Source organism: Micromonospora sp. LOL_021 (assembly GCF_048060215.1).
Taxonomy (GTDB): Bacteria; Actinomycetota; Actinomycetes; order Mycobacteriales; family Micromonosporaceae; genus Micromonospora_E.
Genome location: NZ_JBHMIN010000018.1, coordinates 1 through 114,964, shown reverse-complemented (window position 1 = coordinate 114,964; position 114,964 = coordinate 1). Strand labels below are relative to the sequence as shown.

General features: G+C 71.8%; 100 protein-coding genes, 1 tRNA gene, 8 pseudogenes and 3 riboswitches (1 of these 112 cut by a window edge). Of the genes and pseudogenes, 46 read left to right on the top strand and 63 right to left on the bottom strand.

All coding sequences use genetic code 11. From position 1 onward, the window contains the following. On the bottom strand, positions 1-783 hold the 5' end (the start) of the coding sequence (gene dnaK, locus ACFHWT_RS14595; protein ID WP_416595135.1) for a molecular chaperone DnaK. Its footprint begins 981 nt before the window's first position; the window shows 783 of its 1,764 coding nt (coding positions 1-783); the start codon lies at positions 781-783; the stop codon falls past the left edge of the window. 196 nt (positions 784-979) lie between these two features. Here dnaK and ACFHWT_RS14590 point away from each other — a divergent pair, with 196 nt between their 5' ends. Next, positions 980-1,168 (top strand): DUF2795 domain-containing protein, encoded by a 189-nt coding sequence (locus tag ACFHWT_RS14590; RefSeq protein WP_416595134.1) that lies wholly within the window; start codon positions 980-982, stop codon positions 1,166-1,168. A gap of 70 nt (positions 1,169-1,238) precedes the next feature. Continuing rightward, positions 1,239-1,952, top strand: coding sequence for a methyltransferase domain-containing protein (locus ACFHWT_RS14585; protein WP_416595133.1), 714 nt, complete (start codon positions 1,239-1,241; stop codon positions 1,950-1,952). A 123-nt stretch (positions 1,953-2,075) separates the two neighbouring features. Here ACFHWT_RS14585 and ACFHWT_RS14580 read toward each other — a convergent pair whose 3' ends face one another. The 3 genes from ACFHWT_RS14580 to ACFHWT_RS14570 all read right to left on the bottom strand — a co-directional run bounded on the left by ACFHWT_RS14580 (position 2,076) and on the right by ACFHWT_RS14570 (position 6,753). Further along, positions 2,076-3,164 carry a trypsin-like serine peptidase gene (locus tag ACFHWT_RS14580; protein ID WP_416595132.1) on the bottom strand — a complete coding sequence of 363 codons (1,089 nt, stop codon included), beginning with the start codon at positions 3,162-3,164 and terminating at the stop codon, positions 2,076-2,078. A gap of 221 nt (positions 3,165-3,385) precedes the next feature. Then, positions 3,386-4,870 carry a hypothetical protein gene (locus ACFHWT_RS14575; RefSeq protein ID WP_416595131.1) on the bottom strand — a complete coding sequence of 495 codons (1,485 nt, stop codon included), beginning with the start codon at positions 4,868-4,870 and terminating at the stop codon, positions 3,386-3,388. Positions 4,871-4,896: 26 nt separating this feature from the next. Next, positions 4,897-6,753 carry a S8 family peptidase gene (locus tag ACFHWT_RS14570; RefSeq protein ID WP_416595130.1) on the bottom strand — a complete coding sequence of 619 codons (1,857 nt, stop codon included), beginning with the start codon at positions 6,751-6,753 and terminating at the stop codon, positions 4,897-4,899. Between the two features lie 240 nt (positions 6,754-6,993). On the opposite strand from ACFHWT_RS14570, the gene ACFHWT_RS14565 reads away from it, so the two are divergent. Next, positions 6,994-11,547, top strand: a complete 4,554-nt coding sequence (locus ACFHWT_RS14565) for an HAD-IC family P-type ATPase (RefSeq protein WP_416595129.1) — start codon at positions 6,994-6,996, stop codon at positions 11,545-11,547. Positions 11,548-11,564: 17 nt separating this feature from the next. On the opposite strand, the gene ACFHWT_RS14560 is transcribed toward ACFHWT_RS14565, so the two are convergent. From ACFHWT_RS14560 to ACFHWT_RS14545, 4 genes are all read right to left on the bottom strand, one after another. After that, on the bottom strand, positions 11,565-12,137 hold the full coding sequence (locus tag ACFHWT_RS14560) for a hypothetical protein (protein WP_416595128.1): 573 nt from the start codon (positions 12,135-12,137) through the stop codon (positions 11,565-11,567). Between the two features lie 81 nt (positions 12,138-12,218). Then, the gene (locus ACFHWT_RS14555; RefSeq protein WP_416595127.1) at positions 12,219-13,697 is read right to left on the bottom strand and encodes an NADH-ubiquinone oxidoreductase-F iron-sulfur binding region domain-containing protein; all 1,479 of its coding nucleotides are present in this window, start codon (positions 13,695-13,697) and stop codon (positions 12,219-12,221) included. Next, on the bottom strand, positions 13,694-15,253 hold the full coding sequence (locus ACFHWT_RS14550; protein ID WP_416595125.1) for a hypothetical protein: 1,560 nt from the start codon (positions 15,251-15,253) through the stop codon (positions 13,694-13,696). The genes ACFHWT_RS14555 and ACFHWT_RS14550 overlap by 4 nt, the downstream gene beginning before the upstream one ends. 388 nt (positions 15,254-15,641) lie before the next feature. Then, positions 15,642-16,400: a hypothetical protein gene (locus tag ACFHWT_RS14545; RefSeq protein WP_416595124.1), complete on the bottom strand. Its 759-nt coding sequence runs from the start codon at positions 16,398-16,400 to the stop codon at positions 15,642-15,644. Between the two features lie 665 nt (positions 16,401-17,065). On the opposite strand from ACFHWT_RS14545, the gene ACFHWT_RS14540 reads away from it, so the two are divergent. The 4 genes from ACFHWT_RS14540 (at position 17,066) to ACFHWT_RS14525 (ending at position 20,313) form a co-directional block, all read left to right on the top strand. Further along, on the top strand, positions 17,066-17,473 hold the full coding sequence (locus tag ACFHWT_RS14540) for a pyridoxamine 5'-phosphate oxidase family protein (protein WP_416595123.1): 408 nt from the start codon (positions 17,066-17,068) through the stop codon (positions 17,471-17,473). A 76-nt stretch (positions 17,474-17,549) separates the two neighbouring features. Then, on the top strand, positions 17,550-18,779 hold the full coding sequence (gene cbiE, locus ACFHWT_RS14535) for a precorrin-6y C5,15-methyltransferase (decarboxylating) subunit CbiE (RefSeq protein WP_416595122.1): 1,230 nt from the start codon (positions 17,550-17,552) through the stop codon (positions 18,777-18,779). Continuing rightward, positions 18,776-19,519: a precorrin-4 C(11)-methyltransferase gene (cobM, locus tag ACFHWT_RS14530; RefSeq protein ID WP_416595121.1), complete on the top strand. Its 744-nt coding sequence runs from the start codon at positions 18,776-18,778 to the stop codon at positions 19,517-19,519. The genes cbiE and cobM overlap by 4 nt, the downstream gene beginning before the upstream one ends. Beyond that, positions 19,516-20,313 (top strand): cobalt-precorrin-6A reductase, encoded by a 798-nt coding sequence (locus tag ACFHWT_RS14525; protein ID WP_416595120.1) that lies wholly within the window; start codon positions 19,516-19,518, stop codon positions 20,311-20,313. The genes cobM and ACFHWT_RS14525 overlap by 4 nt, the downstream gene beginning before the upstream one ends. Here ACFHWT_RS14525 and ACFHWT_RS14520 read toward each other — a convergent pair. The 3 genes from ACFHWT_RS14520 to ACFHWT_RS14510 are packed head-to-tail and all read right to left on the bottom strand — an operon-like array spanning position 20,301 to position 23,748. Further along, a complete protein-coding gene (locus ACFHWT_RS14520) occupies positions 20,301-21,824 on the bottom strand; it encodes a precorrin-2 C(20)-methyltransferase (protein WP_416595119.1) in 1,524 nt (507 codons plus the stop codon). The two genes, ACFHWT_RS14525 and ACFHWT_RS14520, sit on opposite strands and share 13 nt — an antisense overlap. Next, positions 21,821-22,459 (bottom strand): precorrin-8X methylmutase, encoded by a 639-nt coding sequence (locus tag ACFHWT_RS14515; protein WP_416595118.1) that lies wholly within the window; start codon positions 22,457-22,459, stop codon positions 21,821-21,823. Before ACFHWT_RS14515 ends, ACFHWT_RS14520 begins: the two co-directional genes overlap by 4 nt. Beyond that, on the bottom strand, positions 22,456-23,748 hold the full coding sequence (locus tag ACFHWT_RS14510) for a precorrin-3B synthase (RefSeq protein WP_416595117.1): 1,293 nt from the start codon (positions 23,746-23,748) through the stop codon (positions 22,456-22,458). Before ACFHWT_RS14510 ends, ACFHWT_RS14515 begins: the two co-directional genes overlap by 4 nt. A 116-nt stretch (positions 23,749-23,864) precedes the next feature. Further along, positions 23,865-23,995, top strand: a riboswitch (cobalamin riboswitch). 56 nt (positions 23,996-24,051) lie between these two features. On the opposite strand from ACFHWT_RS14510, the gene cobN reads away from it, so the two are divergent. From cobN to ACFHWT_RS14490, 4 genes and pseudogenes are all read left to right on the top strand, one after another. Further along, positions 24,052-27,669, top strand: a complete 3,618-nt coding sequence (gene cobN, locus ACFHWT_RS14505) for a cobaltochelatase subunit CobN (protein ID WP_416595116.1) — start codon at positions 24,052-24,054, stop codon at positions 27,667-27,669. Between the two features lie 60 nt (positions 27,670-27,729). Further along, entirely contained in the window at positions 27,730-28,701 is a 972-nt protein-coding gene (locus ACFHWT_RS14500) for a pirin family protein (protein WP_416595115.1), read from the top strand. Between the two features lie 138 nt (positions 28,702-28,839). Continuing rightward, positions 28,840-29,595: a lytic polysaccharide monooxygenase gene (locus ACFHWT_RS14495; protein ID WP_416595114.1), complete on the top strand. Its 756-nt coding sequence runs from the start codon at positions 28,840-28,842 to the stop codon at positions 29,593-29,595. 7 nt (positions 29,596-29,602) lie between these two features. After that, positions 29,603-29,851, top strand: a pseudogene (locus tag ACFHWT_RS14490) (MFS transporter); the annotation flags it as partial. On the opposite strand, the gene ACFHWT_RS14485 reads toward ACFHWT_RS14490, so the two are convergent. Genes ACFHWT_RS14485 through ACFHWT_RS14475 form a run of 3 tightly spaced genes read right to left on the bottom strand, consistent with a single transcriptional unit; the run spans position 29,801 to position 31,130 of the window. Then, positions 29,801-30,193, bottom strand: coding sequence for a response regulator transcription factor (locus ACFHWT_RS14485; RefSeq protein ID WP_416595113.1), 393 nt, complete (start codon positions 30,191-30,193; stop codon positions 29,801-29,803). The pseudogene ACFHWT_RS14490 and the gene ACFHWT_RS14485 overlap by 51 nt on opposite strands. Then, positions 30,190-30,456, bottom strand: coding sequence for a sensor histidine kinase (locus ACFHWT_RS14480; RefSeq protein WP_416595112.1), 267 nt, complete (start codon positions 30,454-30,456; stop codon positions 30,190-30,192). Before ACFHWT_RS14480 ends, ACFHWT_RS14485 begins: the two co-directional genes overlap by 4 nt. Next, entirely contained in the window at positions 30,453-31,130 is a 678-nt protein-coding gene (locus tag ACFHWT_RS14475) for a hypothetical protein (RefSeq protein ID WP_416595111.1), read from the bottom strand. The genes ACFHWT_RS14480 and ACFHWT_RS14475 overlap by 4 nt, the downstream gene beginning before the upstream one ends. Before the next feature lie 127 nt (positions 31,131-31,257). Between ACFHWT_RS14475 and ACFHWT_RS14470 the strand changes: the two genes are divergently transcribed. Then, positions 31,258-31,770 carry a DUF2306 domain-containing protein gene (locus ACFHWT_RS14470; RefSeq protein WP_416595110.1) on the top strand — a complete coding sequence of 171 codons (513 nt, stop codon included), beginning with the start codon at positions 31,258-31,260 and terminating at the stop codon, positions 31,768-31,770. Continuing rightward, the gene (locus ACFHWT_RS14465) at positions 31,767-32,003 is read left to right on the top strand and encodes a hypothetical protein (RefSeq protein ID WP_416595109.1); all 237 of its coding nucleotides are present in this window, start codon (positions 31,767-31,769) and stop codon (positions 32,001-32,003) included. The genes ACFHWT_RS14470 and ACFHWT_RS14465 overlap by 4 nt, the downstream gene beginning before the upstream one ends. On the opposite strand, the gene ACFHWT_RS14460 is transcribed toward ACFHWT_RS14465, so the two are convergent. Further along, a complete protein-coding gene (locus tag ACFHWT_RS14460) occupies positions 31,969-32,586 on the bottom strand; it encodes a hypothetical protein (protein ID WP_416595108.1) in 618 nt (205 codons plus the stop codon). The two genes, ACFHWT_RS14465 and ACFHWT_RS14460, sit on opposite strands and share 35 nt — an antisense overlap. Positions 32,587-32,784: 198 nt before the next feature. Beyond that, positions 32,785-33,003, bottom strand: a complete 219-nt coding sequence (locus tag ACFHWT_RS14455) for a DUF2277 family protein (RefSeq protein WP_416595107.1) — start codon at positions 33,001-33,003, stop codon at positions 32,785-32,787. 139 nt (positions 33,004-33,142) lie between these two features. Here ACFHWT_RS14455 and ACFHWT_RS14450 point away from each other — a divergent pair. Continuing rightward, positions 33,143-33,619 (top strand): annotated as a pseudogene (locus ACFHWT_RS14450) (TetR/AcrR family transcriptional regulator); the annotation flags it as partial. On the opposite strand, the gene ACFHWT_RS14445 reads toward ACFHWT_RS14450, so the two are convergent. The 3 genes from ACFHWT_RS14445 to ACFHWT_RS14435 are packed head-to-tail and all read right to left on the bottom strand — an operon-like array spanning position 33,578 to position 37,730. Then, on the bottom strand, positions 33,578-35,086 hold the full coding sequence (locus ACFHWT_RS14445; protein ID WP_416595106.1) for a cobyrinate a,c-diamide synthase: 1,509 nt from the start codon (positions 35,084-35,086) through the stop codon (positions 33,578-33,580). The pseudogene ACFHWT_RS14450 and the gene ACFHWT_RS14445 overlap by 42 nt on opposite strands. Beyond that, positions 35,080-35,682 (bottom strand): cob(I)yrinic acid a,c-diamide adenosyltransferase, encoded by a 603-nt coding sequence (gene cobO / locus ACFHWT_RS14440; RefSeq protein WP_416595105.1) that lies wholly within the window; start codon positions 35,680-35,682, stop codon positions 35,080-35,082. The genes ACFHWT_RS14445 and cobO overlap by 7 nt, the downstream gene beginning before the upstream one ends. Beyond that, a complete protein-coding gene (locus tag ACFHWT_RS14435) occupies positions 35,682-37,730 on the bottom strand; it encodes a VWA domain-containing protein (protein WP_416595104.1) in 2,049 nt (682 codons plus the stop codon). The genes cobO and ACFHWT_RS14435 overlap by 1 nt, the downstream gene beginning before the upstream one ends. Positions 37,731-37,810: 80 nt before the next feature. After that, positions 37,811-37,938, bottom strand: a riboswitch (cobalamin riboswitch). A 111-nt stretch (positions 37,939-38,049) separates the two neighbouring features. Beyond that, positions 38,050-38,223, top strand: a riboswitch (cobalamin riboswitch). A gap of 31 nt (positions 38,224-38,254) precedes the next feature. On the opposite strand from ACFHWT_RS14435, the gene ACFHWT_RS14430 reads away from it, so the two are divergent. From ACFHWT_RS14430 to ACFHWT_RS14415, 4 genes are all read left to right on the top strand, one after another. Next, on the top strand, positions 38,255-38,455 hold the full coding sequence (locus tag ACFHWT_RS14430) for a CbtB domain-containing protein (protein WP_416595103.1): 201 nt from the start codon (positions 38,255-38,257) through the stop codon (positions 38,453-38,455). A 15-nt stretch (positions 38,456-38,470) separates the two neighbouring features. Beyond that, positions 38,471-39,229, top strand: coding sequence for a CbtA family protein (locus tag ACFHWT_RS14425; protein WP_416595102.1), 759 nt, complete (start codon positions 38,471-38,473; stop codon positions 39,227-39,229). 47 nt (positions 39,230-39,276) lie between these two features. Then, positions 39,277-39,618, top strand: coding sequence for a hypothetical protein (locus ACFHWT_RS14420; RefSeq protein ID WP_416595140.1), 342 nt, complete (start codon positions 39,277-39,279; stop codon positions 39,616-39,618). Between the two features lie 251 nt (positions 39,619-39,869). Then, positions 39,870-40,028 carry a hypothetical protein gene (locus ACFHWT_RS14415; protein ID WP_416595101.1) on the top strand — a complete coding sequence of 53 codons (159 nt, stop codon included), beginning with the start codon at positions 39,870-39,872 and terminating at the stop codon, positions 40,026-40,028. A gap of 134 nt (positions 40,029-40,162) precedes the next feature. Here the strand turns inward: ACFHWT_RS14415 and adhE are convergent, their stop codons facing one another. From adhE to ACFHWT_RS14390, 5 genes and pseudogenes are all read right to left on the bottom strand, one after another. Further along, positions 40,163-42,265 carry a bifunctional acetaldehyde-CoA/alcohol dehydrogenase gene (gene adhE / locus ACFHWT_RS14410; protein ID WP_416595100.1) on the bottom strand — a complete coding sequence of 701 codons (2,103 nt, stop codon included), beginning with the start codon at positions 42,263-42,265 and terminating at the stop codon, positions 40,163-40,165. Then, on the bottom strand, positions 42,202-42,804 hold the full coding sequence (locus tag ACFHWT_RS14405; RefSeq protein WP_416595099.1) for an aldehyde dehydrogenase family protein: 603 nt from the start codon (positions 42,802-42,804) through the stop codon (positions 42,202-42,204). Before ACFHWT_RS14405 ends, adhE begins: the two co-directional genes overlap by 64 nt. Before the next feature lie 159 nt (positions 42,805-42,963). Further along, positions 42,964-43,635: a hypothetical protein gene (locus tag ACFHWT_RS14400; RefSeq protein ID WP_416595098.1), complete on the bottom strand. Its 672-nt coding sequence runs from the start codon at positions 43,633-43,635 to the stop codon at positions 42,964-42,966. 108 nt (positions 43,636-43,743) lie between these two features. After that, positions 43,744-44,427 (bottom strand): annotated as a pseudogene (locus ACFHWT_RS14395) (maleylpyruvate isomerase N-terminal domain-containing protein); the annotation flags it as partial. Between the two features lie 48 nt (positions 44,428-44,475). Beyond that, a pseudogene (locus ACFHWT_RS14390) lies at positions 44,476-44,883 on the bottom strand (ASCH domain-containing protein); the annotation flags it as partial. A gap of 152 nt (positions 44,884-45,035) precedes the next feature. Here ACFHWT_RS14390 and ACFHWT_RS14385 point away from each other — a divergent pair. From ACFHWT_RS14385 to ACFHWT_RS14365, 5 genes are all read left to right on the top strand, one after another. Next, positions 45,036-45,560 (top strand): GNAT family N-acetyltransferase, encoded by a 525-nt coding sequence (locus tag ACFHWT_RS14385; protein ID WP_416595097.1) that lies wholly within the window; start codon positions 45,036-45,038, stop codon positions 45,558-45,560. A gap of 77 nt (positions 45,561-45,637) precedes the next feature. Then, entirely contained in the window at positions 45,638-46,642 is a 1,005-nt protein-coding gene (locus ACFHWT_RS14380; protein WP_416595096.1) for a MerR family transcriptional regulator, read from the top strand. Positions 46,643-46,925: 283 nt separating this feature from the next. Further along, positions 46,926-47,897: a 2'-5' RNA ligase family protein gene (locus ACFHWT_RS14375; protein ID WP_416595139.1), complete on the top strand. Its 972-nt coding sequence runs from the start codon at positions 46,926-46,928 to the stop codon at positions 47,895-47,897. Between the two features lie 124 nt (positions 47,898-48,021). Beyond that, a complete protein-coding gene (locus tag ACFHWT_RS14370) occupies positions 48,022-48,948 on the top strand; it encodes an RNA polymerase sigma-70 factor (RefSeq protein WP_416595095.1) in 927 nt (308 codons plus the stop codon). Next, on the top strand, positions 48,945-49,328 hold the full coding sequence (locus tag ACFHWT_RS14365) for a DoxX family protein (RefSeq protein WP_416595094.1): 384 nt from the start codon (positions 48,945-48,947) through the stop codon (positions 49,326-49,328). Before ACFHWT_RS14370 ends, ACFHWT_RS14365 begins: the two co-directional genes overlap by 4 nt. 47 nt (positions 49,329-49,375) lie before the next feature. Here the strand turns inward: ACFHWT_RS14365 and ACFHWT_RS14360 are convergent, their stop codons facing one another. From ACFHWT_RS14360 to ACFHWT_RS14340, 5 genes are all read right to left on the bottom strand, one after another. Next, positions 49,376-49,693, bottom strand: coding sequence for a DUF6510 family protein (locus ACFHWT_RS14360; RefSeq protein ID WP_416595093.1), 318 nt, complete (start codon positions 49,691-49,693; stop codon positions 49,376-49,378). Position 49,694: 1 nt separating this feature from the next. Continuing rightward, complete coding sequence (locus tag ACFHWT_RS14355; protein WP_416595092.1) at positions 49,695-50,447, bottom strand: ferredoxin reductase; 753 nt, start codon at positions 50,445-50,447, stop codon at positions 49,695-49,697. Continuing rightward, positions 50,417-51,019, bottom strand: coding sequence for a sulfite oxidase-like oxidoreductase (locus ACFHWT_RS14350; RefSeq protein WP_416595091.1), 603 nt, complete (start codon positions 51,017-51,019; stop codon positions 50,417-50,419). Before ACFHWT_RS14350 ends, ACFHWT_RS14355 begins: the two co-directional genes overlap by 31 nt. A gap of 87 nt (positions 51,020-51,106) precedes the next feature. Continuing rightward, the gene (locus tag ACFHWT_RS14345; protein ID WP_278168906.1) at positions 51,107-51,421 is read right to left on the bottom strand and encodes a type II toxin-antitoxin system PemK/MazF family toxin; all 315 of its coding nucleotides are present in this window, start codon (positions 51,419-51,421) and stop codon (positions 51,107-51,109) included. Beyond that, positions 51,418-51,669, bottom strand: coding sequence for a hypothetical protein (locus ACFHWT_RS14340; RefSeq protein WP_278168905.1), 252 nt, complete (start codon positions 51,667-51,669; stop codon positions 51,418-51,420). Before ACFHWT_RS14340 ends, ACFHWT_RS14345 begins: the two co-directional genes overlap by 4 nt. 199 nt (positions 51,670-51,868) lie before the next feature. On the opposite strand from ACFHWT_RS14340, the gene ACFHWT_RS14335 reads away from it, so the two are divergent. From ACFHWT_RS14335 to ACFHWT_RS14320, 4 genes are read left to right on the top strand one after another with little or no spacing between them, the layout of a single operon-like run. Next, positions 51,869-53,137, top strand: coding sequence for an ABC transporter substrate-binding protein (locus ACFHWT_RS14335; RefSeq protein ID WP_416595090.1), 1,269 nt, complete (start codon positions 51,869-51,871; stop codon positions 53,135-53,137). Between the two features lie 31 nt (positions 53,138-53,168). Beyond that, complete coding sequence (locus ACFHWT_RS14330) at positions 53,169-54,128, top strand: carbohydrate ABC transporter permease (protein ID WP_416595089.1); 960 nt, start codon at positions 53,169-53,171, stop codon at positions 54,126-54,128. Continuing rightward, a complete protein-coding gene (locus ACFHWT_RS14325) occupies positions 54,125-54,997 on the top strand; it encodes a carbohydrate ABC transporter permease (RefSeq protein WP_416595088.1) in 873 nt (290 codons plus the stop codon). The genes ACFHWT_RS14330 and ACFHWT_RS14325 overlap by 4 nt, the downstream gene beginning before the upstream one ends. Beyond that, positions 54,994-55,614: a hypothetical protein gene (locus tag ACFHWT_RS14320; RefSeq protein ID WP_416595087.1), complete on the top strand. Its 621-nt coding sequence runs from the start codon at positions 54,994-54,996 to the stop codon at positions 55,612-55,614. The genes ACFHWT_RS14325 and ACFHWT_RS14320 overlap by 4 nt, the downstream gene beginning before the upstream one ends. A gap of 31 nt (positions 55,615-55,645) precedes the next feature. Here ACFHWT_RS14320 and sthA read toward each other — a convergent pair whose 3' ends face one another. Then, complete coding sequence (sthA, locus tag ACFHWT_RS14315) at positions 55,646-57,049, bottom strand: Si-specific NAD(P)(+) transhydrogenase (protein WP_416595086.1); 1,404 nt, start codon at positions 57,047-57,049, stop codon at positions 55,646-55,648. A 258-nt stretch (positions 57,050-57,307) separates the two neighbouring features. On the opposite strand from sthA, the gene ACFHWT_RS14310 reads away from it, so the two are divergent. After that, positions 57,308-57,766 carry a hypothetical protein gene (locus ACFHWT_RS14310; RefSeq protein WP_416595085.1) on the top strand — a complete coding sequence of 153 codons (459 nt, stop codon included), beginning with the start codon at positions 57,308-57,310 and terminating at the stop codon, positions 57,764-57,766. A gap of 31 nt (positions 57,767-57,797) precedes the next feature. Here ACFHWT_RS14310 and ACFHWT_RS14305 read toward each other — a convergent pair whose 3' ends face one another. Beyond that, the gene (locus tag ACFHWT_RS14305; RefSeq protein WP_416595084.1) at positions 57,798-58,874 is read right to left on the bottom strand and encodes a serine hydrolase; all 1,077 of its coding nucleotides are present in this window, start codon (positions 58,872-58,874) and stop codon (positions 57,798-57,800) included. Between the two features lie 127 nt (positions 58,875-59,001). Here ACFHWT_RS14305 and ACFHWT_RS14300 point away from each other — a divergent pair, with 127 nt between their 5' ends. Both ACFHWT_RS14300 and ACFHWT_RS14295 read left to right on the top strand, forming a co-directional pair. After that, positions 59,002-59,874, top strand: a complete 873-nt coding sequence (locus tag ACFHWT_RS14300) for an MEDS domain-containing protein (RefSeq protein WP_416595083.1) — start codon at positions 59,002-59,004, stop codon at positions 59,872-59,874. Beyond that, the gene (locus ACFHWT_RS14295; protein WP_416595082.1) at positions 59,861-60,325 is read left to right on the top strand and encodes an ATP-binding protein; all 465 of its coding nucleotides are present in this window, start codon (positions 59,861-59,863) and stop codon (positions 60,323-60,325) included. Before ACFHWT_RS14300 ends, ACFHWT_RS14295 begins: the two co-directional genes overlap by 14 nt. A gap of 29 nt (positions 60,326-60,354) precedes the next feature. Here the strand turns inward: ACFHWT_RS14295 and ACFHWT_RS14290 are convergent, their stop codons facing one another. Beyond that, positions 60,355-61,398: a sodium:calcium antiporter gene (locus tag ACFHWT_RS14290; protein ID WP_416595081.1), complete on the bottom strand. Its 1,044-nt coding sequence runs from the start codon at positions 61,396-61,398 to the stop codon at positions 60,355-60,357. Between the two features lie 190 nt (positions 61,399-61,588). Between ACFHWT_RS14290 and ACFHWT_RS14285 the strand changes: the two genes are divergently transcribed. The 6 genes and pseudogenes from ACFHWT_RS14285 (at position 61,589) to ACFHWT_RS14260 (ending at position 66,737) form a co-directional block, all read left to right on the top strand. Further along, positions 61,589-62,566, top strand: coding sequence for a sporulation protein (locus ACFHWT_RS14285; RefSeq protein WP_416595080.1), 978 nt, complete (start codon positions 61,589-61,591; stop codon positions 62,564-62,566). A 288-nt stretch (positions 62,567-62,854) separates the two neighbouring features. Then, a pseudogene (locus ACFHWT_RS14280) lies at positions 62,855-64,717 on the top strand (AfsR/SARP family transcriptional regulator); the annotation flags it as partial. 9 nt (positions 64,718-64,726) lie between these two features. Beyond that, positions 64,727-65,938: a tetratricopeptide repeat protein gene (locus ACFHWT_RS14275; protein ID WP_416595138.1), complete on the top strand. Its 1,212-nt coding sequence runs from the start codon at positions 64,727-64,729 to the stop codon at positions 65,936-65,938. A gap of 69 nt (positions 65,939-66,007) precedes the next feature. Next, positions 66,008-66,385 carry a glycosyltransferase 87 family protein gene (locus tag ACFHWT_RS14270; RefSeq protein ID WP_416595079.1) on the top strand — a complete coding sequence of 126 codons (378 nt, stop codon included), beginning with the start codon at positions 66,008-66,010 and terminating at the stop codon, positions 66,383-66,385. Beyond that, entirely contained in the window at positions 66,373-66,555 is a 183-nt protein-coding gene (locus ACFHWT_RS14265; RefSeq protein WP_416595078.1) for a hypothetical protein, read from the top strand. Before ACFHWT_RS14270 ends, ACFHWT_RS14265 begins: the two co-directional genes overlap by 13 nt. Then, complete coding sequence (locus tag ACFHWT_RS14260; protein WP_416595077.1) at positions 66,504-66,737, top strand: hypothetical protein; 234 nt, start codon at positions 66,504-66,506, stop codon at positions 66,735-66,737. Before ACFHWT_RS14265 ends, ACFHWT_RS14260 begins: the two co-directional genes overlap by 52 nt. A gap of 49 nt (positions 66,738-66,786) precedes the next feature. Here ACFHWT_RS14260 and ACFHWT_RS14255 read toward each other — a convergent pair whose 3' ends face one another. From ACFHWT_RS14255 to ACFHWT_RS14245, 3 genes are all read right to left on the bottom strand, one after another. Beyond that, a complete protein-coding gene (locus ACFHWT_RS14255; protein ID WP_416595076.1) occupies positions 66,787-69,270 on the bottom strand; it encodes a DNA gyrase/topoisomerase IV subunit A in 2,484 nt (827 codons plus the stop codon). A gap of 40 nt (positions 69,271-69,310) precedes the next feature. After that, positions 69,311-71,368, bottom strand: a complete 2,058-nt coding sequence (locus ACFHWT_RS14250) for a DNA gyrase/topoisomerase IV subunit B (RefSeq protein ID WP_416595075.1) — start codon at positions 71,366-71,368, stop codon at positions 69,311-69,313. A 260-nt stretch (positions 71,369-71,628) separates the two neighbouring features. Beyond that, on the bottom strand, positions 71,629-73,062 hold the full coding sequence (locus ACFHWT_RS14245) for an endo-1,4-beta-xylanase (RefSeq protein WP_416595074.1): 1,434 nt from the start codon (positions 73,060-73,062) through the stop codon (positions 71,629-71,631). Positions 73,063-73,457: 395 nt separating this feature from the next. Between ACFHWT_RS14245 and ACFHWT_RS14240 the strand changes: the two genes are divergently transcribed. The 3 genes from ACFHWT_RS14240 to ACFHWT_RS14230 all read left to right on the top strand — a co-directional run bounded on the left by ACFHWT_RS14240 (position 73,458) and on the right by ACFHWT_RS14230 (position 77,027). Then, the gene (locus ACFHWT_RS14240; protein WP_416595073.1) at positions 73,458-74,447 is read left to right on the top strand and encodes a threo-3-hydroxy-L-aspartate ammonia-lyase; all 990 of its coding nucleotides are present in this window, start codon (positions 73,458-73,460) and stop codon (positions 74,445-74,447) included. A gap of 107 nt (positions 74,448-74,554) precedes the next feature. Beyond that, on the top strand, positions 74,555-74,968 hold the full coding sequence (locus tag ACFHWT_RS14235; protein WP_416595072.1) for an SCP2 sterol-binding domain-containing protein: 414 nt from the start codon (positions 74,555-74,557) through the stop codon (positions 74,966-74,968). Further along, positions 74,940-77,027 carry a glycogen debranching N-terminal domain-containing protein gene (locus tag ACFHWT_RS14230; protein WP_416595071.1) on the top strand — a complete coding sequence of 696 codons (2,088 nt, stop codon included), beginning with the start codon at positions 74,940-74,942 and terminating at the stop codon, positions 77,025-77,027. Before ACFHWT_RS14235 ends, ACFHWT_RS14230 begins: the two co-directional genes overlap by 29 nt. 76 nt (positions 77,028-77,103) lie before the next feature. Here ACFHWT_RS14230 and ACFHWT_RS14225 read toward each other — a convergent pair whose 3' ends face one another. Then, positions 77,104-78,090, bottom strand: a complete 987-nt coding sequence (locus tag ACFHWT_RS14225) for a diacylglycerol/lipid kinase family protein (RefSeq protein ID WP_416595070.1) — start codon at positions 78,088-78,090, stop codon at positions 77,104-77,106. 103 nt (positions 78,091-78,193) lie between these two features. Continuing rightward, a complete protein-coding gene (locus ACFHWT_RS14220; RefSeq protein ID WP_416595069.1) occupies positions 78,194-79,648 on the bottom strand; it encodes a glycoside hydrolase family 43 protein in 1,455 nt (484 codons plus the stop codon). 272 nt (positions 79,649-79,920) lie between these two features. Between ACFHWT_RS14220 and ACFHWT_RS14215 the strand changes: the two genes are divergently transcribed. Beyond that, positions 79,921-80,607, top strand: a complete 687-nt coding sequence (locus ACFHWT_RS14215; protein WP_416595068.1) for a nucleoside/nucleotide kinase family protein — start codon at positions 79,921-79,923, stop codon at positions 80,605-80,607. A 21-nt stretch (positions 80,608-80,628) separates the two neighbouring features. Here ACFHWT_RS14215 and ACFHWT_RS14210 read toward each other — a convergent pair whose 3' ends face one another. Together ACFHWT_RS14210 and ACFHWT_RS14205 are read right to left on the bottom strand one after the other, a co-directional pair. Continuing rightward, positions 80,629-81,903, bottom strand: a complete 1,275-nt coding sequence (locus ACFHWT_RS14210; RefSeq protein ID WP_416595067.1) for an MFS transporter — start codon at positions 81,901-81,903, stop codon at positions 80,629-80,631. A gap of 260 nt (positions 81,904-82,163) precedes the next feature. Beyond that, entirely contained in the window at positions 82,164-83,894 is a 1,731-nt protein-coding gene (locus tag ACFHWT_RS14205; RefSeq protein ID WP_416595066.1) for a cellulose-binding domain-containing protein, read from the bottom strand. Positions 83,895-84,202: 308 nt separating this feature from the next. On the opposite strand from ACFHWT_RS14205, the gene ACFHWT_RS14200 reads away from it, so the two are divergent. The 3 genes from ACFHWT_RS14200 to ACFHWT_RS14190 all read left to right on the top strand — a co-directional run bounded on the left by ACFHWT_RS14200 (position 84,203) and on the right by ACFHWT_RS14190 (position 87,539). Beyond that, a complete protein-coding gene (locus ACFHWT_RS14200; RefSeq protein ID WP_416595065.1) occupies positions 84,203-85,192 on the top strand; it encodes a M20/M25/M40 family metallo-hydrolase in 990 nt (329 codons plus the stop codon). Positions 85,193-85,235: 43 nt separating this feature from the next. Continuing rightward, positions 85,236-86,009 (top strand): thioesterase II family protein, encoded by a 774-nt coding sequence (locus ACFHWT_RS14195; protein WP_416568278.1) that lies wholly within the window; start codon positions 85,236-85,238, stop codon positions 86,007-86,009. A gap of 180 nt (positions 86,010-86,189) precedes the next feature. Continuing rightward, the gene (locus ACFHWT_RS14190) at positions 86,190-87,539 is read left to right on the top strand and encodes an IS4 family transposase (RefSeq protein ID WP_416595064.1); all 1,350 of its coding nucleotides are present in this window, start codon (positions 86,190-86,192) and stop codon (positions 87,537-87,539) included. Positions 87,540-87,662: 123 nt separating this feature from the next. Here ACFHWT_RS14190 and ACFHWT_RS14185 read toward each other — a convergent pair. From ACFHWT_RS14185 to ald, 9 genes are all read right to left on the bottom strand, one after another. Then, positions 87,663-87,736, bottom strand: a tRNA-Pro gene (locus ACFHWT_RS14185). 107 nt (positions 87,737-87,843) lie between these two features. Further along, positions 87,844-89,229: a ribosome biogenesis GTPase Der gene (der, locus tag ACFHWT_RS14180; RefSeq protein WP_416595063.1), complete on the bottom strand. Its 1,386-nt coding sequence runs from the start codon at positions 89,227-89,229 to the stop codon at positions 87,844-87,846. Further along, a complete protein-coding gene (cmk, locus tag ACFHWT_RS14175; protein WP_416595062.1) occupies positions 89,226-89,906 on the bottom strand; it encodes a (d)CMP kinase in 681 nt (226 codons plus the stop codon). Before cmk ends, der begins: the two co-directional genes overlap by 4 nt. 99 nt (positions 89,907-90,005) lie before the next feature. Beyond that, positions 90,006-90,746: a pseudouridine synthase gene (locus tag ACFHWT_RS14170; RefSeq protein WP_123601318.1), complete on the bottom strand. Its 741-nt coding sequence runs from the start codon at positions 90,744-90,746 to the stop codon at positions 90,006-90,008. Then, a complete protein-coding gene (scpB, locus tag ACFHWT_RS14165) occupies positions 90,733-91,524 on the bottom strand; it encodes an SMC-Scp complex subunit ScpB (protein WP_416595061.1) in 792 nt (263 codons plus the stop codon). Before scpB ends, ACFHWT_RS14170 begins: the two co-directional genes overlap by 14 nt. After that, positions 91,521-92,474, bottom strand: coding sequence for a segregation and condensation protein A (locus tag ACFHWT_RS14160; protein ID WP_416595060.1), 954 nt, complete (start codon positions 92,472-92,474; stop codon positions 91,521-91,523). The genes scpB and ACFHWT_RS14160 overlap by 4 nt, the downstream gene beginning before the upstream one ends. 42 nt (positions 92,475-92,516) lie before the next feature. After that, a complete protein-coding gene (locus tag ACFHWT_RS14155; RefSeq protein ID WP_123601316.1) occupies positions 92,517-93,446 on the bottom strand; it encodes a ParA family protein in 930 nt (309 codons plus the stop codon). Between the two features lie 216 nt (positions 93,447-93,662). Further along, positions 93,663-94,631 carry a site-specific tyrosine recombinase XerD gene (locus ACFHWT_RS14150; protein ID WP_416595137.1) on the bottom strand — a complete coding sequence of 323 codons (969 nt, stop codon included), beginning with the start codon at positions 94,629-94,631 and terminating at the stop codon, positions 93,663-93,665. Beyond that, a complete protein-coding gene (ald, locus tag ACFHWT_RS14145) occupies positions 94,628-95,743 on the bottom strand; it encodes an alanine dehydrogenase (RefSeq protein ID WP_416595059.1) in 1,116 nt (371 codons plus the stop codon). The genes ACFHWT_RS14150 and ald overlap by 4 nt, the downstream gene beginning before the upstream one ends. 259 nt (positions 95,744-96,002) lie before the next feature. On the opposite strand from ald, the gene ACFHWT_RS14140 reads away from it, so the two are divergent. Continuing rightward, positions 96,003-96,254, top strand: a complete 252-nt coding sequence (locus ACFHWT_RS14140) for a TM2 domain-containing protein (protein ID WP_278168812.1) — start codon at positions 96,003-96,005, stop codon at positions 96,252-96,254. Between the two features lie 115 nt (positions 96,255-96,369). Here the strand turns inward: ACFHWT_RS14140 and ACFHWT_RS14135 are convergent, their stop codons facing one another. The 13 genes and pseudogenes from ACFHWT_RS14135 to ACFHWT_RS14075 form a co-directional block, all read right to left on the bottom strand. Beyond that, positions 96,370-97,023: an NUDIX domain-containing protein gene (locus tag ACFHWT_RS14135; RefSeq protein ID WP_282230543.1), complete on the bottom strand. Its 654-nt coding sequence runs from the start codon at positions 97,021-97,023 to the stop codon at positions 96,370-96,372. Then, positions 97,023-98,723: a CTP synthase gene (locus ACFHWT_RS14130; protein WP_416595058.1), complete on the bottom strand. Its 1,701-nt coding sequence runs from the start codon at positions 98,721-98,723 to the stop codon at positions 97,023-97,025. Before ACFHWT_RS14130 ends, ACFHWT_RS14135 begins: the two co-directional genes overlap by 1 nt. Before the next feature lie 150 nt (positions 98,724-98,873). Next, positions 98,874-100,991: pseudogene (locus ACFHWT_RS14125) on the bottom strand (hypothetical protein); the annotation flags it as partial. Continuing rightward, positions 100,991-102,202 (bottom strand): glycosyltransferase family 4 protein, encoded by a 1,212-nt coding sequence (locus tag ACFHWT_RS14120; protein WP_416595057.1) that lies wholly within the window; start codon positions 102,200-102,202, stop codon positions 100,991-100,993. The pseudogene ACFHWT_RS14125 and the gene ACFHWT_RS14120, both read right to left, overlap by 1 nt. Then, positions 102,199-103,848 carry a murein biosynthesis integral membrane protein MurJ gene (gene murJ, locus ACFHWT_RS14115; RefSeq protein WP_416595056.1) on the bottom strand — a complete coding sequence of 550 codons (1,650 nt, stop codon included), beginning with the start codon at positions 103,846-103,848 and terminating at the stop codon, positions 102,199-102,201. The genes ACFHWT_RS14120 and murJ overlap by 4 nt, the downstream gene beginning before the upstream one ends. A gap of 13 nt (positions 103,849-103,861) precedes the next feature. Then, on the bottom strand, positions 103,862-104,719 hold the full coding sequence (locus ACFHWT_RS14110) for a hypothetical protein (RefSeq protein ID WP_416595055.1): 858 nt from the start codon (positions 104,717-104,719) through the stop codon (positions 103,862-103,864). 27 nt (positions 104,720-104,746) lie between these two features. After that, on the bottom strand, positions 104,747-105,682 hold the full coding sequence (locus ACFHWT_RS14105) for a copper transporter (protein WP_282230537.1): 936 nt from the start codon (positions 105,680-105,682) through the stop codon (positions 104,747-104,749). Between the two features lie 50 nt (positions 105,683-105,732). Then, positions 105,733-106,911 (bottom strand): putative cytokinetic ring protein SteA, encoded by a 1,179-nt coding sequence (gene steA / locus ACFHWT_RS14100; protein WP_416595054.1) that lies wholly within the window; start codon positions 106,909-106,911, stop codon positions 105,733-105,735. Positions 106,912-107,007: 96 nt separating this feature from the next. Then, positions 107,008-108,765, bottom strand: coding sequence for a DNA repair protein RecN (recN, locus tag ACFHWT_RS14095; protein WP_416595136.1), 1,758 nt, complete (start codon positions 108,763-108,765; stop codon positions 107,008-107,010). 47 nt (positions 108,766-108,812) lie between these two features. Then, entirely contained in the window at positions 108,813-109,709 is an 897-nt protein-coding gene (locus tag ACFHWT_RS14090; protein WP_282234654.1) for an NAD kinase, read from the bottom strand. 29 nt (positions 109,710-109,738) lie between these two features. Next, positions 109,739-110,557: a TlyA family RNA methyltransferase gene (locus tag ACFHWT_RS14085; RefSeq protein WP_282230535.1), complete on the bottom strand. Its 819-nt coding sequence runs from the start codon at positions 110,555-110,557 to the stop codon at positions 109,739-109,741. A gap of 26 nt (positions 110,558-110,583) precedes the next feature. After that, the gene (locus tag ACFHWT_RS14080) at positions 110,584-110,862 is read right to left on the bottom strand and encodes a hypothetical protein (RefSeq protein WP_282230534.1); all 279 of its coding nucleotides are present in this window, start codon (positions 110,860-110,862) and stop codon (positions 110,584-110,586) included. After that, complete coding sequence (locus ACFHWT_RS14075) at positions 110,859-111,347, bottom strand: phasin family protein (protein ID WP_416595053.1); 489 nt, start codon at positions 111,345-111,347, stop codon at positions 110,859-110,861. The genes ACFHWT_RS14080 and ACFHWT_RS14075 overlap by 4 nt, the downstream gene beginning before the upstream one ends. A gap of 160 nt (positions 111,348-111,507) precedes the next feature. On the opposite strand from ACFHWT_RS14075, the gene ACFHWT_RS14070 reads away from it, so the two are divergent. After that, positions 111,508-111,846: an SCP2 sterol-binding domain-containing protein gene (locus ACFHWT_RS14070; RefSeq protein ID WP_416595052.1), complete on the top strand. Its 339-nt coding sequence runs from the start codon at positions 111,508-111,510 to the stop codon at positions 111,844-111,846. Between the two features lie 124 nt (positions 111,847-111,970). Here the strand turns inward: ACFHWT_RS14070 and ACFHWT_RS14065 are convergent, their stop codons facing one another. Further along, positions 111,971-113,011: an HAD-IIA family hydrolase gene (locus ACFHWT_RS14065; protein WP_416595051.1), complete on the bottom strand. Its 1,041-nt coding sequence runs from the start codon at positions 113,009-113,011 to the stop codon at positions 111,971-111,973. Beyond that, positions 113,011-113,682: pseudogene (locus ACFHWT_RS14060) on the bottom strand (tetratricopeptide repeat protein); the annotation flags it as partial. The pseudogene ACFHWT_RS14060 and the gene ACFHWT_RS14065, both read right to left, overlap by 1 nt. 357 nt (positions 113,683-114,039) lie before the next feature. Between ACFHWT_RS14060 and ACFHWT_RS14055 the strand changes: the two are divergent. Further along, positions 114,040-114,964: pseudogene (locus ACFHWT_RS14055) on the top strand (hypothetical protein); the annotation flags it as partial.

Sequence of the window (114,964 nt, the reverse complement as noted above, 5' to 3'; positions counted from 1 at the left end):
GGCCCGCCGTGCCGCCTCGACCACCCGCCGCCGGGTCTGCGGGTCCGCCGCCAGGTCGATGCCGTGGTCCCGGTGGAACTCGGCGACCAGGTGTTCCACCAAACGGTGGTCGAAGTCGTCACCGCCCAGGTGGGTGTCGCCGGCGGCGGCGCGGACCTCGACCGTGCCGTCACCGGCGGTCAGCACGCTGACGTCGAAGGTCCCACCGCCAAGATCGACCACCAGAATCGTCTGCCGCTGGCGCAGGTGCAGCCCGTAGGCCAGCGCGGCAGCCGTCGGTTCGTTGATCAGCCGCAGGATCTCCAGGCCGGCGAGTCGGCCGGCCTCGCGGGTCGCGGTGCGCTGGGCATCGTCGAAATGCGCTGGTACGGTCACCACCGCCCGGTCGATCCGTTCACCGAGCGTCCTGGCCGCCTCGTCGACGAGGTTGCGCAGCACCAGCGCGCTGATCTCCTCCGGAGCGTACCGGCGGCCCTTGACGTCGAACCGGGCCAGACCGCCGTCACCGACCACGTCGAACACCACCTCGGCGGCCTCCCGGCCGACCTCGTCGTAACGCCGCCCGGCGAAACGTTTGGCGGAGTGGACGGTGCCCTGCGGGTTGAGCACCGCCTGCCGGCAGGCGGCATCACCGACCAGCAGGGCACCGGCCTCGGTGAACGCCACCACCGACGGAGTGGTCCGCGACCCGGTCGCGTTCGGTACGACCGTGGGCCGGCCCCCCGAGACCGCGGCGATGACCGAGTTGGTGGTGCCCAGGTCGATTCCCACTGCGCGCGGCATGACCGTCCCCCCTCGTACCGGCGTCCGGCGCGGGCCGGTTGAGCTGTTAGTGATCGTGGCAGCCGCCCGGATGACACCGCGTCACCCGGGTGGAGTGAGTTGGGCCCGGTGACGGCCGGGCGCGCGACCGGGTTTCGGTCACCTGATGCCCGCCGGACAGGCGTGGACCGGCCCGGGGCCGGGTACCGCTGCCGCCATGACCGACGCACCACGGCTCCCCGACTACGTCGGCGGGCTGGACTTCCCGCTCTCCCGCGAGGACCTGGTCCGGCGGGCACAGGAACTCGGCGCGGACACCGCGTTGCTGCAGGCGCTCCGGGCGCTGCCCGCCGAGCGGTTCGTCAACGCCGAGCAGTTGCTGGCCGAGCTCGGCCGACCCGGTTGACCCTGCGACGCGCGACGGGCGGTGCGGACGTTCCGCGTTTCGTCCGGTCGGGGCCGGGTACCGGCGTCGGGTGTTCTACGCGGAGTTCTCCAGCACCCGGCACCGGGTGCACGACGGCTATCTGACCGCCACCGCCGTCGATCTGCTGGCTGCCGATCCCCGACTGTGTGACCTCGACGTCGAGGTCCGGTTCGACGGCGGCGTCGCGCATTTGACCGGCGACGTCGCCGACGAGGCGGAGTTGCGTCGGGTCCGCGAGGCGATCGGACGGTTGGCGGGGGTGCACGGGGTCTGGGATCGCGTCCGGATTGCCGGCGCCGAGCCGGTGATCCTGGACATCGGCTGCGGCGACGGCCCGCAGTACCCCGGCAACATCGGCCTGGACCAGCGACCGGGCAAGGCGGTGGCGGTCGTCGCCGATCTGCGCGATGGCCTGCCGGTGCGCGACGACGCGGCGGATCAGATCTTCGCGGTGCACGTGCTGGAGCACCTGACCGACTACCTGCGCCTGATCGACGAGTGCCACCGGGTGCTGCGCCCCGGCGGTGTGCTGCATGTGCTCTCGCCGTGGTGGCGGCATGTCAACGCGGTGGCGGATCCGACCCACCTGCGGTTCTTCGACCTGCAGACGATCAAGGGCATCTGCCAGCAGCCGGCGACTGCCGGACGCTGGTATCCCCAGCACGCCTCCTGCGACGGGGCCACGGTCTTCGCCGATCTGGTCGCCGCCCGTGCGAACGATCCCGACCCGTCACCCGGTCACCTCGCCCGGTTCTTCGACTAGTCGCCGACGGGGCACGGTCGAACCCGGCCGGAACAGGCTGTGCCCGTTCCGGCCGGGAGGGCCGCCGCGTCGGACGGACCGCCGCGTCGGACGGACCTCCGGGAGACGTCGCCAGCGGCCGGGTCAGACCCGGTCGGCGACCGACGCGTAGGCGTTGTAGACAGCAGTGTCGAAGTACGGGCTCTTGTTCCACCCGGTGCTCGGGTTCAGCGTGCTCATCACGCCGTTGACGTAACCGAGGCTGTCGTCGTAGTTGCGCAGCCACGGCGCACCGCTAGATCCGCCGGTGAAGCCGCACCGCAACTGGATGCGGTTCTCCAGGAACGGCCAGAACCCGGGCCGGCTGGTGGTGCCCCGGCAGTACTGCTGCCAGCCACCGTCGTACGGCGCCGCGGCCGGGTAGGCCAGGATCGTGACGTACTGCTGGTAGTTGTAGTTCCAGGACAGGCCATTGCCGCCGACGACGCTGACGATCCGTTGGCCGGCGGCGTTGGGCCGGACGGTCACGAAGCCGACGTCACGGTCCAGGTTGCTGTTGTTCGCCCAGGCGGTGAAGGTGGTCAGGTACTTCGCCGACCAGGTGCCGTACGGCCGGGCCCCGTAGTTGTAGCGCGGGACGAAGGTCCAGTTCTGCATCCAGGTGCCGCCGCTGCCGCCGTGTACGCAGTGCCCGGCGGTCATCACCAGCAGCCGGGAGGCGCTGTTGACCGTCGCCGCGGAGCACACGTAGTCGTAGCCATTCACCGGATTGCGGAAGAAGACCTTGCCGACGCTGGCCGAGGCGTTGACGGCCAGCGCACCGCCTGGTGCCGCGCTGTCGCCGGTGGACTCACCCGCCGCGGTGGACTTCCCCGAGGCGGCCGGTGCCGCCGGAACCGGCCGGTGCGGGGCTACCGGAGCGACGGTGCCGGCCGGTTGCCGCCCGGGTTGCGGCGCGGTGCCCCGGTGCGCCGGCGGCGACAGGTCGCGGAGCAGTTCGTCGGCGGGCCGTGCGTCGCGCATCCGCTGCGGGGTCCAGTAGTCCCGGACCCGCTGCCGATCGGCGGCGGCGCCGCTGTGCCGTCCGTCGAACACCGGTGCCTCGGCGGTGGTGACCGCCCCGAGGCCACTGTGTGGTGCCGCGGCGGCCGGTCGCGGTGCGACCAGCGCCACCGCTGCGAGCAGCGTCGCGAGCGCGACGACCCCGGACCGGCGCAGGTGTGGTGAGGACATGCGGTGGCCTTTCGTCGGTGGGTGCATCTGAATCGATGCGGTGCCCCCACAGCATGTAACACACACGGGACAAAGTCAGCACCGAGCCGCGTCCACATGACTACCCAGAGTTAGTCACGCAGCTGACAGACACCCGCCTAGCTGGATAGCTATGTAGAAGCAAATCAGGAACTGACACTGAGTGCGGTTGACGATGACCCACCTACGTGACAATCATTCACTCAGCGCGGTGGCGGCACCAGCCCGCCGGCCGCCAGGACCAGCCAGGTGAGTTCCGGATGGACGATGTCACTGTGCGCGCCGGCCGGTGGCCCACCGCGGCGAACGACGGCGGTGGCGTCCACGTTGTGGACCCGCCGGTGCTCCAGTCGGTTGCCGCCATGACCTGCCGCCGCCAGTGGCAACGACCGGGCACCAACGCCGGTGGCACCGTGGAAGCCGAGTGCCCCCCACCGCTCGGCGAGCGCCGGGGTCGCCGCGGCGTCGTCCCCGGCGGCCAGCGAGGCGAGCGGATAGAACACGCCCAGGGCCGAGTCGTTGGTCGAGAAGCAGACCGAGACCGGCCCGTCGATCCGGGCCGGCAGCCCGGCCAGGGCACCGGACCGGACCGGATCGAACGGCAGTGCCGGGGCGAACGCGAACCGGGAGAACGCCCCTTGCAGCAGGGTCAACGACCGCACCGGGCGATCCGCGCCCCCGACCGCCGGCTGCGCCGCGTCGGCGGCGAAGCTGACCAGGCGGGCCCCGAAGCTGTGCCCGACCAGGTGGATCCGCACGGACGGCGCCACCGCGGCGAGCCGGGCCAGCACCGGCCCCAGGCCGACCCGCCCGACCCGGCCGGCCCGGCCCTTCATCTGCCAGTAGGTCAGTTGCCGCAGCGCCTCCTTGGCCCCGTTCCAGATTCCGCGCAGCGGATCCACCAGGCCGGCCGCGCCGCCGACCGCCGCCGCGTCCAGTGGGGTGTGGCAGCGGCGCAGCTCGTCGAGGAAGCGGGCGTACAACGTGACCGGATCCACGTCGAGCATCGCGGGCAGCGCCGGTGCGGGCCCGGCCGGAGCCGGACCGTTCACAGGTCTCCCAGCCCTCGCCAGGTCCGGGCTGGTCGGTACCGAGTCGCCGTCGTCGCCACAGCCGTCGACGGTCACCATCGCGAACTGGCGGAGCTCGTTGGCGAAGGCCCGTGCCCGGGCCCGGGTGGGCGAGGTGCGTAGCAGGTGCGCCATCCGGTCCAGGGCCGGCGCGCCAGCGGGGAAGGTGGCCCGCAGCACGTTCAGCGTCTCGTCGTCCAGATCCGCCGGTCGGGGACGGTCCGCGCCGCGACGCCGGCCGAGCGGACCTGCCCCGGCACGGGCACCGGTGAGCCCGGCCGGGCCGGGACCGGGACAGGCCGCGCCGACCGGCTCGAAGTCCGGTGCCGGCTCGTCGGGCCACCGGCGTGCCGGCCAGTGCACGCCGACCAGCCCGAGACTCTCCGCCCACGGTCCCGCCCGCCGGGCCTGGCCGGCGAGCAGGTTGAAGAAGGCGGCGTAGAGCGTGTCAGCGACATCCCGGGCGTTGTTCCAGCCATGCGCGAGCACCACCAGATCGGTGACGCCACGGGCACGGGCACCGGACAGTAGACCGGTCACCGACACCGGGTCCGGATCCCCTGCGGCGTCGAAGCGCAGCTCCCACCATGGAAGACCGCCAATCCGTCGGTCCGTCATCGGGCCCCTTCCGCCGCCACCCGTGGTCACACCGACTGCAGTGCCCGCATCAGGTCCACCAGCCCGTGGCCCTCGAAGTGCCGGTCGCGGCCGAGCGGCACGGCAGTGTCGAGCAGGATCTGCTTGATCCGCTCCGGCTGGCCGATGAACTCCCGACGCACGGACAGGAACGCAGCGACCGCACCGGAAACATGTGGCGCCGCCACGCTCGTCCCGGACTCCTCCAGGTAGACCGCTGCGCGCGGATCCGAGCCGCCGGCCTGGGTCGTGGTCAGCCGGGCACCCGCGGCGCAGGAAGCGATCCGTTCGCCCGGAGCGACCAGGTCCGGCTTACGGCGGCCGTCGCCGGTCGGACCCTTCGAGGAGAAGTAGGACACCCCGTAGGTGTGCGGCATGTCGCGGTGCGTCGACCCGACCGTGATCGCGCGCTCGGCGTTGCCCGGATCGTTGATCGTCGCACCCAGCGCGAACCGTGACGGTACGCCGAACGGCGCGCCCACCGCGCCGTACCCGGAGTTCCCGGCGGCGGTCACCACGACCACCCCGGACCGGACAAGTTTGTCCACCTCCCGGCAGAGCGGGGACTGGCCACATGCGAACCATTCCGGATCGAACTCGTACCCGACGCTGAGGTTGACCCCGTGGATGCGCATCACCCGGTCGCTGCGCGCGTTGACCTCGCGTACGTAGGCCAGCGCGGCGATCACCCGGGACACCCGTTCGGTGAGATCACCCCCACCGTGCAGCACCTTCAGGCTGACCAACCTGGTCAGCGGCGCGACGCCGACCATCGAGGCCGGGTCGACCACCGGGCGTGACACCGGCACCGGCACGGCCGGATCGTCGATGTCGTAGCGGTGCTCGATCACCCGTACCGTCCGCTGCGGATGCCGGCGCGCCCAGTCGTCGACGCCGCCGGCGATGATCCCCGCGACGTGGGTACCGTGGCCGCTGTCGTCGGTCAGCGCGTCGCGCGCCCGGGGTCGTGCCCCGGGCGGGAAGCTGCGGTGCAGGTCGCGGACCTCGGGTGCGCTGAGCGTCGCGTAGCTGGCGAAGTGCGGGTGCCGCGCGTCGATACCCGAGTCGACCACCGCCCAGACGATCCGTTCGCCGGTGGCGTTGAAGGTCCGCCGGGCCGCGTCCGCCTTGATGGTGGCCGCCGAGACGTCGATCTGCGGCCGGACCGGGAAGTCCGGCCAGATCCGGTGCACGCTGCGCTGATCCGGATCGCCGACGACGGTGTCCGCCGCTACCAGCCGCTTCATCTGGTTGACGCTGAGTTCCCCGACGACGTACTCGCCGGCCAGCGGCCGGGGATGGCGACCCGCGGTGACCCGAAACCAGAGTCCGGCCAACTGCTCGGTGGCGCGCTGCGGTCCGCCGGCGAAGTGCAGGTTGACCGCGACCAGCACCGGCATCGGCTCGTCCGGGCCGAGCGGGAAGCCGAGGCGCTGCCGCCCAGTGACCGCCCGCAACGGATCGGTGATCACTCCGGGCGCGGCGAGCGGCGCTGGACGGCCCGGACCGGACGCACCGTCGGTGTCGTTGCCGCCGGTGGCGGCGGTGGCGGCTGGCCCGTCGGGTACCGGCACGGACGACGCCCCGTGGCCGGCCAACAGCGTAGCCCGCGCCCGACCGGCGTCGGTCAACGACCAGGTCCGGCCACCGGTGACCAGGTTGGCGGCGCGCAGCCGGTCCAACGCCTGCCGGACCCGGCGGTGCCACTGCGGTTCGCCGTCGCGGTCGGCACGCTCGGCGTCGCCGAGCCGGTCACCGTACCGGAAGGCCACCTCACGCAGCACCGTGACGAGCCCGGGGGCGGCCCGGGGGCGGCCGGCGAGCGCGATCAGCGTACGGCTTTCCCAGTCATCCGGCTGCGTCACGGCGGTCCCCTCCCCCACCAGCACCGCTGACGGCCGATTGATGACCGCAGCGGCCACCTCAAGCATAGAGCGACGAAGTAACTACTCAAAGTGACCGATTGGCCCACTTCCGGACCGGCCACCGGCCCCGGAAACAGGAAACCCACTCAGCTACGCATCGCCCCGCCCTACGGTGAGGAGACGAGAGCCACCACGGACCGTCATCCCCCGGGGCGGACCGACGCCAAGGAGGTGACGCCCGTGCTGGAGCGTCCGGCAGCCACCATCAGCTCGGTACGGCACCGCCGGATGGCCCACGCCCGGCACGCCTGGGCCTACGACGGCCACGCCCATCTCGAAGTCAGCACAGACGACCATGGTCGGGTGATCGCCGACGTGCAGCGGCTGGAACAGGCCCTGCACGAAGTCGACGGAGTGCACTGGGCGGCCTGGAACGGCGCGCTGGGCCGGATGGTGGTCCGGTTCGATCCCGAGGTGATCGGCGACTCCCGGCTCGTCGCCGCGCTCGCCGGCGCGGAGCGGCGCGTCGCCCCGCAAGCGACCGGCACCACGCACGTCGACGCCGGCCTCGGTAACGCCGTGTCACTGGCCGGTGATCTGATCGGCGCCGGTGTCGGAGCCGTCGGCAAGGTACTCCGGCTGCCCGCACTACCCAACGAACTCGCCGCGCTGCCCGCCGCCTTCGAGCACGTGCCGCAGCTGCGTTCCTGGCTGCGCCGTACCCTCGGCCCGGTCGGCGCCGACCTCGGCCAGGCGTTGTTCAGCACCGCCGTGGCAGCGGCCTCGCAACGCCCGCTGACCAGCCTCACCGACGCCGTACTGCGGGTCGCGCTGATCGCCGAGGATTCCGCATACCACAAGGTGTGGGCCGCCCGGGCCCACGAACTGCATCCCGACCCGGACAGCAGTCGCGCACCGGCGCTGCCGGCGCCGGCCCGCCCTCGACCGTTACCGGACGGGCCGATCGAGCGGTACGCCCAACGGATGAGCACGCTGACCCTGGTCACCGCCGGAATGCTCACCATGCTGCCGGGCGGCCGGCAGCGTGCCGCCCGGGTCACCGCGGTCGCGTCCCCGCGCAGCGCCCGGACCGGCCGCGACGCCTACTCCGGAGAGCTCGGCCGGATCCTCGCCCGGCGGGGCGTGGTGGTGCGGGAAGCCGCCGCGCTGCGCCGGCTGGACCGCGTCGACACGGTGATTATCGACGCCTCGGTGCTGCTCACCGGCCGTACCCTGGTCACCGCAGTGGTTCCGATCAGAGGAACCGAGGAGCGGGCCCGCCGGATCGCGGCCCGGCTGCTCGATCCCGCCACCGATTCGGGCGACGGCCGTGACCAGCCCCAGCCGACCACCGCCGGACCGGGCGGCGACGAGGCCACCGACGGCTGGGCGTTGACCGCCCCGCACCGGCTCACCCACGCGTTGCCAGCCGACCTGCTGGACCGGCTCGGCCGCGGTGACCCGCCGAACGGCGACCGGGCCGGGACTCCCGGCGGCGATCTGCTGGTGCTCACCCACCACGGGAATCCGACGGCCCTGGTACGCGCCGAGGCCGAGCTGGACCCGCTGGCGGAGGCGCTCACCACGGCAGCCCGGCGGGTCGGCCAGTTGCTCATCGCGGGCCGCAGCCGGGCCGGCCGCAGTCCGGCGACCGGTCCGACCGGCAGCACGCTCGCCAGCCGCTGCCAGGCGGCGGGGACGGTGGCCGGGGGATCGAAACTGGCCGCCTCCGTACGGACGCTGCAGCAGGCCGGCCACGGGGTCGCCCTGATCGCCGCCCGCAACGACGTCGCCCTGGCCGCGGCGGACTGCGGAATCGGGGTGATCCGGGCCGCCGCCCGTCGCCCACCGTGGGGTGCCCACCTGATCTGCGCACCCGGGTTGGAGACCGCCTGGCTGGTGCTGGAGGCAACGGCGCTGGCCCGTTCGGTGAGCACCGACAGCGCCCGGCGGGCCATGCTCGGCTCCGTCGCCGCCGCCGCGCTCGGCGTGCTCGACGGTAGCCCCCGTGGCGGCTCGCGGTCGTTGCTGATCGACAACGTGGCTGGGCTGGTCAACCTGGCGATCGGGCACCGGGCGGCCCGCGGGCTGCGCGGGCGGGCGACACCCGCGCCGCGCAGCCGGGCACCCTGGCACGCCATGCCGGTAGACGAGGTGCTCACCCGGCTCGGCTCCTCGGCCGAGGGCCTCAGCGACGTACAGGCCCGGCAGCGGCAGGCCGAACGGTCAGGTGGCCAACCCGACGACGGGCCAGGACGGGGCCTGTGGCAGGCCACCGCAGCCGAGCTGGACACGCCACTGACCGGTCCGTTGGCCGCCGGCGCCGGGGTGTCGGCGATGACCGGATCGACCGTGGACGCCGTCATGGTGCTCTCGGTGATCATGGCCAACGCGTTGCTCGCCGGGGCCCAGGAGATGGCGGCCGGGCGGGCGCTGCGCCGGCTGCTCAGCGCCGGGGCCCTGCGGGTACGACTGCAGCGCGACGGCGAACAGCACGTCCGCCCGGCGGAGGACCTGGTGGCCGGTGACCTCATCTGCCTGGAAGCGGGCGACTCGGTGCCCGCCGACTGTCGGCTGGTCACCGCCAACGGCCTGGAGATGGACGAGTCGAGCCTCACCGGTGAATCGGTCCCCGTGGCGAAGACCGTCGACAGCACCGGAGCCGACGCGGTCGCCGACCGCACCAGCATGGTGTACGCGGGCAGCACCGTGGCCGCCGGCACGGCCACCGCCGTCGTGGTGGCGACCGGCCGGTCGACCGAGGCGGGCAGCTCGGTCGACCAGGTGCAGGACGAATCCCCGCGCGGCGGGGTGCAGGCCCGGCTGCGGCAGATCACCTCGGCATCGGTACCGACCGCGCTCGCCGCCGCCGCCGCGACCCTCGGCAGCGGGTTGCTGCGGGGCCGACTGGCCGAATCGGTCGGGTCCTCGGTGGCCCTCGCCGTCGCCGCCATCCCCGAAGGACTGCCGTTCGTCGCCACCGCCGCCCAGCTCAGCGCGAGCAGGCGGCTGTCCCGGCACAACGTACTGATCCGGGATCCCCGGGCGATGGAGGCACTCGGCCGGGTCGATGTGATCTGCTTCGACAAGACCGGCACCCTCACCCAGGGATCGATCCGGCTGCAGGGTGTCTGCGACGGCCGACGGACCGAGCCGGTCGACGCGCTGGGCTGCGATCTGCGACAGGTTCTGGCCGCGGCGCTGCGGGCCACCCCGGTCCCGGACGGCGATCAGAAACTGCCCCACCCGACCGACCAGGCGGTGGTCGACGGCGCCTACTCGGCCGGGGTGGGCATCCGGGAAGGCGCCGACGGGTGGGAGCCGCTCGCCGAACTGCCGTTCGAGCCGGGCCGGGGCTTCCACGCGGTGCTCGGTGGTTGCCCGGGTGGTGCCGTCATCAGCGTCAAGGGGGCCCCGGAGACCGTGCTGCCACGGTGCGCGACCTGGCGCCGCGCCGACGGCGTGGTGCCGCTGGACGACGCCGGCCGCCGCGAGATCGACCTGGCCATCGACGGGCTGGCCCGCGACGGGCTGCGGGTACTCGCCGTCGCCGGTCGGGTCGCGTCCGGTCGCCGGGACCTCGACGACGACCGGATCGACCGGTTGGAGCTGCACGGGTTGCTCGGCCTGGCCGACCCGCCACGCGACACCGCCGCCGACGCCGTCCGGCGGCTGCGCCGGGCCGGGATCACCGTGGTGATGCTGACCGGTGACCACCCGAGCACCGCCGAGTCGATCGGCTCGCAACTCGGCCTGCTCGACGGCAGTGCGGTGGTCACCGGGGCGGACATCGACGCCGCCGGACCGGATCAGCTGCCCGGACTGGTGACCCGGACAGCGGTCTTCGCCCGGGTCAGTCCGGCCCACAAGGTCGCCGTGGTCCGGGCGCTACGCCAGGCCGGGCGGGTCGTCGCGGTGACCGGCGACGGCGCCAACGACGCCCCGGCGATCCAACTCGCCGACGTCGGAATCGCCCTCGGCGATCACGGCACCAGCGCCGCCCGCCAGGCGGCGGACATGATCGTCGTCGACGGCCGGATCGAGAGCATCGCCGAGGGCGTGGCCGAGGGTCGGGCGATGTGGGTGTCGGTGCGTGAGGCCCTCGCCCTGCTGCTCGGCGGCAACCTCGGGGAGATCCTCTTCTCGGTCGGCAGCTCGCTCATCTCCAACCAGCAGGCACTCAACCCCCGGCAAATCCTGTTCGTCAACCTGATGACCGACCTGCTGCCGGCGATCGCCGTCGCGTCCCGCCCGCCACGGGGGATCAGCGCCGACGAACTCGCCCGCGAGGGACCGGAGTCGTCACTCGGTGCCAGCCTCAACCAGCAGGTGGCTCGGCGGGCGGCGGCGACCGCGCTGGCCACCACCGGAGGTTGGCTGGCAGCCCGGTTCACCGGCACCCCCACCCGCGCCGGCAGCGTGGCGCTCGCCGCGCTGGTGGCCTCCCAGCTGGCGCAGACCGCAGTCGCCGCGAAGGGTGATCCGACGGTGCTGGCGGCGGCCGGGGTGTCGCTCGGGGCGTTGTTCGGAGTGGTGCAGACGCCAGCGGTCAGTCAGTTCTTCGGCTGCCGTCCACTGGGACCGGTCGGCTGGTCGATCGTCGGCGGTTCGGCGGTCGCCGCGGCCGGGCTCGGGCTGCTGCCGCTGGAACGGATCGAACGGCTCCGCCGGACCCGACTGGGCCGGTTGACAACGGATGTCGCCCACCGAGGTACCGGTCACCGGGTACGCCGGGCCGTCCGCCCGGTGCGCCGGCTGCGGCCGACCGGCACCGACGCCCCGGTCCCGGTCTGACACCCGGAGTCGTCGACCTACGCCGCCGCGCTGATCTGGCGTTCGAAGCGCTGCCGCAGCCCGTCCGCCCGTTGCGGGTCGGCGAAACCCTTGAACGCCTGGTCGACGAACTCTGCCGGGATCATCGCCTCGACCTGGGTCCGAAAGTCCTGGTCGAGCTGGGTGACGGTCAGCTCGGGCGGATCCGTGAGCCGAGCCACGATCGGGCCGGCGTTCATCCGGGACAGCAGGTACGGCGTGCCCGGCGTACCTGTCGCGCACAGGTAGTAGCCGTAGGCCGTGCCCACCTCGTCGGAACGGGCGGTGGCCGGGTCCAGCCGCCAGACCTCCGCCGTGCACAGCATCCGTTCGTCCGGGTTGACCTCGTGACCGTGCGCGGCGTGCTCGTCCGCGGTGGACTGCTCGATGGTGGTCGCGATCCGCAGCGCGGCGTCGTCGCGCAGCTGCGCCTCGGTCAACACCGGCGCCGCCGCCGCGGTCGAGTAGTGGAAGCCCCCCGCGAGCAGCATCAGCACCAGTAGCTCCGGTACCAGCCACCACGCCGCGACGCGACGCCGCAACACCCGAGGCAGATCGACATCTTTCGACACCAGGGCAGTGTCTCAGCAGCCGGCCGGGAAGGGAAGCCGCCGGCGGTGCCGGTTGCGAAGCAGCATGGCCGGCGGCTTCGGTCAGTGGCCGCCCTTGCCCTCGCCGAACCGCAACGCCAGCGCCGGACACATGTTGACCGCCTTGCGGGCACCCGGTTCCAACCACACCGGCACCGGGGAAGGCGGGAAGGCCGGATAGCCGTTCGCGTCGAGACGGATGAACTCCGGAACCACGTGCGCGCACAGGCCGTGCCCGTCGCACCGGGTCCAGTCCACGCTCAGCCGCTTGGTGCCGCCGGACGGCGCGTCAGCCGGTAGCGGGAGGACACCCTTGACCGACTTGCCGCAGCCGTCGCCCTGGGCGTGCGCGGCCAGATCCTCGGTGAACACCTCCAGGGCCGAGATGGCGAACCGGGACGTGCCGTCCGGATGGCTGCACGCTCCGCGGCCCTTCACCACACTCGCCGCCGCCCGGACCATGTCGACCGCCGCGCTGCCGATGACCAGGGAATCGACGGTGCGGGCCAGGTCCGGCAGTCCGAGCCGACATGGCCCGCACTGCCCGGCCGACTCACCGGCGAGATAGTGCACCACCCGGGCGACCTCGCCCATCGGACAGGTGCTGTCACCGAGCGGGATGGTGATGCCGGCGCCGATCGTGCCACCGACCTTGGTGAATCCTTTCCGGGACACGTCGACCACGGACACCGCCTCGGGGGTGATCCACTTGCCGTGGAACCCACCGATCAGCAACCCCGGGCCGACCGGTGCCTCGCACAGTTCCAGGATGTCCCGCAGCGGGGTCCCGGCGGGGCACTCCACCACGGCCGGACGGGCGGCGGACCCGCCAATGGTCAGCAGTACCGTCCCCGGTTCGTCGGCCAGGCCGACCGCGCCGTACTCGTAGGGGCCGAGCCGGGCGGCGATGGCGAGCTGGGAGTACGTCTCCGCGTTGGACAGCAGCGTCGGCAGACCGGACACCCCGGAGTCGCTGGCCCGGACCTTGACGCCGGGCGGGATGTGCGGCAGACCGTTGATGCCCCGTACCAGTGCCCCGCCCTCACCGGAGATGAACCGGTGCGGAACGGTGACGATGCTGGCCGGCACCGGCATCCGGCGTTCGGCCAACGCCGCCGACAGTGACGCTCCGCCGACGCCGTCGTCCGCTACACCGATGACGATTTCGTCGGCCTCCAGCGCGTACGCCGCCAGCGCGGCACCGTCCAGGATCAGGTGCGGGGCCCGGGTGAGCAGCACCTTGTCCTTCCAGCTGGCCGGCTCCCCCTCGGTGGCGTTGACCACGACGACAACCGGTTTGTCCTGCTTGTCGGCTGACTCGACCACCGCCTTGACCTTGCGGTGGAACGGAAAACCGGCACCGCCCCGTCCCCGCAGGTCGATCGCTTCGGCCAACCGCATCAGGTCGTCGACCGACAGTGGTCCGACCCCGCCGTGCACCTGTTCGTGCGCCCGCAGATCGAGCCGACCGAACTCCTCGAACCCGGCGGTCAACCGGGGCGGGCCGACGGTGGCGACCGGCGGGACCGATGCCGTGCTCAATTCGCCTCTCCTCGAAGCTGAGTCCAGTACTCGTCGTCGGAGTCCTCCGCGTCCCGACGTCGCCGGGACCGCCGGCTACCCGCGGACTCCGCTGCAGCCGCCCGCTGGGCCCGCCGGGAGGCCAGGTCGACCAGCGTCGGGGTGTCGTCGGCCGGCAGGTAGTCATCCATCTCCCGGTCCACCGGGGCCGGATCCGGCTCGGCCCGGTAGCGCGACGCCCGACCGCGGGCCGGCTCGGCGGAGACCGGACGGTCGTCGAACCGGCCACGTGGGCCGGCCCCGGAGACCGGACGATCGTCGGCGAACCGGCTCCGGGCACCGGAGCCGGAGACTGGGCGGTCGTCGGCGTAGCGGCCCCGGGAGCCGATGGTCTCCGCCACCGAACGCCGTGACTCGCGGGGCTCGTAGCCGCCGTCGTCGACCTGGCGCCGCCGGCCGCCGTCCGGCTCGGCGTAGCGCCGCTGGTCGGGCTCGTCGGCGTAGCGCCGACGTGAGCCGGTTTCCTCCTCGGCGTAGCGACCGCGGCCGGAGTCGGTCCGGCGGTACTCCCGGGAGTCCTCGGTCGCGGCCGGACGCGACCGCGGCGCGGGTCGTCCCACCTCGGGTACCCGGTATCGGTCGGCGGACCGGGTGGACGTGCCGCGCCCGGCACCGGCCGGCGCCCATGAATCGATCATGTCCGCACCACGGTCGCCGAACGACGTGAAGCGGGCGGTCGCCGGTTCCAGGCTGATTCCGTCGTCCCGACTGCCCCGACGGCGTGATGATCCGGACCCGGACGAGCGGGAGTCGTCGGCCATCCTGCCGACCGGCTTCATCGAGGTGCCGGTGGCCTGCGACACGAACGGCTTCTTCTTGCCCACGCCGGTGGCGAACCGGACCAGCAGGGCGATCACCACCAGCACGAGGCAGATGACGTAGCTGAGCGTCACCCAGGTCGCCGGAGGTCGGCCGGTGCCGAGTCCGTGCATGATTCCGATCGGCCAGGCGACGTAGGCGCCGCTGTGCAGCGCTCGCCACAGCCACGGCGGGCCCACACCGACCCATCGGGCCCGCGCCAGGCCGGTCCACATGATGGCGAACATGAGGTACGCCGCGAGGGTGCCCATGCCCACGTAGATCGCCTGACCGCCGCCGAGGAACGGGATGAACGCCCCGACGGCGGAGACCGCACCGGTGGTGATCTGCGTGATGACGTGCAGCACCAGGAAGGTGATCGCCATGATCCCGGTGGTGCGGTGCGCCGACTGCAGCAGCACCCGGTGCCGAGGCAGCAGCACGATCCGGTCGGTCGCCAGCAGCCCGATCATCACCGTGATGCTGAGCGCCACCAGAGCGAAGACGCCACCGAAGAAATCCAGGAAGAAGAACGCGTAGACGTACGCGACCCGACCTGCCGACGTGAGCATCGCCAGTGCCCAGAAGGCCGCCAGCACCGACGCCGAGAGAATCAGGACCGAAAGGCGGGACGGCTGTCGCCCGCCGGAGAGTTCGGTCCTGGGGCCGGCGGGTCGCTGGTTCTGGTTCGTCCGCGCCATCTGCTCCTCGATCTCCACTCGGTGCCATCCGCACACCCGCACCGGCCGAACTCATCCGCCCGGTCCACCGCGAGTGCCCTGCCCTTGGCTTGGCGCCGGAGAAACCGTACCGCTTCCCGGTCGTTTCACCCGCTCCAGTGCCGTCCCTCTGCATCTACGTAGTTGAGGCGTCGACGGATGAACGGCTCCGGGATTTGATTGTGACGCCACCGGTCTGCCGGAATCATCCCGCTACCTACCACTCAATCCACGTGCGAAAACACACTCGAAGCAACACAAAGTCACGGTGCGGTCACAATAGATTCTAAGCCGAAATTAAGATGCCCCTCCGGCGACCGCGAGGAGGGCGGCGCCGGAGGGGCGGGTTCCCGGGTGAGCGGCGGGAACCTGTCTGTGTCGGCTGGGGTCAGTTCTCCCGCAGCTCGCAGGTGGCGAGCTGCTCGAGGCCGGCCGGACGCTGCCCCTGCCGACCGATCGAGATCGCGATCCGCTCGATCGCCGCCGTCCGCTTACTCGCCAACGGACCAAGAATCGCGTTGTCCACGAAGTTCGGACCACCCTGACCCTGGCTACTGACCAACCGCGCGTTGGCCTCAGCCAGCTGCGTCTCCAACGCCCGCAGATCCCGGTCCACCTCGGCCCGCGCCGCCGCCGGCACCGCCGGCAACCGGTCCACCACGCTCGGGCAGACGATCACCCCGACGCCGTCGGCGGCCGGCACCTCCGGCGGGGCGGCCGGCGGGGTGCTCGCCGCAGCGTCGTCGGTGCCGCCTGGGCCGGCCTGGCCGGCGGCGACGAGTTCACAGGTGGCGAGCTGCTCGAGGCCGGCCGGACGCTGCCCCTGCCGACCGATCGAGATCGCGATCCGCTCGATCGCCGCCGTCCGCTTACTCGCCAACGGACCAAGAATCGCGTTGTCCACGAAGTTCGGACCACCCTGACCCTGGCTACTGACCAACCGCGCGTTGGCCTCAGCCAGCTGCGTCTCCAACGCCCGCAGATCCCGGTCCACCTCGGCCCGCGCCGCCGCCGGCACCGCCGGCAACCGGTCCACCACGCTCGGGCAGACGATCACCCCGACGTCGTCGGCGGCAGAGGTGTCCGCCGCCGCGAGACCGAGGCCGGCCCCCATGATCACAGCCGCCAGGCCGAGCGTGCCGGCCACCTTCCACCGCCGGGAGTTCAACGGCGAGGGACCGACCGGGTGATCGACCCTCCGCCGGGGAGAACGCGAGTACATGGGACTGACAACCCAACCCTTCTGGGGACAGTTGCCGGTAGCCGCGCCGCTCGATCGACGGCGTCCCGGTGGGCCGCGCGGCCCGTGTCCGGCGGCGCCCCGAGCGTGGGGCCACCGGACACTGTCGGAGAATGTTCGGTGAGGCGTCGACGGTTTCCGCCGGTGTCTCGACCATGCATACGGCGGTCCGACGGGGACGGTTCAACCCGGTCGGCAGATCATCCGATCGACGGGCAACGGGCCGGGTCGACCGGACCGGGGCGCGACCGGGACGGAAACCACCGGGTCCGTCGCCGACGGCCGGTTTCGAAGGTGGGGCGACGCAGCCGACTCTTGCGGGAGACCGACGTTAAGGCGCGCCGCCCCGCCGACACACACTACTCGCGCACCCTGCGAAAAGGATTACTGGACGCGCTGTAGCGGACTAGCAATTGCTTGGGTTCGACGGCCGGTACGGCACCCCGTTGCTGAGCCGCGACTCAACGCAGCCGATCCGGCACCGCCCGCACCGGCACCGGCACCGGCCTGCCGACGCCGGCACGGGCGCGTCAGGACGCCGCACCGGTGCCCACCGTGCCAGAATACGAGGGGTGACGACATCTGCTTCCGCGCCGGAGATCAGCGACGCGCTGCGCGAATTCTGGCGCGAACGGCACCTGTGCACGCTGACCACGCTGCGTCCGGACGCAAGCCCGCACGTGGTTCCGGTCGGAGTGACCTTCGACCCGGACAGCGGCGTCGCCCGGGTGATCACCTCCGCCCGGTCCCGCAAGGCCGCACACGTCCGGGCCGCCGGCGGGACCGGGGCACGGGTGGCCGTCTGCCAGGTCGACGGCAAGCGATGGTCGACGCTGGAAGGCCTGGCCCGGCTCCACGACGATCCGCCGACGGTCCGTGACGCGGAGCAGCGCTACGCCCTGCGATACCGGGTGCCACGCCCCAACCCGGACCGGGTGGTGCTGGTCATCATGGTCACCCGGCGGCTAGGCAACGTCTGATCCGGGCGACGTCACGCGGATCACCACCGGCGGGGTGGCCATGTCGAGCGGTGCGGCGAACCGATACCGTCGGACGATGCCCCCCAGATCCGGACCGGCCGTGGTCACCGTCGTCGGCATCGGCGCCGACGGATGGGATGGGCTGTCCGGCGCCGCCCGGGCGGCGCTGCGCGCGGCGACCGCGCTACTGGGCAGCCGCCGGCAGATCGAGCTGATCCCACCCCCTGAACGGCCCGCGACCACCGGCACCTGGCCCACCCCATTGCTCGCCCACCTGCCCCGGCTGCTCGACGAACACCGCGGGCAGCACCTCGCGGTGCTGGCCAGTGGGGACCCGATGCACTACGGCATCGGTGGCACCCTGGTCCGGCTACTCGGCCCCGACCGGGTACGGGCGGTGCCCCACCCGTCGGTGGTTTCGTTGGCCTGCGCCCGGCTCGGCTGGCCGGTCGAGGAGGTCGACGTGGTCAGCGCCGTCGGCCGCCCGGTACAGCTGCTGCACCCCCTGATCCACCCGGGGAGTCGGCTGCTGGTGCTCAGCGCCGGCACGACCACCCCGGGTGAGGTGGCCGACCTGCTCACCGCCCGGGGCTACGGACCCAGCCCGCTGACCGTACTGGAACAACTCGGCGGCACCCGGGAGCAGCTGCGGACGGCCACCGCCCAGGACTGGGGCGGCCTCGATGTCGATCCGCTCAACGTCGTCGCGGTGGACTGCCGGGCTGAGCCGGGCACCCCGCCGCTGCCCCGGGTGCCAGGGCTGCCCGACGACGTCTACCAGCACGACGGCCAGCTGACCAAACGGGAGATCCGGGCCGTCACGCTGGCCCGGCTGGGTCCCCTGCCCGGGCAGCTGCTCTGGGACATCGGGGCCGGATCGGGCAGCATCGCCATCGAGTGGTCCCGTGCCCATCCGCAGTGCCGGGCCGTCGCCGTGGAGCACGATGCACGGCGGGCTGAACGGATCGCGGCGAACGCGGCGACACTCGGCGTACCGGGCATCACGGTGGTCGCCGCGGCGGCCCCGCAGGCACTGGTCGGCCTGGACCCCCCGGACGCGATCTTCGTCGGCGGCGGGGTCACCACCACCGGGCTGCTGGACGCCGCCTGGTCGGCACTGCGGCCCGGCGGCCGGCTGGTGGTCAACGCGGTGACCGTCGAGTCCGAGGCGCTGCTCGCCGGTTGGCACTCCCGCCTCGGCGGCGACCTGACCCGCATTGGAATCAGTCGGGCCGCGCCGGTCGGCGGCTTCACCGGTTGGCGGCCGGCGATGCCCGTCACCCAGTGGGTGGTGGAACGCCGTTGACCATACGATTCGTCGGTGCCGGCCCCGGTGCCGCCGACCTGATCACCGTCCGGGGCCGCGAGGTCATCGCGACCAGCCCGGTCTGCCTGTACGCCGGCAGCCTGGTCCCGACCGAGCTGCTCGCCCACTGCCCGCCCGGGGCCCGGCTGGTCGACACCGCCCAGCTGACCCTGGACGAGATCGTCGCCGAGATGCTGGCCGCGCACGCCGCCGGGCTCGACGTCGCCCGGCTGCACTCCGGCGACCCCTCGCTGTTCAGCGCCGTCGCCGAACAGATCCGTCGGTTGGACGCCGCCGGGGTGCCGTACCAGATCGTGCCCGGCGTGCCCGCCTTCGCCGCGGCCGCCGCCGCGCTCGGCCGGGAGCTGACCGTGCCGGAGGTCGGCCAGACGGTGATCCTGACCCGGGTGTCCGCCAGCTCCACCGCCATGCCACCGGGCGAGGACCTGGCCACCCTCGGCGCCAGCCGGGCCACCCTGGTGCTGCACCTCGCCGTGCAGCGCATCGACGAGGTGGTGGCCGACCTCCTACCGCACTACGGCCCGGACTGTCCCACCGCGGTGGTGGCCCGGGCGAGCCGTCCCGACGAGGTGCTGCTGCGGGGCACGCTGGCCGACATCGCCGGTCAGGTGCACACCGCCGGCGTACGGCGTACCGCGGTGATCGTCGTCGGCGCGGTGCTCGGCGCGGCCGGTTTCCCCGACAGCCACCTGTACAGCGCCGACCGGTGCCGGCAATGACCGGTCACCGGGCCGGCCCTGGCCCGGACGACGGACGCCGGGTGCTCATTCTCGGCGGCACCGCCCAGGCACGCCGGCTCGCCGCCGCGCTGTCGACCGACCCGACGGCGCGGGTGGTCACCTCGCTGGCCGGCCGGGTGGCCCGGCCCCGGCTGCCGCACGGCGAGACCCGCGTCGGTGGTTTCGGCGGACCGGACGGGCTGGCCCGCTGGCTACAGGAGGAACGCATCGGCGCGGTGGTCGACGCCACCCACCCGTTCGCGAACCGGATCTCCACCTCGGCGGTCACCGCCTGCGCCCGGACCGGCACACCGCTGCTGGTGCTGCGCCGGCCGGGCTGGACGGCCGGACCGGGCGACGTCTGGCACCGGGTGCCGGACCTGACCGCTGCCGCCGCCGCGCTGCCCACACTGGGCAGCCGGGCGATGCTGACCACCGGCCGGCAGAGCCTGGCCGCCTTCGCGCCGCTGACCGGCATCTTCTTCCTGATCCGGACGGTGGACCCGCCACAGCCGCCGCTGCCCGCCGACCGGGTACTGCTGCTCGACCGTGGGCCGTACACCGTGGACGGCGAGCGGGCGCTCATGGGCACGCATGCCATCGACGTGCTGGTCACCAAGGACAGCGGCGGCGACGAGACGCACGCCAAACTCGTCGCCGCCCGCGAGCTCGGACTGCCGGTGCTGATGGTCGACCGGGCCGCCGCGCCACCCGCGCCGACGGTCAGCGACGTCGACGCCGCCCTGACCTGGCTGGTCGGGCTCGGCACGGCGGCAGGTGCTCAGCCCGGGTAGTGCCGTGGGGTGAACACCACCGGTGCCGCGTCCCTGCCGTGGTCGACCTGGGTCGTCGACGAACCGACGATCAGCAGGGTCCGCATGTCCACCGTGGCCGGATCCAGATCGACCAGCGCCACCACGTCGACGCGTTCGCCGGGGCCGCCGATGTCGCGGCCCACCACCACCGGGGTTTGCGCCGACCGGTGCTCCAGCAGCAGATCCCGGGCCCGGGCCAGCTGCCAGGTCCGGCTGCGCGACGCGGGGTTGTAGATCGCGATCACCAGGTCGGCGCGGGCGGCGGCGAGCAGCCTCCGCTCGATCAGCGGCCAGGGTTTGAGCCGGTCCGACAACGACAGCACGCAATAGTCGTGCCCGAGTGGTGCCCCCACCCGCGCGGCCACCGCCTGGGCGGCGGTCACGCCGGGCAGCACCCGGACCGGCACGTCCTTCCAGCGGGGTTCGGCGGCGACCTCCAACACCGCCGTGGCCATCGCGAACACCCCGGGATCGCCGGAGGAGACCACCGCGACCCGGGCTCCGTCGGCCGCCAGCCGAAGCGCGTGCGCGGCTCGCTGCGCCTCGACCTGGTTGTCCGACGGATGCCGGCGTTGCCGGGGGTTGGCCGGCACCCGGGCCAGGTACGGTCCGTATCCGACCAGGTCGTCGGCGGCCGCGAGAGCGGCCTGGGCCTGCGGGGTGATCCAGTCCCGGCCGGCCGGTCCGAGGCCGACCACCACCACCTCTCCCCGGCCGGACCGGTCAGTCTCGGCGGTGCTCGCCGCGACGGCGCCACCGCGCCGGCTGGCCAGCAACGCCAGGGAGAAGTACGGCACCGTAGCCGGGTCGACGTCGGCCAGCGGCGCGACGCGCTGCCCACCGGTGCTGGCCCGTTCGATGTACCAGGCGTCGTCGAGTCGGCCGGCGGCGGCCATCGCGTCGCGTACCGCCGGGAAGGTCCGACCCAGCTTGAGCACGGCGGCGGCGTCGGTCTCGGCCAGCCGCCGGGTCAACTCCCCGCCGTCGAGGGTGCCGGGCAGGACGGTGAGCACCTCGTCGGCCTCCACCAACGGCCGGCCGAGTGCGGCGGCCGCCCCGCTCATCGAGGTGACCCCGGGCACCACCTCGGTCGGGTACCGGTCGGCCAGCCGCTTGTGCAGGTGCATGTAGGAGCCGTAGAACAGCGGGTCGCCCTCGGCGAGCACGACCACGGTCCGACCGGCGTCGAGATGGGCGGCGAGCCGTCGCGCGCAGTCGGCGTAGAACTCGTCCATCGCCGCCCGGTAGCCGCCGGGGTGGGTGCTGCGCTCGGTGGTCACCGGGTAGACCAACGCCTCCTCGATCTGTCCCGCGCGCAGGTACGGCTCGGCGATGGACCGGGCGACGCTGCGACCGTGCCGGGCACTGTGGTGCACGATCACGTCGGCGGCGGTGATCAGCCGGGCCGCCTTCACGGTGATCAGTTCCGGGTCGCCCGGGCCGAGCCCGACGCCGTACAGCTGACCTGCTCCGCCGCGACCCGCGTTCAACGCCCCACCTGTCCCTCGTCGTCGTTGGCGATCGCGTTGAGTGCGGCGGCGGCCATCGCGCTGCCGCCGCGTCGTCCCCGGACCACCAGGTGTTCCAGTCCACCATGGTTGATCAAGGCCTGTTTGGATTCGGCAGCGCCGATGAAACCGACCGGTACACCGAGCACCGCCGCCGGGCGGCCGGCACCGGCGTCGACCAGTTCCAACAGCCGGAACAGCGCGGTCGGTGCGTTGCCGACGGCGACCACCGCGCCGTCGAGGCGGTCGACCCACAGCTCGACGGCCGCAGCGCTGCGGGTGGTGCACAGCCGGTCGGCCAGCTCGGGCACCCGGGGGTCGGTCAGGGTGCACAGCACCGGGTTGTCGGCCGGCAGCCGGCGCCGGGTGACGCCGGCGGCGACCATGGTGGCGTCGCAGAGGATCGGCGCGCCGGCCCGCAGCGCGCCCTGGGCGGCGGCCACCACCCGCGCCGAGAAGACCAGGTCGTCGACCAGGTCGACCATCCCGCAGGAGTGGATCATCCGCACCGCGACCCGGGCCTGCTCGGCGGTGAGTCGGCTCAAATCGGTCTCGGCACGGATGGTGGCGAACGACTGCCGGTAGATCTCGGCCGCGTCGCGGACATGCTCCATCATGGCTCCTCACGTGCGGTCTGGACGGCCGCGCCGAGGGCGGCCCCGGTCGGGAGGTGGACTCTGGTCCGGTCGGGGGCGTCGATCTGGTACCCGGCACCGGTGGCGGTCACCCGGACCACCGGCCCGGCCGGAGTGCCGCAACCACGCTCACAGCCGATCCAGTGCACCGGTAGGTGGGGACGACGCCCCAGTGATGGATGCACACCGCCGGTCGGGGCCGGCCGCCCGGCGTGCGTCGCTGCCGCCTCGGCGCGCACGTCGGCCCGCGACCGGGCGCAGCCCGGCAGCCCGGCGCAGGCGGTCACTCCGAGCCACGGCGAGCCGGGGTCGGTGACCAGCCCGGCGCGGGTGAACCGGTCCGCCCAACCGGCGGGGTCGGTCACCCGGGGCAGCACCACTCCCCGCCAGGGCGTGATCCGCAGCTGCGGCGACGCGGCCGCGAGCAGGTCGGCCTGGTCGACCGTCAACCGTCCCAACGGGATCGCCACGACCAGCGCGAAGTCGCCGTCGGGGCGGTGCCGCACCCCGACCGGCACGGCGGGGCCGGCGGCCGGCGGCGGTTGTTGCCACCGCCGCGCGGTACGCCGCACCCCGGGTGCGGTGCCGGCCCGGGTCACGACGCGGTCCAGCCCAGCCGGAGTCAGATCATCGAGGCGCCACGCGCTGCCGGCCGCCGCGTCCGGATCGTCCAGGAAGGCACGGGCGGCGGCGACCGCGGCCCGTGCCGCGTCGGCGGGCCCGGCCCGCAGCCCGTGGTCGGCACCGGCGAGCAGCACGGCCACGTCGTCGTCCGGTCCGGGCAGCAGACCGACGTCGGCTCGGGCCGTGACGGTGTCGCCTCCGCCGTCGTCGACGGCGAAGAGGAACCGCCCGGAGAGCCGGGCCAGGTCCGGCTCCGCGCAGATCGCCGCGTCGAGGGCGCGGACCTGCGCCCCGACGTCCCAGGCCGCCGGGGAGTCGATGTCAGCGAGGGCGGAGCCGAGGATGTTGCGGACCCGTTCGTGCGCGGTCGACGGTAGCAGCCCGGCCGCACGCAGCCGGGCGGCGAGTGGTCCGGTGGCGGTGGCCGCGACCGCGCGTAGCTGGACGTTCGCCCGGCTGGTCAGTTCGAGATGTCCATCACCGTGGTCGCGGGCGACGGCGGCCAGCAGGCGTAGCTGGACGGCGGTGAGCAGCCCTCCGGGGCAGCGGATCCGGGCCAGCAGGCCGTCGGCGGCCGGGTGCAGGTGCAGGGCGCCGGGGCAGGCATCGGGTGCGCCCCGGGCGGGCGGCGATGGCAAGGCGGGCACTCGGCGGATACTACGGGTCGTCTCCGGACGGCGGCCGCCGCACGGCGAATACATCACACCTTGACGAAACGTCCGCCGGTCGTGACAGTGTTCGTAGCCAGACGCGGCGACAAGTGGAGGAAGTCCGGTGTGAATCCGGTGCGGTCCCGCCACTGTCACCGGGGAGCAGACCCCACCGACGGCCACGGTCCCCTCAGTCGGGTGCCGGAAGGCCGGGGCGAGCGTTGATCCGGGAGCCAGGAGACTCCGGTCGCCGCGACCGACGACCCGGGGCGCGGACCCCGAGGGAGGACCGGGCGTCCGATGATGCTACTTTTGTCCACTTCAGATACTGATCTGCTGAGTGGACGAGCCAGCGGTGCCGACTGGCGCCTGGCAAACCCGGCCCGGCTGTCGGTCGACGACCTTCCACAGCTGCTGTCCGGCGTCGACCTCATGGTGGTCCGGCTGCTCGGCGGCCGCCGAGCCTGGCCGGACGGGCTGGACGCGCTGCTGGCCGGACCCCGTCCGGTGGTGGTGCTCAGCGGTGAGCAGGCCCCGGACGCCGCCCTGATGGAGCTGTCCACCGTACCCGCCGGGGTGGCCGCCGAGGCGCACGCCTATCTGGCCCACGGCGGGCCGGCGAACCTCGCCGAACTGCACCGTTTCCTGTCCGACACGGTGCTGCTCACCGGGCACGGCTTCGCCGCGCCACGGCCGGCCCCGGAGTGGGGCGTGTTGGAGCGCGCGAGCGCGCCGGACGGACCGGTGCGGCCGACCGTGGCGGTGCTCTACTACCGGGCACATCACCTGGCCGGCAACACCGGCTTCGTGCACGCGCTGTGCGACGCGGTCGACGCCGCCGGCGGCCGGGCGCTGCCGGTCTACTGCGCCTCGCTGCGCTCGGCCGACCCGCAGCTGCTGGCCACCCTGGGTCAGGCCGACGCCCTGGTGGTGACGGTGCTGGCTGCCGGCGGGACCCGACCGGCGACCGCCGGTGCCGGGGGCGACGACGACGCCTGGGACGTCGGCGCCCTCGCCGAGCTGGACGTGCCGATCCTGCAGGGACTCTGCCTGACCAGCTCCCGTCAGACCTGGGCGGCCACCGACGACGGGCTGTCCCCGTTGGACGCGGCGACCCAGGTGGCCATCCCCGAGTTCGACGGCCGGCTGATCACCGTGCCGTTCTCGTTCAAGGAGATCGACGCCGACGGACTGTCTGTCTACGTCGCCGACCCGCAGCGGGCCGCCCGGGTGGCCGGGATCGCGGTCCGCCACGGCGCGCTGCGGCACGTCGCGGCCGGTGACAAACGGATCGCGGTGCTGCTGTCGGCGTACCCGACGAAGCACGCCCGAATCGGCAACGCGGTCGGGCTCGACACCCCCGCCAGCGTCCTGGCGCTGCTCGGGACGTTGCGCGACGCCGGCTACGACGTCGGGCCACCCGACAGCCCCGACGCGGTCCCCGGCCTGGCCGACGGCGACGGTGACGCGTTGATGCACGCGCTGATCGCCGCCGGCGGGCAGGACCCGGACTGGCTGACCGAGGAGCAGCTGGCCGGCAACCCGGTGCGCATCCCGGCCGCCGACTACCGCCGCTGGTACGCCGAGTTCCCGGCGCAGCTGCGCGAACAGGTCGAACGGCACTGGGGTCCGCCACCGGGCGAGCTGTACGTCGACCGGTCCCGGAATCCGGACGGCGAGATCGTGCTGGCCGCACTACGCGCCGGCAACATCGTGCTGCTGGTGCAGCCGCCACGCGGCTTCGGGGCCAACCCGGTGGCCATCTACCACGACCCGGACCTGCCGCCGAGCCACCACTACCTGGCCGCGTACCGGTGGCTGGAGCACGGCTTCGGCGCGCACGCCGTGGTGCACGTCGGCAAGCACGGCAACCTGGAGTGGCTGCCGGGCAAGACGGTCGGGCTCAGCGCCGCCTGCGGGCCGGACGCCGCCCTCGGTGACCTGCCGCTGATCTACCCGTTCCTGGTCAACGACCCTGGCGAGGGCACCCAGGCCAAACGCCGGGCGCACGCCACCCTGATCGACCATCTGGTGCCGCCGATGGCCCGGGCGGACAGTTACGGCGACATCGCCCGGCTGGAGCAGCTGCTCGACGAGCACGCGAACATCGCCGCCCTGGACCCGGCGAAACTGCCGGCGATCCGGGCGCAGATCTGGACGCTGATCCAGGCCGCCCGGCTCGACCACGACCTCGGTCTGGACGACCGGCCGCACGACGCCGAGTTCGACGACTTCCTGCTGCACGTCGACGGCTGGCTCTGCGAGGTCAAGGACGTGCAGATCCGCGACGGACTGCACGTGCTCGGCGCGGCACCGGCCGGCGCGGCCCGGGTCGACCTGGTGCTGGCGATGTTGCGGGCCCGGCAGATGTGGGCCGGGCAGGTCGCGGCGCTGCCGGGCCTGCGGGAGGCGCTGGGCCTGGACGAGTCCGGCACCGACCGCGACGGCACCGACGCCGCCGAGGCGACCGCCCGGAAGCTGGTCGCGGCGATGGAGGAGCATGGTTGGCGGCCGGACGCCTCCGCCGACGTCGCCACGGGCGTGCTCGGCGACGACGAGCGGGCCGCGCTGGTCACCCGGATCCTGCGCTTCGCGGCGACCGAGGTGGTGCCCCGGCTGGCCCGCACCACCGACGAGCTGACCCACGTCGCGCACGCGCTGGCCGGCGGGTACGTGCCGGCCGGGCCGAGCGGGTCACCGCTGCGCGGGTTGATCAACGTGCTGCCGACCGGGCGCAACTTCTACTCGGTGGATCCGAAGGCGGTGCCGAGCAGGCTGGCCTGGGAGACCGGGCAGGCGATGGCGGAGTCGCTGCTGGCCCGCTACCGGGCCGACACCGATGACTGGCCCCGTTCGGTGGGACTGTCGGTGTGGGGCACGTCGGCGATGCGGACCTCCGGCGACGACATCGCCGAGGTGCTGGCGCTGCTCGGCGTACGGCCGGTGTGGGACGAGGCGTCGCGGCGGGTGACCGGCGTCACGGTGATCCCGGCGGCGGAGCTGGGCCGACCCCGCATTGACGTGACGGTACGGATCTCGGGCTTCTTCCGCGACGCGTTCCCGCACGTGGTGGCCATGTTGGACGACGCGGTCCGACTGGTCGCGGCCCTCGACGAGCCCGACGAGGTGAACTTCGTCGCCGCACACGCCCGCGCCGACCTGGCCACCCACGGCGACACCCGGCGGGCCACCATGCGGATCTTCGGCTCCAAGCCGGGGACGTACGGTGCCGGGCTGCTGCAGCTGATCGACAGCCGCAACTGGCGTGACGACGCCGACCTGGCCGAGGTGTACGCGGTCTGGGGTGGCTACGCCTACGGCCGCGATCTTGACGGCGCGCCGGCCCGCGAGCAGATGGAGTCGGCGTACCGGCGAATCGCGGTCGCGGCGAAGAACATCGACACCCGAGAGCATGACATCGCCGACTCCGACGACTACTTCCAATACCACGGTGGGATGATCGCCACGGTACGGGCGTTGACCGGGTCGGCCCCGGCGGCCTACGTCGGCGACAGCACCCGTCCGGAGGCGGTGCGGACCCGCGCCCTGCACGAGGAGACCGCCCGGATCTTCCGGGCCCGGGTGGTGAACCCGCGCTGGCTGGCGGCGATGCGCCGGCACGGCTACAAGGGCGCGTTCGAGCTGGCCGCCACGGTCGACTACCTGTTCGGCTACGACGCCACCGCCGGGGTGGTGGCCGACTGGATGTACGACAAGCTGGCCGAGACGTACGTGCTCGACGAGGTCAACCAGCGGTTCCTGGCCGAGTCGAACCCGTGGGCACTGCACGGGATCACCGAGCGGCTGCTGGAGGCGGCCGACCGCAAACTGTGGGGGTATCCCGACCCGGCGGTGCTGGACGGGCTGCGGGAGGTGTTCCTGCGCACCGAGGGCGACCTGGAGGACCGGGCCGGGTGACCTGGACGGTGCGGTGCGGTCGACCGGGCGCGTCGGCGGTGCCGCGCGTAAGGTCGAGGCATGAGTGCGGCGGCGTCGGGGAGCATCCGGTACGACGGGACGACGGTCGCCGGCGCGCAACCGGAGAGCGTGCTGCTGCCCGGTCACGACGTGCCGCTGGGCCGCTTCACGACGGTCCGCCGGCTGCTGCCGCAGCGGCCCCGGCGGATGGTCGGCGCCTGGTGCTTCGTGGACCACTTCGGGCCCGACGACGTGGCCGGGCGGCCCGGCATGCAGATCCCGCCGCACCCGCATACCGGGCTGCAGACGGTGACCTGGCTGGTCGACGGTGAGATCCTGCACCGGGACAGCCTGGGCAGCGTGCAGTCGATCGTGCCGGGGCAGCTCAACCTGATGACCGCCGGGCACGGCATCGCCCACTCGGAGCAGTCGCCGCCGGCCCATCCACCGGTGATGCACGGGCTGCAGCTGTGGGTGGCGTTGCCCGAGTCGGCCAGGTACGGCGAGCCTCGGTTCGCGCATCATGCCGCGTTGCCGCAGGTGGGTGCCGGTGACGCGCGGATCACGGTGGTGGTCGGCGAGTACGCCGGTGTCCGGAGCCCGGCCGAGATGGCCAGCCCGATCGTCGGAGCACAGGTCGACATCGGCACCGATGCGCCCGTCGCGCTGACGCTGCGCGACGATTTCGAGTACGCCCTGCTGGCGATGTCCGGCACGGCACGGGTCGACGGGGTGGAGCTGACCCCGGGTGGGCTGCTCTACCTGGGCGAGGGCCGGTCGGGCACGACGGTGACCAGCGACGGCCCGGCCCGGCTGTTCCTGCTCGGCGGTGAGCCGTTCGACGAACTGCTCGTCATGTGGTGGAACTTCGTCGCCCGCAGCCACGAGGAGCTGGTCGCGGCCCGCGGCGACTGGACGGCCGGTCGGCGGTTCGGCATGGTGACCGGCTGCGTGGACGCCCCGCTGCCGGCGCCGGAGATGCCGATCACCCGGATCAAGGCCCGCGACCGGCACGGCCGTACCGTCGGCTGACCCCTACCCGCGGTCGAGCGACATTCGTCGACGTATCGAAATTCTTCGTTCACATTCTTTACTGTTAACTATCTTTACGCTAACTTCGTCGGCAACGGCCGGCCGCCCCACCGCCACCCACGACGTGCGGAGCGCCCCATGCGACGACGGATCCTCCTGCCCCTGCTCGCCACCGGCACCATCCTCGGCACCCTGCTGATCGCCACCCCGGCCAGCGCCCACGGCTACGTCTCCTACCCGCCCAGCCGCCAGGCGATGTGCGCGCAGGGCCGGGTCGCGAACTGCGGCCCGATCGTGTGGGAACCGCAGAGCGTCGAAGGCCCCAAGGGCCAACGCACCTGCCACGGCGGGGTGAGCCGCTTCGCCATCCTCGACGACGACAGCGTCAACTGGCCGGCCACCACGGTCGGCGGCTCGGTCACCTTCACCTGGACGCTGACCGCCCGGCACGCCACCAGCACCTGGGAGTACTTCGTCGGCGGCACCCGGATCGCGGTGTTCGACGACGGCGGCCGGCAGCCCGCGGCCACCGTGTCGCACACCGTGAGCCTGGGTGGCCGCACCGGCCGGCAGAAGGTCCTGGCGATCTGGAACATCGCCGACACCTCGAACGCCTTCTACTCCTGCGTGGACGTCCAGATCGGCGACGGGCCCGGCCCGTCGCCGACCCCGCCACCACCGCCGTCGCCCACTCCGCCCCCGCCACCGCCGACCACCGCGCCCCCGACCACCGCGCCACCCGGCCAGCCCGGTGGCACCTGGGCCGCCGGAACCACGTACCAGGTCGGTGCCGTCGTCAGCTACGCCGGCGCCGACTACCGGTGCCGGCAGGCCCACACCGCACTCGCCGGCTGGGAACCGCCGGACGTACCGGCGCTGTGGCAACGGCTCTGACCGGCCGGTGCAAGATGTACAGCTGTCACAGTCGCCCCCGCTCGGCCGGCCGTTCTGGCGATTCTGGAGCGCCGCCACCCTCGCCAACATCGGCGACGGGATCCGGGCCGCCGCGTTCCCGCTGCTGGCCCTGTCCCTGACCGGGGATCCGCTCGGGCTGGCCGTCGTCGCCACCGCGCAGACCCTGCCCTGGCTCGTCGCCGGGCTAGCCGCCGGTGCGCTCGCCGACCGGGTCGCCCCCCGTCCGCTGCTCGCCGGCGATCTCGGTGTTGGTGCGGCCACGGGCGACGGCGATGAGCACCTGCTCCTCACGGTCGGTCAACGGGTCGAGCGGCGGCGGGTTGGTGATGACGACCACGGCGAGCGGGTCGGCGACGCCGGGGCCGGCGAGGCGACGGGTGGCCTCGATGCCGTCCACATCGGGCATCCGGATGTCGAACAGGCACACGTCGGGGCGTAACCGGTGGGCGAATTCGACCGCCCGTCGGCCGTCGGCCGCCTCGCCGACGACCTCGATGCCGGGCTGGGCGTCGAGGATCATCGTCAGCCCGGTCCGGACGATCTCCTGATCGTCGGCGACGACCACCCGGATGGTCACGTCCCGGCCCGGCCGGCCGGGGCCTGGCGGGGCAGGGCCACTGCGACGGTCCAGCGATCCTGGCTCGGTCCGGCGTCGCAGGTGCCGCCGAGCAGGGCCGCCCGCTCGGTCATGCCGACGATGCCGAACCCGCCGCTGACGGCGGGCCGCGCCGTGCTGCTGTCGCCGTCGTCACTGACCCGCAGCCGTACCGTGTCGGCGTCGATGTCGACGCGGACCTCGATCCGGGTGGCGTGCCGGGCGTGCCGGCGGGCGTTGGTCACCGACTCCTGGGCCAGCCGGTAGACCGCGGTCGCGACGGTCGACGGGATGTCGTCGAGGTCGCCGTGCAGGGTGACGTCGACGACCAGTCCGGGCTGCGCCCGGCTGGCGAGTCGGGCGACGTCGCCGATTCCGGGGTTCGGGGTGAGGTCCGCCTGGCCGACTTGGCCTGGTCGAGTTCGCGGGCCCACAGCGTCGCCCGGTACCGCAGGGCGGTGGCCACGGCCATCGCGGCGGACACCACCACCGTCCCGCCGACCACGTCGGCGAGGCCGAGGTGACCCGCCGCCGACAGGCCCATCTTGGCCAGAATGATCGCCGTACCGGCCAGGATCTGCCGGCCGGAACCCCAGCGGTACAGCGCGTACGGCAGGGTCAGCAGGTAGACACCGGTGACCAGCTCCGGTTCGTGGCCGGCCAGCAGCGCGGCCACGGCGGTGACCGGGAAGGCCACGGCGACCATCAGCAGAGGCCTGGTCCGGCGCCGCAACAGCGTCGGCGCCAACACGAGGGCGACGATCAACGAGTACGCGGGCGACACCAGGTCGGTGCGCAGCAGCCCTTCGACGGTCGCCGCGACCCAGACCGCGCCGAGCAGCACCCAGTCCCGCCAGACCCGCGTCGGCGGGTCGGCGACGCGGGGCTCGGCCCACACCGACCGCAGCAGCGCACGCACACCGCGATCGCAGCGGACCGCGGCGGCGTACCGGCCACAAGTACGACGATCGGCCCCGTCCAACGGCGGGGTCGACGCCGGCCCGCGCGGCGATGACCGCTCGCCGAGCCGCCGGGACGATCGAGCCATGTCCACACCCGTACCGGATCCACGGTCGATGCCCCAGCCCACCGCCCGCACCGTCGCCCGCCGTTGCGCCCCCGCCAACTGGCTGATCCCCACCGGGCTGGTGCTGCTCAGCCTGGTGCCGGTGGTCGCCGGCAGCCTGCGACTGGCCGAGCTGGTCGGCGGGCCGCCCATCGTGCCCGACGGCGACCGGGTCGCCGCTGCCCCGGTGGCGCTGGTGACGCACATCGTCAGCGTCACCGTTTTCAGCCTCGTCGGCGCGTTCCAGTTCGCGCCGGGTCTGCGGCGACGCCACCGGGCCTGGCACCGGGCCGCCGGGCGGGTACTGGTGACCTGTGGGTTGCTCACCGCCGGGACCGGCCTGTGGCTGACCCTTTTCCTGCCGCCGGCGGCGGTCGACAGCGAGCTGCTGGTCGCCATCCGGGTGGTGGTGAGTGTGGCGATGGCGACGTGCGTCGGGGTGGTTTCCGCGCGGTCCGGCGCCGCGACTTCGCCGCGCACCGGGCCTGGATGATCCGGGGGTACGCGATCGGGATGGGGGCAGGCACCCAGTTCTTCACCCAGCTGGCCTGGCTTGCCGTGGTCGGCCCGGTGACGGCGTCGGGCCGGACCGGCACCATGGCCGCCGGTTGGCTGATCAACGTGGTGGTGGCGGAGTGGGTCGTCCGGCGTCGCGTCGCCGGCCCTCGCCGACGACGCGACGCGGTACGGGTCAGCGGATCCGCTCGACCACGACCCGCCGGATGACGAACTTGCCCGGTTCCCGGACCTGTTCGAACGCCGCGTCGTTGAGCAGGACGCAGCTACCCGACGGGCTGGTCACGGTGACGGTGATGCTCCGGTCGTTGTCGAGGTTGGTCACCTTGAGCACGGTGCCGATGGGAAAGGTGCCGCTGGAGGCGGCCGGGGCGGCGTCCTCGTTGAACAGGGTGACCGTCGATCCCGCGCAGACGACCTCGCCGGGTGCCCCGGTGTCCGGTGCGGCGGCGTCGCCCGTACCGTCGGGCTGCTCCGGCGCGGGCGTTGCGACCGGCACGGCGGCGCCGACGCCCACGTCGGCCGTGCAGCCGGCGGCGGCCCGCCGCTGCTCGATCAGGTCGACCACGGCCTGCCGGTTGGCGATCCGGTCGTTGGACAGGGCGTCCGGGTTGGCCCGCTGCTCGGCGATGAAGGTCAAGTTGTTCCGCAGTGCGGCGTCGAGGCCGTCGCAGTTCTCCCCGGCGTTGCCGAGCCCGGTGCCGACGGCCAGTCCGCCGCCGAGCAGGGCTGCCGCCGCCACCCCGACGAAGACCTTGCGCGCCCGCCCACTCCTGATATCCCAACCGTACATGCACCACTCCTCTCGGTAGCCGCTGCCCGAACGCAGCTACCGGGCCATACGTGCGTGGATGGTCGACGGATCTGTCCGGAACCTCAAGTTTCTATTAAGGATCCTCACAGAAATCGCAGACAGTCAGATCCCCCCACCCAACCGGGGCATCGGTGGGTCGGCGCCGATGACCGTGACTGGTCACGGCGCGGCCGTGGCCTACCGGGCCGCCGGGGCGCGGACCACCAGACGATCCAGCAGTTCGCGGCTGGCGGCGGCGACGGCCGCCACGGCGGCGTCGAACGCCTCCGCGTTGTGGGCGGCCGGTTGCCGGAAACCGGAGATCTTCCGGACATACTGCAGCGCGGCGGCCTCGATGTCGGCGTCGGTCACATCGACGGTGTACGGCTCGCGGAGCGTCTTGATGCTTCGGCACATGCGCTCCATACTGCCGCAGCCCGCGTCGGCAGGCGGCCCGAGCCCGGCCGGACGATCCAGGCCGACTTGACGAACCAAGCTAACGACATTAGCTTAAACGTTATGACATGTAGCCAGCCGACGCGATCCGGCAGCCGACGTGCCTAGAGCGGGGCTCACCCGGGACGGCCTGGTCGACGCCGCGATCGCCCTCATCGATGAGCAAGGACTCGACGCGCTGTCGCTCAACGCGGTGGCCGGTCGGGTCGGGGTCGCCACACCGTCGCTCTACAAGCACGTCACCGGAGGCCTCACCGAGCTGCGGGCGCTCATCGGTGCCCGGCTCGTCGGTGAGTTCGCCGACGAACTCACCCGCCACACCCTCGGCCTCAGCCGGGACGCGGCCGTCGCCGCCCTGATGCGCGCCAGCCGGGACTACGTCCGCCGGCATCCTGCCCGGTGGGCGGCGATGCCCGCCGACCCGATCCGCGACCCGGTGACCGTCGCCGAAGGAACCAGGCTATTGGAGGTGTTCCTGGCCGTGCTGCGCGGCTACGGACTCCAGCGGTCGGCGGCGGTGCACGCCACCCGCTGCCTACGAGCGATGATGTACGGCTTCGTCTGCCTGGAAATCGACGGCGGCTTCGGCCTGCCCGAGGACGTGACGGAGAGCTACGAACGGCTGATCGCCATGTTCACCGCCAGCCTGCCGCGGGACTGACACCGCCCGCCGCGCGGCCGTGACCAGCCGGGTCGCGATCAGCGGCCGGGCCGCCCAGTGCAGGTGCAGATACGACGCGTGCACGCCACCGGCGACGAAACCCTCCGGTGCCGCGCCACGCCACCCCCAGGCCGGTGCCGCGCCGGCCCGCGGTGTCACCTCGGTACGGTGGAACTCGTGGCCGGTCAGCCGGGCCCCCTCCGGCGCCAGCACACTGTCGGACAGCGCCACCGCGTCGCGGTAGCCGAGCGTCAACCGGGACGTCATTCGCGCGTCCGCCGGCAGCACCCCGCACATCGGTGCCTCGTCGAGGGTGCGGCACAGCCACAGCAGACCGGCGCACTCGGCGACGATCGGCGCACCGGCGGCCGCCAACGCCGCCACCTGCCGCCGCAGCCCGGCGTTCGCGGCCAGCTCTGCGGCGTACACCTCGGGAAAGCCGCCGCCGACGACCAACGCTGCGGTCGCCGCGGGCAGCCCCTCGTCGTGGACCGGATCGACGGTCCGTACCTCCGCGCCGGCGGCCGTCAGCAGCTCGACGGTCTCCGGATAGCCGAAGCTGAACGCCGGTCCACCGGCGACGGCGACCACCGGCCGGTCACCGCTCGCCGCTCCTGGCGCGTCCTCGCCGGGACCGGCGTCCGACTGCCGCACGGCGGCCGCCGGCGACCAGGGTCCGACTGTCAGCGGGGGCACGGCACCCGCCACCGCCGCCACCGCGGCGAGATCCACCGACTCGGCGATGAGCTCCGCCAGCGACCCGACCGCCGTACGCGCCTCGACGGCGCGTTCCACCGCCGGCACCAGACCCAGATGCCGCGACGGGGTGTCGACCGACGGATGCCGACGCAGCACCCCGAGTACCGGGGCGCCGACCTCCTCACAGGCGTCCCGCAGCACCTGCTCGTGCCGGTCGGAGCCGACCCGGTTGAGGATCACCCCGGCGATGTGGATCTGACCGAACGACCGGAACCCGTGCACCAGTGCGGCGATCGACCGGCTCTGCCCGGCCGCGTCGACGACCAGCAGCACCGGGGCGGCCAGCAGCGCTGCGACCTGGGCGGTGGAGCCGATGTCGGCGCCGCCGACTCGGCCGTCGTAGAGCCCCATCACGCCCTCGATGACCGCGAGGTCGGCCCCAGCGGCGCCGTGGGCGAACAGTGGCGCGACGCGCTCCTCACCGACCAGCACCGGGTCCAGGTTGCGGCCGGGCCGGCCGGCGGCGAGCGCGTGGTAGCCGGGGTCGATGTAGTCCGGGCCGACTTTGAAGCCGGCGACCCGGACACCCCGGGCCGCGTAGGCGGCGAGCAGGCCGGTGGCCACCGTGGTCTTGCCGTGCCCGGAGCCGGGTGCGGCGATCACCACCCGGGGTACGGCTACCACTCGATGCCCTGCTGGCCCTTGCGGCCGGCGTCCATCGGATGCTTGACCTTGGTCATCTCGGTCACCAGGTCGGCGAGGTCGATCAACTCCGGGGCGGCGTCCCGGCCGGTGACCACCACGTGCTGACTGCCGGGCCGGTCCCGCAGCACCGACACCACCTCCGCGACGTCGATCCAGCCCCACTTGATCGGGTAGGTGAATTCGTCCAGCACGTAGAATCGGTACGCCTCGGCGGCCAGATCTCGGCGAATCTGGGCCCAGCCCTCGGCGGCTTCGGCGGCGTGATCACGCTCGGTGCCCGGGCGCTGAATCCAGGACCAGCCTTCCCCCATCTTGTGCCAGGTGACCGGGGCACCCCGGCCGGACTCGCCGAGGGTACGCAGGGCCGCCTCCTCACCGACCTTCCACTTCGGCGACTTGACGAACTGGTAGACGACCACCGGCCAGCCGGCCGACCAGGCCCGCAACGCCATCCCGAAGGCCGCGGTCGACTTGCCCTTACCTGGTCCGGTGTGCACCGCGAGCACCGGCTGACGGCGCCGGGCCCGGGTGGTCAGCCCGTCGTCGGGGACGTGTTCCGGTCTGCCCTGTGGCATCAGGCGGCCCTCCCGGCGGCGAGGCCGGCCCGGCTCGGGGCGCCGGCCCGGTTCGTCGCGATCGCCCGGGTGACGGCGCCCGGCTGCGGCACCACCGCCGACAGCGCCTCCAGCGGCAGCCATTCGGCGTCGAAGCCGGTGGCGAGCCGCCGGGCCAGGCCCAGTCGCACCGGACCGGACTCGCAGTCGAGCACCACCATCGCGGTGCCGGCGAGCAGCGGCGCCAGGGCTATCGGATCCGGCCCGCTGGTCGACCGCCCGTCGGTGACCAGCAGCACCAGCGGCCGGCGACGTGGGTCGCGGCGGCGCTCGGCGGCGACGGTGGCCGCGGCGGCCCGTAGCCCGGCGGCGATCGGGGTACGGCCACCGGTGCGCAGCTGCGCGAGCTTGGCGACGGCCACCTCGTGGCTGCTGGTCGGCGGCAGCACCACGTCGGCGGCGGCACCCCGGAAGGTAATCATCCCGATCCGGTCCCGCCGGTGGTAGGCGTCGCGCAGCAGCGACAGCACGGCGGTCTTGACCACGGTCATTCGCTGCCGGGCCGCCATCGACCCGGAGGCGTCGACCACGAACAGGATCAGGTTCGCCTCCTGGCCGACGTAGCGGGCCTGGCGCAGGTCGGCGGGGGTGATCCGGCGGGCGCCCCGGGACGCGGCGGCGCGCACCGTGGCCGGTAGATGCACCGTCGACGGCCGTCCGGTCGGTGATCCGGCACCGACCACTCGGCCCCGGTCGGCGTGGGCCGCCGAACGTCGGCCGGGCGTCGCGCCGGCACCGAGCCCGGGTAGGCGCAGTGTCCGGGGCCGGTACGCGGGCCCGGCCGCCGCCGGAGCCGGACCGTCCGGCGGTACGCCGTCCGGCTGCTCGGCACCGGCCGCCGGCCCACCGGCGTCCGGCGTAGCTGGCTCGGAAAGCGGGCCGCCGTCGGACTCGGGCGGGCCGGGTGACGGGCCGCCGTCCGGTGGTGGCGGACCCTGCGGCAGGCCGCCGTCCGGTGGTGGCGGACCCGGCGGGAGCGGAGGGTCGGGGTCGTCGTCGCTGCACTCGTCACGCAGCACCTCGTCGAGGCGCTGCTCGTCAGCGCCGGGCGGGTCGAGCGGGTCACGGCGCCGCCGGTGCGGCAGCGCCAGCCTGGCCGCGTCGGCGACCTCGGCGGCGGTGACCGCCGTCTGACCGCGCCAGGCGGCCAGCGCGACGGCGGCGCGGGCCATCACGATGTCGGCCCGCATACCGTCCACCTGGTACGCCAGGCAGATCCGGGCGATCCGGTCGATCTCGGCATCGGGCAGCGTGACCGCGGGCAGGGCCGCCCGCGCGTCGCGTACCCGCAGTGCGAGCTGGTTGTCGGCGGACCGCCAGCGGTCCGCGAACGCCACCGGGTCGGTCTCGTACGCGAGCCGCCGGCGCACCACCTCGGCCCGGTCGGCCACCTCGGTCGGCGCGGCCACCGACACCATCAGCCCGAAGCGGTCCAGCAACTGTGGACGCGGCTCGCCCTCCTCCGGGTTCATCGTGCCGACCAGCAGGAACCGGGCGGCGTGGCTGACCGACACCCCGTCGCGTTCGACGTGCGCCCGGCCCATCGCCGCCGCGTCCAGCAGCAGGTCCACCAGATGGTCCGGCAACAGGTTGACCTCATCGACGTAGAGCAGGCCCCGGTGCGCGGCGGCGAGCAGCCCCGGCTCGTACGCCTTCACGCCGGCGCTGAGCACCCGCTGAATGTCGAGGGTGCCGACGACCCGGTCCTCAGTGGCGCCGACCGGCAACTCGACCAGGGCGGCCGGGCCGCCGCGTGCGGTCACCGGCGCGGTGTGCGGCCCGTCCGGGCAGATTGGGTCCGGGGCCGCCGGGTCGCAGCCGAACCGGCAGCCGAGCACCCGGTCGACCTCCGGTAGCAGCCCGGCCAGCGCGCGGACGATCGTCGACTTTGCAGTGCCCTTCTCACCCCGGATGAGCACTCCGCCGATGCCGGGGTGCACCGCGGCGAGCAACAGTGCCTGCCGCAGGTCGGGCAGGCCGACGACGGCGGTGAACGGGTACGGCGTCATGGCAGGGGCCGACAGGTGTGCATGGTGAATCCCTCCCGCGGGTGTCCACGCCCGCGTACCGGTGGACCAGCGAGCGGCCGGAGTCTCCTGGCTGCCGGATCGACATCGCGTCCCGAGCCTTCCCGCCATCGGGGCAGTGGCTGTCTCATGGGGATGCGACTCACCGGTCACAGTGGCGGGACCGCCCCGGATTCGCACCGGGTTCCTCCGCGCACCGCTCGTGCCGGTCATGCTCCCCCACCGAAGGTCCACCGTCAATGTGGCGCCGGTCCCGGTACCTGCCACGGCCGCAGCCATTGCCCGGGCGGTCACGACGGCGGTACGCTGCGCAGGCCACGGTGTTCGGGAAGCCGGTGTGAGTCCGGCGTGGTCCTCGCCACTGTGACCGGGAAGTGTCCGTTCCACCAAGCCACTGGGCCGACGACGTCCGGGAAGGCGGGACGGCCGCGACGATCCGGGAGCCAGGAGACCGGCCGTGGCATGCACCGCATCGCCACGAGGCATGGACGAGAGGATTTCCTGGCATGACTGCACCTTCTGTCGGCGGAGACGTCACCACCACCGCCATCCGCGTACCGCTCGTCGGTTGGTTGCTGGCCGCCGTCGCGGCGGTCGTCATCTACCTGGTCGCGCAGGACAACGGGCTGGTGCTGGCCGGTGCCGCCGAGTTCGTGCACGAGTTCACCCACGACGGCCGGCACGCCCTCGGCGTCCCGTGCCACTGAGCGGGGGTCAGCTCCGTGAGCACCTACCCGTTCAGCACGGTGCTGAGCCGCGGCCTGCTCGCCGGTGCGGCCGCCGGCGTGACGGGCGCGGTGGCGGCCCTGCTGATCGTCGAACCGCAGATCGAGTCTGCGCTGGTCGTCGAGGAGGCCCGCGCGGCGACCGGGACGGCCGGACACAGCCACGACGAGGAGTTGGTCGGTCGGGCCATGCAGGTCTTCGGTGGGCTGGTCGCCACCGTCGCGGTGGCGCTGTGCCTGGCGTTGATCGTCGCCGTGGTCTTCGCGGCGACCCGGCACCTGCTGCCCGGCCGTGACGACTTCCGCCGGGTGGGGCTGCTCGCCGGGCTCGGCTTCGTCGTGGTGGCGCTGCTACCGGCGATCCACTTCCCGGCCAACCCGCCGGGTGTCGGCGACCCGGACACCGTCAACCAACGCACCGGACAGTACCTGTCGTTCATCATCGCCGCAGCCGCCGTCAGCTGGCTGGCGCTGCTGGCCCACCGACGGCTGGCCGGCTGGGCGCGGCCGGCACCCTACCGGACGGTGGTCGCGGCGGCGCTGGCCGTCGTCGGGTACGCCCTGCTGCTGGCGCTCTGGCCGGCCACCGGGGTCGACGTGCCCGCCGACATCCCGGCGGCGCTGCTGTGGGAGTTCCGACTCGCCTCGCTGGCGCAGCTCGCCACGATGTGGACGGTCCTCGGGGTGGTGTTCGGACTGCTGCTCACCCCGGCCCGGACCGGTGATCGGCGGACCACGCTCGCCAACGTCGCGTGACGGCGGAGGACGGCGCGGCGGGCGCGGCACCCAGGCACTCCGTCCGGGTGACCGTCTGCCGGGGCTGCTGTTGCGGCACCCGCCGCAAACACCCGGACGTCGACCACGACCGGCAGCTCGACGTCCTGCGCGCCGCCGGGTCGGTACGGGTGTCCGACTGCCTCAACGCCTGTGACCGGTCCAACGTGGTGGTGGTGCAGCCGGCCGCGCTGGCCCGCCGACTGGGCGCCCGCCCGGTGTGGCTCGGCGGCGTGCTCGACGAGACGTCACTGTCGAGTGTCGTCGAGTGGATCGCGGCCGGCGGGCCGGGCCTGGCAGCACCCCCGGACCGGCTCGCCGGGCTGTGGTTCGCCGCCCCTCGCTGGGGAAGGTCTGCCTCGACGCCCTGACCCGCGTGGTGCCGTCGCTTGTCGGCCGCCGCGATCCGGCGGCCGACAAGCGACGCCCCCGAACGTGCGCCTGCCCCGGATCACGGCCACCGGACGTTGACCATGTTCGGATGCCCGCAGCAGCGCGCAGCTCGCCCATGAGCCGGGGCTGACCCGCAAACGCGTCAAGGTCGCGCTCGACGAGCTGAGCGGCCACGCCGGCCGCGCGGCCGGTACGGCGGCAGGACATCTGGCGCCAGCGTTTCCGTACCGTGCACGGTATCGACCTGCCCGGCCCGGACCGCCCAACGGTACGCAGCCTGGGCAGCCGGGCCGGCGCCCGCGACCGGGTCCGGGTGCTGCAGCGGCCGCCCACCGTTGACGACCGCAGCGTCGAGCATCTCGCCCAGCAGTCTGGTCATCTCCCATGAACAGACGGAGTTACCCGTGCCAAGTCCGGGCTGCGCCAACTGCGTGGCGTTCCCCGAGCAACAGTGATGCCGGGCCGGACGGGCAGGTGGGACAGGTCCGGCTGCGGCAGCGAGCAGCAGCCGGACGGAGACGATCAGCCACCGGCGGTGCCGTAGTACGCGGTGCGCATGATCTGCTGCATGTCGTCGAGCATCGGCATCCGCGGGTTGGCCGGTGCGCACTGGTCCTCGTAGGCGTTGACCGCCTGTTGCGGCAGGCTGGCCAGGAACGACGCTTCGTCCACCCCGACCGCCCGAAACGACGGCTCGATGCCGACCGCGTCACGCAACCGTTCGACGGCGGCGGCGTACGACTCGACTCCCTCGGCGGGGGTGGCCGCCGGCAGGCCGAGCATCCGGGCGATCTCCTGGAACCGCTCCGGAGCCCGGTAGTTCTCGTACTTCGGCCAACCGGACAGCTTGCCGGGCCGCGCCCCGTTGTAGCGGATCACGTGCGGCATCAGGATCGCGTTGGTCCGACCGTGGGCGATGTGGAACGTCGCGCCGAGGGTGTGCGACATGGCGTGCACTATGCCGAGGAAGGCGTTGCCGAACGCCATTCCGGCTATGGTGCCGGCGTTGTGCATCTTCTCCCGGGCCTCGGGGTCGGCGGCGCCGTCACGCACCGCCCGCTCCAGGTAGGCGAAGATCAGCCGGATCGCCTGCAGAGCGAGCCCGTCGGTGTAGTCGTTGGCGTACACCGACACGTACGACTCGGTGGCGTGGGTCAACGCGTCGAAGCCGCTGTCGGCGGTCACCACCGCCGGCAGGTCGGCGGCGAGCACCGGGTCGATGATCGCCACGTTCGGGGTGAGCACGTAGTCGGCCAGCGGGTACTTCCTGCCGGTCACCGTGTCGGTGATCACCGCGAACGGGGTGACCTCGGCCCCGGTGCCCGACGTGGTCGGGATGCAGACCAGCTTCGCCAATTCTCCCGGAGCCGGGAAGGTGAACGCCCGCTTGCGGATGTCGAAGAACTTCTCCCGCATGTCGGCGAAGACCACCCCGGGATGTTCGTAGCGCAGCCACATCACCTTGGCCGCGTCCATCACCGAGCCGCCGCCGAGGGCGATGATGGTGTCCGGCCGGAAGTGGCGCATCTGTTCGGCACCGGCGTCCACGGTACGGATGCTCGGCTCCGGTTCGACGGTGTCGATGATCTGCAGTGCGACCCCTCGCGACCGGCCCTGCAACACGGTGAGGATCCGGTCGACGAACCCGAGCCGGGTCATCGTCGCGTCGGTGACCACGGTGACCCGGTGCACGTCCGGCATGTCGGCCAGGTAGCGGATCGCGTGCGGCTCGAAGTAGATCTTCGGCGGCACCTTGAACCACTGCAGGTTGTTGGTTCGCCTCGCCACCCGCTTGATGTTGAGCAGGTGGACGGCGGTCACGTTGCTCGACACCGAGTTGCGCCCGTAGCTGCCGCAACCCAGCGTCAACGACGGCGCGATCGCGTTGTACATGTCACCGATCGCACCCTGCGAGGCCGGCGCGTTCCAGATGATCCGTACCGCCTTGACCCGCCGGCCGAACTCCTCGGCGAGGTCGGCGTCGCTGGTGTGGATGACGGCGCTGTGGCCGAGGCCGTGGAACTCGACCATCTGCTCGGCGTACCGGATGCCGGTGACGTGTCCGTCGGCGCGCAACACCGCCAGCACCGGGCAGAGCTTCTCCCTGGTCAACGGCTCGGCCGGGCCGACCTGGTCGACCTCGACCAGAACGATCGACGTGTCGGCGGGTACGGTGAACCCGGCCTGCCGTGCGATCCATACCGGGGACTGCCCGACGACCGCCGGGTTGAGTTTGGCTCCGGCGCAGCCCGCCGATCCGGCGGCGGCACCGAACAGCAGCTCCTCCAGTTGCCGCTTCTGCTGCGGAGTCGCCCGGTGCGCGTGCAGCTTCGCGAACTCGGCCATCGCCGATTCGTAGATGTCGTCGACGATGACCGCCTGCTCCGAGGCGCAGACCATGCCGTTGTCGAACGTCTTGGACAGCACCACGTCGTTGACCGCGCGGGCCAGCTTCGCGGTCCGTTCCAGGTAGGCCGGGACGTTGCCGGCACCCACGCCGAGCGCCGGTTTGCCCGCCGAGTACGCCGCCCGCACCATGCCGTTGCCACCGGTGGCGAGGATCAGCGCGACCCGTCGTGGCGCATCAACGCCCCGGTCGCCTCGACCGACGGGTGCTCGATCCACTGGATGCAGTGCGCCGGCGCGCCGGCGGCGACCGCCGCGTCGCGGACCACCCGGGCCGCTTCGGCGCTGCACCGCTGGGCGGCCGGATGGAAGGCGAAAATGATCGGGTTGCGGGTCTTCAACGCCAGCAGGGCCTTGAAGATCGTCGTCGATGTCGGGTTGGTGACCGGGGTGACGCCGCAGATCACACCGACCGGCTCGGCGATCTCGACGATGCCGCTGATGTCGTCACGGCCGACCACGCCGACCGTCTTCAGCGCCGCCATGCTGTGCGTGACGTGTTCGCAGGCGAAGATGTTCTTCACCGCTTTGTCCTCGAAGACGCCGCGGCCGGTTTCCTGCACCGCCAGCCGGGCCAGTTCGCTGTGGCGGCTGAGCGCGGCGACCGACGCCTTGCCGACGATCGTGTCGATCCGCTCCTGGTCGAATTCGGCGTAGTCGTCGAGTGCCTTCGACGCCGCCGAGACGAGGGCGTCGATCGCGACCTCTGTCTCGGCCGGCGCGGCCGGCTTCGGGTGCACCTGGACGACTGCGGTCATGCCGATCACCTCGTTCGGTCGGCACCGGCGGCACCTTGCCGCCGGTGCTCGACCTCATCGTCACTCGGTGCGGTGATCGGACGCTGCCGCCGTACGTCCCCGATCGCCGGGACCTAGGTCACCCGACGTCGGTCCACTCTGGCGCCGGGCCGTACCCGGTCAGCTTGCGGAGCGCGCCGCGGCCAACTCCCGGGCCTTGGCCGGCCAGGTCGGCAGGCTGGCGGTGGCCCGTACGCCGGCGGCGCGAACCGCCGCGCGCAGCGCCGCCTCATCGGTCGCGCCCAACTGCTCGTACGTGCGGATCCCGGCGGACTGCAGGGCGGCGGCCATCTTCGGCCCGATGCCCTCGATGCGTCGGAAGTCGTCCGCCGGTCCAGCCTCGGCAGCGGTGGGCGAGTCGGCGACCGGCTCAGCGGCGGTGGGCGGCTCGGCAGCGGTGGGCGAGTCGGCGACCGGCTCAGCGGCGGTGGCCGACTCGGCTGCCGGCACCTGCTCAGGGTTGGCCGGCTCAGGGCTGGCCGCTTCGGCGGTAGTGACCGGCTCGACACTGGCCGGCTCGGCCGTGGCAACCGCGGCGGACTCGGCGGGAACCTCGGTGGCGGGTTCGGTCTTGACCGGATCGGCCGGCGATGCGGGTTCCGGACGGGCCGGTTCGGCCGGCGACGGCTCCTCCGAGGTAGCGGTCGGCGGCTCGACGGCGGCAGTCGCCTCGGGCTTCACCGGGGCATCCTTGCCGGCCGCAGACCGGCGGCTCATCACGAGCCACCCGGCGACTGCGCCGAGCAACACCACGACCAGCAGAATCAGTATGTTTCCGAGGGACCAGTCCACGGCAAACCTCCAGCAGCAAGAGTCAGAATCGCGAAAGGGTCTCGTTGTGGCCTTGTCGCTGTCAACCTACGGGCAGTCGCAAGGCGCTTCGAGGGCAGGTCGGTCCCGCTACTCTTCGCCAACCACAGTGGGACGGTGCGTGCCGCCGAAGAACGGTGAGCGCACCCCCGGCGGATGCAGTTCCGCCGGATCCACGTCACCTGACTCGACCCGCCCGGTGACCGCGCGTACCAACGTCGGCCGGTCCCATCCGCGCGCCGCCCGCAGCGGTGCCAGTGTGGTGCCCGCCGACAGCGCCACCACCAGGTCCGCCGCCGGGGCGGTCAGCCACGACGCCACACCGAGGGCGTCGGCCAGGTCGACACCGTGGACCGCGAGCTCGACGACCCGGGTGGCCTGAAAGTCGGTCAGCGTCATCAGGTCACCGTGCCGGGTGACGACCAGGCGGTCCGGCGGCTGCGCCGCGACCCGGGTGGCGGCGGTCGCCGCCCGCGCCGCCAGCTCGTCGACAGCGGCGGTGACCGTACGGGCCGCCGCCCACCGCTGAGCGTCGGCGATCCGCCCGCCGTCCGCATCGGGACGGAACCGTGCGTCGGGCGCGTAGTAGCCGACCGCGTCCACCGGACCGTCAGGACCGGCGGCGGGTGCGCTGTCGTCGAGCATCTCGACGGTACGGGACAACGCGATCACGGTGTGTGCAAGCAGTTCCTTGACTGTCCACGGCGCGCATCCGGTCGGCCGATCGAAGTCCGCCTCCGGTACGGCCCGGAGCGCGTCGACCGCCGCCCGGCTCTCGGCGGCGTAGGCGAGGGCCACCTCGTCGGACCGCCAGATCCGCTGTACGACACGGAACCGTTCGGCCACCACCATCGTCCGGTCATCAACGGTGAACGTCTCGTCACCGAGGGCAGCCCGCATCGGTGCCGACTGCCAGAAGTCGATGTGCGCGCGGCGCCAGCCGGCGACGTCGGTGAACCCTTCACCTTCGTCGACGGCGTGAGCTAGGTCTACCTCGGCCAGTGGGACCACCCGTACCTCTGTGGTCTCCAGCACCGCGCAGGGCCGGTCCGCCGAATCCACCAGCACAGACCGCTCCCCTACGACCGGCAGCGGCCCGTCCTCGTACTCGCACAGCAGCCCGGACGTGGAAGTCTTCTCGCCGGTGAGGATTGCCGCGACCAGCCGGTCGCGCAGCGGCCCGGGAAAGGCGAACTGGGCCTTCGGTACATGGTCGAGGTGATGCGGCACGTCCTGACCGGCACCACGGTCCGCGTCGGTCGCCACAGCCGCAGTCTACTGGCGGCGGTGCCGCTGGTCCCGCCGGCGATCGTGTGCTGCCCGCCAACGGCCGTCGCGCAATTGACGTGACTGGGCACGACCAGGTACGCCACGATGTGCCGGTGACGACGTCAGATGGGCGTGCCGTATCGCTGCACCCGATGACCCAGAACGAGTACGACGTACGCATTCCCGCGCTGGTGGCGGGCTATGCCGGCAGCCTGCTGCGGTCCGGGCGGGCCACGACCGCGACGGCGCTGGCCGAGTCCCGCCGCCAGCACGCCGAGTTGCTACCCGACGGGCTGGCCACCGAGCGGATGCTGTTCCTCGTGGCGCGGCCGGCCGGTGCCGCCGACGCGCGACCGGTCGGCTGGATCTGGGTCGGACTGCCGGATTCCGGCGACCTGGAACGGCCGGCCTGGATCTACAACATCGAGGTGGACACCGCCCAACGCGGCAACGGGTATGGACGGGCCATCCTGGCCGCTGTCGAGCCGGTGCTGGCCGCGCGCGGAGTCACCCGGCTCGGGTTGAACGTCTTCGGAGACAACCTGGTGGCCCGCAGACTGTACGAGTCGACCGGATTCACGGTCACCGCTCAGCAGATGGTCAAGCCGATCGGTTCCGCGCCGCAGGGGTCGGTGTAACGAATCTGGCGTACCGCTGCGGGCGCGACCCGACAAAGCTTGCATCTCAAGCCGCTTGAGATCGCATAGTGGGCGCCGTGGACATGAACGAGCTGTACCCCATCGGGGATGTCGCCCGACGCACCGGTCTGAGCGTCAGCGCCGTCCGATACTACGCGGACGCCGGTGTCGTCACGCCGGCCGCCAGTAGGCCGGCCGGTCACCGGCTGTACGACGTGTCGGCGATCGCCCGGCTGGAACTGGTCCGGACGCTACGGGAACTCGACGCCGGGCTGGACGAGATCCGGCGGGTGCTGGCCGGCGAGGCGACGCTGCACGAGCTGGCCGCGGCCCATCTGGCTCTGCTCACCCGGCAGGAGGCACGGCTACGCAGCCGCCGCGCGGTGCTGTCGACCATCCTCCGACAGGACTCCACCGCCGAGCAGGTGACCCTGATGCACAAGCTGGCCGGGATGTCGGACGAGGAACGCGACCGGCTGATCGACGAGTTCTGGACCGAGGTGTCCACTGGTTGGGAACCGCCGGAAAAGATGGTCGAGTGGTGGCGCGCGGCCCGGCCGGTGCTGCCCGAACATCCCACCGCAGCGCAACTGGAGGCGTGGATCGACCTGGCCGAGCTGATCCGGGACCCCGAGACCCGACAGGCCGTGCGCCGCGAACTGCACGAGGTGTGCACCACTGGGGCCGGGCCGCTGATGACCTCGTCACCGATGCTGGACCGAATGGAAGCGGCTATGCCGATCGGTCAGGCGGCGATGGACGCGGCACGGGACCAGGTGCCACCGGACTCGCCACAAGGGCGGGAGATCGCAGACCGGTGGATGGGCTGGCTGACCGGCATCTTCGCGACACCGGACAGCCCAGGGATGCCGGACACCCCCGAGTTCCGGATCCAGACGGCCGACCACATGCTCGCCGGCGCGGAGTGGGACCGTACGCCGCCGGAGCCGCAAGGACCGTTCGACCGGTACATGGCGCTGGTCACCGCCGTCAACGGCGTGGAGCCGGAACGGTTCCCGTTCGAGTGGCTGGCCGAGGCGCTGCGCGCGTCCGCCCTACCAGCCTGCGATCACCGTCGCTGATCGGGACGGGGCGGCGCTCCCGCGTTACCGGAAGGGATGCTTCCTGTCGCGGGGACCATCCCCTACCTCCCTCTTGACATTTCCCTGTCGACGGAGACGGCATTCACCAGGTGGGTACTGTCCAGTATCGATCATCCACGGACAGTTCGCGCCACCACGCATCGGTCACGAACGCGAACGCTCTTGGGCCGGCCAGGAGCGGATCCAGGTCCAGCAGGCCCAACGGATGGTCGACCACTGGGACCGACCGGGCTGGACGACGGGCCGGCGCTCCTACCACTAGCTGGTCGGCCATGTCCCGTCCCTCACCGCGATAGCGGCGTACTGTCAGGATCGGCGGCGCGACCTGCCCCACCTCGGTCTGGTCCCGACGGCCAGCCTGCACATCACCATTCAACGACTCGCCTTCACCGACGAAGTTTCACTCGACGTGGCAGCGGAGGTAGTCGACCACGTACGGCGACGCTGCGTCGACCTACGCACCGTCCCGGTCGAGGTCGGACCGCTCGCCGGATCGCCAGAAGCCGTCCGATTCAGTGCCGGTCCGCCGGAACCGGTCCGCGGGCTCCGTGACCTCATCCGCGAATCCATCCGCCGGGGTGCGCAAGGCCGGCGACCCTACCCGGACGGGGCAGGCGGGTTCGTCCCGCACGTCAGCATTGCCTACCACGACTCTTCGGCCGACACGCAATCCCTTATCCAGCGAGTTGCCAGCCTTCGGTACCTCCACCCGGTCACCGCAACCATCCAATCCGCTGACGTGGTCGAACTGCGCCGGGAAGGCCAGCGGCGCTGGGCCATGATCCTGCTGGCAGAACGCGTGGCGGCCTTCGCCACGCTCTTTCAAGGCACGGTTGCTCTACCCACAGCTCTGGCCCTTCCGGCATTGATCGGAGCGATCGGTCAGGAGCGGCCGGTAGCCGACGGGATCACGCAACTGTCGGTACTGATCGGGACCTCGCAACTCCTCGGGTTGCCATTCCTGATCTATCTCACCGCCAAACAGCAGTACACCCTCGTGCCCTTCGCGTTCGCGGCGATCACCTCGATGCATTTCGTGCTGTACTCGTGGCTCCACCAGACGCCGGTCTACATCGGGATGGCCGTCTTGATCTCCCTGGGCACGACCACGGTCATGTTCACGGCGCCCGGGAACAGTCGGCGGACAAGGCCGGTTGCGGTCAGTTTCCTCACCGGCGGTCTCTTGCTCTCGACCGCGTTGCTCTTCCTGATCCTCCATCTTGCGATCAACTAGCGTCGCGCTGTGACCCGGCTAACACCCTGTCATGGTGGGTCGGGGTGTCTCGTCTGTGGTGGTGAGGACAACGAGTGGAGACCATCCGATGACGACCCGTAGCGAACGGCGGCGGTAGCCGGCCATGTCGCCCACCGACATCTACGACGAACTGCGCCCATGGGCGTTCACCATCGCCTACCGGATGCTCGGCAGCGTCAGCGAGGCCGAGGACGTAACGCAGGAGACGTTCCTGCGGATGCACCAGAGCGCGCTGCGGGGCGAGGCGATCAGCTCACCCCGGGCGTACGCCGCCACGCTGGCCACCCGGCTGGCCATCGACCAGCTCCGCTCGGCCCGGGCCCGACGGGAGCGCTACGTCGGCGAGTGGCTGCCCGAGCCACTGGTCACCGACCCCACACCGGCCGAGCAGGCGGAGACCGCCGATTCGTTGTCGCTGGCCTTTCTCGTCCTGCTGGAAAGCCTCTCAGCGCAGCAGCGCGCCGCGTTCCTGCTGCGCGAGGTGTTCGACTACCCGTACCCGCAGGTCGCCGAGATCGTCGGTGCCGACGTGGACGGCACCCGGCACCTGGTCGCCCGGGCGCGCGAGAAGATTCGCGCGCGCCGACCGCGCTATCACGCCAGCCGGCGGCAACGCGACGAGCTTGCCCGACGGTTCTTCGCTGCCGCCCAGCAGGGCGACCTGCCGGCGTTGGAGCAGTTGCTGGCGCACGACGTGGCGCTGCACGGCGACGGCGGCGGCAAGGTGCCCGCGCTACCGCGGCCGCTGTACGGGCGTACCCGGGTGGCCCGGGCCCTGGCGGCCTGGCTGCCCCGGCTGCCGGACCTCGGCGTCCGGCTGCGGCCGGCCTCGGTCAACGGTCAACCCGGCGTTGCCGCCTACGACGCGCAGGAGCACCTGATCGGGGTTGTCGGGCTGGACATCGCCGACGACCAGGTGCGCGCGATTCACTCCATCGCCAATCCGGACAAGCTGCGGCATCTGGGCCCGGTCGGCGATTCGAACGCTGTGGTACGTGCCGCTCGTCGCCGATCGAAAGGGGAACCATGAATCTCGTACTGTGGATCATCACCAGCTGGCTGGCCGTCGCCATGGTGGTCAGCACCGGGAAGGTGCTGGTGCCCCGGGAGAAGCTCGCCTCGATAGGTCGGGCCGGGGAGTGGGTGATGGACTTCAGTCCCCGCGCGCTGTGGGTCATCACGATCCTGGAGTTGTTGGCGGCGGCGGGGCTGATCCTGCCGGCGGTGCTCGGCATCGCCCCAGTCCTGGTGCCGGTAACCGCCGTCTGTGTCGCGGCGCTGTTCACCGGTGCGGCGATCATGCGGCGGCGACGCGGCGAACGCCTGACGGTCCTGCCCGACCTGGTCTATGCCGCGATGGCCGCCTTCGTCGCCTGGGGCCGGTTCGGTCCCGCGCCGTTCACCGGCTGAGCCGATCCGCTCCGCCGGGCCGGTCGGCCCGGCGGATCCGGGAAGGCTCAACCTGCCGGTACGGTGATCCGTAGGCTCAGCGCGCCGTGCAGGTCGAGCCAGACGTCGGCCGGGCCGCGTACCAGCCGCAGCAGCACCCCGGTGCAGTGCGGACAGCGGGCGACCAGGCCCGGCGCGTCGGAGTAGACCATCAGAGCGGCGAGCGGCCCGGCCCGCCCGCAACTGGCGCAGCGGCCAATCGCGGTGGTGACGTCCACCGCGAAGATCTCGGCCAGCGGACCGGCCAGCGCGTTTCCGTCCAGGTGGTGCTCGTCGATCAGGTGACGTCCGTCCGGCAGTACCGACGTCACGCGCTGGTCGGTCATGTCAACCTCCGGTGGGTCCGAATCGTTCGGTGCGGACGCGGCGGGGGTCGTGCCCGAGGGCGATCAGGATGTCGGCGACCGTCTCCACGAAGCCGGTCGGCCCGCATACATAGCAGGCCGGTTCGAGCATCGCCGGCCAACCGTCGGTGTTGACCCGGGAGACTCCGATCCGGCCGACCTGGCCGGGCCAGCCCTCGGGCGCCTGCCGGGTGTAGACGTAGCTGACGTCGAGACCGGCGTCGTCGCGGGCGCGGCGGCGCAGCTCGTCGACGTAGTAGATGTCGGCCGGTGTACGCACCGAGTAGATGAGCCGGAACGGTACCCGGCTGCCGACGGCCCGCCGGGCGCGGATCATCGCCATCAGCGGCACGACGCCGGAGCCACCGGCGATCAGCAGCACCGGATCGGTCGTGTCCGGTCGCCACACGAACCATCCGCCGACCGGTCCGCGGATCTCCACCGGGTCGCCGACGGCGTACGGGCCGGCCAGGTAGCCGGAGACCTCACCGTCGGGGACCCGCTGCACGGTCAGCTCGACCCGGTCGCCGTCGGCCGCGTTGGCGACCGAGTAGCTGCGCTGTGCCTGGTAACCGTCGGCGGCGGTGAGCCGCACGTCGACGTGCTGGCCGGGCAGGTGTCCGGGCCAGTCCGGCACGTCGAGCAGCAGGGTACGGGCAGTCGGCGTCTCGTCGCGGACGGCGGCGAGGTGGGCCACCCGCCAGCTCAGTCGCCCTGGTACCGCTGCTCGCGCCATGGGTCACCGTAATCGTGGTAGCCGGCGGTCTCCCAGAAGCCCGGTTCGTCGTCGGCCAGCAGCCGGATGCCGTGCACCCATTTGGCCGACTTCCACAAGTACAGGTGCGGCACCAGCAGCCGGGCCGGGCCGCCGTGCTCCGGGCTCAGGTCGGCGTCGTCGTAGCGGTAGGCGATCCATGCCTGCCCGTCGAGCAGGTCGGCCAGCGGCAGGTTGGTGGTGTACCCGCCGTACGAGTGGGCAAGGGCGTAGTCGGCGCTGGTGTCGATGTCGGCCAGCAGGGTGTCGAGGGAGACGCCGTGCCAGCGGGTGCCGAGCTTGGACCACTTGGTCACGCAGTGCAGGTCGACGGTGACGTCCTCGCTGGGCAGGTCGAGCAGCTCCGGCCAGCTCCATCGCTGCTCGGTGCCGTCCTCGGTGGTGATCACGAACTGCCAGCCGGCGATGTCGATACGCGGGGTCGGACCGGCGGACAGCACCGGGAAGTCCTCGGTCAGATACTGGCCCGGCGGCAGGGTGACAGCGCCGGGAGAACGTGGACGGCCCTGGAATCCGGGCGACACGATACCCATCGGACCGTCGTACCATCCGCCTGGGCGCTTGCGCCAGCGTCGGCGGGGATTGCACCCGTCCGAGGCGCCGGGCCGCGACGCGCCCCGTCAGAGGTCGAACAGGTCCCGCATCGCCTCTTCCAGGCGGGCCATGCTGGCACCGGTGACCATGCCGACCCGTTCCGCGCCGGATCGGCCGGAGATGCGGCGCATCCGGTTGACCACGACGACCCCGGACAGCGGGTCGGTCTCGGCCAGCGGCACCACGAACGGCGGCAGGCTGGTGGCGCCGCGCTGGCGGACGATCGGCGCGCAGTACGGGGCGGCCCTAGGTCGCTCGTTGTGTGTGTCGCCGGATAGCACCACCACCCGGTAGCGCAGGTCGGAGCGCTCGCCGACGGTCCAGATCTCGCCGCGGTTCACGCCGCGTCAGACAGGTCGGACCAGCCGGACTCCAGCGTGTCGGCGAGTTCGTCGAAGCCGTCCAGTTCGTCGCGGACCTCCGGGTTGGCGGCCAGCCACTCCTCGTGTGCCCGGGCGGCGTCGCGGCGCGCTTCCCGGCGGGCGGCACGGTCGATCCAGTCGGAGAGCGTCATCCCGTCCCGTTCGGCAGCGGCCCGCGCCCTGGCCAGGGTCTGCGGGCTCAGCCGCAGGGTGACCATCTCTGCCATGCCGCGATGGTACGACCCGGCTGGCCGGTGTGCCGCCCCGACCCCGGCCCGGGTCGGCCGGCATGTCGCGGAGTTGTAACGTTCAAGTTGGCCATTGACGCACATGTAACTGACTCCTAACCTACGTTGACAAGCGCTTCCTGTGGCCCGTAACACCTGGGTACGCACCTGCTGGTCAGTTCGGATCCGGAGGTTTCCGATGGCAATCTTGAAACGATTCACCAGGTCACTGGCCATCGTTGCCGCCCTCTCGCTGGTCGCCCTCGGCACCGTCGCCTGCGGCGACGACACCGAGTCGGGCGGGGTCGAGCTGCGCTACTCCTGGTGGGGCAACGCCGAACGGGCCGACCTGATGCAGCAGGCCATCGACCTGTTCGAAGCGGAGAATCCGGGCATCACCGTCACGCCGAGCTTCCAGGAGTACGAGGCGTACTGGCAGAAGTTGACCACCGAGACCGCCGGCGGCAACATGCCGGACGTCCTGCAGATGGACTTCTCCTACCTGCGTGAGTACGCCGACCGGGGGGTGCTCGGCGGCCTCGACCAGCACGTCGGCGGAGACCTCGTTCTGGACGACCTGCTGGCCGGCTTCGACGGCGCAGGGGAGGTCGACGGCACGCTGTACGCGGTGCCGGTAGGCGGCAACACATGGAGCATGTTCTACAACCCGACGCTGTTCGAGCAGGCCGGGGTGCCCGCGCCAGCGATCGGCTGGACCTGGGACGACTACCACGCCGCGATGGCCACCATCAAGGCCGAGACCGGCACCTACGGCGGCGGCAACTACACCGGAGTGATCTACAACCTGGAGGCGCAGCTGCGTCAGGAGGGCGGCGCGTTGTTCACCGAGGACGGCCGCCTCGGCTTCAGCAAGGAACGGCTGGCGCGGTTCTGGCAGCAGGGCATGGACCTGATCGAGCAGGACGTGGTCCTGCCGGTGGAGACCGCCGTCCAGATCAAACCGGCCTCCCTGTGGGTCGACGACCTAGCCGCCTCCGACCTCAGCTGGGACAACTTCCTCACCCGGTATGCGGGTGAGACCGACACCGAGATCAGGCTGGGGCCGGTGCCCAGCAACAACCCCGGGCAGCTCGGCCAGTACCTCAAGCCGGCGATGCTGCTGAGCACGTCGGCCGACACCGAGCATCCGGAGGCGGCTGCCAGACTGATCTCCTTCATGATCAACGACCCGGAGGTGGGTCGGATCTTCGGCGGAAACCGTGGCCTGCCGGCCACCAACGCCCAGCGGGACGCGGCCGAACTCGACGGGCCGCTGGCAGCCGTGGCCGGCTACGAGGAGACCATCGCCGACCAGCTCACCCAGGCACCACCGGCACCACCGCGCGGTGCCGGCAGCATCGAGGCGGCATTCATCCGGATCAGCGAGGAGCTGCACTACGGGCGGATCGGCGTGGCAGAGGCGGTCGACCAGCTCTTCGCTGAAGCCGAGGAGATCCTCGAACCCTGATCCGGACGCGGTGACGACCCCGAGGAATCCGATGACGAGCTCCACCGTCGACTCCGCCCGGCCCGCGGCAGCCGACCGCCGTAGACCGGCGACGCCCCCACCGGGTCGCCGCAACGGCGACCCGCTGGCCGGTTACCTGTTCCTGTCCCCCTGGATCGTCGGCATGCTGCTGCTGACGGTCGGCCCGATGGCGGCCTCGCTGTACCTGTCGTTCACCGACTACAACCTGTTCACCACGCCGGAATGGGTCGGGCTGGACAACTACCGCCGACTCTTTGACGACGACCGCTGGCTGCAGTCGGTCCGGGTCACCGCCGGGTACGTGCTGCTCGCCGTACCGTTGAAACTCGCCGCGGCGCTGGCGGTGGCGATACTGCTCAACCAGCGCCGCCGCGGCCAGGGTTTCTACCGGGCGGCGTTCTACGGGCCATCGTTGATCGGTGCCAGCGTCAGCGTCGCCATCGTCTGGAAGGCGCTGTTCAGCGACGACGCCGTGGTCGACCGACTGCTGAGCTCGGTCGGCCTGGGTACCGGCGGGTGGGTCGGCAATCCCGACTTCTCGCTGCTCATGCTGGTGCTGCTGGCGGCCTGGCAGTTCGGCGCGCCGATGGTGATCTTCCTCGCCGGGCTCAAGCAGGTGCCGGCCGAACTGTACGAGGCCGCCGAGGTGGACGGCGCCGGCCGGGGGCGTCGCTTCTGGTCGGTGACCCTGCCGATGATCTCGCCGGTGCTGTTCTTCAACCTGCTGCTGGAGACGATCAACTCGTTCCAGATCTTCACCTCGGCGTACGTCATCGGCGGCCGCAACGGCAGCCCTGCCGGCTCGACCCTGTTCTACACAGTCTACCTCTACGACCGAGGCTTCACCGACTTTCGGATGGGCTACGCCTCGGCGATGGCCTGGATGCTACTGCTCGGCGTGGGGCTGGTGACCGCGATGCTGTTCCGGACCGCCCGTGGCTGGGTCCACTACTCGGGAGACAACCGTTGAACCCGGCGACCCGGACGGCGGGCGCCGCCACCCGGCGGCGACGTCTCGGCAGCGTCGGCTGGCACCTCGCGGCGGTGGCGCTGCTGGCGGTGATCCTCTACCCGGTGGTCTGGGTCGTCTCCGCCTCGTTCAAACCGTCCGGGTCGATCGTCGGCAGCCTGGAACTGTTTCCCCAGGACCCGACGCTGGGCAACTACCAGCGGGCGGCCGAGGGCATGGCCGGTATCAGCGTGCTGCGGTTCTTTTGGAACTCGGCGGTGCTGGCGGTGCTCGCCGTGGTCGGGACGGTGGCGTCGTCGGCCCTTGCCGGCTACGCCTTCGCCCGGCTGCGGTTCCGTGGCCGGACCGTCCTGTTCGTACTAATGATCTCGACCCTGCTGCTGCCGTTCCACGTGCTGATCGTCCCGCAGTACGCGGTCTTCCAGAACCTCGGTCTGGTCGACACCTATGTACCGCTGCTGGCCGGCAAGTTCCTCGCCGCCGAGGCGTTCTTCGTCTTCTTGATGGTCCAGTTCATGCGCGGCATCCCGCACGAGCTGGACGAGTCGGCCCGGATCGACGGCGCCGGGCCGTGGGGCATCTTCTGGCACGTGGTGCTGCCGTTGTCCCGGCCGGCGATGGTCACCACGGCCATCTTCACCTTCATCTGGACCTGGAACGACTTCCTCGCCCCGCTGATCTACCTCAGCACCCCGGACAAGTACCCGTTGCCGTTGGCGCTGCAGCTCTACATCGATCAGACCACCTTGTCCGACTACGGTGCGTTGATGGCCATGTCGATGCTCGCACTGCTGCCGGTCATCGGGTTCTTCCTGTTCTTCCAGCGTCTGCTGGTCGACGGGGTCGCCACCTCGGGGTTGAAGGGGTGAGCGCCACCGGCCGCAACGACCTCGCCGTCACCACCGGGGCCGGTGTGCGCGGCACCCGCTTCGCGTTGTTCGGTGAGACCCTGCTGGTCGGGGTGCTGGTGCTGGTCAGCCTGCTGCCGCTGGTCACGCTGCTGGCCGCGCTGGCCGCCGGGTGCGCGCAGTTGCGGGCGTACGTCGACGGCACCGGCAGCACCCGGCTCGGCGCCTTCGGCGTACGGTTGCGGGCCGCGCTGCCTGGCAGTTGGCCGTGGTCGCTCGCGGCGGTCGGCGCCGGGCTGCTGCTGCTGTTCGACGCGGCGGTGGTACGCACCGGCCAGTTGCCGGTCGGTGAGCTGGTCGCGGCGGTCTGCCTGCTCACCGCGGTCGGCCTGGGCGCCGTACTGTTGCGGGCCGCCGCTGGCTGGCATCCGGGCGCGGCCTGGCCGGCGCTGCTGCGCGCCGCAGCGCGCACGCTGCGGACCGACCCCGGCGGTACGGTGCTGCTGACGCTCGCCCTGACCGGTCTGGTCCTGGTCACCTGGCAGCTCGTCCCGCTGGTGGTGCCGATGACCGGTTGTGTGCTGCTCGCCGCAGTCGCGGTGCACCGGCGTCGGGCGGCACCGGCCGGGCCCGAGTGACCCTCTGGTCCGTCGGATGGCCAGCCGACTGTCAGTCGTGCAGCTGGGCGAGGTGCCGCATCTTGTTCATCGCGTCCAGCGCGGCGACCTTGTACGCCTCGGCAAGGGTCGGGTAGTTGAACACGGCGTCGACGAAATAGTCGACAGTGCCGTTGCAGCCCATCACCGCCTGCCCGATGTGCACCAGCTCGGTGGCCCCGGTGCCGAAGATGTGCACGCCGAGCAGTTGCCGGCTGTCCGGGGCGACCAACAGCTTGAGCATCCCGTACGAGTCGCCGACGATCTGCCCGCGGGCGAGCTCCCGGTAGCGGGCGACCCCCACCTCGAAGGGCACCCGGTTGTCGGTGAGCTGGTCCTCGGTGCTGCCGATGAAGCTGATCTCCGGGATGGTGTAGATCCCGATCGGTTGGAGCTGCGGCATGCCACGGGCTGGTTCACCGCAGGCGTGGTGGGCGGCGAGCCGGCCCTGCTCCATCGAGGTGGAGGCCAGGGCGGGAAAGCCGATGATGTCCCCCACCGCGTAGATGTGCCCGGCCGTGGTCTGGAAGTTCTCGTTGACCTGGATCCGGCCACGGGCGTCGGCGGTCAGGCCGGCCCGCTCCAGGTCGAGGTCACCGGCGACGCCCTGGCGCCCGGCGGAGTACATCACGGTGTCGGCGGCGATCCGCTTGCCGCTCTCCAGCACCGCGACCGCGCCCCGCTGGTGGCGCTGCACCGACGCCACCTCCTCGCCGAAGCGGAAGGTGACCGCAAGGTCGCGCAGATGGTACTTGAGCGCTTCGACGATTTCCAGGTCGCAGAACTCGAGCATCCGGTCCCGCCGCTCCACCACGGTGACCTCGGTGCCGAGCGCGGCGAACATCGAGGCGTACTCGATGCCGATCACCCCGGCTCCGATCACCAGCATCGACTGCGGCACCTGTTCGAGGTTGATGATGCCGTCCGAGTCGATGATGGTCCGCTCGTCGAAGTCGACGCTGGCCGGGCGGGCCGGGCGGGTGCCGGCCGCGATCACGATCTTCTCGGCGGTGACCTTGTTTCCGTGGCCGGTGGCGTCGGTCACGACCACGGTGTGCGCGTCGTCGAACCGCGCCGTGCCGGTCATGATCCTTACCCGGTTGCGGGTCAACTGGCTGCGGGTCACGTCGATCTCGCGCCCGATCACGTGCTGGGTCCGGGCGGCCAGGTCACTGACCGTGATGTGATCCTTGACCCGGTAGCTCTGACCGTAGACCTCGCGCTGGTTGAGGCCGGTCAGGTAGAGGACGGCCTCGCGCAGGGTCTTCGAGGGGATGGTGCCGGTGTTGATGCACACACCGCCGAGCATGTGCGCGCGCTCGACGACCATGACGCTCCGGTCGAGCTTCGCCGCGGCGATCGCCGCCTTCTGTCCACTGGGGCCGGATCCGATCACGAGCACGTCGACGTCATACACCGGCCCAGTCTGACAGGCCCGAGTTTCCGGCTGCTTACGGCCACCCCCGTCCGTCCGGACGAACTGGGAAGATAGACGGGTTGCCTTCCGCAGCGAAAGGCCTACTATGGGGCAACGTGCGCCATGCGAACGCGACGTGTATGAATATATGACGGCACAGGCGTTGATGTCCGCTATGCCGTAGACCGTTGCTTCCTCGCCCAGTAGGACCCGCCCCACACGGACCCCTCGCCCCAGACGGACCTGAGAGGCACCACCGTGAGCCACCCCCACCGTACCTTTGCTGACCACTCTGGATTCTCCCCCTCCCGCCGATCCCGCCGCCGGCCGGTCTGGCTGTGGATCACCGCGCCGGTCGTGCTGGCCGTCCTGGTCATCGGGATCGGCGCGCTGACCAGGGGCGAGCAGTCGCAGGCGACACCGGCGCCGACAGTCGGCGAGAGCACCTCGCAGACCCCACCGACCGACACCGAAGGCTGGCAGGCATGCCAGGATCTGCGGGAGATCAGCGCGGCCGAGCTCGACCACGACGTCAATCGGGAGATCGGCCGGCGGGCACAGGCGTCAACCGACGCCACGCTGGCCGCGCGCGGAAAAGACCTGGTGGACGCCGTCCGGGCCGCCGCCGACCAGGAGCCGATCGAGGGGAACCTGACGATCTCGGCCGCGCAGGTCGACCTACGCGAGGCCTGCGACCGGGCGTTCGGCCCGGCCTGACCCACCGGTACGGTGCCGGCCGGCCGAGGAATCAGCTGGCCGGGGCCGGCCGGCGCCACGTGTCGAAGACGATCCGCACCGCTCGTTCCACCGCCGCGATGCCGGCATCCAGCGAGTCGTGGTGGTCGGACAGCACCGCCACCAGCCAGTCGTGGTCGTCCTCGACGATCCGCCCAATGCTGTTGACCAGCCAGCGTCCGTCATGATCGCTGACGGTGTCCCAGCCGTTCTTCACCCAGGTACGGGAGCCGGTCGGACCGGCACCGGCCGGCACCCCCCACCGCTGTCCGTCGACCACCCGACCCATCAGGTCCAGCACCAGTCCACGGTCCGCCGGGCGCAACAGGCTCTCCTCGTCGACCAGCACTCGGAGCAGCCGGACCTGGTCGGCTGAGGTGGTGACGGTCGTCCCCCAGGCCGACCTCGGCCGGGTCCGGGTCAGGCCGAGTTCGGCATTGACCCGGTTCAGTCCGGAGACGCCACCGATGGCGGCGAAGAGTTCACTGGCCGCCGCGTTGTCACTGGCTGTGATCATTGCCTCGGCCCAGTCGCGTTGCACGGCGGTCAACGGGATCCCGTCCCGGTCCAACAGCAGGGCAGTGAGAATCTCCACCTTGACGATGCTCGCTGTCTGGAACTGGAGCTCATCACCGGTACGGAACCCGGCCCCGGTACCGCGCTCGACCACCGCGAAGCCGAACTGGCCGGGCAGCCCGGCGGCGTACCCGCGTACCTGTCGGGCCGCCCGCGCCGCCCGGCGGCGCTGCTCCGCCACGACGTCCGGGGTCGGCACCGCAGAGGTCGGCACGGCGACCACCGTACCCGGCCCGCCGGCGGCCACCCGACCGCCGGTCACCGACGAACCGGCGGCAGCCCGCCACCCGTAGCCGAGGCCACCGGCGGTGAGCAGGCCGAACAGGCCGAAGCCGAGCAGTGACCGACGGGGTGTGCCGGCACGGGAATGGGCGCGTCGACCGAACGTCGCGGTTCGCCGGGCAGGATGCCGGGCGTTCCCGAACCGACCGGACCGACCCGCGACGCGACCACTGGCCGGGCCTTCTCCGATCAACACGTGCGCCCCCAGATCCGGTGCCGTCTGCTCTGCCACCGGTGGTACGGGCAACGCCCAGCGGACGTTCAAATCGACGGCTCGACGGGGGGCGTGTCCGGGTACGACCGGGTGCAACGCATAAGGTGGCGGGCATCCTCCCGATGACGGACAAGGCGGATCGACGATGGCGGACACGGCAGCGGTTGGCACGCTCGGCGCCGGCGACCATGCCTGTCTCACCTTCTCCGACCAGGAGGAGCGACTGGACCTGGTGGCGGCCTTCGTGCGTGGCGGGCTGCGGGCCGGGCAAAAGGTGGTCTGCTGGACCGACTCGGTGAGCCCGGACGAGCTCACCGGTGAGCTGCACGACCGCGCGGTACGGCCTGGCTCGGCCCTGCGCCGGGGCCAGCTGCGCATCGCCTCGGCCACCGAGTCGCTGCTCGGCGGGGCACCGGCCGACGCCGGGGCGATGGTGCGGACACTCGCGCGGGAGGCGCGGCAGGCCAGCGACGAGGGCTACGCCGGCCTGCGGGTGACCGCCGACATGTGCTGGGCGACCCGCCCGGCCGCCGCAGCCGATCAACTGGTCGAGTTCGAGACGCTGGTCGCCGACCTGTTCGCACACGGCCAGCTCTGTCTGATCTGCCAGTACGACCGGGAGCGGTTCGACGCCGTCACGCTGGCGTTCGCCGCCCGGGCCCACCCCAGGACCGTCGCCGCTCAGGTCTACCTGGAGCATCCACTGCTGCGGATCTGCCGGCAGTACAGCCCGGCCGGCCTGCGCGTCGCCGGTGAGCTGGACTACCGGCACAAGGATGTGCTCGAGCTGGCGCTGGCCGAGTCGGTACGGATCGACCGCCACCTGCACATCAACCTGACCGGGCTGGACTACATCGACGGCGCCTGCGCCGGGATCATCCTGGCTGCCGCGCAGGCGTTGCCGAGATCGCGCCGGATGACGGTGTCCTGCCGACGGCTGGTCGGTACCGTGCTGTCCCTGGTCGGCGCGGATGACGTAGCTCAACTCCGGGTACAGAGACGCCATGAGCAGCCCTGATCCCACCTCGCTCGGCATCGGGGGACGGCCGACGGACACTCCGTCCCCGGCCGGTGCCGTCGACCAGCCGTTCGACCGGGACGGTCTGTACGGCCTGCGGGCCACGATCAGCGCCCACGCTCCCGGACTGGACATCTCGGCTGAGCAGACCGAACATCTGCTCATCGTCGCCGGGGAGCTCGCCACCAACGCGATACGCCACGGTGGCGGCAGTGGCCGGCTCCGGTTGTGGCGCCGCGGCGAGATCCTGTACTGCCAGGTGAGCGATGACGGTCCGGGGATGCGCGACCCGCGGGTGGGGACCGTTCCACCGGACCAGGCGCAGGCCGGAGGTCGGGGCATCTGGATCTGCCGGCAGCTGTGCACCGAGTTGATCATCGATCGCGCTGAACCGGGGCCGGGGGCGGTGGTCACCGCGGTGATCAGCCTGGCCCGCCCGGCCGGCCGGTGACCGACGGTCCGGTGGTGCTGATGCTGGTGTCAAAAGGCCAGGACCGCGACCACGGCGAGATAGCCGCCGAACAGCAGGGTTCCTTCGAAACCCAACCGGCCCCAGCCGCTGACTTGCCGGGCCAGCAGCCCACCGAGCAGCACCGTGGTCATCAGTAGCGCGGCAGAGGTCAGGAACAGTTCGTCCGGACCGGCCGCGTGGTAGATCGACCCGGTGCGGTAGAAGACGTCAGCGACCACCAGGTTGAGCGCGTCGAGGCAGTTGCCGCCGAGGATGGCGGCGACCGCGAGGGTCACCGCGCCACGCCGTACCGCGGCGATCGCGGTGATCGTCTCCGGCAACGCGTTGACCAGACCCATGAGCACCCCGCCGACGAATCCGGCCCGTAGCCCGGTCGCCTGCACCAAACTCTCGGCGGCGAGGGCGGTCAGCCAGCCGCTGGCGGCGACGGCCAGCCCGACGAGGGCGAACCGCACCCACAGCCGACGCAGCGGACGATCGTCGAGGAGGCCGTGGCTCTGCGGCAGATCCCGGCGGGTCTCGTTGGTGTCGACGGCTTGCCAGTAGGGCGTAACGTCGGTGGAGTGGACGATCATGACGCCGCCGAGGTAGCAGCCGACCATGATCATCGAGACCGGGTGGACTCCCACCACCGCGCCGTCCGGGGTGTACGTGGCCAGCAGCGCCAGGGCCAGCAGCGCCAGCAGCAGGCAGCCGAAGAGCAGGTTGGACAGCGAAGCGGCTGCGTGTTCGAGGTTGACCCGCCGGTAGAACAGGTCGGCCACCGCGATGGCGGTGGTCTGCGCGGCGATGCCGCCGACGGCGTTACTGTAGGCCAGTTGCGGAGCGTCACTGACCGCGGTCACCGCGGTCATCACGATCCCGGACAGCGAGGTCGCCAGTCCGAAGAAGACCGCGCCGAAGACCGCCTCGCCCCAGCCGGTCCGGTCGGCGAGCGCGTCACCCACGGCGACGAGCCGGATCCCACCGACCACCGTCACCACCCCGGCGATCGCGAACGCGGCTATCGACCAGGAGACAGGCCAGTCCGCCGTCACCACGAAATCCGGCATAAGACGTATTTTTTCATATTGTCCGGCCGTCACATGCAATATCGCCGGACCGCGCCGACAACCGCCCACGACAACCCGTCACGGTCGATCAGGATAAACTGAACACTACCCACAGTTTCCACACTGGATGTCCGATGTGCCGAAGCCGGCAGGACACGGGCCGGTCAATCAAAGAACGAGAGGAACGTACGTGGTATTCAAAAAGATGCTGGGTGCTCTGGGAATCGGCGCTCCCAGCGTCGACACGGTGCTGCAGAACCCCAACACCCGGCCGGGCCTGGCCCTCACCGGGCAGGTGAACATCACCGGCGGCAGCCACGACGTGCAGCTGGACCAGATCACGGTCAGCTTGGTCACCCGGGTGGAGGTGGAAGCTGGCGGCGAGGACCACAACGCCCTGGCCGAGTTCCACCGGTTCCCCGTGTCCGGCGGCATCCACCTGCGCGAAGGCCAGCAGTTGTCGTTGCCCTTCCAGTTCCCGGTGCCGTGGGAGACCCCGGTGACCGACCTCTACGGGCAGCGCCTGCACGGCATGACCATGGGTCTGCGGACCGAGGTCGCCATCCCGGGGGCGATCGACCGGGGCGACCTCGACGCGGTGCACATCTACCCGCTGCCGCTGCAGGAGCGCATCCTGGAGGCGTTCGCCCGGCTCGGCTTCGCCTTCAAGGGCGCCGACCTGGAGTACGGGCGGCTGCACGGCGTGCCTCAGACCCTGCCGTTCTACCAGGAGATCGAGTACTACGCCGCACCCCAGTACGCCGGCGGCATCAACGAGGTCGAGCTGACCTTCGTGGCCAGCGAGTACGGCGTCGACGTCGTGCTGGAGTTCGACAAGCGCGGCGGTCTTTTCCGGCCCGGGCACGACTCGTACGGCCGCTACCGGGTCAGCCACGCAGACGCCGACCAGGTGGACTGGACCGCCCAGGTCGACGCCTGGGTACGCCAGGCGCTCTCCCAGCGCCAGTCGCTGATCGGCGGGTACGGCGCGCCCGGTGGGCACTACGGCGGGCATCACGGTGGACACCATGGCGGGTCGGGAATGGGTGGGGTCGTCGCCGGTGCGGTCGGCGGCGCCGCGCTCGGCTTTGCCGGCGGGATGATCGCCGGCGAGGTCTTCGACTCGTTTGGCGACGACGACTCGGGAGAGGAGTTCGAGGAGGAGTGACCATCCGCCGGGCGTTGGCGCCCCGGTCGGGGCGCCAACGCCCGGCGACGCCGCGATGCCGCCAGGTCACCGCGGTACCCGGCACACGACGGAGAGAGTTCCGACCCGCACCCTGATTCTCCACTCCGGACGTCCGATCACCGACGGTTCGGCAATTCGACCGGGTCATTCGACAGCTAGCGTTGCAATGCTGAGCGACATAGACGTAGGTTGAGGTCAGCCGACCGACGTACACGGCCAACCCGTTCCGAGCGGCGGCATTCGGTACGACCGGCGAGGGTGACGACTTTGCGTATCCGGATCCTCGGTCAGGTCTGCGCCTGGCGCGACGGTGAACAACTGGATCTCGGACCAACGGCTCAACGGGCCATCCTGGGACTGCTCGCGATCGCGGCCGGACAACCGGTGCGAGCGGCAGAGATCTCGGCTGCGGTCTGGGTCGACCGGCAGCCGCCACCGACCGCCCGAAACGTGATCCAGACCCACATCAAGCACCTGCGGCGACGGCTCGAACCCGACCGGCCGCCCCGCGCTCCGAGCACGGTGCTCCCCCAGGTCGCAGACGGCTACGCGCTACGGCTACCCGCTTCGGAGGTCGACGCGGGGGTCTTCCGCCACCGGCTCGCCGCCGCAGCAGGTCTGCAGCGCAACGGCGAACTGAGTCGTGCGGCCGACGAACTCGAACAGGCCCTCGGGCTGTGGCTCGGCCCGCCGATGGCCGACATCCCGACGTTGGCCGAGCATCCCCGGGTCATCGCGTTGCGCGAGGAAAGGCACACCGCCCTGGCCCGGTACGGCGACATCATGATCGCCGCCGGGCGGGCCGCCGAGGCGGTGACGGCTCTGGAGGAGGCCGCCGCCGCACAGCCACTGGACGAGGCGGCACAGGCCCGACTGATCCGGGCGTACCACGCCGCAGGACACCGTGCCCGGGCGTTCCATACGTACCACCGGGTGCGCCGGCACCTGACCGACGAGCTCGGCGTCGATCCCGGGCCGGAGCTGACCGCCGCACACACCGCGCTGCTGCACGACGAGGAGCTGACCGTGGCCCCGGATGCCCGACCCTCGAGCGGCGAACCCGGCCGGGCAACACCCGAACCGGCACCGGCCCAGCTGCCGGCCGACATCCCCGACTTCACCGGCCGAGTCACCGAGCTGGCCGAGCTCGACCAACTGCTCGACGACGCCCACGGGCGGACCGACGACGACGCGGACCGGTCGTCAGGGGTGACCGTCGCCGCAGTGTCCGGAACCGCTGGCGTCGGCAAGACCGCGCTCGCCGTCCGCTGGGCCCACCGGGTCCGACACCGGTTCCCCGACGGCCAACTCTACGTCGATCTGCAGGGCTACGACGCCGAGCAGCCCGTCTCCCCTGGCCAGGCGCTCGCCGGCTTCCTGCGGGCCCTCGGCGTCGCCGGTCCAGACCTGCCGCTGGACCTCGACGAACGGGCGGCCTGCTACCGCAGCCTGGCCGACGGACGGCGAATGCTGGTGGTGCTCGACAACGCGGCGTCGGCGGAGCAGGTCCGGCCGCTGCTGCCCGGCTCGCCGTCCTGTCTCGTCCTGGTCACCAGCCGGGACTCGCTGGCCGGGCTGGTCGCCCGGCACGGCGCCCGCCGGGTCGGCCTCGATCCGCTGCCGCTGGCCGAGGCGGTGGCGCTCATCCACCGACTGATCGGTGCCCGGGCCGCCGTCGAACACACCGCCGCAGCGGTCCTCGCCGCGCACTGCGCCCGTCTCCCGCTGGCCCTGCGGGTAGCCGCGGAACTGGCGGCCACCCGCCCCACCGCGCCACTGGTCGAGCTGGTCCGCGAACTCGCCGATCAGCACCGGCGCCTCGATCTGCTCGACGCCGGTGGCGACCGGCGCACCGGCGTACGTGCGGTGTTCTCCTGGTCCTACCTGCATCTGCCCGCCGACGCCGCCCGCGCATTCCGGCTGCTGGGGCTGCATCCCGGAGCTGATCTGGAGCCGCACGCCGCCGCCGCGATCACCGCCACCTCGGTGCCCGACGCCCGGCGGTTGCTCGAGCTACTCGCCCGCGCCCACCTGATCGAACGTGGTCCCGGCCATCGTTACGGGATGCACGACCTGCTCCGGGCGTACGCCGTGGACCTCGCCGGCCAGCAGGAGTCACCGGTCGACCGGCACCGGGCGATGACCGTCCTGTTCGACCACTACCTGCATACCGCCGCGACCGCCATGGATCTGCTCTTCCCCGCCGAGCGACACCGACGGCCGGCGGTGACCGGCCCGAACGTCGCGGCTCGGCCGCTGCTCGACGCCGCCGCGGCCCGGGCCTGGCTGGAGCAGGAGCGGGCCAACCTGGTCGGCGCCGTCGTGCACACCGCCGGGAACGGCTGGCCGGAACACGCCCGGCGTCTGGTGCTCACCATCTTCCGCTACCTGGAGGGTGCCGGCCACTACCCGGACGCGGTCACCGTGCACCACCACGGTCTACTCGCGGCCGAGATCATCGGCGACCGGGACTCGCAGGCGCACATGATGACGAACATCGCCGTGGTGTACGGGATGCAGGGGCACCGGCAGCTGGTCGCCGACCATCTGCAGCGTGCGCTGGTGCTGTACCGGCAGACCGGCGAACGTGCCGGGGAGGCCCGCGCGCTGGGCAACCTCGGCGTCTTCCACGGCCAGCAGGGCCAGTACGACCAGGCCACCGCCCATCTGCGGGAGGCGCTCGGCCTGCTGCGGGAGGCTGGTGAGGCGCACGGCGAGGCGATGGCGCTGGGCAACCTCGGCTGGATCGCCGTACTGCGGGGCCGCTACGCCGAGGCGGCCGAGCACCTGTCCGACGCGATCGCCCTGTGCCGACGGATCGGGCACCGGGTGGGGATGGCGTTCGCACTGGACTCGCTGGGCCAGTTGCACGCCCGGCTGGGCAGCTTCCGGGCCGCGGCCGACCATCACGGACGGGCCCTGGAGATCTACCGGGACACCAGTCAGCCGATGGGTGCGGCGTCCGCCCTGGTCGGACTGGCGGACGCGCTGATGGAGGTCGGTCACGCCACCGCGGCCCGCGGCCACTACCGGCAGGCGCTGTCGATCTCCGCGCAGATCGGCGACCGGGCGCAGCAGGCCCGGGCGCACGCCGGACTGGCCCGCGCCGGGCAGCGGTTGGCCGACGCTGACCGGCGACAGGCGGCCACCGATCCGGACGCCACCACCCCCGACGACGTACGGGACCACTGGCGCCACGCGCTGGCCCACTTCAGCGCGATCGGCGCTCCCGAGGCCGAGCAGATTCGGGCCCGGCTGAACGCTGCGGACCGGGAGCGGACCGACACCGGGCCCGGCACCGCCCCGGTCACGGTCACGGTCACGGTCAGCGCACCGGTACCGGGTCGGTGAGCACGGCGCCGGTCGCCCTTCGCCCGCGATGCCCTACCGGCGGACGTGGCCCGCGCAGGGACCGCGCAGGTGGGCGACCGACGACCGGCGGTACGCAGTTGGCTGTTCGCCGGGGCGTTCACCGCTGTGCTGGGCGTCGCCGCCGGCGGGCTGCATCACACCACCGGCCTGTTTCGGGGGGACCTGGCCGCGTACCGGGCGGCTGCGGTCGCCGCCGCCAGCGGTGACGGACAGCTGTACCAGGCGGTCCACCACACCACGGACGGCATCGCGCTGGGTTTGACCTACCCGCCGTTCGCCGCGCTGCTGATGCAGCCGCTGGCCGTGGTCGCGATGCCGGTCGCCGTCGCTGGGTGGACGGCGGCGGGCCTGGTGGTGCTGGTCGCGATCATCCGGCTGACCCTGCGGTGGATCGGGCCGCCCGACGAGGGCCGATGTGGACAGTAGGTAGCTTGGTCGGCGCGTTGCCGATCTTCGCGGTGACCGGCCACCTGCAGGTCGGCCAGGTGGGGCTGCTGCTGACCTGGCTGGTGCTGGCCGACCTGGTCGCCGGCCGGGGCGGCCGATGGCACGGGCTCGGGATAGGTGTCGCCGCCGGATCAAGCTCACGCCGCTGATCTTCATCGGCTACCTCGTGCTGACCGGGCGGCTGTTGGCCGCCGCCACCGCGACCGTCGCGTTCGCCGCCACGATCGGCGTCGGGATGCGGTTCAGCGCCATCGGCCTGGGTGCCTGGCAGCCGGGCCGCTCGCCGGCGCACTGCGTCTCCTGCTCAGCTACGACGCGGTGTCGACGGTGATCCCGGGAATCAGGTCGGTCGCCCAGCTCACCAGCAGCATCGCCGGTGGTCAGCCGCGTTCCAGCAGGTGACCGACGACCTGCGGAGCCAGCATCACCGGGGTGCCCGAACTGTCCCGGCGCGGATCGAGCTGAGGCAGCGCCACCGATTCCCCGGACCGGGTGGCACCGACCGGGCGGGAACCCACCCAGGCCAGCTCCAGCCCCGACTCTCCCTTGAGGAACCGCTGCACCCGGACCCCACCGGTGGCCCGACCCTTCGCGGGATACTCGGCGAACGGCGTGACCTTGACGTTGTGCCCGGTGGAGGTGACCACCATCGGCTCGCCGTGCACCGGGTCGTCGGTCCGTACGGCGGCGAAGAACAGCACCCGGGCGTCGGCTGCGAGGTTGATCCCGGCCATGCCGCCCCCCTTGAGCCCTTGCGGACGGACCAGCTTCGCGGCGAACCGCAGCAGCGACGCATCGGTGGTGACGAACACCAGGCTCTCGGTGCCGTCGGTCAGCCAACTGGCCCCGACGACCTCGTCGCCGTCGCGCAGACCGATCACCTCGAACTCGTCGGCGCGTACCGGCCAGTCCGGCGCGCACACCTTCACCACACCGTGGCGGGTGCCCAGCGCGAGTCCGGGGGTGTCCCGTTGGGTGGCCGGGGCGAGGCCGACGACCTGCTCACCCGCGCCCAACGGCAGCAGTTCGGCGACCGGCATGCCACCGGACAGCGATACCGTTCCGGGTCGCTGCGGCAGCACCGGCAACGGCAGGACGTCGGTACGGACCGCCCGGCCAGTGCTAGTGATGAGCAGCACCTGGCCACGGGCGGTGGCCGGCACCACGGCCTGCACCGCGTCGTGCCGGGCCCGGCTGTTGCGGCGGGCGTCCTCGACCGACTCCTCGCTCTCGGCGACGGTGCGGGCGACCAGCCCGGTGGCGGACAGGATCACCTGGCAGGGGTCGTCGGCGACCTCCAGGGGACCGGCCGGGACCGAGGCCGCCAGCACCTCCTTGAGGTCCCCGTCGACGAGCGTGGTCCGCCGGGGGGTGGCGAACTGCTTGGCCACCTTAGCCAGCTCGTCGGAGACCAGCTTCCTCAGCGCCGCGGGGTCGTCGAGGATCCGCGACAGCTCGGCGATCTCGTCGCGCAACCGGTCCTGCTCGGCCTCGAGTTCGATCCGGTCGAACCGGGTCAGCCGACGCAGCGGGGTGTCGAGGATGTAGCCGGCCTGGACGGCGGTCAGCCCGAACTCGGCCATCAGCGCGTCCCGCGCCGCCTGCGCGTCGTCGCTGCCACGGATCAGCCGCACCACCCGGTCGATGTCGAGCAGGGCGATCAGCAGACCGTCGACCAGGTGCAGTCGGTCCTGGCGGCGGCTCCGTCGGTAAAGGCTGCGTCGGGTGACGACGTCGTACCGGTGGGCCAGGAAAGCTTCCAGTAGCTCCTTCAGCCCGAGCGTACGTGGCTGGCCGTCGACCAGCACCAGGTTGTTGACGCCGAACGACTGCTCCATCGGGGTCAGCCGGTAGAGATCGGCGAGCAACGCCTGCGGGTTGACCCCGATCTTGCATTCGATGACCAGGCGGGTGCCGTTCTCCCGGTCGGTCAGGTCCTTGACGTCGGCGATGCCCTGCAACCGTTTGGTCTTGTTGACCTCTTCGGTGATCTTCTCGATGATCCGCTCGGTGCCGACCCCGTAGGGAAGCTCGGTCACCGTGATCGCCTGCCGCCCACGGCTGCCCTCGAGCAGGCCGATCTGCACCTTGGCGCGCATCCGCACCACCCCACGCCCGGTGGCGAACGCGCGCCGCACCTCGTCGAGGCCGAGCAGCAGACCACCGGTCGGCAGGTCCGGGCCGGGGACGAACTCCATCAGCTTGTCGAGGCTCGCGTCGGGATGCCGGATCAGCCAGCGGGTGGCCGCGACGACCTCACCGAGATTGTGCGGGATCATGTTTGTCGCCATCCCGACGGCGATCCCGGACGCCCCGTTGACGAGCAGGTTCGGGAAGGCCGCTGGCAACACCTTCGGCTCGGTCAGCGAGCCGTCGTAGTTGGGCTTGAAGTCGACGGTCTCCTCGTCGAGCTCTCCGACGAGCAGCATCGCCGGGCGGGACATTCGCGCTTCGGTGTAGCGGCTGGCCGCCGGACCGTCGTCGGGGGATCCGAAGTTGCCGTGCCCGTCGACCAGCGGCACGTTGAGCGAGAAGTGCTGCGCCATCCGGACCATCGCGTCGTAGATCGCGGTATCGCCGTGCGGGTGAAACTTGCCCATCACGTCGCCCACCACCCGGGCCGACTTGACGTAGCCCCGGTCCGGGCGGTGCCCCTGCTCGCTCATCGAGTAGAGGATCCGCCGGTGCACCGGCTTGAGCCCGTCCCGGGCGTCGGGCAGGGCCCGGGCGTAGATGACCGAGTAGGCGTACTCCAGGTAGGAGTCCTGGACCTCGGTCTCCAGCGGGTTGTCCAGGATCCGGGCGCCGGCCTGGTCGAACGCGGACAGGTCGACCCCGGACTGCTTGCTCTTGCTGCGTGCCATCTCTACGTTTCCAGCGCTTCCTCGATCGAGCGGGTCCTGCTCAGGCGTCGATGCTCTCCTGGTCGACCCGGCCGGCCGAGTCGATCAACCAGTTGCGGCGCGGCTCGACCTTCTCCCCCATCAGCAACTCCAGGGTGCGGTCGGCGACCTCCACGTCGGCCAGGGTGATCCGGCGTACCGAGCGGGTCGCCGGATTCATGGTCGTCTCCCACAGCTCGTCGGCGTCCATCTCGCCGAGGCCCTTGAACCGGGGCACCGGGGTGATCACCTGTCGCCCGGCCCGTTCCAGCCGCCGTACGGTCTGCTCCATCTCGGCCTCGGTGAAGGTGAAGATGGTCTCCGCGTTCCGGCCCTTGGTAGTGATCTTGTGCAGCGGAGGCATCGCCGCGTACAGCCGGCCGGCCTCGATCACCGGGCGCAGGTACTTGGCGAACAGGGTGATCAGCAGCGTCCGGATGTGCGAGCCGTCGACGTCCGCGTCGGCCATCAGGATCACCCGGCCGTACCGCATGGCGGCGAGGTCGAAGGTACGCCCGGTGCCGGCGCCGAGGACCTGGACGATCGCCGCCACCTCGGCGTTGCGCAACGTGTCGGCCAGGTTGGCCTTCTGCACGTTCAAGATCTTGCCCCGGATCGGCAGCAGGGCCTGATACTCGGCGACGCGGGCCATCCGGGCCGAACCGAGCGCGCTGTCGCCCTCCACGATGAACAGCTCGCTGCGCTGCAGGCCGGTCGACCGGCAGTCCACCAGCTTCGGCGGCATGGACGCCCCTTCCAGGGCGGTCTTGCGCCGGGCGGCGTCCTTCTGCTGCTTCTGGGTGAGCCGGACCCGGGCCGCGTCGACCACCTTCTGCAGCACCGTCCGGGCCTCGGTACGGGTCCGACGGTCCTCCACCCAGGACTTGATGTGCCGCTCCACCACCGTCTGGACCACCCGGGTAATCCCCGCCGTGGAGAGCTCGTCCTTGGTCTGCGAGGTGAACTGGGGCTCCGGGATCCGCACGTGCACCACGGCGGTCATGCCTTCGAGGACGTCGTCGACGGTCGGCGGATCCTCCTTGGGCTTGAGCAGGCCGCGGCTGTTGCGTACGGCGTCCACGACGGCCCGGGTCACCCCGCGTTCGAAACCCCGCCGGTGGGTGCCGCCGTGCACGTTACGGATGGTGTTGGTGAAGCACTCGACGGTCCGCTCGTAGCCGGTGCCCCAGCCGAGGGCGACCTCCACCTCGGCCCGACGTTCGACGTCCGACTGCATCACCCCGTTGGCGTCGGCGGCGTTCTCCTTGTAGGTGCCGGTGCCGGTGATGGACAGGGTGCCGCTGACCGGTCGGTCCCCGCTCGGGGTGAGGAACTCCACCATCTCGACCAGGCCCCGGGGGTGGTGGTACACCTCCTCGACCAGTTCACCGGAGGTGGCGTCGCGCAGCACGTAGGTGACCCCGGGTACCAGAAAGGCGGTGTTGCGCAGCCGGGTCCGTACGGCCGTCACGTCGAGTGCGGCGCCGGCGTCGAAGTAGCGGGCGTCGTACCAGTATCGGATGGAGGTGCCGGTGGCCTCGCCGCGCTTCATCCGGCCGACCGCCCGCAGCCCCGACTGCTCGGTGAAACCGGCAGCCGGGCCGGGGCCGTCGAAGACACCCGGGACGCCCCGCTGGAACGACATCTCCGACACCCGGCCGGCCCGCTTGACCCGTACGTCGAACCGTAGCGAAAGCGCGTTCACCGCCGACGCGCCGACCCCGTGCAGGCCGCCGGACGCTTTGTAGCCGGAGCCGCCGAACTTGCCGCCGGCGTGCAGCCGGGTCAGCACCAGCTCGACCCCGGACAGCCCGGACCGGGTGTGTACGTCGGTCGGGATGCCCCGACCGTCGTCGTCGACCTGGACCGAACCATCGGCGTGCAGGGTCACCTCGACCCGGCTGGCGTGGCCGGCGACGCCCTCGTCGGTGGAGTTGTCGAGGATCTCGTTGAGCAGATGACCGACGCCCCGGCTGTCGGTGGAGCCGATGTACATGCCGGGCCGCTTGCGGACGGCCTCCAGCCCTTCCAGGTGGGTGAGGTCGTCTGCTCCGTACAGCGTCTCAGATTGTGCAGTCAACGCGTCGAACTCCCGGTGCCGGCCAACGGTGCCCTACCTTGCCGGCGGGCAGGACCGGCCGGCAGGGCAACGACGGTGGCCTGCGGGCCACCGTCCGACGAGCGTAACCGCAGCCACCGACAGCGCCGCGCCGGGCCGGTACCGGGGTGTCGTCGGCGCCGGCCTGCCGCCCCCTTGCAATCCCAGTCCCCGCACGCCGGACGGGGCCGGTACCCGGGGGGTGTCCCGCGTACCGGCCCCGTCCTGTGGGGTGGTTGCCGTCAGCCGGCGCTGCAGGTCGGGGTCATCCCGCTGCCGGTGCCGGTGCCCTGGAAGCCGAACTGGGTCGACTGTCCGGCACCGATCTGGCCGTTCCACGGTGCGTTGCTGAAGCGCACCGTGCCAGTGCTACCGCTGGCCTGCGAGTTCCACGCGTTGGTGACCGCCGCCCCGGACGGCAGGGTCATGGTCACCGTCCAACTGCTGGTCGCGGCAGACCCGGCGGTCACCTGCACGTTCGCCACGAAGCCACCTGGCCACTGGTCGAGTGAGATCACCGACGCTGAGCAGTTGCCACCGCCCGGCGGCTGCGAAGTCGGCGGGGCCGTGGTCGGCGGCGGAGCCGTCGTGGGCGGGGCCGTGGTCGGCGGCGGGGCCGTGGTCGGCGGCGGGGTGCCGCCGGCGTTGAGCGCGGCCAGGGTCGCGTCGTACGCCTGCTTCTTGTTGCCGTTGCACTCGAACAGCAGCGGGGTGCCGCCGCTGCGCCACGAGTCGCAGTCCCGGATGCCCCAGACGGTTATGCCGGTGCAGCGGGACACCGCCAGGCAGTCCTGCACCACGTTGCGGTAGGTGTTGGCCTGGCTGCTGCCGGAGCCTTCGATGTCGAGCTCGGTGATCTGCACGTCGACGCCGAGGGCGGCGAAGCTGGACAGCGTGGTGCGGTAGTTCGACGGGTACGGCGAGCCGCTGTTGAAGTGCGACTGCAGGCCGACACAGTCGATCGGCACGCCGCGCTGCTTGAAGTCGCGGACCATGTTGTACGCGGCCTGGGTCTTGGCCCAGGACCAGTTGTCGATATTGTAGTCGTTGTAGCAGAGCTTGGCGCCGGGGTCGGCGGCGCGGGCGGCCCGGAACGCCGCCTCGATCCAGTCGTTGCCGGTGCGCTGCAGGTTGGAGTCGCGTCGGGCACCGCTACCGCCGTCGGCAAAGGCCTCGTTCACCACGTCCCAGGAGTGGATCTTGCCCCGGTAGTAGGAGGCGACCTGGGTGACGTGGTTGAGCATGGCCTGACGCAGTGGGGCGCCTTCCATCTGCTGCATCCAGCCGGGTTGCTGGGAGTGCCAGGCGAGGGTGTGGCCGCGGACGGCCATGCCGCGGGAGATGGCATGGTTGACGATCCGGTCGCCGTTACTGAAGTTGAACTGGCCCTGCTGCGGCTCGGTGGCGTCGAGTTTCATCTCGTTCTCGGCGGTGACGCTGTTGAACTCCCGGTTGAGGATGTTCACGTACGTCGAGTCGCTGAGCTTGTTGGCCGCGACGGCGGCACCGAAGTACCGGCCGGACTGCTCCGCGGCCGCGCCGAGCGTGGACTCGGCGGCGCTGGCGGAGGTCGCGTACAGCAGCGCGGTACCGGCGGCGAGGGCGACCACCGCGGCGGAGGCCAACGCGGCCCGCGGTCCCCTTCTCCTCGGTCTGCTGGCGGATTGATGGGTCATGGTGATGGTTGCCTCTCGGTGCGGAGTGTGGTCGGCAGGCGAACCTCGGCCACACATCGACTTTGATCGAAGTGCTGTTGAGCGATGCTAACGGAAAACTTCCGGTAACTCAATGACCAAGACCGATACCGGCCGACCCGCTGTTCAGCCAGCGATCCGGGGGACGGCAGCACAGCATCGGCACCTGATGGCGAGACCAGAGGTACCGAAATTTTCGGGAAAAGATCCGGGCAGATCCGGACACCGCGCGCAACACCGTCAGCGGCACCGTCGCGCTACGGGTCGGCGGTGTCGGCCGCGCCCGGACAATGCGGCATGGACACCAGCCGGCCGGCTGCGACTCGCCCGGCCGCTGTATGGAACTCTGTCAGATGAGCGCCCCGGGAGGAAGCACCTTGACGGACTCGACACCGGTCACCTTGCACGACGTCCGCGACGCGGCCGCGCGGATAGCCGGCGCCGCACACCGCACCCCCGTGCTGCGCTCGCGCACTCTGGACGCCATGGTCGGCGCCGAGGTCTTCGTCAAGTGCGAGAACCTGCAACGGGTCGGGGCGTTCAAGTTCCGTGGCGCCTACAACACGATCTCCCGGCTGTCACCGGCCCAACTGGCCCGGGGCATCGCCGCGTACTCGTCCGGCAATCACGCCCAAGCCGTCGCGCTGGCCGCCCGGGAGTTGGGCAGCACCGCAGTGATCGTGATGCCGCAGGACACCCCGGCTGCCAAGACGGCGGCGGTCCGCGGCTACGGGGCCGAGATCGTCACCTATGACCGGTACACCGGTGACCGGGTCGCCATCGGTACGGCGTTGGCCGCCGAACGCGGGCTCACCCTGGTCCCGCCATACGATCACCCGCACGTCATCGCCGGGCAGGGCACCGCAGCCCTCGAACTGGTCGAAGAGCTCGGCCCGCTCGACGCGCTGCTGGTGCCGGTCGGCGGCGGCGGGCTGGCGGCGGGCAGCGCGGTCGCGGCGAAAGGACTGCTGCCCCGGATCCGGATGATCGGCGTCGAGCCTTCGGCCGGCGACGACACGCTGCGATCGCTGGCCGCCGGCCGGCGGGTCACCATCCCGGTGCCGCGCACGATCGCCGACGGCCAGGCCGCCGAGACGCCCGGCGAGCTGACCTTCTCGGTGAACCAACGACTGCTCGACAGCGTCGTCCTGGTCGACGATGACGAGATCCGGGCTGCGATGCGGTTCGCCTTCGACCGGATGCGGATCGTCGTCGAGCCCAGTGGCGCGACCGGGCTGGCCGCCCTGCTGGCGGGACGACCGGTGCCGACTGCACGGCGGGTCGGCGTGATCGTCTCCGGCGGCAACGTCGACACCCGGCGCTTCGTCGACCTGCTGTCCACCGCCGAGTCACCCTCGGCCGGCTGAACCCCGGCTGACCTCCGGTAGCTCACCCGACGCGGGTGATGCGAGCCGGCCTCGACCCGCCCTACGGTGCACCGGGGACGTTACACAGCGTGAGGAGGTCGGACCGGATGGTCGACACAGTCGAAGACGCGCTGGAGCGGCTGGCTCGCGACGCAAGCTCGGTCCTGACCCGGCTGCCACCCCGGTTGAGCGGCACCGTTCGCTTCGACGTGCACGACGAGAGCAGGACGACGTACTGGTTTGTCACCCTGGGAACCGGGAAGGTCCAGGTGTCGTCGACGGGGCCCGAGCCGGATTCGGTCGTCCGCAGCGACCGGGTCTGCTTCAACCGGTTGGCCCGGGGCGAGGACCGGTTCATTCCCCTGCTGTTCCGTAACGCGGTCGTCGTCGAGGGAGACCTGGGACTCGCGGACCAGCTCTGCCGGGTCCTTTTCGGCCGTGTCCCGGCCGGGCTGCATCCAAGGGACTTCACCCGGAGGGAGGCCGCCGCGAATGAACGAGAAGACAGTCAGCATCCTTGACGGGAACACCTTCGTGGTGACTGACGAGCGCGGCGACGTCACCGCCTCACCAGACCTGCCGACCGGCCTGTTCTCGTTCGACACGCGCTTCCTGTCCACCTGGGTGCTCCGGATCGACGGCCACCGGCTGAACGCGCTGTCCCAGGACGACCTGCACTTCTTCGAGACCCGGTTCTTCCTCGTGCCCGGCCGGCCCACCCACTACGTTGACGCCAAGCTGTCCGTCATCCGTGAGCAGTCGATCGGCGCGGCGTTCATCGAGCGGCTCACCGTGCTCAACCACGACATCGCGCCGGCCACCCTGACCCTGCGAGTCGACATGGACACCGACTTCGCGGACCTGTTCGAGATCAAGGACGTCCAGCACAAGCGCGGCACGAAGTCGGTCCGCCACGACGACGGCCGGCTACGGTACAGCTACCGACGGGAGACCTTCCAGCGGGACACCGTCATCTCCAGCACACTCCCCGCCCGGACCGACGACGACGGCATGACATTCGACGTCGATCTGGAGCCGCGCGGTCAGTGGCAGACCGAGCTCCGGGTGGAACCGGTGATCAACGGCGGCGACACCGCGTCGCCGACCATCTGGGGGGCCTACCGGCGCCGGGCCCGACCGCAGGTGCGCCAAGAGCTCGAGCACTGGATCGACCAGGCACCGGAATTGCTCGCCGACAACCCCAATCTGACCACGGCGTACGAGCGGAGCCTGATCGACCTCGCCGCCATGCGGTACGCCTCGCTGACCGCCACCGGGGCGATCCCGACCGCCGGACTGCCCTGGTTCATGACGCTGTTCGGCCGGGACAGCATCTTCATCAGCCTGCAGACCATGCCGTTCCTGCCCCGGCTCACTCCCCCGGTGCTACGGCTGCTCGGCTCGTTGCAGGGCGGCAGCCTCGACGACCTGCGGGAGGAGGAGCCCGGCAAGATCCTGCACGAGTTCCGGTACGGCGAGTCGGCGGCGTTCGAGGAGCAGCCGCACACCCCGTACTACGGCTCGGCCGACGCCACTCCGCTGTTCGTGATCCTGCTCGACGAGTACGAACGGTGGAGCGGCGACGTCGAACTGGTCCATGGGCTCGAACGCCAGGCCCGCGCCGCGCTGCACTGGATCGACGAGTACGGCGACCTGGTCGGCAACGGCTACGTCTCCTACTGGCGACGCAACACCCGCAACGGCCTGGAAAACCAGTGCTGGAAGGACTCCTGGGACGCAATTTCCTATCACGACGGACGGCTGTCCGCGCTGCCGAGGGCAACCTGCGAGCTGCAGGGCTACGCCTACGACGCCAAGATCCGTGGCGCCCGGCTGGCCCGCCAGTTCTGGAACGACCCGGCGTACGCCGACCGGCTGGAGCGGGAGGCGGCCGACCTGAAGCAGCGGTTCAACCGCGACTTCTGGGTGGCCGACGGCGAGTACTACGCGCTCGCTCTCGATCCGGACGGCACCCCGGTCGACGCGCTGGCGTCGAACATGGGGCACCTGCTGTGGAGCGGCATCGTCGAGCCGGGTCGGGCCGGCAAGGTGGCCGAACACCTGCTCGGCCCGGCGATGTTCTCCGGCTGGGGGGTACGGACGCTGGCCGAGACCGAGGCACGGTACAACCCGGTCGGCTACCACGTCGGGTCGGTCTGGCCGTTCGACAACTCGATCATCGCCTGGGGGCTGCGCCGGTACGGGTTCCGGGAGGAGGCCGCCCGGATCGCCGAAGGGATGATCGAGGCGTCCGGGTTCTTCGACGGACGGCTGCCGGAGGCCTTCGCCGGCTACCGGCGCGAGTTGACCGGATATCCGGTCGAGTATCCGACGGCGTGCAGCCCACAGGGCTGGTCGGCGGGGGCGGTGCTGCTTCTGCTGCGTACCATGCTGGATCTCACTCCATACCAGGACCACCTGGGCGTCGACCCACATCTCCCACCGTCGATACCCCGGATCGAGCTACTCGACGTACCCGGCCGGTGGGGCCGGGCGGACGCGCTCGGCCGACGGGCCGAGCGCCACCAGCGACAGCACACCGGGCTGCTCGCCCGGCTGGGACACAGCGACAACGGCTGAGTGTCACCGTCCAGCGGCAGCGGCAGAACGGAGTGTCGCAGCGACAGTTCCGGGGCCGGTCGTGCCCCGGGCCGGGTCATCGCGCGTGACGGGTACGTTCGACAAGCGCCGCGCCGCGCCGCGCGGCCGCACCGGCGTCCACCGACAGGTCCGGGTCATCTGCCGGACGCGGAACGCAGAGCAGGAGCGCCGCCGGCTGGACCGTCACCCGCAGCGTGGCACCGGGTTCAATCAGGTCGCCGTCGAGTTCGCGGGGTTGGTCGCGGTCACTGGTCACCGACACCTGGCGCCCCCGGTACACCTGCATCCGCGGCACCCGTCGCCGACTCCGCACCAGTGCCCAGGCCAGCGCGAGCCAGTGCCGCAGCGTCCGTGGCGTCAGCACGGCGACGTCGAGCAGTCCGTCGTCGGGTTCGGCGTCGGCCAGCAGGGTCATCCCGCCCTGCAGCCGGCCGACGTTGGCCACCAGCACGGTGCGGGCCCGGGTCCATACCGGCGGCTGGTCGTCGATCTGGACCCGCACCGGCACCGGCCGGTCCCGCAGGTGCCGCAGCGCGCCGGCAACGTACGCCGGCCAGCCGATCCGCGCCTTGGCCTGCTCGGAGGTGGCGGCCAGCATGCTCGCGTCGAACCCCATGCCGGCCATCACCACGAAGCAGCGGTCGTCGTCGAGTCGACCGACGTCGAGCCGGCGGGTCTGCCGCTCCACCGCGACCTCCAGCCCGGCCGCGAGGTCGGTCGACAGCCCCAGGTTCGCGGCGAGCAGGTTACCGGTGCCGGCCGGCAGGATGGCGAGCGCCACGTCGGTGCCGACCAGGCCGGCGACACACGACATCACGGTGCCGTCGCCGCCGCAGGCGAACACGACGTCGACCCCGGCCGCGACCGCGTCCCGGGCCTGCGTCCGCCCCGGTTCGTCGACCGTCGTCTCCCGCCAGATCGGTGCCGCCCAGCCGGCTTCGGCCAGGGTCGCGTCGACCGCCGCCCGGAGGCCGTCCAGGTCGGTGACCTTCGTCGGGTTGACCACCACGGCGGACCGTACCGGCGCTGTCTGCTTCTGCACCAGGTCAGTGTGGGCCACCGGAGCCGGCGCGGACCAGTCGACGCCGGTCCGCGCCGCCGGTGGGCGGTCTCTCCGTCTGCGGGGACACCGCCTACCGGGTCAGTCAGCCGGTGACGCGGAAGGTGGCGTCGGCGCGTGCCTGCGCGTCGGTGATCGGGTCGAGGCGCAGGTGGTAGCCGTAGTGCCGGACGTAGCGGTCCGGAAAGTTGTAGGACTGGAACGAGGACCATCCGGCGTCGGCCAGTCCGGCGACCCGGCGGAAGGTGGCGTCGGCGGCGAAGACCGTCGAGCCGTCGTCGGGTGCCAACTCGAAGTCGTACGCGTAGTGCCGCAAGTAGTGGCCCGGATAGTTGACCGATTCGATCGAGACGTACCCCGAGCCGCCGGTCAGGCCGGGCACCAGCCGGAACTGGGCGTCCTGGGCCGGGCTGACGTTGGCGTCGATGCGCACGTCGAAGTCGGCGTGCCGCACGTAGCGGTCCGGGTAGTTGTACGACTGGATCCGGTTCACCGGGGTGGTGGCGCCCCAACGGCCAAGCACCCTGGCCTGCTCGGCCGCAGTCAGGTTGAGGATCGATCCGTGCCGCTTGCGGCTGCCGCCCATGCTGTAGTCCGACCGGGTCCGGAAGTTGCCCGTGCTGCCCAGGTTGGTCGAGGTGACCGGCAGGTAGCCACGGCCGGTGGCGTACTGGTCAAGCCAGAGCACCCACTCGTCACGGCCGTTGAACTGGGCCCACATCGGGCCCTCAACGACATTGCCGCCGCCGGTGCCGTTCGAGATACCCAGGTGCGACAAATTGCCGAGGGTCGTCCAGTTACCGAGGATCGAGTTGCTCGCCTCGATGGTGATGTGACCGTCGGCCGACGCCCGGTAGTAGCGGTAGCCGCCGACGCTGTTCGGGACCTCGATGATCTGGGTGTCGATGATGCCCTGGCCGCTGCCCCGGTCGATGTAGAGCTGCGGAGCACCGATGGTCCGGAAGTCGCTGGTCCGCGCGTACCAGATGCGGTGCTTGGTGACCCCGTTGCGGGCCGAGTTGGTCGCCCAGTAGACGACGTAGTCCCCGGTCGCCGGGTTGTAGATCGCCTCAGGTGCCCAGGCGTTGCCGGCGCCCGCGATACCGCCGGCGACGTTGAGCAGCCACGGTGCCGACCAGTTGACCAGGTCGGTGGACTCCCATACGACGATCGAGGTGCTGCCCCGGTTGGCGGCGTCGTTCCACGACGTGCCGCTGGCGATCCGCAGATCGGTGGCGATGATCCAGTACCGGTCGCCGGCCGGTGCGCGGACCAGGACCGGGTCCCGCACCCCACGGGTGCCCACTGTGGATAGCAGGACCGGGCTCCCGTTGTTGAGGTCGGTCCAGCGCAGCCCGTCGGTACTGTGCGCCAGATAGATCTGCTCGCCGTTGGTCGACTCCCCGGTGAAGTGGGCCAACAGGTATCCGGTGAACGGGTCGAGGGCGACAGCCGGTCTCGCCGCGGTCACCGACCATGAGGTGAACAGCAGGCAGGCGGCGGCAAGGACGGCGCTTAGCCGGGCAAGGGTCCGCGACATCGGGTCTCCTATCTGTCAAAGTTGGTCCGGTCCGGCCAATGCCGGTGGTCCGCTGCCTACGACCGGGCACCGGACGGCAGCGACGCCGCAGCCAGTGGCTCCAATGTTAGCGCTAACATGACACCTGGTACGATTGCCACGCGATTGCCGGATTGAATCGACAGTGTTAACTACGGGCAGTCTCGATGTCAATGGGTTGCGGGCCGGGGCGCGGGTACCCTCGTCCGCCGGGGAGTCGGCCAGCGGCTCCCCGGCGCTGCTTAAGCTGGTGCATGCTCGATGAACTCGTCGCACGTGCCCGCCGGCTTGTCCCCCGCGACGGCCGACTCCTCCTCGGCATCACCGGCTGCCCGGCGGCGGGCAAGTCGACGCTGGCGGCGCTGCTGGTCGCCGGGCTGCGGCAGGTCGGGGTCCCGGCGGCGCTGGTGCCGATGGACGGCTTCCACCTGTCCGACGCGGCACTGGACCGGCTCGGCCGGCGCGACCGCAAGGGCGCCATCGACACCTTCGACGGTGACGGCTACCTCGCCCTGCTGCACCGGCTGCGGACCGAACGGCATCGGACCGTCTGGGCGCCGGGTTTCGAACGCGACCTCGAACAACCGGTGGCCGGCACCGTCGCGGTGGACCCACCGGTACGGCTGGTCGTCACCGAAGGAAACTACCTGCTCGCGGACGCAGAGCCCTGGACGGCGGTACGCACGCTGCTGGCCGAGGTGTGGTTCTGCCAACTCGACGACGACGTACGGCGGGACCGTCTCATCCGCCGGCACGTCGAGTTCGGCAAGTCACCCGCCGCCGCCCGCGCCTGGGTAGCCACGGTCGACGACCCGAACGCCCGGTTGATCGGGGCCGGTCGAGACCGGGCCGACCTCGTCGTCGACATGACCACGTTGGGACCGGCCGACGGCGACGCTCCGCGCCCGGTTGACCGGCCGCCCCGGCCCGGCGGACGCTAGCGGCACGGCTGACCGGCACGGCTAGCAGCACGGCTGCCCGCCGTGCCGGTCCGGCGGGTCCTCGGCTCCGCCGGAGGACGGGGCGGCGGCCGGGCCATCCGCCCGGGCCAGCAGGAACAACGGGAGCAGCACCGCCGCACCGGCACTGACCGCCAACACCGGGTACCCGACGGTGCCGAGCACCATTCCGGCACCGACGCTGGCCACCGCCGAGGCTCCCCAGGCGACCGCGTCCACGCCCCCCTGGACGTGCTGGCGGTCGGCGAGTGTCAACGACTGGGTGAGCAGGCCGCTGCCGCCGACGAAGGTGAGGTTCCAGCCGGAACCGAGTAGGAACAGCGCGACGTACAGTTGCGCGCTTGCGGCCGCCGGCATCAATGCGACCATCGTGGACAGGGCGATCAACCCGATGCCGGCGAGGATCGCCGTCCGTGCCCCGAACCGGTCGACGATGTGCCCGGACAGCGGCGCCAGCAGGAACATGCCGAGCATGTGTGAGCTGACCACCGCACCTACCGCGCCAAGGCCGTGACCGTGCATGTCCATGTGCAACGGCGTCACTGTCATCACGGCGACCATCGACACCTGGCCGGCGGTCATCGACACCACCGCGGTACGGACCACCGGACGTCGCCACACCCCGACCGACACGGCACCCGGCTTCGTGTCACCGGGCGTCAGGGCAGCGCGCCGCGTACCGGCCCGGGTCGTCGGCAGGGTCGCCGACGCCGCTGCCGCGGCACCCGCAGCGACCAGCGCCAAGAGGTACGGCCCGGCGAGCGGCGGCAGACCCAGCCCGGCGGAGAACCGCGCGAGTGGCGCGATCAGGTTGGGCCCGGCCAACGCGCCGACGGTACCCGCCCAGACGACGACGCCGACCGCGAAACCCCTGCGGTCGGGCGGGTACAGGTCCGCCGCGCAGTACCGGGCCAGCTGCGCTGCGCCGTTGCCGACACCGAGCAGCAGCATGCCGACCATCAGCAGGCCCGCCGCGTCGGCCAGCACGGCGCCGCCCGCGACGACCGCACCGACGACCGCGACCAGGTAGCCCGACACGAGCGCGGTACGGCTGCCACGTTTGGCCAGCACGGCGGTGAGCGTCAGGGTGCCGACGGCGGAGCCGACGATTCCGGCCGCGTTCGGTATGCCGATCCACAGCGGGCTGAGCAACTGCGCCCCGACGAGAGTGCTCACCGTGCTCGCACCGACCATCGACACGTGGGTCACCGCCGCGCCGGTGAACAGCGCGGCCATCGGCCGGTGTCGGATCCGGCGGGCCTCGACCGCGGCGGGCACCATGGTCAGCCAGGTCTCTCGACGAGGATGCCCCTGGGCGCTGGCACAGACATGTGTGTGCCCTTTCCTGCGAGACGTCGGCTGTGCGGAACGTTGTCAAGATTCTTTACGGCTGGCGGCTGCCGGGCTTCTCCGGCGTTGCCCGGCCGACGTGTCGGGTGCAGACGACGGGCGGGCCATCGGGTTCGCCGATGGCCCGCCCTGTGCGGTGCCGGCCGGCTCACGGCGTACCGCGGCCGGGGGTGCCCGGGTCAGAGGTGTCAGTTCGGGGCGTGGACTCCGGTCGCCGCGTAGTCCTTGATGGATCCTCGGACGTACATCTCGCTTCCGGTGTTACCGGAGAAGTACTGTTCGATGGAGCCGGCGAACGGCGTGGTGGAGGCGTTGCGTCCGTACACGTCGGTGTAGACCGTGGATGGCCCGCTGTTGCGCACCGAAAAGGTGCCGGGCCGGTACTCGCGCAGGGTGCCCTTGAACGGCGATCGGGGATCGTCCCAGGCGACCTGTTGGCCGGTCTGCTGGGTCACCTGTCGAGCCTCGGCGCAGTAGTCGCCACCGGCCAGGTCGGTGTAGCACAGGTCCACGATCCGGCCCATCCTGTTCGGCAGTGTCGGGTCGTAGTACCGGGAGGGATTGACGACGTAGAACAGCGGCGCGAGGTGAAAGTCCAGCCCGGAGCCCGTCACCTGCACGTCGGAGAACCAGAAGTCGTCCATGTCGGAAACCGTGAACGGCACCGGGTTGGGGTACAGCGGGTCGAAGTGTGTCCGGCCCTCCCGGATCGCGTCGATACAGCCGGTCTCGGCGATCAGCCGACCCAGCGACCGGGTGTCCGACGGCGAGTCCGCCGGCACCGCCGGTGCGACGTTGATGAACGGGCGACCGAAGCCGGGGCATTCGCTGGGGCTGAAGCCGCCGGGTCGACCGAGCGGGATCATCGCGTTGTACCGGGCCTCGGTGACGGGGCCACCGTTGCTTCCGACACAGCGCTGGTTGAACAGCAACTCGTGGACGTTGTTGGTGAACGCGTCCGGCGAGTGGGTGCCCTGGTGGAACTTCAGCAGGATGTCGCAGACGGCGATGGTGGGCCCCTGCGGCGGGAAGAAGCTGGTGCCGTTGTCGCCCTGGATGACGTTGCTGTTGTTCACCACCAGCACCTTGTGCCCCACGTGGTCCTCGTGGCGGTGGCTGTGGTCGGGCATGTTGTCCAGCATGACCTCGCTGGTGTACCCGAAGGCGGGCCAGCCGGCGGTGCCGTACAGGTCCGAGGTCCGGGGATCGTCACCGTGCTCGTGGCCGAAGTTGCAGCCGCTCGGGTCCCGGGTCGGGTGCCAGGTCGGGTAGACCTTGCCGTCCGGGCCGTAGGTCCAGTAGCGGGCGTGGATCTCGACCGAGCACTCCCCGGCCCGCGGCAGGTAGCCCTTCTCGTTGGCGGTGGCGATCAGTTCGTACGCCCGGCTCCTGGGCGCACTCGCCGGCGGCAACGCCGTACCCCAGGTCGGGTCGCCGGGTGGCATCGTGGGCGGCGGGGTGGTCGGCGGCGCGGTCGTGGGCGGCGGGGTGGTGGGATCGGTGGGCGAGCCCGTACAGGTGGTGCCGTTGAGCGCGAAGCTGGTCGGCGCGGTGTTGCTGCCGTTCCACGAACCGTTGAAACCGAACGACGCGGTCGCCCCGGTGGCGATGCTGCCGTTGTAGCTGGCGTTGCGGGCGGTGACCTGTCCACCGCTCTGCGACACCGTGGCGTTCCAGGCCTGGGTGATCTGCTGACCGTTGCCGTAGCTCCAGGTCAGCGTCCACGAGCTGACCGGGTCACCGAGGTTAGTGATGGCCACGTTGGCGGTGAACCCACCCGGCCACTGCGAGGCGACGGAGTAGGTGACGCCGCACCCGACGGCAGCGTACGCGGCCGTGACGGCCACTCCGCTCCCGGCGACCACGGCCGCCACGGTCGCGGCTGTCCACAGCCGGGACCGGTACCGATGTAAGCGCATGTGCTGGCTCTCCTCCACTGAGGTTCGGACGGATCGACAGCGCACGCTGTCACGTACGGTCGACCACCCCGGGCGGCGGGAAGCACGAGGTGCCCGGTGTGGCGCGGCACGGGTGGCACCGGGCAGCGCGGCGTGGCGGATCGTCCGAAGGAAGGACAGCGAACGCACCGTTGATTGACTTTTATCAATATTACGCCCAGCACTTTTCCTGTCAACTGGATACGCTGACGTCCACCGATGTAAGGTTGATCATCTTTGGAGCAGCCGAACCTCGCCTACCCGTTCTCGACCCCGGGCAGGTCGAACGTGTGCGCGAGCTGCGCGCGACCGTCGACGCCGACGCGCTCCGACACGAGCTCCGGACACTCCCGGCACCCCGGGTCCGGGTGCTCACCCCGGGCGCCTGCGCCGAGCTGGACGGTGACCTACGGGACCGTTTCGCGGCAGCGGGCTGGACGGCCCGACTCGACCGGTTTCACGCGCGGGGTGTCCCCCAGTGGGGGCCGAGCGGGCGGTACGAGGACGTCCTGACCGACGTGGACATCGACGGCGTCAACATCGTCGCGGCCAAGGAGGGCGAGCTCTCCGAGGTGGTCCTGGTCCTCGCCCACCACGACACGGTTCCAGGCACCGGCGGCGCCGACGACAACGGCACCGGCGTGGTCGGGCTACTGGAACTGGCACGACTGCTGGGTGGGACACGGTTCCGCCGTACGGTACTGCTCGTCGCGGTCGACCACGAGGAACTCGGCTTTCACGGTGCCCGTCACCTGGTGCGGCAGATGTCGGTTGCCAGGCGGAAGGTGGTCGGCGCCTATGTGTTCGAGATGCTCGGATTCGCTAGCACGGAGCCCGGCAGCCAACATCTGCCGACCGGGCTCGGCCTGCTCTACCCTGGGCAGATCAAGCGAATTCGGCGCGACGGGCAGCGAGCGGACTTCGCTGCCGTGCTCTACCAGCGGTCCAGTCGTACGATGGCGACGCTGTTCGCGGCCGCCCTGACCCAGCTGGCCGGCCCGACCGGCACTATTCTGCTCCGCGCACCCACCGACCTCCCTGTGCTGGGGCCGCTGCTTGGCCGTTTCGTGCCGTTCACCCAGCACTTCGCGCGCAGCGACCACCTGCCGTTCTGGGACGCCGATCTGCCCGCGGTCCAAATCACCGACACGGCCAACTTCCGCAACCCGCACTACCACCGGGCCGGCGATGTCCCCGAAACGGTCAGCATGCAGCAGGTGGCGGACGTGGTCGCAGCCACCGCCCTGGCCGTGGAGATCCTGGCGGAGCGGCTCGACTAGCCGGCACTGGCGCCCGCGAAGCCTGGACGGCATCCTGACACCCATGACATCGATCACCGCAGGTGCCTGGATTCGCCGTTACCACTCGGCGGCGGTGGACGCGCCGCGCCTGATCTGCCTCCCGCACGCCGGTGGCAGCGCCAGCTTCTACTTCCGGCACTCGGTCGCCCTGGCCCCCGCCGTCGCGGTTCTCGCCGTGCAGTACCCCGGTCGCATGGAGCGCCACGACGAGCCCTTCGCCAATTCCGTCGCCGACCTCGCAGACGGAGCCTTCGACGCGCTCGCCGCCCTGCCCGACCTCGGCGGCGACGTCTCCCTCTTCGGACACAGCATGGGCGCGACCGTCGCCTTCGAGGTGGCACGACGGCTGGAGAACCGGCTGGGGCTCACTCCTCGCCGGCTCTTCGTCTCCGGCCGCCGCGCTCCGTCCCGGCACCGCGATGAACGCGTACACACTCTCAACGACGACGGCCTCATCGCCGAGCTGACGGCCCTCGACGGTTCCGACAGCCGGGTCTTCGCCGACCCGGAGATGCGGGCGCTGCTGCTGCCGGCGATCCGCAACGACTACCGTGCGATCGAGACCTACCGGTGCGCCCCGGACGTGACGATCTCCGCCCCGGTGACGGTACTGACCGGCACCGCCGACCCGACGACCACCCCGGACGAGGCCGACGCGTGGCGCCGGCACACCACCGCGGGCGTCACCATCCACACGATGACCGGCGGGCACTTCTTTCTCAACGAGCACCGCCCAGCCGTCCTCGAGATCGTCACCCGGTCGCTGTCGGCACGCGACGGTATGCCCGACCGGTGAGGTGCCCGGACCCGCAACGCAAGTCACTCAACCGCATGTGCGAAAGACGGGTCTAGATCCAACGCCGTTCAGTTAGGCGGTGTGGGTTGGTGTCAAGAGGTGTGTTGATCAGGACGGAAGGAGCGGAGTTCCGGTAGAAGGGTTGTCACTCCAAGACACCCCGAACCAGGAACTCCGCTCGTGGACCAGATTGCCATAACGACCACCACCACCGTCGCGGCGGGCCCGTACGCCCCCGGCCACCTCGGCGAGTTGACCCAGCTCATACCCTTCGACATGGTCGACGAAGCGGTGGCCGACACCGGCCGGACCCAGTCCCGGGTCCGGCTGCTACCCGCACGCGTCGTGGTCTACCTCCTACTCGCCGGCTGCCTGTTCACCGACCTCGGCTACACCCAGGTCTGGCACCGGATGACCGCCGGCCTGCGCGGTCTCACCCCGGCGACACCCACCCCCAGCGCGCTACGCCAGGCCCGACAACGACTCGGCGCCGCACCCCTGCACGCGTTGTTCGACCTGCTCCGAGGCCCCGCCGCCACGACCGCCACCGCCAGCCACTGGCGCGGTCTGCTGGTCTGCGCACTCGACGGCACCCTGATCAGCGTGCCCGACAGCCCCGCGAACCTGACCACACTGGTCAAACACCGCTGCAACCACGGCACCGGCGGCTACCCCACCATCCGACTGCTGGCCCTGCTCGCCTGCGGAACCCGCACCGTCATCGACGCCGTCTTCGGCCCGTCCACCACCGGCGAACCCGGATACGCACCCCGACTCGCCGCCAGCCTGCGCCCCGGGATGCTCCTGCTCGCCGACCGCGCCTACGACACCGCCGACCTGCTCACCGGACTCGCCGCCACCGGAACCGACCTGCTCGTGCGATGCAAGAACAGTCGACGCCTACCCGTGCGCCGCCGCCACCGCGACGGCTCCTACCAGTCCCAACTCGGCACCCTGGCCGTCCGCGTCATCGACGCCCAGATCACCATCGCCACCAGCACCGGACGCCACACCGGCACCTACCGCCTGATCACCACCCTGCTCGACCACCGCCGCTACCCCGCCGGTGAACTCGTCGCCCTCTACCACCAGCGGTGGGAGATCGAGACCGCCTACCTCGAACTGAAGTCGACCATCCTGGGCGGACGTGTCCTACGCGCCCGTACCCCGACCGGCGTGGAACAGGAGATCTACGCCCTGCTCGTCACCTACCAACTGCTACGGACCGCGATGACCGACGCCACGGACAGTGTCACCGGGCTCGACCCCGACCGGGCGAGTTTCACGGTCGCCCTGCATACCGCCCGTGACCAGGTCATCCTCGCCGCCGGAGTGATCGCGGACACCCACATCGACCTGATCGGCGTGATCGGCCGCCGGGTCCTGGCCACACTTCTACCCGACCGACGAGTCCGTACCAAGGCACGGATCGTCAAACGCGCGATCTCCAAGTACAACGCCCGCGGACCCGACATCGACCGCGCCAGCTACCGGGCCACGATCGACATCACGGTCATGACCAGCCCTTGACACCAACCCACACCGCCTAACTGAACGGCGTTGGGTCTAGATCAGCAATCTCCTACCGAGGCACAGTGCATTAGAAGCCGCTGACCAGAGATTACCCCTGGTCAGCGGCTTCTTTAGCAACTGTCGGGACGGCCGGATTCGAACCGACGACCCCTTGACCCCCAGTCAAGTGCGCTACCAAGCTGCGCCACGTCCCGCCTCCGCCGACATAACGCCAGCGGCAGCCGGTACAGCGTAGCGCACCGGTCGGCCAGGACTCCGTGGCCCCACCCGACGGCCACGACAGCCACAGTGGCAACAGGCGTCAGCCGTGGGCTTTGCCCCGCCCGCCGGGACCCACCTGCTTGCGCGGGCGCACCGTGACCTCGATCGGGGTGCCTTCGAAGCCGAACTCCTCCCGCAGCTTACGTTCGACGAACCGCTGGTAGCCGGCGTCGAGCGGGCCGGTGGTGAACAGCACGAACCGGGGCGGCGCCACGCCGGCCTGGGTGGCGAAAAGGATGCGCGGTGCGCGACCGCCGCGTACCGGGTGCGGGGTGGCCTGCACCAGGGCGGTGATCCACTGATTGAGCTGGCCGGTCGGGATCCGGGTCTCCCAGCTGGCCAGCGCGGTCCGCAGCGCCGGGGCGAGCCGATCCACCGACCGGCCGGTCCGGGCGGAGATGTTCACCCGGATCGCCCAAGGGATGCGCCGCAGGTCCCGTTCGATCTCCTTCTCCAGGTAGTATCGTCGGTCGGCGTCGACCAGATCCCACTTGTTGAACGCGATCACCAGCGCCCGGCCGGCCTCGACGACCATCGACAGCACCCGCTGGTCCTGCTCGCTCAGGACTTCGCTGGCGTCGAGCAGGACGACCGCCACCTCGGCCGATTCGATCGCGCCCGCAGTGCGCAGGCTGGCGTAGTACTCGGTGCCGCTGGCCCGGTTGGCGCGCTTGCGCAGCCCGGCGGTATCGACGAACTGCCACGGCTCACCGCCGATCTCGACAATGCTGTCCACCGGGTCGACGGTGGTGCCCGCGACGGAGTCGACGACGGCCCGCTCCTCCCGAGCGAGCCGGTTGAGCAGACTCGACTTGCCCACGTTCGGCCGGCCGACCAGGGCGACCCGGCGTGGGCCGCGCGGCCCACCCGGCTCGGTAATCGGCGGCGGATCGGGCAACGCGTCGAGGACCGCGTCGAGCAGGTCACCGGACCCGCGGCCGTGCAGCGCGGAGACCGGGTACGGCTCGCCCAGGCCGAGCGACCACAGAGCGGCCGACTCCAGCTCGACGGACATGTTGTCGGCTTTGTTGGCGACCAGCAGGACCGGTTTGGCGCTGCGTCGCAGCATCTTGACCGCAGCCTCGTCGACGTCGGTCGAGCCGACTGTCGCGTCGACGACGAACAGGACGACGTCGGCGGTGGCCACTGCGGCTTCGGCCTGGGCGGCAATGGCGGCGGCCCGGTCCCGGGCGTCCGGCTCCCAGCCGCCGGTGTCGACGACGACGAACTGCCGGCCGGACCAGTTGGCGTCGTACGGCACCCGGTCTCGGGTCACGCCCGGGGTGTCCTCCACCACCGCCTGCCGGCGGCCGATCATCCGGTTGACCAGTGTGGACTTGCCGACGTTGGGGCGCCCGACGACGGCGACCACCGGGACCGGCGCGGCCGGTCCGGTCCGCTCGTCGGGGACCGCCTCGGCGCTCACCGGGAGATCCGGGCTACGAGTAGCTCACGGAGCCGGTCGACGACCTCGTCGATGCCCATCCCGGTGGTGTCCAGCGCCACCGCGTCGGCGGACTGCTGCAACGGGTCGGCGGCCCGGGTCGAGTCGAGCCGGTCACGGCGGGCCAGTGCCGCCGCCGTCGCCGCCACGTCGGCGGCGGTCTCGGCGCTGCGCCGCATCGCCCGGGCCTCGGCCGAAGCGGTGAGGTAGACCTTGAGGTCGGCGTCGGGTGCGACGACCGATCCGATGTCACGGCCCTCGACGACGATCGGGGCCGGCTGGTCGATCAACGCACGCTGCTCGGCGACCAGCCGTTCACGTACCGCCGGCACGGCGGCCACCGCGGACACCGCGGAGGTGACCTCCTGGCTGCGGATCTCGACGTCCACCGCGACGCCGTCCGCACTGATGTGCGGTGCCGCCGGATCGGTGCCGACGGTCAAGGTGACGTCCGACGCGACCTTGACGACTCCGGGGGTGTCGTGCGGGTCGATGCCGGACCGGAGCACCGCCCAGGTGATCGCCCGGTACATCGCCCCGGTGTCCAGGTAGCGGGCACCTGTCGCGGTGGCCAGTCGCCGGGAAACCGTGGATTTGCCAGATCCGGACGGACCATCCACCGCCACCACGAAGTGCCCGGTCCGTGCCTGCTCAGCCACCGTCGGTTTCCTCTCTCCCGTACCACCGGCCCCGGCAGTCCCGGGGGCATCCACGAGGACACCTGCCGAGTGCCCGCTTTCCGGGTCCATCATGCCTGGTTAGTCACTGACGGCCGCGAAGAGGGCGGCGACCTCCGCGTTGTTCAGCCGCCGGGTCCGCCCCGGCCGCAGGTCACCGAGACGGATCGGCCCGATGGCGGTACGCACCAGTCGCGAGACCGGGTGCCCCACCTCGTCGAACAGCCGACGCACGATGTGGTTGCGCCCCTCGTGCAGCACCACCTCGACCTGCGCGGTGCGCCCCAGGGTGTCCAGCAGCGCGTACTTGTCCACCTTGGCTGGCCCGTCGTCGAGGTCGACACCGGCGAGCAGCCGGCGGCCGACCGCCCGGGGCACCGGGCCGGCGATCTCACACAGGTACGTCTTCGGCACCCCGTACGACGGATGCATCAGGCGGTGGGCCAGCGTGCCGTCGTTGGTCAGCAGCAACAGCCCCTCACTGTCCGCGTCCAGCCGGCCGACGTGGTAGACCCGCTGGTCGACCCGGTCGAGCAGGTCCGACAGCGCGGTACGCCCCTTTTCGTCAGCCATGGTGGAAACGACGCCGCGAGGCTTGTTCATCGCCAGATAGGCGAGCCGGTGGTCGGCGACGACCCGTTCGCCGTCGACGTGGATGACCGCCGTACGCGGGTCGACCTTGTCGCCGAGTTGGGCGATGCGTCCGTCGACCGTCACCCGCCGTCGGAAGATCAGATCCTCGCAGGCCCGCCGCGAGCCGACCCCGGCGGTGGCGAGCACCTTCTGCAGACGCTGGACACCGCTGTCGTCATCGCTGGGCATCGGCAATCTCTTCCACGTCGTCGGGCAGGAACGGCGCGAGCGAGGGAAGCTCCTCGACGCTGTCCAACCCCAGTTTTTCCAAGAACAGCGTCGAGGTGCGGTAGAGGTAGGCGCCGGACTCCGGCTCGCTGCCACACTCCTCGATCAGGCCACGGGACAACAGGGTACGGATCACCCCGTCGCAGTTGACGCCCCGGATCGCGGAGACCCGACCACGTGTCACCGGCTGCTTGTAGGCGACCACGGCGAGGGTCTCCAGCGCGGCCTGGGTCAGCCGTGCCGACTGCCCGTCGAGCACGAACCGCTCCACGTACGGTGCGTACTCCGGACGGGTGTAGAGCCGCCAGCCGCCAGCCACCCGGCGCAGGTCGAAGCCGTGACCAGCCGCCGTGTAGCCGGCGGAGAGGTCGGCGAGGACCGCGGCGATTCGGTCGGTGGGCTGCTCCAGCACCTGGGCCAGGACCACCTCGGCGACGGGTTCGTCGATCACGAGCATGATCGCTTCGAGCGCGGCGCGCAGCTCGGCGTCGTCGAGCAACGCCAGCGCCTCCGGTCGGCGCGGCGACGGCTCGACCACCGGCGTCGGCTCAGCGACTGGCACCGGTCCGGGCGCAGGCGGTGTCGACTCCGCCGCCGGGACCGGTTCGGGCTCGGGGGCCGGCGGCGGCTCCGGTTCGGGCGCGCTGGCATGGTCCGCTGGTACGGGGGCCCGCGCCCACGGTGGCACCCAGGCGGCCGCCTGCTCGGCGAGCGAGTCGGGCTGCTCGTCGGTGCTCACGGGATCTCCTCCTGCACGGCGTCCGACTGGATCGCGTCCGACTGGGTGGCCGGTGCCGCGGCGGCGTCCCGTTCCTCCGGGTGGCCGGCGTACTCGTCGATGGTGAGCTCCCCGCCGCCGTCGGCGCCTCCGGTCCAGCGTACGGTCAGATCCCCCAGTGCCTGCTCCTGGCTGAAGCCGACCAGACCCTCCCGGTAGAGCTCCAGCAGCGCGAGGAAGCGTGCGACGACCTCCAGGGTGGACTCGCAGTCCAGGCACAGCGTCTGGAACGTCGCGGTGCCCATCCGGCGCAGCCGGTCCCGCAGCAGAGTGGCGTGCTCCCGCACGCTCACCCGGATCTGGTGCACGTGGTCGATGGAGACGACCGGCGCGACGCGTGGCGTCATCGCCCTGATCGCGAGCTTCGCGAGCCGCTGCGGACCGATACCGAGCACCAGCTCGGGCAGCGCCTGCGCGTACCGCTCCTCCATGGTGACCGAGCGGGGATAGCGGCGGGCCCCGTCGGTCTCCAGCTCGGCGATACGCGCCGCGGCCTCCTTGAACGCCTTGTACTGCAACAGCCGGGCGAACAGCAGGTCCCTGGCCTCCAGCAGAGCCAGGTCCTCTTCGTCCTCGACCTGGGCGGCGGGCAGCAGCCGGGCGGCCTTGAGGTCGAGCAGGGTCGCCGCGACGACCAGGAACTCACTGGCCTCGTCCAGGTCCCAGTCGTCGCCCATCGCCCGGATGTAGGCGATGAACTCGTCGGTGACCTGGTGCAAGGCCACTTCGGTGACGTCCAGCTTGTGTTTACCGATGAGCTGCAGCAGCAAGTCGAACGGGCCGGTGAAGTTGTCCAGCCGGACGGTGAATCCGGTGCTCTCGCCGGGCAGGGCCACGCCGGTGGCGTCGCCGGATCCGGGTGCCGTACCGGCCACCTGCCCAGCTGTCACGTCGACCGTCGGAGCGCTCACCCGTCGACCGTAGTCCACCTGCTCGACGAGCTGCACCGCAGGTTAGCGCTCCGCCTGGTGCGCGATGACCTCGCGGGCCAGCTGCCGGTAGTTGCGGGCCCCGGACGAGGCCGGGTCGAGGCTGGTGATCGGCGCGCCGGCCACCGTCGACTCGGGGAACTTCACCGTCTTGGTGATGACCGTCTGGTAGACCTTGTCGCCGAACGCCTCGACCACTCGCTGCAGCACCTGCCGGCAGTGGGTGGTGCGGCTGTCGTACATCGTGGCGAGGATGCCTTCCAGCTCCAGGTCGAAGTTGAGCCGCTCGCGGACCTTGTCGATGGTGTCCAGCAGCAGCGCCACCCCACGCAGGCTGAAGAACTCGCACTCCAGCGGGATCAGCACACCGTGCGCCACGGTGAGCGCGTTGATCGCCAGCAGACCGAGCGAGGGCTGGCAGTCGATCAGAACGAAGTCGTACTCCTTGCGGATCGACTTGAGCACCCGGGCCAGGGCCATCTCCCGGGCGACCTCGTTGACCAGCTGGATCTCCGCGGCCGACAGATCAATGTTGGCCGGCAGCAGGTGCAGACCGGCGACGTCGGTCTTGATCAGCACGTCCTCGGCGGTGACGTCGTCCTGCATCAGCAGGTTGTAGACCGACAGATCGAGGTTGTGCGGGTTGACCCCGAGCCCGACCGACAGCGCGCCCTGCGGGTCGAAATCGACCAGCAGCACCCGGCGACCATACTCGGCCAACGCGGCACCGAGGTTGATCGTCGTGGTGGTCTTGCCGACGCCGCCCTTCTGGTTGGCCATCGCGATGATTCGCGCCGGTCCGTGCCGGTCGGTCGGCATCGGCTCGGGGATCGGCTTGCGCATGGTGTAGGCGGTCGGATCGGCGGGACCGAGCTCCGCGCTCAGATCGAGCCCCGCCTGTTGTTCGCGGAGCGTCGAGGTCCACGCCTCGGCACGGTCACTGTTGCCCGCCATGTCCTGTGCGCCCCCTCCCGACGACTGCTCGGCGCCGGAGCCGACCGGCGTCTGCAGCGGCGTCGCCGCTGCGGGGCCTTCGCCTGCCGCCGTACGAAAGCCGCGCCGTTGCCCGACTGTACGCCACCCGGCCGGGGTGCGGCGGACACCGGTCCGGCGTGTCGACCCGGCATGGCCCGGGTACGCCCGACGTTCGCACCCGCATCCGCCTGCGAGTCAATAACGGGCCCGCGGATGCGAGGTGGCGTAGACCTCGCGGAGCCGGTCGACGGTCACCAGAGTGTAGACCTGAGTGGTGGTCACCGACGCGTGGCCGAGCAGTTCCTGGACCACCCGTACGTCCGCGCCGCCGTCGAGCAGATGGGTGGCGTACGAGTGCCGCAGGGTGTGCGGGGAAACCGGATGCGCCCCGCTCACCGGCAGCCCGGCGCGCTCGGCGGCGCGCCGCAGTACCGTCCACGCGCTCTGCCGGGACAGCTGCCCGCCCCGCGCGTTGAGGAAGACGGCCGGGCTGCCCCGGCCCGCCGCCGCGAGTGCCGGCCGTACCCGGGTCAGGTACGCCCGCAGCGCGTCTGCCGCGTACCCGCCGACCGGGACCACCCGCTGCCGGCCGCCCTTGCCGCGGAGCAGGACCGCCCCGGTGTCCAGGTCGAGGTCGTCGACGGCGGCACCGACCGCCTCGGAGATCCGCGCCCCGGTGCCGTAGAGGAACTCCAGCAGCGCCCGGTCGCGTACGGCAAGCGGCGGCACCGAACCGTCCACTGCCCCGGCGGCGGCCAGCAGCCGTTCGATCTGGTCGACGTCGAGCGCCCGGGGCAGCCGGCGCGGCGGGACGGCGGGACGGACGTCGCGGCCGGCGTCGGAGTCGGCGTGTCCCTCCCGGACGGCGAACCGGTGCAGCCCGCGAATGGCGCTGGCGGCCCGAGCGGTGGACGCGGCTGACAGCGGCGGCTGCCCGTCGGCGCCGGCCCGCAGCGCGGCCAGGTGCCCGGTGATCTGCGCCGGCCCCACCTGGGCCAGCTCGTCGATCTCCAGGTGCGCCAGCGTGCCGAGGTAGCGGTCCAGGTCGCGCCGGTAGGACCGGAGGGTGTGCTGCGACAGCCCGCGTTCGACGGTCAGGTGGTCCAGGTAGCTGCGGACCGCGTGCCGCAGCGCCGGGGCCGGCGGCGGCGCGTCGCCGGTCAGCCCAGCACCTCGGCCAACGACCGGCTGCCCAGGCCGTGTGCCTCGGCCACCGGACCGGAGGTGATCTCGCCGTCGTGGGTGTTCAGCCCGGCGGCGAGAGCCCGGTCGTGACGCAGCGCGTCGCGCCAGCCCCGGTTGGCGAGTTCGAGGGCGTACGGCAGAGTGACATTGGTCAACGCGTACGTGCTGGTGTGCGGGACGGCGCCCGGCATGTTCGCCACGCAGTAGAAGACCGAGTCGTGGACCGGGTAGACGGGTTCGGCGTGGGTGGTGGGCCGGGAGTCCTCGAAACAGCCACCCTGGTCGATCGAGATGTCGACGAGCACACTGCCAGGCTTCATCCGGGACACCAGTTCGTTGGTGACGATCCTGGGTGCCTTCGCCCCGGGCACCAGGACCGCGCCGATCACCAGGTCCGCGTCGATCACCGCCCGCTCGATTTCGTAAGTGTTTGACGCAACCGTCTTCATCCGCCCCTGGTGGATCGCTTCCGCCTGACGCAGCTTGCTGATGTCCCGGTCGAGCAGCAGGACGTCGGCGTGCATCCCGAGCGCGATCGCCGCCGCGTTCATCCCGGACACCCCGGCCCCGATGACCACCACCTTCGCCGGGTAGACGCCGGGGACCCCGCCCATCAGCACGCCGCGCCCGCCGCCGGGACGCATTAGGTGGTACGCGCCGACCTGCGCGGCCAGCCGACCGGCGACCTCGGACATCGGTGCGAGCAGCGGGAGGGACCGGTCGGCGTTCTCCACCGTCTCGTACGCTATTCCGGTGACCCGCTGCCGCAGCAGGGCGTCGGTGCACTCCCACGACGCCGCAAGGTGCAGGTAGGTGAAGAGCACCTGGCCGGGACGCATCCGGTGGTGCTCCTCGGCGACCGGCTCCTTCACCTTGAGTACCAGGTCGGCGCTTGCCCAGACATCGTCGGCGCTCGGGGCGATGCTCGCCCCGGCGGCGGCGAACTCGTCGTCGGTGATGGAGGACCCGACGCCGGCACCGGTTTCCACCGTCACCTGGTGACCGGCCCGGGTGAACTCGTGCACCCCGGCCGGGGTGATCGCCACCCGGTACTCGTGGTTCTTGACCTCGCGGGGAATGCCAACCTTCACGTCGCCGTCACCTTTCCGCAGGCCACGCTGCCCGAACCTGTCTCCCGGCGAAGTCTAAATCCGGTCGACGGGTCCGACAGCCCGCAGGTTGACAGTCACTGTCGGCGCGGCTTGACGGTGTGTCATCCCGCGCAGCCACCGGCCAGATAGCCACACAGAGTGAAGGTTCGAGACCACCAGGTAGCACCCGTTCACAGTTTTCCCAGAATCCGGACCTTCGCTGCGACGACCTGGACCAAGGTCACTACATTGCCGCTTCATGACCTTTCCTCAGCATCCTGGCGCCGGTGGCGTCTCCGACAAGAGCAAGATCATCGCCGGGGTCCTCGGCATCCTGCTGGGCGGCTTCGGAGTCGGCCGGTTCTATACAGGCCACACCAAGATTGCCGTACTCCAGCTGGTCGTCAGCGTCGTCACCTGCGGCCTCGGTTCGCTCTGGGGCCTGATCGACGGAATTCTCGTCCTGGTCAACGGCGGCACCGACGCTCAGGGTCGGCCGCTGCGCGACTGACCACACCACAGCTCGGCGACTACCGCCTAACCGGTAGCCGAACGGAGATTGCGACAAGTCGAACGGCGGTCGGGCGGACAACATCCGCCCCGGCCGCCGTTCGCTGTCCACCGGGTCAGCGCGCTGCGCCGCCGGGCGGGCGCGGGGCAGGTTCGGTGACGGCACGCAACGCCGCCCACCCCGTCTGCCGGGCGCAGGCGGCAGCCAGCAGACCGGCCACCGCCGGACCGTTGGTGATCTCGCCGGCCAGCACCATCCGGGCCGCCTCGTCGAGGTCGACGAGGCGGACCTGCAGCTCCGCCTCCTCGTCGTGGCGGTGGTGCCGGTCCTGCTCCGGCACCGGGGTGAGGTCCCGGGCGAGGAAGATCCGGACCGTCTCGTCCGAGAATCCCGGCGACGGGTGCACATCGACGAGCAGGTCGAGTCGACCGGCGGCCAGGTCGGCCTCCTCGACGAGCTCCCGGTGGGCGGTGACGGGCAGGTCCTCCCCGGCGACGTCGATCAGGCCGGCGGGCAGCTCCCACAGTTGCCGGCCCACCGGGTGGCGGTACTGACGGATCAGCACCACCCGTCCGGCCTCGTCGAGCGCGACCACTGCGACCGCGCCGACGTGCCGTGCATAGTCGCGCCTGGCCACACCGCCGCCCGGCATCGTCACCTCGTCACTGACAACCGAGAAGACCGGGCCGGAGAACCGGTCGGTCCGCGACAACACCTGGTAGGCGTGACCGCCCGAGCCGTCTTCGGCGTCCGGCCCGTGCTCCCGCATCAGGCTCGGCCTCCGGGGGCCGGCGCCAGATCCACCGGCAACTGGTCGGCCTCCGAATAGGTGATCACGGCACCGACGAAGGCGTGGAACAACGGATGCGGCCGGGTCGGACGGCTCTTCAGCTCCGGATGGGCCTGGGTGGCCACGAAGAACGGGTGCTCAGCCCGGTCCAGTTCGACGAACTCCACCAGCCGGCCGTCCGGCGAGGTGCCCGAGATCCGCAACCCGGCTTTCTCCAACACCTCCCGGTACGCGTTGTTCACCTCGTAGCGATGCCGGTGCCGCTCATTGACCTCGGTCGCCCCGTACGCCTGCGCGACGATCGAGCCCTCGGACAGCAATGCCCGGTACCCGCCCAGCCGCATCGTGCCGCCCATGTCCCCCTTGCCGGCGACGATCTGCTCTTGGTCGGCCATGGTCGCGATGATCGGGTGTTCGACCTCCTCGTCGAACTCTGCCGAGTTGGCACCGGCCAGACCGGCGCCGTTGCGGGCCACCTCGATCGCCATGCACTGCAGACCGAGGCAGAGCCCGAGCACCGGGACACCACTCTCCCGCCCGTACCGGGCCGCGCCGATCTTGCCCTCGATGCCCCGCACCCCGAACCCGCCCGGAATCACGATCCCGTCGACCCCGCTGAGCGCGGCGGCGGCACCGTTCGGGCTGACACACTCGTCGCTGGGCACCCACCGGATCTGCACCCGCGCACGGTGCCCGAAACCCGCCGCCCGGATCGCCTCGGTCACCGACAGGTACGCGTCCGGCAGGTCAACGTACTTGCCGACCAGCGCCACGGTCACGGTGTGTCGCGGATGGTGCACCCGCTCCAGCAGGTCGTCCCAACTGGTCCAGTCCACGTCCCGGAAGGACAGGCCCAGCCGGCGCACCACGTAAGCGTCGAGGCCCTCCCGGTGCAGCACCTTCGGGATGTCGTAGATGCTCGGCGCGTCGGGGGCGGCGATGACCGCCTCCCGGTCCACGTCACAGTAGAGCGACAGCTTGTGCTTCAACTTGTCCGGGATCTCCCGGTCGGAGCGGCACACGATCGCGTCCGGCTGGATACCGATGCTGCGCAGCGCGGCGACCGAGTGCTGCGTCGGCTTGGTCTTGAGCTCGCCGGACGGCACCAGGTAGGGAACCAGCGACACGTGCAGGTAGAAGCAGCGGTCCCGGCCGACATCGTGGCGGACCTGGCGGATCGCCTCCAGGAACGGCAACGATTCGATGTCGCCGACAGTGCCGCCTACCTCGGTGATCACCACGTCCGGGATCAGCCCGTGCTCGTCGGGCTCCCCCATCGCCCGGATCCTGGCCTTGATCTCATTGGTGATGTGCGGGATCACCTGCACCGTGTCGCCGAGGTACTCGCCCCGGCGTTCCTTGGCGATGACCTCGGAGTAGATCTGACCGGTGGTCACGTTGGCCTTGCAGGACAGGTCACGGTCGAGGAACCGCTCGTAGTGCCCCACGTCGAGATCGGTCTCGGCGCCGTCGTCGGTGACGAACACCTCACCGTGCTGGAAGGGGTTCATCGTGCCGGGGTCGACGTTGAGGTACGGGTCGAGCTTCTGCATCACCACCCGGAGTCCGCGGGCGCTGAGCAGGTTGCCCAGGCTGGATGCGGTCAACCCCTTGCCGAGTGAGGACGCGACGCCCCCGGTGACGAAAATGTGCCGTACCGTCTGTGTCGAAGGGGCCAATGCGTGCTCCCGTGGGTCGTCTGACTGGTCGTGCAGACCGGCGCGTCACTGATGAAGCTGCTGGCGCGATCCACGGGACTCCACGGTAACACCTGCCGAAACAGCGGACCCGCTGACCTCGTCGGGTGCCTTCGCCGGGATCTGCTCGGCCGAGCCCGCCGGGCCGGTCGACGGTCTGGTCCGGTCCGCCGAGTGCCCGAGCACCCGCAACGCCACCAGCGCGGCCAGCGGCACGGTCACCGCCGCCGCCGCACCAGCCACGTCCAGCGCAGAACCCGCGAGTCCGCCGCCGATCACCGACGACACAGCGATGCCGGCCATCGCCGCCCGCACCGCCGGGTAGATGCCGAACAGCCGTTTCAGCCCGCCCCACGGCTGCAGCAGGGCGAACCACACGAGTACCGCGGCGACCAGCGCCAGCACCGTCAACGGGCTGCTCAGCAGGGCCGACATGTTGGCCGCCGAGGAACGGTGCAGGGTGAGACCGCCGGTGCCATCGGCCAGTGCGGAGAGGAACCGTCCCAGGCTGCCCCGTTCGGTCTGCGGCCGCTGCAGATCGAGCAGTGCGAAGCTGGCGGTCACCAGCAGACCCGCGATCGTCGCCCACGCCACTCTGGGCACACTCAGCCAACCACCGGTGCTGATCGCCGCCGTGATCGCCACCCCGGCGGTCAACGCGATCGCTCCTACCGGATCGGCACCCAGGTAGGGGCTGCCGACCAGGATCACCGCTGCACCACCGACGGTGACCACCACCGTCACCCGCCAGCCCCGCCGGACCCGCTGGGCCAGGCAACCGGCGGCTAGCAGGGTGCCGGCGATCAGCACTCCCAGCCCCACCGTGCCGAGCCCGGCGTAGCGGCCGCCTTCGGAGGCGGAGTACCCGGTGACGCCGTTGAGTTGCAGCCGGGCCCCGGTCAGCACGTCGGCGGCGACGACCGCCGCCGCGATCGTGGCGACCAGCGTCATCGGGGCGAGCGTGTGCCGGTAGGAACGGCTGAACCGGACCGCCGCCGTCGTGGCGGCGACCGCCAGCACCGTGGTCACGGCCAACGCAGGGCCTGGCTGGCCACTGCGCCACCAGGGCACCACCTCGGCCAGCAGCGCCGCCGGGATGACGAGCGCGGCCGCGATCAGCAGCACCTCCATGACGGCGTTGGCCCGTCGGGTGACCGGGTCCGGGCCGGACCGCCCGGCGGTCCGTCGGACCCGGCGCAGCAACGGTACGACGGCCACGGCGAGGACCGTATGAAACCCGGCGAGCAGGCCGAAGAACCAGACCGCGGCGCGTCGCTGGGCGCGGGCCTCCCGGTCGGCGTCGGCCGGGTACGCGATCGCCGTCGCGAGGTCCTCCGGCCGGCCGGGTGCCGAACTCGCCGGCTGGCCGATGAACAGCCCGTCGGGTTGGTCCCGGTCGAGCACGTGCAACGCGGTCGGCGCCAGATCCACCAGCTGCAGGTAGCCGTCCCGGCCGGTGGTCGGCGACGTCATCCACCCGGCGTCCCAGCCGGGGCCGTCGGCGATCGCGACGTGCAACCGGGTCGGTGCGCCGGTGCCGGCCAGCCCGGCGACCAGCACGAGTGAGCGCTGCGGGCGGGCCGCCAGGACCCGCGCCAGCGTCGCGTCGGCCCGCCGGGCGGCGGCGGACCGTTCGGTCGGGTCGGAACCGGCGACCACTCCGGCGTCGACCACGCTCAGCACGCAGGAGGCGAGCAGGTCAGCCGGGTCCTGCGGGAGTGCCGGCTCGTAGCGGTCGACCCGGCCGAACGGCCGGGCGGCGGTCAGCGCGGCACCCGGCCCGACGGCCACCGTGCACCGCACCGACTCGGCCAACGCGCCGGGCACCGCGCCCCAGGCGAGACGTTCCTGGTTGAGGCGTACGGTCGCGGGCTGCGACGTCAGGTATCCGCCGATGCCGTCGGGTTGCTCGACGGCGATCTGCGCCGGCGGGCAGGTGCCGTCGCCGGTGGTGCCGTCGTACGCCGCGTAGTTGCCGGCGCCGAGGGTGACCCAGCCGTCGGCCGGACAGGTCGGCCGCTGCGCGGACCGCACCGACAGTGCGGCGATCGAACCCCGCTCCGCCAGCCGCCACAGCGTCGGCGTCGTCCGCCGGTCGATGTCGTCCCAGCGCAGGCCCGGAACTCCGACGATCACCACGTAGTCGGCGCTGCGGCCGGAGGTGCCCACCGCCGGCCGGTCGGCCAGTGCCGCCACGCCGGCGGCCAGCAGCGCCGACATCAGCAGCAGCGGCACGACCCGGTGACGCATCAGCCGCTCCCGTCCACGGGTCGGTCGTCGCGGTCGGCCGGCCCGTTGCGGCGGCCCGGCACCGACTGACCGCCGGCTACCTTCCGCCCGCCGGCGACGCCCCGCCCGTGGGTCAACTCCCGGTAGACGGATCGGACCAGGTCGAGACTGTCCGCGTCGGTCGGCCAGCCGGCGGCCTGCCGGGGTCCACGATCGGCCAGGTCGGCCCGCTGCTGATGGTCGCTCAGCAACTCGCGCACTGCGCCGTCCAGTGCGGCCAGGTCGCCGGGCGGAATCAGCCGGCAGGCGTCTCCGACCAGTTCGGGCAACCCGCCGACCGCGGTCGCCACCAACGGTACGCCGGCCCGCAGCGCCTCCTGGGCGAACAGCTGTCGAGCCTCCCAGTCGCTGCTGACGACCGCCAAATCGGCACCGAGTAGCAGGTCGGCCACGTCATGACGGTGGCCGAGCAGGGTGACCGGGGCCCGTACCGCCGAGATCTGCGCCGCCAGGGACAGGTAACTGGGCCCGGTTCCGGCGATCACCACCTGCGCCGGTGGGGTCAGTTCGCGCCACCCGGCGGCGGCGTCGACCAGCAAATCGTAGCGCTTCTGCGGGTGCAGCCGGCCGACCGAGAGCACCAGGGGTCGACGGGCGCCGACACCGAACTCCGCGCGAACCGCGGCACGGCTGCGTCTCGGCGCGGGCAACTCCGGCGCCGCCACCGGGCCGAGCCGGGCATCGGGCGCGCCGAGCGCCAACGCCCGCTCGACGAGGTCGGCGGAGGCGCCGAGGGTCACCTGGGCGGCCCGCGCCACCCGCCGCTCGACCAGCCGCGCGAGCCGCCCCCGCAGTCCACCTGCGAGAACACTGTTGTGCCAGGTCACCACGATCGGCGCGGACGGTCGGGCGAGCGCCGCGACGAATCCGGCGCGGAGTCCGTGCGCGTGCACCACGTCGGCCCCGTCGGCGAGCACGCGGCGGATCGCGGTCACCGCGCGGGCGTCGGCCAGGGTCGGGTTGGCCGGGATCTCCACCGGGACGAACCGGGCACCGGACGCGGTGAACCGGAACTGCTGTTCGACAGCGAGCGGACCACACACGGTCACTCGCGCCCCGCCCGACACCAGGCCGCGGCTCAGGGATGCGACGTGCTGGCCGATACCGCCCGTGCTGGAGCCGATCAGCAGCAGGACCGCACCGGCCCAGCGGTCGTCCGTCGGATCACTCACCGCGACTCCGTCCCCTTCCTGTCCCGTCGCCACCCGGCCGCCAGTCGCCAGGTCCGGCGCACCGCACCAACAACCATCGGCCGCAGATCGTGGCGGTCCGCAGGCAGGGCCACCGCGAGAAAGACCGCCAACCCGGTCACCCCGGACAGCATGCCCTGCAGCAGCACACCGGGCACGGTCGGGGTGGTCGGCCCCGGCCCGGTCAGGTGCGCCACGCCGGCGCCCGCAGCCGCCGCGGCGGCACTGGCTACCAGACCGGTCGCCGTCGCCCGGCCGAGCCCGGTCAGCACCGCGCCACCGCCGACCCGGCGGAGCGCCGCGACCAGCAGCAGCCCCATCACCAACATGCCCAGCGCGTTGGCCAGCGCCAAGGCGGGGACCCGGTCGCGGTCCGGCAGCACCAGCGACAGCACCGGCGCGGCAACCAGCACGCAGCTCCAGCCGCCGGCTACCGCTGCGGCGGCAGGCGCCGGGCGGCCGGCCGCGTACAGCGCCCTGGAGCCGATCGCGAAGATGCCGTAGCCGATCAGGCCCGGAGCGAAGCCGGCGATGCCGGCGGCCAGCGTCCCGGCCTGCCCGGCCGGGACCAGGAAGGCCGCAACCGGAAGGCAGACCGAGACCAGGACGGCCGCGCCGAGACAGCAGAGCAGGACCACGCCGCGCACGGCCGGACCGAGGTTGGACCGGTACCCGGCGATGTCCCCGTGGCTGTGGGCTGCGGCCAACGTCGGGTAGGCGGCGGTCGCCAGCGGCACCGCGAGCACCGACCAGGGCAGCAGGAACACCGTCTGGGCCAGCGTGAACAGCACGACGCTGCCCTGCGGCGCGCCACCGGCGAAGCAGAGCCAGACCGCGACCAGTATGGCGAGCTGCTGCGCGCCGACAGTCACCGCGCCGGCCGCCGCCAGCGGGCCGACCACGTCGCGGGCCGCGCCGACGAACCGTAGGCCGGGTCGCAGCCGCAGACCCAGCGGGCGCAGCGGCACGAACAGGCACAGCGACAGCACGGCCACACCGCCGGTGGTACCGGCGGCCAGCAGCAGCTGGCCCGACGCGCCCACCCCGGGCAGGTCGGCCAGCCGTCCCTCGGTGGCGGCGAAGGTCAGGTAGGTGCCGATCACCGTGACGCTGGACAGCAGCGGGGCGATCACCGGCCAGGCGAACCGGTGGTGGGCCTGCAGCACTCCGGTGAGCACCACGGCGATCCCGTACAGCGGAAGTTGCGGGGCGAACAGCCGCAGCATCAGGGTGCCGGCGTCGATCTGCGCGGGACCGGCGTCGGCGTCGAGCAGCCGCACGATCGGCCCGGCCGCGAACGCGAGCAGTACCGCGAGTGGGACCAGCAGGGCCAGCGTCCAGGTGAGCAGCGCCGACGTGGTCGCGGACACGCCGCTACGGTCACCGGCGGCCACCGCGCCGGCGAGCAGCGGCACCACGAGGCTGGCCAGCGCTCCCCCGGCGACGATCTCGAAGATGATGTTGGGGATCGTGTTGGCGGCGAGGTAGATGTCGCCCAGCGCGGTCGGCCCCACCGACCAGGCGAAGACGGCGGTACGGCCGACCCCGGCCAGCCGGCTCGCCACGGTCAGCACCGCGATCAGCGCCGCAGCACCGGCGACCCGGGTGCCGACCGCCGAGTTGGTCATTGCCGCGTCCTGGTCAGGGTGTCCGGCGGCCTAGGGCGTCGAGCTCACGCAGGCCGGGGGTGCGCGCGATCACCTGGGTGAAGCTGACCCGCTCGCTCGCTGCGGTCAGCCCGGCGAGCACGGCGAGCACGGCCGCGCGGCCGGCCGGCCCGGTACGCTGCGCGACGGCGACCCCGAGCAGGGCACCCAGCGCGTTGGCGCCGCAGTCGCCGAGCATCACCTGCTCGTCGAGATCGTCGCGGAGCAGCCCGAGCACCGCGCCGCTGGTCCCCGCGGCGGTGCCCGCCGTCGGGCCGGCCAGCAACGGGGCGGCGATCAGCAGCCCGGCCTTGGCCGCCCGCCCGGGACGCAGGTCCAACAGATTGACCAGGTTGGCGGTGCCGGCGATGACGCCGGCACCGAGCAGCACGTCAGCCGCCCGGGTGACCGGTCGGCGGGCGGTGTCCCGGCGGTCCGCGGCGAGCAGCGCGGCCGCGGCGGTGGCGGCGGCGCCGACCCCCACGATCTTGACCAGCCCACTGGTCACCCGGCCGGACCGCAGCGCCGAGAGATGCCCGGCGAAGCCCTTGGCCGCCCGCTGGTCCGGTCGGGCGCCGACGATGTCGTCGTAGAGCCCGACCGCTCCGGCACCGGCACCGGCGACCAGCGCCGCTGCGGCGGCAGGCGGGCTCGCGGCCCCGAACGCGGCGGCGGTCGACGCGGCGGCGGCGAGGGCCGGGCCGCCGGCGAGGCTCACCGAACGGCCCCGGAAGTTGGTGCGCTCCAATGCGCCACCGGGTGCGATCCGCTTGGCGCTGCGCAGTGCGACGCGGGCGGCGGCGGCACCGCCGGCACCGAGCAGCAACAGGCCCAGCAGGCTACGATTCGGCATCAGGGGTTTCACTCCGTCGACAGGGTGCTATTCGGGACGTTTCGGCATCAACGACGTGGCACCCGCGCCAAGCCCGTAATGCCCGGCCTGATCGAGGGTGAACTGCTCGGCCACGGCGAGCGCCGTCACCGACTGGCCGGCGGTCGTGTTGCCGTTGTCGACGGTCGAGATCGACTGGGTCAGCGTGGGGTCGTCGCGGACCGCAGAGACCAGGTTCCCGTCACTGGAGCCGGTCCCGGCCACCACGACCTGGCTGACCCGGTCGAACTGCACCACCATGGTGACCACCGCAGCGTCCTTCTTGGCGGCGTCCCGGTCGACGTACGGCTGCCCGCTGACCACGACGACCGCCTCAGCAGGTCCGGTGACCTCCTGTTCGACGGTGATGTAGCCGGCGTCGCCGTACGCGTCGAGCAGCGCCGCCAGGTCCGCCGGTTCGACTGCCGGCGGCTCCTCTCGGTCGATGAGCGCGCTGGCCAGCAGCGCGCTGGAGGTCTCCACCCCGTCGCTGTTACCGGGCAGTCCGGCGGTGGGGATGGTGGGGCGGGCCGCCGCCGTGGCGAGCTCCAGCAACTCGACACTGTTGTCCGGGTTGACGAACTTGTCCTGCACGTCGATCCGGCCGGTCAACGTCGCTCCGGCGAGGTCGAGCGCGGCCATCACGCCTTCGGCGTGGTCCCGGCCGCTGGGCAGACAGACCACCAGCAACCGGCGACCGGCGAGCTTGTCGGCGAGCAGGATCGGCGCGGCCTCGGCGACGAAGTCCTCCTCACGGTTGACCTCCTCGCGCAGCGAGTTGACGGTTTCCCGCAACTGCGTGTTGTCCTTGCGGAGCGCATTCACGTTGTCGCTCAGAGAATCGGCAACCGGGCCGTTCAGCGCAGCGGTGCCGACCACGAGGCCGATCGCCAGGGCGAGGAACACCGCGGTGAGCGACACCACGTGGTAACGGAAGTTGATCACACTTGCCGCCTTCTCCGATCCGTCTGCGCTGACCAGCAGTTTCGTCCGCGCTAGAAGAGCTGACCCAACTGGAAGACGAAATTGTCCCACCACTCGGATGCGACCCCGAGATAGGCCTTACCGACCGTGGAAACCGCCACGGCGGACGCCATGGCTGCGATCGCGGAGAGCACCAGCAGCAGCAACGACGAGCCGGAAATGCTCTGCCGGTACAGCCGGCTCACCCCTTTGGCATCGACCAGCTTACCGCCGACCTTCAACCGGGTCAGAAAGGTGGAGGCCATCCCGCCCCGCCCCTTGTCGAGGAACTCGACCAGCGTGGCGTGGGTACCGACCGCGACGATCAACGACGCGCCCTTCTCGTCGGCGAGCAGCATGGCAAGATCCTCGCTGGTCGCCGCCGCCGGGAAGGTCAACGCCTCCACCCCGAGTTCGCGGACCCGGTCCATGCCCGGCGCCCGGCCGTCGCGGTAGGCGTGGACGACCACCTCGGCGCCGCAGCGCAGCACGTCGTCGGTGACCGAATCCATGTCCCCGATGATCATGTCGGGGGTGTAGCCGGCCTCGACCAGCGCGTCCGCTCCCCCGTCCACACCGATCAGGACCGGCTTGAACTCCCGGATGTACGGCCGCAGCACGTCCAGGTCTGCCTTGTAGTCGTAACCCCGGACCACGATCAGACAGTGCCGGCGAGCGATCCTGGTCTCGATGTCCGGTACCCCGACCCCGTCCAGCAGCAGGTCCCGTTCCTGTTTGAGGTACTCCATCGTGTTGGCGGCGAACGCCTCCAACTGGACCGAGAGTCCTTCCCTGGCCTCGGCCATCGCCTTGGCGACCGAATCCGCGTCCTGGCGTACCCCGGACGCCACCCGGTCGTCACCGACGAAGACCCCGGCCCCGTCGACCCGTACCGTGTCGCCCTCGCGAATCTTCTCGAACGCGTCCTCACCAAGGCCGTCGACCAGGGGGATACCCGCCTGGATCAGCACCTCCGGACCGAGGTTCGGGTACCGGCCGGAGACCGACGGCTTGGCGTTGAGGACTGCGGCCACGCCGACGGCGACCAACGAGTCGGCCGCGACCCGGTCCAGGTCCACGTGGTCGATGACGGCGATGTCACCTGGCCGGAGCCGACCGGCAAGGCGCTTCGTCCGGCGGTCGAGCCGAGCCGTGCCGGAGATCGTTCCGGCCTCGGGATTACGGGCTCGACGCAAGGTGGGTAGACGCATCCCTACCATCCTGGCATGTTGGGCGGTGAACACCGACACGACATGCCCGCTGTGCCACTACCGGCAGGTCAGACACACCGGGCCGACTCCGGCAGGTCAACCCCGTCGATCGCGAGCGGCGACCGCGAGCAGTTCCTCCGCGTGCGCGATACCCAGATCCGAGTCGGGTAGCCCGGCGAGCATCCGGGCGAGTTCCCGCGCCCGGTCGGTGTCCTCGACCACCCGCACGCCGCTGGTCGTCACCGCTCCCCCGGTGTCCTTCGCCACCACCAGGTGCCGGTCGGCGAACGCCGCCACCTGCGGCAGGTGCGTCACCACCAGCACCTGATGGCTACGGGCGAGCCGGGCCAGCCGACGACCTATCTCCACCGCGGCCTGCCCACCCACCCCGGCGTCAACCTCGTCGAACACCAGTGTCGGCGGGCCGCCGGCTCCGGCGAACACCACCTCGATGGCGAGCATCACCCGGGAGAGCTCGCCGCCGCTGGCACCCCGCTGCAACGGCAGTGGCGGCGCACCCGGATGCGCCAGCAACCGCAGCTCGACCTCGTCGGCACCGTCCGGGCCGACACCGGCCTCGGCTCCGTCGACGGTCAACGTCGGCTCGCCCCGACCGACCGGCCGGGCGAGCACCGCGACCTCGATCCGGGCGTGCGGCATGGCCAGCCCGGCCAGCTCCACGCTCACCAACTCGGCGAAACGCGCCGCCGCCTGCCGACGGGCCGCCGACACCCGGGCCGCCAGCTCCGCCACCTCGTCGGCCAGCCGGGCACGTTCCCGGTCCAGCTCGTCCAGCAGCTCGTCGGAGCTGTCCAACTCGGCCAGCCGGGACCGGGCCCGCTCCGCCCAGCTGATCACCCCGTCCACGTCGTCGGCGTACTTGCGGGTCAGCCCGCGCAGCGCCATCCGCCGCTCGTAGACCACCTGCAGACGCTGTGGGTCGGCGTCCAGCGCGGCGAGGTACCCGGACAGCTCCGCCGCCACGTCGCCGACCAGGGTCGCCGCCTCGGTCACCCGGGCCGCCAGTTCACCGAGCGTCGGGTCCACGCCGGCCTGTGCCTCCAGCGACCGGCGGGCGGTGCCGAGCAGACCGGTCGCGTCCGGCGTGTCGTCGGCCGATTCGGTGCCGCCGGCGAGAGCGAGGGCGGCGAGCTGGGCGGCGGTACGCAGCCCTTCGGCGTGCTCCAACCGTTGCGCCTCGGCCTTGAGCGCGGTCTCCTCGCCCGGCTGCGGATCGACCCGGGTGATCTCGTCGAGACCCAGCCGGAGCAGGTCTGCCTCCTGGTTGCGCTCGCGGGCGTTGCGCCGCCGGTCGGCCAGATCCTCGCTGACCTGGCGCCACCGACCGTACGTCTCCCGCATGGCCGCGAGCAGCTTGTCGTGGTCGGCCCCGGCGAACCGGTCGAGCGACGCCCGCTGCTCAGCCGGGCGCAGCAGCCGCAACTGGTCGGACTGCCCGTGCACGGCGACCACCTGGGCGCCGATCTCGCTCAGCACCGACACCGGCATGCCGCGGCCGCCGACGTGCGCCCGGGACCGTCCTTCAGCGGTCACCGTACGGCTGAGCAGCAGGACACCGTCCTCGTCAGGCTCGCCTCCGGCGTCTACGACCCGTTCGCGCACCACGGCTCCACTGGCACCGACCAGCCGCAGCCGGCCCTCGACGACCGCCCGGCCAGGATCCGCTCGGACCCGCCCGGCGTCGGCCCGGCCACCGAGCAGCAGCCCCAGCCCGGTCACCACCATCGTCTTGCCGGCCCCGGTCTCACCGGTGATCACATTCATGCCGCCGGTCAACGGCAGCGTGGTGTCCTCGATGACGCCCAGCCCGGTGATGCGCAGCTCTTCCAGCACAGCCACCGACAGTAGTAGCGGGCCGCGACGTTGACTACCCGGGGCGGTCAGCGCCGGTTACCCCGCCAACCGTTGACCGGTAGATCGAACTTGGCGACCAGGCGGTCGCTGAACGGTCGCGGATGCAGCCGGACCACCCGCACCGGCAGGTCGCCCCGTTGGACCGTCACCCGCGCACCGGGCGGCAGATCGTAGACCCGCCGGCCGTCGCAGCACAGCACTGCGAACGTGGTGTACGGGTCGACGGTGATGACGAAGGTGGAGCTCGGCGCGGTCACCAGCGGCCGGCTGAACAGCGCGTGCGCGCTGATCGGCACCAGCAGCAGCGCTTCGACCTCGGGCCACACCACCGGACCGCCGGCCGAGAACGCGTACGCGGTCGACCCGGTCGGCGTAGCGCAGACCACCCCGTCCGCGCCGTAGCGCGACAACGGTCGGCCGTCCACGTCGACCATCAGCTCCAGCATCTGGGCGCGCTGCCCCTTCTCGACACTGATCTCGTTCAGCGCCCACGAGTCGATGGTGACGCCGTACTCCAGCTCGGCCCGCACGTCCAGGGTCAACCGTTCGTCCACGGTGTAGTCACAGGCCACCACCTGCCGGACCGCCCGGTCCAGATCACCGATCTCAGCCTCGGCCAGGAACCCGACCTTGCCGAGGTTGATCCCGAGCAGCGGGGCCTTCGCCGGACGGGCCAGCTCTGCGGCGCGCAGGAAGGTACCGTCACCGCCGAGCGCGAACACGATCTCCACCCCGTCGGCAGCCGCCGGACCACCGACCGGCTGCACCCCGGGCAGATCCAGATCGTCGGCCTCCTCGGCGACCACCCGTACCTCGAAACCCGCCTCGATCAGGTCGGCGGCGACGGTCCGGGCATGGTCGGTGCTGCGCCGCCGACCGGTGTGGGTGACAAGCAGCGCCGCTCTGGCACCGCGGGGGGCCATCGGCGCCCCGCCGGTCGGGACTGTCGCGTTCACCGCGCTCCACCTTCTTCCGTGGCCGGACCGGCGTCGACGATAGCCCGCACCCGGATCGGGTCGACGGGCGGCGCGTCGGCCCGGAACCAGACGAAGAACTCGACGTTGCCCCGCGGGCCGGGTAGTGGACTGGCGACCACCGCCGACACGCCGAAGCCAAGCTGGGCACCGGCCTGCGCGACCGCGAGCACCGCCTCGGCGCGCAACTGCGGATCGCGCACCACCCCGCCGGAACCGACCCGCTCCCGGCCGACCTCGAACTGTGGCTTGACCATCAGCAACAGATCGCCGTCCGGCTCGGTACAGGCGACCAACGAGGGAAGGACCAGTCGCAGCGAGATGAACGACAGATCCGCCACGGTCAACCCGACCGGGCCGTCGATCCGGTCGGCGGTGAGGGCACGGACGTTGGTTCGTTCGTGGACGCGTACCCGCGGATCGCCCCGCAGCGACCAGGCCAGCTGTCCGTAGCCGACATCCACCGCGACCACCTCGGCCGCGCCACGCCGCAGCAGCACGTCGGTGAAGCCGCCGGTCGAGGCCCCGGCGTCCAGGCAACGCCGACCGGCGACCGCGACTTCGGTGCCGGTCAGGGCGCCGATCAGCTTGTGCGCACCCCGAGAGACGTACCCGTCCGCCGGGTTCTCACCGAGCAGCCGGACTGCCTCCGCCGGGTCGACCATCGCTGCGGCCTTGGCGGCGGCGACGCCGCGCACCTCCACCCGCCCGGCCGCGATCAACTCCGCGGCCTGTTCACGGGACCGCGCGAGTCCGCGGCGGACCAGCTCCACATCGAGGCGGTTACGGCGTGCCATGCGACTCCGGGGAGGATCTCGGCCGGTCAGGCCTGGTCGATGGTGGCGAGAGCTTCCTGCAGGGTGCCGTGCGCCGCTTCGTACTGGGCAATCTGGTCGGCCGGCGGCAGATTAGCGGCGTTACGGACCGCCTCGATGGCCGCGTCGACCGCCGGGTGCCCGGTCCGGGTATCGGTACCGCCGGCGGTGACGTGCGTACCGCCGACTGTGCCGTCCACCGCCGCGGTGCCCGACGCGGCGGCCGCACCGGGTGGGGTCGGCGAAACCCGGCCACCGGATGGGGGCCCCGGCACCGGGCCGGTCACTGCCCACCCGCCGAGCCGTCGTCGGATCTGCGGTCCACCGTCTTGCTGGCCGCGGCCTTCTTGGCGACGGCCTTCTTCGCCACCGCGTTTTTCGCCGCCGCCTTCTTGACCACGGCTGGTTCGGCTGACGGCGGAATCGCCGCTTCCGCCGTGGCGGCGGCGGCCGAGGCGGCAGCCGCCCGGCTCCGGGCCCGCTCCATGTCGGCCTCCAGCCGGTCGATCCGGTCCCGCAGCGCCACGACCTCCTCGGCCTTGACCAGTCCCATCGCACCGAGCGCCCGGTCCACCTCCGCCCGCACCAGCCGGGTGAGTGACTCACGGTTGGCGGTGCCGGCCGACAGCAGGTCCTCCGCCACCGCCTGCAGCTGGGCGGCGGTCGCCCCGCCCTTACCGACCAACGACCGCGCAGTCTGCTCGGCCTTCTTCCGGGACGCCTCGGTCAGGCCGAGGGCCAGTTCCAGGTACGCCCGCCAGGCGTCACGCATGGTCCGACTCCTTCACCGCGGAGAATGTTCGGTTGACACGCTACCGGGACGCGACGCCGCAGTGCGGTACGGTGCCTGTGCGCAACACCGGTGGTGCGACCACCGGTCGCGGTACCCAACCGGGCACCGCGACCCACCACGAAGCCCGGGAGGTGCGATTGTGGCCAGCGTCGACGAGTGTCGGCAGGCACTACGGGAGCTCGCCACCCGGCTCGAGGGCAACGCCGACCAGGTACGCGAACGAGTCAACCTGGACCGTACCCTCGCCTGCCGGATCACCGATCTCGGCACCGCTTTCCACGGACGGCTGACCGATGGTCGTCTCGTCGACCTCGCCGACGGGGACGACCCGAAGGCCAAGATCGCCATGAACATCGGCAGTGACGACCTGCTCGCGCTGGTCCGTGGCGACCTCGACGTAGGTCGCGCGTTGGCGGCCCGACGGCTGTCGGTCAGCGCCAGCCCGTTCGACCTGCTGAAGCTCCGAAAGCTGTTGTGAACCGACCCGCTCCGTGGCCAGCTGCACCGGCCCGGCTCGCCCACCGATTCGGTCCCCGGTCAGGGTAGGCCGCGTCCCGGCGTCGAGTCACCCCAGCATGTCGGTGGCACCTCAGCATGTCGGGTCACGCCAGCGCCAGGTCACGCAACGCCGATTCGGCTGCGGCGGACCCGGATCGCACCTCGGTCACCGGGTCACCCTGCCATGCGTGCCGGCAGAGTACCCGCAGCGCCTGCACGCTGTCACCGCCGGTGCCGTCGAGGACGAGCACCGCCGATCCGTGGCGGTGCACCTGCCACCCGGCACCGTCCGTCGGGTCGTCGTCGATCGGCCTGGCGGCGTCGGCTGCGAACAGTCCGCCGAGGTCCGCCGCCAGGTACGTCGGTCGGCGTGCCGGCGGGGCGGCCAGCAGTTCCCGAGCGTCGCTGATCCCGGTCAGCACGAGCAGACTCGCCATACCGGCGCGGTTCGCCCCTTCGATGTCGGTATCCAGCCGGTCACCGACCACCAGTGGCCGAGCGGCGCCGGCACGTCGAGCGGTACTGACGAACAAACCCGGTTCCGGTTTGCCGACGACCTGGTCCGGCTCCCGGTTCAGCGCCGTGCGCAGCGCGGCGACCAGCGAGCCGTTACCGGGCAGCGGTCCCCGGGCACTGGGCAGGGTCCGGTCGGTGTTCGTCGCCACCCAGCCGGCACCGCCCCGGATCGCCACCGATGCCTCCGCCAGGTCGGCCCACCCAATCCCAGGGCCGTACCCCTGAACCACCACCGTGGGCTTGTCATCGGCCGACGCGACCAGCGCCAACCCGGCTTCAGTGAGATCGTCACGCAGCGCGTCCGCGCCCACGACCAGTGCCTTGGTGCCTGGACCGTACCGCTGTGCCAGTAACGCGGCGGTCGCACCGGCCGACGTCACCACCTCGTCGGCAGTGGCCGGCACCCCCATGCCACGGAGCAGCCCGGCGACGTCGGCCGAACGCCGGGAGGCGTTGTTCGTCGCGTACGCGACCGGCAGGCCGGCCTGCCGCAGCCGATCCACCGCCTCGACCGCCCCGGGGATGGGCCGGTCGATCAGGTAGATCACCCCGTCGAGATCAAATATCACCAGGTCGTATGCGGCGGACAGCCCGCAGCGCCCGGCGGTGGCGTCGTCGGTTCGGGTCATCGGGGCCCGTCTTCTTCCGCGCTACGAGGAGGTGAGCTGCCGGGCTGTGACGTCGCCGCCGGCTCGTCGTCGGCCACGTCGTCCGTCTCGGCCTCGGTCAGCAGTACGCCGTCGATCTCCAGCAGGCGCTCGGTCGCGTCAGTCGCTGCCTCCTCGTCGGCCTCGGCCGCCCGGGCGAACCACTCCCGGGCCTCGTCCTTACGCCCGGCGCTGAGCAGCGCATCGGCGTACGCGTAGCGGAGCCGGCAGACCCAGGGGTCGGCGGATTCCACGGTTAGCTCCCGGACCTGCAGCATCGCCACCGCTGCGGCCGGCTGCCCAAGGTCGCCCCGGGCACCCGCAGCGACCATCAACAGTTCGACGGCGGCAGCGGGGTCCAGCCTGGCTCGATCCGCACCACGGTAGATGTCGATCGCCCGCTCCGGCCGGCCGAGGGCGCGTTCGCAGTCGGCCAGTACGGCGAGGTGTGTCTGACGTCCGGTCATCCGGTGGTAGGTCCGGAGTTCGGCGACGGCGGTCTGCCACTGCCCGGCCCGGTACGCGGCCAACCCGACCGCTTCCCGCACCGCCGCGATGCGGGCGGCGAGCCGACGTGCCGCCAGGGCGTGGGCGAGCGCCGTCTCCGGCTCCCCGTCGAGCAACTGCCCGGTGGCGACGAGGTGCCGGGCCACCGTGTCGGCCACCGGCCGGGCCAGCCCGAGAAGTTCAGCCCGGATCTCGGTGTGCAGGTCGGTGGCGAGGATGTCGTCGGACAACTCCGGCGGCGGCGTCCTTTCGGCCGTGCGGTCGGCACCGTCCTCGTCGCGCCGACGGTACGGCGCGGCGGAGGCCTCCGGGGAACGATCCGACGAGGGCCGGCGGAAGGGCCGGTCGGTCGGACCGTCCGTACGCCTGCGGAATTGCCCCGGCGCGCCGGCGTCACGGGACCGGGCGGCGTCACCGGAGCGGGGGCGCCGATCCTCGGAGCGAGGGCTTCTCCGGTCGGCCGGTCGACCGGCGGTCGGGAAGCTGCCCGACCGGCGATCATCATGGGAACGGTCGCGCCGCTCGTCGCCCTGCCCGGTACGTCGGTCGCCGCCCCGCTGCTCGAAGCGCCGGTCCTCCCGACCCCGCCCGGCGTCGAACCGACGCCCGCCGTCAGCACGCTTTTCGCGAGGTCCCCCAGCCCGGAATCCGCCACGTTCGGGCCGGCGGTCGCCGCCGTCCCCATCCATGGTCCGGCGGTCGCTGCGAAAGCCTCGATCCTCGCGGGGCCCGCCGATTCTTTCCCCTGCGGCACCACCGGGTTCCCCTCGGCCGCCCCGGCGGTCGTCGTCACGGCGGCGGGCAGGCTCCCAGTCGCCGCGTCGGTCCCGGTGCGGCCGCGATGCGCTGTCGTCACGCCGGCGGTACCCGCCATCGTCACGCCGACGGAACCCGGAGGGTTCGCGGCCTGCGCCGGACTCGTCACGGCGCACATAGCCACGGTCACGGCCGCCGGCCCGGCGGTCGTCGGGCTGTCGGCGGTCACTGTCCCAACCGCCCCGGCGGCGGTCACCGTCGTTACCGGTGGCACCACTCCGGCGTTCGCCGACCAACGGCTGCCGGCGGTCGGAACGGAACCGCTCCGCGCCGCGCTCACCACCGCGCCGCCCGGTGTCGTGGCCGTCCCGGCGCGGGGTCCGGTCGCCACGTTCGTCTCGGGGCGAGGTGCGGTCGCCACGGTCAGCTCGGCTGCTGCCGTAGCCGCGGCTGAGGCCGCCGGCACGACCGGATCGTTCGTCGGCGCGGCGAGGTCGGTCGCCATCCTGCCCAGTTGGGTTCACGACTACATCCTCCCTGATGCCGCCCAACCGAAGTACGGCGGGCAGACACAGTTGAGGGCCGCTCCCCGCAGGGAGCGACCCTCAACTGTAAAGATGTCCGGCGGTGACCTACTCTCCCACACCCTCACGAGTGCAGTACCATCGGCGC

Bases quoted from the DNA above. Each gene is read 5' to 3' on its own strand.
- ACFHWT_RS14515 (WP_416595118.1), bottom strand. From the start codon at position 22,459: ATGATGGAGCATGTCCGCGACGCGGCCGAGATCTACCGGCAGTCGTTC.
- ACFHWT_RS14360 (WP_416595093.1), bottom strand. From the start codon at position 49,693: ATGACCGACCAGCGCGTGACGTCGGTACTGCCGGACGGACGTCACCTG.
- ACFHWT_RS14430 (WP_416595103.1), top strand. From the start codon at position 38,255: ATGACTGCACCTTCTGTCGGCGGAGACGTCACCACCACCGCCATCCGC.
- ACFHWT_RS14275 (WP_416595138.1), top strand. From the start codon at position 64,727: ATGACCGTCCTGTTCGACCACTACCTGCATACCGCCGCGACCGCCATG.
- ACFHWT_RS14090 (WP_282234654.1), bottom strand. From the start codon at position 109,709: ATGGCCCCCCGCGGTGCCAGAGCGGCGCTGCTTGTCACCCACACCGGT.
- ACFHWT_RS14065 (WP_416595051.1), bottom strand. From the start codon at position 113,011: ATGACCCGAACCGACGACGCCACCGCCGGGCGCTGCGGGCTGTCCGCC.
- ACFHWT_RS14470 (WP_416595110.1), top strand. From the start codon at position 31,258: ATGTCCACACCCGTACCGGATCCACGGTCGATGCCCCAGCCCACCGCC.
- ACFHWT_RS14230 (WP_416595071.1), top strand. From the start codon at position 74,940: ATGAACGAGAAGACAGTCAGCATCCTTGACGGGAACACCTTCGTGGTG.
- ACFHWT_RS14365 (WP_416595094.1), top strand. From the start codon at position 48,945: ATGAATCTCGTACTGTGGATCATCACCAGCTGGCTGGCCGTCGCCATG.
- ACFHWT_RS14110 (WP_416595055.1), bottom strand. From the start codon at position 104,719: ATGCCGAATCGTAGCCTGCTGGGCCTGTTGCTGCTCGGTGCCGGCGGT.
- ACFHWT_RS14330 (WP_416595089.1), top strand. From the start codon at position 53,169: ATGACGAGCTCCACCGTCGACTCCGCCCGGCCCGCGGCAGCCGACCGC.
- ACFHWT_RS14195 (WP_416568278.1), top strand. From the start codon at position 85,236: ATGACATCGATCACCGCAGGTGCCTGGATTCGCCGTTACCACTCGGCG.
- ACFHWT_RS14370 (WP_416595095.1), top strand. From the start codon at position 48,022: ATGTCGCCCACCGACATCTACGACGAACTGCGCCCATGGGCGTTCACC.
- ACFHWT_RS14350 (WP_416595091.1), bottom strand. From the start codon at position 51,019: ATGGGTATCGTGTCGCCCGGATTCCAGGGCCGTCCACGTTCTCCCGGC.
- ACFHWT_RS14140 (WP_278168812.1), top strand. From the start codon at position 96,003: ATGACCTTTCCTCAGCATCCTGGCGCCGGTGGCGTCTCCGACAAGAGC.
- ACFHWT_RS14525 (WP_416595120.1), top strand. From the start codon at position 19,516: ATGACCGGTCACCGGGCCGGCCCTGGCCCGGACGACGGACGCCGGGTG.
- ACFHWT_RS14220 (WP_416595069.1), bottom strand. From the start codon at position 79,648: ATGTCGCGGACCCTTGCCCGGCTAAGCGCCGTCCTTGCCGCCGCCTGC.
- ACFHWT_RS14135 (WP_282230543.1), bottom strand. From the start codon at position 97,023: ATGCGGGAGCACGGGCCGGACGCCGAAGACGGCTCGGGCGGTCACGCC.
- ACFHWT_RS14455 (WP_416595107.1), bottom strand. From the start codon at position 33,003: ATGTGCCGAAGCATCAAGACGCTCCGCGAGCCGTACACCGTCGATGTG.
- ACFHWT_RS14085 (WP_282230535.1), bottom strand. From the start codon at position 110,557: ATGGCACGCCGTAACCGCCTCGATGTGGAGCTGGTCCGCCGCGGACTC.
- murJ (WP_416595056.1), bottom strand. From the start codon at position 103,848: ATGACCAACTCGGCGGTCGGCACCCGGGTCGCCGGTGCTGCGGCGCTG.
- ACFHWT_RS14355 (WP_416595092.1), bottom strand. From the start codon at position 50,447: ATGGCGCGAGCAGCGGTACCAGGGCGACTGAGCTGGCGGGTGGCCCAC.
- steA (WP_416595054.1), bottom strand. From the start codon at position 106,911: ATGCGTCTACCCACCTTGCGTCGAGCCCGTAATCCCGAGGCCGGAACG.
- ACFHWT_RS14335 (WP_416595090.1), top strand. From the start codon at position 51,869: ATGGCAATCTTGAAACGATTCACCAGGTCACTGGCCATCGTTGCCGCC.
- ACFHWT_RS14235 (WP_416595072.1), top strand. From the start codon at position 74,555: ATGGTCGACACAGTCGAAGACGCGCTGGAGCGGCTGGCTCGCGACGCA.
- ACFHWT_RS14215 (WP_416595068.1), top strand. From the start codon at position 79,921: ATGCTCGATGAACTCGTCGCACGTGCCCGCCGGCTTGTCCCCCGCGAC.
- ACFHWT_RS14075 (WP_416595053.1), bottom strand. From the start codon at position 111,347: ATGCGTGACGCCTGGCGGGCGTACCTGGAACTGGCCCTCGGCCTGACC.
- ACFHWT_RS14255 (WP_416595076.1), bottom strand. From the start codon at position 69,270: ATGGCACGCAGCAAGAGCAAGCAGTCCGGGGTCGACCTGTCCGCGTTC.
- ACFHWT_RS14265 (WP_416595078.1), top strand. From the start codon at position 66,373: ATGTGGACAGTAGGTAGCTTGGTCGGCGCGTTGCCGATCTTCGCGGTG.
- ACFHWT_RS14495 (WP_416595114.1), top strand. From the start codon at position 28,840: ATGCGACGACGGATCCTCCTGCCCCTGCTCGCCACCGGCACCATCCTC.
- cobN (WP_416595116.1), top strand. From the start codon at position 24,052: ATGATGCTACTTTTGTCCACTTCAGATACTGATCTGCTGAGTGGACGA.
- ACFHWT_RS14435 (WP_416595104.1), bottom strand. From the start codon at position 37,730: ATGACGCCGTACCCGTTCACCGCCGTCGTCGGCCTGCCCGACCTGCGG.
- ACFHWT_RS14575 (WP_416595131.1), bottom strand. From the start codon at position 4,870: ATGACGGACCGACGGATTGGCGGTCTTCCATGGTGGGAGCTGCGCTTC.
- ACFHWT_RS14170 (WP_123601318.1), bottom strand. From the start codon at position 90,746: ATGCCCAGCGATGACGACAGCGGTGTCCAGCGTCTGCAGAAGGTGCTC.
- ACFHWT_RS14290 (WP_416595081.1), bottom strand. From the start codon at position 61,398: ATGCCGGATTTCGTGGTGACGGCGGACTGGCCTGTCTCCTGGTCGATA.
- ACFHWT_RS14155 (WP_123601316.1), bottom strand. From the start codon at position 93,446: ATGGCGGGCAACAGTGACCGTGCCGAGGCGTGGACCTCGACGCTCCGC.
- ACFHWT_RS14460 (WP_416595108.1), bottom strand. From the start codon at position 32,586: ATGTACGGTTGGGATATCAGGAGTGGGCGGGCGCGCAAGGTCTTCGTC.
- ACFHWT_RS14295 (WP_416595082.1), top strand. From the start codon at position 59,861: ATGAGCAGCCCTGATCCCACCTCGCTCGGCATCGGGGGACGGCCGACG.
- ACFHWT_RS14260 (WP_416595077.1), top strand. From the start codon at position 66,504: ATGGCACGGGCTCGGGATAGGTGTCGCCGCCGGATCAAGCTCACGCCG.
- ACFHWT_RS14590 (WP_416595134.1), top strand. From the start codon at position 980: ATGACCGACGCACCACGGCTCCCCGACTACGTCGGCGGGCTGGACTTC.
- ACFHWT_RS14405 (WP_416595099.1), bottom strand. From the start codon at position 42,804: ATGACCGCAGTCGTCCAGGTGCACCCGAAGCCGGCCGCGCCGGCCGAG.
- cbiE (WP_416595122.1), top strand. From the start codon at position 17,550: ATGCCCCCCAGATCCGGACCGGCCGTGGTCACCGTCGTCGGCATCGGC.
- ACFHWT_RS14205 (WP_416595066.1), bottom strand. From the start codon at position 83,894: ATGCGCTTACATCGGTACCGGTCCCGGCTGTGGACAGCCGCGACCGTG.
- cobO (WP_416595105.1), bottom strand. From the start codon at position 35,682: ATGCCACAGGGCAGACCGGAACACGTCCCCGACGACGGGCTGACCACC.
- ACFHWT_RS14300 (WP_416595083.1), top strand. From the start codon at position 59,002: ATGGCGGACACGGCAGCGGTTGGCACGCTCGGCGCCGGCGACCATGCC.
- ACFHWT_RS14340 (WP_278168905.1), bottom strand. From the start codon at position 51,669: ATGGCAGAGATGGTCACCCTGCGGCTGAGCCCGCAGACCCTGGCCAGG.
- ACFHWT_RS14500 (WP_416595115.1), top strand. From the start codon at position 27,730: ATGAGTGCGGCGGCGTCGGGGAGCATCCGGTACGACGGGACGACGGTC.
- ACFHWT_RS14245 (WP_416595074.1), bottom strand. From the start codon at position 73,062: ATGACCCATCAATCCGCCAGCAGACCGAGGAGAAGGGGACCGCGGGCC.
- ACFHWT_RS14465 (WP_416595109.1), top strand. From the start codon at position 31,767: ATGATCCGGGGGTACGCGATCGGGATGGGGGCAGGCACCCAGTTCTTC.
- ACFHWT_RS14580 (WP_416595132.1), bottom strand. From the start codon at position 3,164: ATGTCCTCACCACACCTGCGCCGGTCCGGGGTCGTCGCGCTCGCGACG.